The sequence below is a fragment of the Dactylosporangium sucinum genome, assembly GCF_014647515.1.
Taxonomy (GTDB): Bacteria; Actinomycetota; Actinomycetes; order Mycobacteriales; family Micromonosporaceae; genus Dactylosporangium; species Dactylosporangium sucinum.
On the sequence record NZ_BMPI01000048.1, the window covers coordinates 1 to 94,943 of the forward strand.

General features: G+C 72.3%; 56 protein-coding genes. 45 read left to right on the forward strand and 11 right to left on the reverse strand.

The features are described from left to right. The 9 genes from IEZ31_RS58340 (at position 1) to IEZ31_RS37675 (ending at position 8,065) form a co-directional block, all read left to right on the forward strand. Positions 1-99: an RICIN domain-containing protein gene (locus IEZ31_RS58340; protein ID WP_268241725.1), complete on the forward strand. Its 99-nt coding sequence runs from the start codon at positions 1-3 to the stop codon at positions 97-99. 488 nt (positions 100-587) lie between these two features. Continuing rightward, a complete protein-coding gene (locus tag IEZ31_RS37640; protein ID WP_190254871.1) occupies positions 588-1,406 on the forward strand; it encodes a rod shape-determining protein in 819 nt (272 codons plus the stop codon). 50 nt (positions 1,407-1,456) lie between these two features. After that, positions 1,457-1,906 carry a TraR/DksA family transcriptional regulator gene (locus tag IEZ31_RS37645; protein ID WP_190254872.1) on the forward strand — a complete coding sequence of 150 codons (450 nt, stop codon included), beginning with the start codon at positions 1,457-1,459 and terminating at the stop codon, positions 1,904-1,906. A 37-nt stretch (positions 1,907-1,943) separates the two neighbouring features. Continuing rightward, entirely contained in the window at positions 1,944-3,230 is a 1,287-nt protein-coding gene (locus tag IEZ31_RS37650; protein ID WP_190254873.1) for an NAD(P)/FAD-dependent oxidoreductase, read from the forward strand. A gap of 300 nt (positions 3,231-3,530) precedes the next feature. Beyond that, complete coding sequence (locus tag IEZ31_RS37655; RefSeq protein ID WP_190254874.1) at positions 3,531-4,709, forward strand: cupin domain-containing protein; 1,179 nt, start codon at positions 3,531-3,533, stop codon at positions 4,707-4,709. 4 nt (positions 4,710-4,713) lie between these two features. Beyond that, positions 4,714-5,349 (forward strand): NAD(P)H-dependent oxidoreductase, encoded by a 636-nt coding sequence (locus tag IEZ31_RS37660; protein WP_190254875.1) that lies wholly within the window; start codon positions 4,714-4,716, stop codon positions 5,347-5,349. 79 nt (positions 5,350-5,428) lie between these two features. Then, positions 5,429-5,875 carry a hypothetical protein gene (locus tag IEZ31_RS37665; protein WP_190254876.1) on the forward strand — a complete coding sequence of 149 codons (447 nt, stop codon included), beginning with the start codon at positions 5,429-5,431 and terminating at the stop codon, positions 5,873-5,875. Between the two features lie 50 nt (positions 5,876-5,925). Further along, positions 5,926-6,723 (forward strand): helix-turn-helix domain-containing protein, encoded by a 798-nt coding sequence (locus IEZ31_RS37670; protein WP_190254877.1) that lies wholly within the window; start codon positions 5,926-5,928, stop codon positions 6,721-6,723. Positions 6,724-6,727: 4 nt separating this feature from the next. Continuing rightward, a complete protein-coding gene (locus tag IEZ31_RS37675; RefSeq protein ID WP_190254878.1) occupies positions 6,728-8,065 on the forward strand; it encodes a hypothetical protein in 1,338 nt (445 codons plus the stop codon). A gap of 49 nt (positions 8,066-8,114) precedes the next feature. On the opposite strand, the gene IEZ31_RS37680 is transcribed toward IEZ31_RS37675, so the two are convergent. Further along, positions 8,115-8,318: a hypothetical protein gene (locus IEZ31_RS37680; RefSeq protein ID WP_190254879.1), complete on the reverse strand. Its 204-nt coding sequence runs from the start codon at positions 8,316-8,318 to the stop codon at positions 8,115-8,117. 601 nt (positions 8,319-8,919) lie between these two features. On the opposite strand from IEZ31_RS37680, the gene IEZ31_RS37685 reads away from it, so the two are divergent. The 14 genes from IEZ31_RS37685 to IEZ31_RS37750 all read left to right on the forward strand — a co-directional run bounded on the left by IEZ31_RS37685 (position 8,920) and on the right by IEZ31_RS37750 (position 23,524). Continuing rightward, the gene (locus IEZ31_RS37685) at positions 8,920-9,771 is read left to right on the forward strand and encodes an ABC transporter permease (protein WP_190254880.1); all 852 of its coding nucleotides are present in this window, start codon (positions 8,920-8,922) and stop codon (positions 9,769-9,771) included. 49 nt (positions 9,772-9,820) lie between these two features. Next, entirely contained in the window at positions 9,821-10,609 is a 789-nt protein-coding gene (locus IEZ31_RS37690) for an ABC transporter ATP-binding protein (RefSeq protein ID WP_190254881.1), read from the forward strand. After that, a complete protein-coding gene (locus IEZ31_RS37695) occupies positions 10,609-11,436 on the forward strand; it encodes an ABC transporter permease (protein WP_190254882.1) in 828 nt (275 codons plus the stop codon). The genes IEZ31_RS37690 and IEZ31_RS37695 overlap by 1 nt, the downstream gene beginning before the upstream one ends. Before the next feature lie 42 nt (positions 11,437-11,478). Next, the gene (locus tag IEZ31_RS37700; RefSeq protein WP_190254883.1) at positions 11,479-12,642 is read left to right on the forward strand and encodes an ABC transporter substrate-binding protein; all 1,164 of its coding nucleotides are present in this window, start codon (positions 11,479-11,481) and stop codon (positions 12,640-12,642) included. A gap of 119 nt (positions 12,643-12,761) precedes the next feature. Beyond that, positions 12,762-13,553, forward strand: a complete 792-nt coding sequence (locus tag IEZ31_RS37705) for an IclR family transcriptional regulator (RefSeq protein WP_190254884.1) — start codon at positions 12,762-12,764, stop codon at positions 13,551-13,553. Between the two features lie 50 nt (positions 13,554-13,603). Next, positions 13,604-15,088, forward strand: a complete 1,485-nt coding sequence (locus tag IEZ31_RS37710; RefSeq protein ID WP_190254885.1) for an NAD-dependent succinate-semialdehyde dehydrogenase — start codon at positions 13,604-13,606, stop codon at positions 15,086-15,088. Further along, a complete protein-coding gene (locus IEZ31_RS37715; RefSeq protein ID WP_229836239.1) occupies positions 15,085-15,912 on the forward strand; it encodes a nitrilase family protein in 828 nt (275 codons plus the stop codon). The genes IEZ31_RS37710 and IEZ31_RS37715 overlap by 4 nt, the downstream gene beginning before the upstream one ends. A gap of 205 nt (positions 15,913-16,117) precedes the next feature. Then, the gene (locus IEZ31_RS37720; RefSeq protein WP_229836241.1) at positions 16,118-16,681 is read left to right on the forward strand and encodes an amino acid synthesis family protein; all 564 of its coding nucleotides are present in this window, start codon (positions 16,118-16,120) and stop codon (positions 16,679-16,681) included. Further along, on the forward strand, positions 16,678-18,033 hold the full coding sequence (locus IEZ31_RS37725; protein WP_190254886.1) for an aminotransferase class III-fold pyridoxal phosphate-dependent enzyme: 1,356 nt from the start codon (positions 16,678-16,680) through the stop codon (positions 18,031-18,033). The genes IEZ31_RS37720 and IEZ31_RS37725 overlap by 4 nt, the downstream gene beginning before the upstream one ends. Before the next feature lie 34 nt (positions 18,034-18,067). After that, positions 18,068-19,486, forward strand: a complete 1,419-nt coding sequence (gene hydA, locus IEZ31_RS37730) for a dihydropyrimidinase (RefSeq protein WP_190254887.1) — start codon at positions 18,068-18,070, stop codon at positions 19,484-19,486. 24 nt (positions 19,487-19,510) lie between these two features. Then, the gene (locus tag IEZ31_RS37735) at positions 19,511-20,518 is read left to right on the forward strand and encodes an LLM class flavin-dependent oxidoreductase (RefSeq protein ID WP_190254888.1); all 1,008 of its coding nucleotides are present in this window, start codon (positions 19,511-19,513) and stop codon (positions 20,516-20,518) included. A 4-nt stretch (positions 20,519-20,522) separates the two neighbouring features. Beyond that, positions 20,523-21,008 (forward strand): NAD(P)-binding domain-containing protein, encoded by a 486-nt coding sequence (locus IEZ31_RS37740; RefSeq protein ID WP_190254889.1) that lies wholly within the window; start codon positions 20,523-20,525, stop codon positions 21,006-21,008. Beyond that, positions 21,005-21,832 (forward strand): carbon-nitrogen hydrolase family protein, encoded by an 828-nt coding sequence (locus IEZ31_RS37745; RefSeq protein ID WP_190254890.1) that lies wholly within the window; start codon positions 21,005-21,007, stop codon positions 21,830-21,832. Before IEZ31_RS37740 ends, IEZ31_RS37745 begins: the two co-directional genes overlap by 4 nt. A 180-nt stretch (positions 21,833-22,012) precedes the next feature. Beyond that, entirely contained in the window at positions 22,013-23,524 is a 1,512-nt protein-coding gene (locus tag IEZ31_RS37750) for a DUF1996 domain-containing protein (protein ID WP_229836243.1), read from the forward strand. Between the two features lie 25 nt (positions 23,525-23,549). Here the strand turns inward: IEZ31_RS37750 and IEZ31_RS37755 are convergent, their stop codons facing one another. Beyond that, positions 23,550-24,095, reverse strand: a complete 546-nt coding sequence (locus tag IEZ31_RS37755) for a hypothetical protein (RefSeq protein WP_190254891.1) — start codon at positions 24,093-24,095, stop codon at positions 23,550-23,552. Here IEZ31_RS37755 and IEZ31_RS37760 point away from each other — a divergent pair. Both IEZ31_RS37760 and IEZ31_RS37765 read left to right on the forward strand, forming a co-directional pair. Then, positions 24,073-24,486 (forward strand): RICIN domain-containing protein, encoded by a 414-nt coding sequence (locus tag IEZ31_RS37760; RefSeq protein WP_190254892.1) that lies wholly within the window; start codon positions 24,073-24,075, stop codon positions 24,484-24,486. The genes IEZ31_RS37755 and IEZ31_RS37760 overlap by 23 nt on opposite strands. A gap of 146 nt (positions 24,487-24,632) precedes the next feature. Continuing rightward, entirely contained in the window at positions 24,633-25,613 is a 981-nt protein-coding gene (locus IEZ31_RS37765) for an RICIN domain-containing protein (protein WP_190254893.1), read from the forward strand. Between the two features lie 31 nt (positions 25,614-25,644). Here the strand turns inward: IEZ31_RS37765 and IEZ31_RS37770 are convergent, their stop codons facing one another. Then, complete coding sequence (locus IEZ31_RS37770) at positions 25,645-27,852, reverse strand: hypothetical protein (RefSeq protein ID WP_190254894.1); 2,208 nt, start codon at positions 27,850-27,852, stop codon at positions 25,645-25,647. 63 nt (positions 27,853-27,915) lie between these two features. Next, entirely contained in the window at positions 27,916-28,899 is a 984-nt protein-coding gene (locus tag IEZ31_RS37775; RefSeq protein WP_190254895.1) for a hypothetical protein, read from the reverse strand. A 166-nt stretch (positions 28,900-29,065) separates the two neighbouring features. Here IEZ31_RS37775 and IEZ31_RS37780 point away from each other — a divergent pair, with 166 nt between their 5' ends. Then, positions 29,066-29,638 (forward strand): sigma-70 family RNA polymerase sigma factor, encoded by a 573-nt coding sequence (locus IEZ31_RS37780; protein ID WP_190254896.1) that lies wholly within the window; start codon positions 29,066-29,068, stop codon positions 29,636-29,638. Between the two features lie 10 nt (positions 29,639-29,648). Continuing rightward, the gene (locus IEZ31_RS37785) at positions 29,649-30,824 is read left to right on the forward strand and encodes a S8 family serine peptidase (protein ID WP_190254897.1); all 1,176 of its coding nucleotides are present in this window, start codon (positions 29,649-29,651) and stop codon (positions 30,822-30,824) included. Positions 30,825-30,833: 9 nt separating this feature from the next. Here IEZ31_RS37785 and eccCa read toward each other — a convergent pair whose 3' ends face one another. After that, positions 30,834-34,811: a type VII secretion protein EccCa gene (gene eccCa, locus IEZ31_RS37790; protein ID WP_190254898.1), complete on the reverse strand. Its 3,978-nt coding sequence runs from the start codon at positions 34,809-34,811 to the stop codon at positions 30,834-30,836. A 128-nt stretch (positions 34,812-34,939) separates the two neighbouring features. On the opposite strand from eccCa, the gene eccD reads away from it, so the two are divergent. The 14 genes from eccD to IEZ31_RS37860 all read left to right on the forward strand — a co-directional run bounded on the left by eccD (position 34,940) and on the right by IEZ31_RS37860 (position 81,346). Continuing rightward, entirely contained in the window at positions 34,940-36,337 is a 1,398-nt protein-coding gene (gene eccD / locus IEZ31_RS37795) for a type VII secretion integral membrane protein EccD (RefSeq protein ID WP_190254899.1), read from the forward strand. Between the two features lie 5 nt (positions 36,338-36,342). After that, positions 36,343-37,731 (forward strand): type VII secretion protein EccB, encoded by a 1,389-nt coding sequence (eccB, locus tag IEZ31_RS37800; RefSeq protein WP_190254900.1) that lies wholly within the window; start codon positions 36,343-36,345, stop codon positions 37,729-37,731. Between the two features lie 67 nt (positions 37,732-37,798). After that, positions 37,799-38,098, forward strand: coding sequence for a hypothetical protein (locus tag IEZ31_RS37805; RefSeq protein WP_190254901.1), 300 nt, complete (start codon positions 37,799-37,801; stop codon positions 38,096-38,098). 31 nt (positions 38,099-38,129) lie between these two features. Beyond that, on the forward strand, positions 38,130-38,426 hold the full coding sequence (locus IEZ31_RS37810; RefSeq protein WP_190254902.1) for a WXG100 family type VII secretion target: 297 nt from the start codon (positions 38,130-38,132) through the stop codon (positions 38,424-38,426). A gap of 15 nt (positions 38,427-38,441) precedes the next feature. Next, complete coding sequence (locus IEZ31_RS37815) at positions 38,442-38,801, forward strand: hypothetical protein (RefSeq protein ID WP_190254903.1); 360 nt, start codon at positions 38,442-38,444, stop codon at positions 38,799-38,801. A 93-nt stretch (positions 38,802-38,894) separates the two neighbouring features. After that, positions 38,895-41,066 (forward strand): WXG100 family type VII secretion target, encoded by a 2,172-nt coding sequence (locus IEZ31_RS37820; RefSeq protein WP_190254904.1) that lies wholly within the window; start codon positions 38,895-38,897, stop codon positions 41,064-41,066. Positions 41,067-41,087: 21 nt separating this feature from the next. Continuing rightward, positions 41,088-41,504 carry a YbaB/EbfC family nucleoid-associated protein gene (locus tag IEZ31_RS37825; RefSeq protein ID WP_190254905.1) on the forward strand — a complete coding sequence of 139 codons (417 nt, stop codon included), beginning with the start codon at positions 41,088-41,090 and terminating at the stop codon, positions 41,502-41,504. 5 nt (positions 41,505-41,509) lie between these two features. Further along, positions 41,510-41,833: a hypothetical protein gene (locus IEZ31_RS37830; RefSeq protein ID WP_190254906.1), complete on the forward strand. Its 324-nt coding sequence runs from the start codon at positions 41,510-41,512 to the stop codon at positions 41,831-41,833. 47 nt (positions 41,834-41,880) lie between these two features. Beyond that, the gene (locus tag IEZ31_RS37835; protein ID WP_190254907.1) at positions 41,881-73,293 is read left to right on the forward strand and encodes a WXG100-like domain-containing protein; all 31,413 of its coding nucleotides are present in this window, start codon (positions 41,881-41,883) and stop codon (positions 73,291-73,293) included. 158 nt (positions 73,294-73,451) lie between these two features. Next, positions 73,452-74,480 (forward strand): hypothetical protein, encoded by a 1,029-nt coding sequence (locus IEZ31_RS37840; RefSeq protein WP_190254908.1) that lies wholly within the window; start codon positions 73,452-73,454, stop codon positions 74,478-74,480. 2 nt (positions 74,481-74,482) lie between these two features. Continuing rightward, the gene (locus IEZ31_RS37845) at positions 74,483-77,821 is read left to right on the forward strand and encodes a right-handed parallel beta-helix repeat-containing protein (protein ID WP_190254909.1); all 3,339 of its coding nucleotides are present in this window, start codon (positions 74,483-74,485) and stop codon (positions 77,819-77,821) included. A gap of 148 nt (positions 77,822-77,969) precedes the next feature. Next, complete coding sequence (locus IEZ31_RS37850; RefSeq protein WP_190254910.1) at positions 77,970-78,707, forward strand: zf-HC2 domain-containing protein; 738 nt, start codon at positions 77,970-77,972, stop codon at positions 78,705-78,707. A gap of 110 nt (positions 78,708-78,817) precedes the next feature. Further along, entirely contained in the window at positions 78,818-79,720 is a 903-nt protein-coding gene (locus IEZ31_RS37855) for an RICIN domain-containing protein (RefSeq protein WP_190254911.1), read from the forward strand. A gap of 231 nt (positions 79,721-79,951) precedes the next feature. Continuing rightward, positions 79,952-81,346: a chitosanase gene (locus IEZ31_RS37860; RefSeq protein ID WP_190254912.1), complete on the forward strand. Its 1,395-nt coding sequence runs from the start codon at positions 79,952-79,954 to the stop codon at positions 81,344-81,346. A 94-nt stretch (positions 81,347-81,440) separates the two neighbouring features. Here IEZ31_RS37860 and IEZ31_RS37865 read toward each other — a convergent pair whose 3' ends face one another. The 3 genes from IEZ31_RS37865 to IEZ31_RS37875 all read right to left on the reverse strand — a co-directional run bounded on the left by IEZ31_RS37865 (position 81,441) and on the right by IEZ31_RS37875 (position 86,215). After that, the gene (locus tag IEZ31_RS37865; protein WP_190254913.1) at positions 81,441-82,094 is read right to left on the reverse strand and encodes a hypothetical protein; all 654 of its coding nucleotides are present in this window, start codon (positions 82,092-82,094) and stop codon (positions 81,441-81,443) included. An 82-nt stretch (positions 82,095-82,176) separates the two neighbouring features. Continuing rightward, on the reverse strand, positions 82,177-85,134 hold the full coding sequence (locus IEZ31_RS37870; RefSeq protein ID WP_190254914.1) for a hypothetical protein: 2,958 nt from the start codon (positions 85,132-85,134) through the stop codon (positions 82,177-82,179). 1 nt (position 85,135) lies between these two features. Continuing rightward, positions 85,136-86,215, reverse strand: a complete 1,080-nt coding sequence (locus IEZ31_RS37875; RefSeq protein ID WP_190254915.1) for a hypothetical protein — start codon at positions 86,213-86,215, stop codon at positions 85,136-85,138. Positions 86,216-86,409: 194 nt separating this feature from the next. Between IEZ31_RS37875 and IEZ31_RS37880 the strand changes: the two genes are divergently transcribed. The 4 genes from IEZ31_RS37880 (at position 86,410) to IEZ31_RS37895 (ending at position 90,858) form a co-directional block, all read left to right on the forward strand. Then, on the forward strand, positions 86,410-87,792 hold the full coding sequence (locus IEZ31_RS37880; protein ID WP_229836245.1) for an FNR domain-containing protein: 1,383 nt from the start codon (positions 86,410-86,412) through the stop codon (positions 87,790-87,792). A 139-nt stretch (positions 87,793-87,931) separates the two neighbouring features. Continuing rightward, positions 87,932-88,348 carry a Rieske (2Fe-2S) protein gene (locus IEZ31_RS37885; RefSeq protein WP_229836247.1) on the forward strand — a complete coding sequence of 139 codons (417 nt, stop codon included), beginning with the start codon at positions 87,932-87,934 and terminating at the stop codon, positions 88,346-88,348. A gap of 133 nt (positions 88,349-88,481) precedes the next feature. Next, positions 88,482-89,819 carry a DUF4142 domain-containing protein gene (locus IEZ31_RS37890; protein ID WP_190254917.1) on the forward strand — a complete coding sequence of 446 codons (1,338 nt, stop codon included), beginning with the start codon at positions 88,482-88,484 and terminating at the stop codon, positions 89,817-89,819. Positions 89,820-89,853: 34 nt separating this feature from the next. Next, entirely contained in the window at positions 89,854-90,858 is a 1,005-nt protein-coding gene (locus IEZ31_RS37895; RefSeq protein WP_190254918.1) for a DUF1996 domain-containing protein, read from the forward strand. Between the two features lie 347 nt (positions 90,859-91,205). On the opposite strand, the gene IEZ31_RS37900 is transcribed toward IEZ31_RS37895, so the two are convergent. The 3 genes from IEZ31_RS37900 to IEZ31_RS37910 all read right to left on the reverse strand — a co-directional run bounded on the left by IEZ31_RS37900 (position 91,206) and on the right by IEZ31_RS37910 (position 94,857). Continuing rightward, positions 91,206-92,126 (reverse strand): carbohydrate ABC transporter permease, encoded by a 921-nt coding sequence (locus tag IEZ31_RS37900; protein WP_190254919.1) that lies wholly within the window; start codon positions 92,124-92,126, stop codon positions 91,206-91,208. Next, positions 92,123-93,376 carry an ABC transporter permease subunit gene (locus IEZ31_RS37905; protein ID WP_229836248.1) on the reverse strand — a complete coding sequence of 418 codons (1,254 nt, stop codon included), beginning with the start codon at positions 93,374-93,376 and terminating at the stop codon, positions 92,123-92,125. Before IEZ31_RS37905 ends, IEZ31_RS37900 begins: the two co-directional genes overlap by 4 nt. A gap of 179 nt (positions 93,377-93,555) precedes the next feature. Continuing rightward, positions 93,556-94,857 carry an ABC transporter substrate-binding protein gene (locus IEZ31_RS37910; protein WP_229836250.1) on the reverse strand — a complete coding sequence of 434 codons (1,302 nt, stop codon included), beginning with the start codon at positions 94,855-94,857 and terminating at the stop codon, positions 93,556-93,558. Positions 94,858-94,943 lie beyond the last annotated feature (86 nt).

Here is a 94,943-nt window from a genome sequence, read left to right on the forward strand (position 1 = left end):
ATCGACGTCAACGGCAACTCCACCGCCGACGGCGCCCGCCTGCTGCAGTGGACCTGCCACGGCGGCACCAACCAGCAGTGGCGGTTCACCCAGGTGTAGCACCTCCCTGACGGCCGGTCCCGCGTCCGGGACCGGCCGTCCGGCTGTCCGCCGGGCGATCAGGACCGTCGCCGAAGGACATGCGGTGCGCGACTCGACGACAGCGACCTTGCCGTTGATCGGCAATCGGGCCGGTGGGAGGTTGCCGACCGGCGCTGGTGCGCCTCGGTGGGCGGTGGCCGATGCTGGAAGTGCCTCCGGCACGGCTGGCAAGGGTGGTGGCGATGACGACCGGCGCGCTGTACGACAGGCGACCTGCCGTCCCGGTCGCAGCCCGCCCCGTGCCGAGCGGTCCGCCCGGCCGGATCGGCGTGTCGACTCCCGTCCGCCCAGCGTCGCGCCGATAGCGCACGCGGCGACCGGGGCCGGGTCGGTCCGGCGCGTCGACCGCTCAGCTGTCCGCGGCTCGCCCTTGCCGTGCCCGGACCGGCAGCCAGCTTCCCCACCACCGTCATGGGACCGCGTCCGGGTACCCGAGAGGAGCACCAGTGCGCACCACAACGACCGACAACGCCGCCCTCGAACGCCCGGACGCCACTCGACGCCCCGGCGAGACCACGCCACGCGAGCCCGCGGCCGTGGGGGTCGACCTCGGCAGCGCCAACATCCGGATCTGGGCGTCCGGCCGCGGTGCCGTGCAGGCCGCCAATCCGGCGCCGGCCGCCGCGCCATGGTCCGGTCCGGTCGCCCGGGGCCGGATCATCGACCCCGAGCCGGTGCAGCGGGTGCTGTCCGGTCTCCTGTCCGGCCAGCGACGGCCGCTGCCCGCCGGTGCCGTGGTCGTGGCATGTCGCCCCGTGGGCAGCGACGCACGGGCGGAACTGGCCCTGCGCGAGGTGCTGACGACCGTGTTCGAGCCGGCCCGGCTGCTCTTCGTCGACACGCTGCGCGCCGCGGCGATCGGTGCCGGCGCGGCACCCGGCCCGGTGCTGATCGCCGATGTGGGCGCCCACCTGACCGAGGTCGCCGTGCTCGCGGGCGGAGTGATCGTCGCGGCCCAGCGGCGCAACGTCGGACTCCACGACCACGACGGTGGACCGGACCCCGATGCAGCGGTCGTCGCCGCCGTCGCCGATCTCATCGGCCTGGTCCGGCTCCAGTCCAGCCACCGCCAGGCCATCGCCACGGCGGTGCGCGGTGGCGTGCTCCTCGTCGGCGGCGGCGCGATCCGCCCGCGGCTGGCTGCTCGCGTCGCCGGCGCCGCCGGCACCCCGGTGCGCCGTCCCGTCGCGCCGCATCTGGCCGCGGTGCGCGGCGCGGGCCTGGCCGCCCTCGCCGCGCTGCGTCGCAGCGCCATGCGGCCCTGACCGGCGCGCGCGTCCCCACCCGCTTTCCGACGGCCTGACGGGAGACCCGAATGGACATCGACACCAGCCCGGGCATCGCCCGCGGCGGCAGACCCTGCGCGGCGAGGGACGCCGGCCGGCTGCGAGAGCTCGCGTTCCTGCGGGTACTGCTGGAAGAGCATCGCGGCCGGTACCGCACCCAGCTTCGCCTGCTCGACCAACCGCGGCCGCAGCAACACGACGCCGGCACCGTCGACCAGTCGACGTTGGCCGCGGTCACGTGGCGTCGGCTCGACGACGTCGACCGCGCACTGCGCGCGCTTGAACTGGGTGGTTATGGCGTCTGTACCGGCTGCGGGAACGACATTCCCATCGACCACCTGATGCGGCACCCGGCAGCAGACCGCTGCCCCGCATGCATCGGCGACGCCCGGCCGCCGGCACCGTCCGACCACCGGCATCGCGCAATCCGCCACGAGCGGTACCCGGCAATTCGTCCAGATACGCCCACGCAGCGCTGACCCGCTGCGTCGGGACGTATCGCAACAGAGGAGCGGCATGTCTTCGCAACCCGACCGGCACAACGGTCCCGCGTTCCTGGAGAAGGCACCGAACACCGTGGCGGTGATCGGCGCCGGGATGGTCGGACTGTCCACCGCATGGTTCCTGCAGGAGGCCGGCGTGCACGTCACCGTGTACGAGCGCAGCCGCGTGGGCGCCGGCGCGTCCTGGGGCAACGCGGGCTGGCTGACGCCGGGACTGGCCGCGCCGCTGCCCGAGCCGGCGGTGCTGCGCTACGGGCTGCGGGCCGTGCTCAGCGCCCGGTCACCGGTGTACCTGCCGCTGCGCGCCGACCGCAGCCTGCTGCGGTTCCTGGTGTCGTTCGTGGCGCACAGCACCGCGCGGCAATGGCGCCGGGCCATGGCCGCCTACGTGCCGCTCAACGAACGGTCGCTGGAGGCGTTCGACGTGCTGGCCGCCGGCGGTGTCTCCGCGACCACGACCGAGGCGGGCACCTTCCTGGCCTGCTACGCCCGGGAGCGGGACCGGCGGGGGCTGCTGGCCGAGCTGGCGCAGATCCGCGCCACCGGTCAGGACGTGCGCTTCCACCCGGTGCCCGGGCTGCGGGCCCGGGTCCTGGAGCCGGTGTTGACCGAGCGGGTGGGTGCCGCCATCCAGATCTACGGGCAGCGCTACCTGAACCCGCCGCGGTTCGTCCGTTCCCTGGCCGAAGCGGTACGTGCCCGCGGCGGGCGGATCGTCGAGGGCGGCGACGTGACCGGGCTGCGACCGGGGCCCGGTGGTGTCGGCGTGGTGTGCCGGTCCGGGCAGGAAGAGCGGCACGACGCGGTCGTGGTCGCCACCGGAGCGTTGTTCGGTGAACTGGCCACCCGGCTCGGGGTGCGGCAGCCGGTGCAGGCCGGCCGTGGCTACAGCTTCAGCGTCCCGGCCGAACGGATGCCGGGCGGACCGTTGTACTTCCCGACGCAGCGGGTCGCGTGCACGCCCTTGGACGACCGGCTCCGCGTGGCCGGGATGATGGAGTTCCGCCGCCCCGCCGACCCGCTGGACCCGCGGCGGATCAGCGCCATCGTCGATGCCGTGCGGCCGTTTCTGCGCGGGGTGGATCTCGACGACCGGCGCGACGAATGGGTCGGTTCCCGCCCGTGCACTCCGGACGGCCTGCCGCTGGCCGGGGTGACCGCCGCCCCACGGGTCTTCGCCGCGGGCGGCCACGGCATGTGGGGCGTCGCGCTGGGACCGGTCACCGGGCAGTTGATGGCCCAGACGGTCCTCAAGGGCGAGGCCCCACCGGAGCTGGCCCCGTTCGACCCACTGCGTTAGCCCGCGTCACCTCGGCGGCGTTGCGCCGCGATGTCGCGGCGCAACAGCACCCCGCAGGCCACGATGCCCGATGCCGTCAGGCACAGCGCCCACACGTCCGGGGCCGAGTACGGCGCCGGCGTTGCCGGTACAGGGTGGGTCCTATGGGCGTGCCGACCCTGGCCCGGCGGTCCGGACCGGCTGCGAACCTCGGTTCCGGGCCATCGCGGCATCGGACTTGGGTCATGCCGGCCGGGCGCCGCCGTCGCGTGCCTACCGTGGAGCCTCAGGCAACCGCGGAACGCTCAGGAGGCACCCGTCATGACGCAGGTCAAGAGCCCGCCTCACCCGATCCGGGAGTCCGACGGCAAGGGATGGCTGGACCTCGGCCCCCGGGACATCCGCCGCGACCAGGAGAACCCGGACGTCTTCATCCCGCCGGCCACCGACAGCGGCACGTTCCCCAACTTGCGGTACTCCTTCTCCGACGCGCACCAGCGCCTGGAGAGCGGAGGGTGGGCCCGCGAGGTGACCAACCGCGAGATCCCGGCGTCGCTCGACCTGGCCGGGGTGAACATGGCACTGGAGCCTGGGGCCTACCGCGAGCTGCACTGGCACAAGGAGGCCGAGTGGGGGCTGGTGCTCGTCGGCAGCTGCCGCCTGACGGCGATCGACGAGCACGGCCGCTCGTTCATCGACGAGGTCAAGGCCGGCGACATCTGGAACTTCGAGGCGGGGCTGCCGCACTCCATCCAGGGCCTGGCGGACGGCGTCGAGTTCCTGCTGGTGTTCAGCGACCCCGACTTCTCCGAGAACTTCACGTTCCTGCTGTCGGACTGGTTCGCGCACACGCCCCAGGACGTCGTGGCGGCCAACCTGAAGAAGTCGGTGGCCGAGATCGGCACCTTCCCGAAGCACGAGAAGTACATCTTCCAGGCCGACCTGCCGGGCCCCATCGCCGAGGTCGACCGGCCGGTGCCGGACGGCCGGGTCCCCTCGCCGTTCACCCTCCACATGGATGACGTCGAGCCGATCGAGTCCGAGGCCGGGCGGGTGCGGATCGTCGACGTCAACCGGTTCCCGGCGGCGAAGACCATCTCGGCGGCCATCGTCGAGGTCGAGCCGGGCGGCATGCGCGAGCTGCACTGGCACCCGAAGGCCGCGGAGTGGCAGTACTACATCCAGGGCAAGGCCCGGATGACCGTCTTCAACTCCAACGGCCTGTCGCGGACCTTCGACTTCACCGCCGGCGACGTGGGCATCGTCCCGCTGGTCGCCGGGCACTACGTGCAGAACACCGGCGACGAGAAGCTGATCTTCATCGAGGTGTTCAAGCACCCGGAGTACTCCGACATCTCCGCCAACAAGTGGCTGGCGTCGAACCCGGCCAAGGTCGTCGCCGATCACCTCAACGTGACCACCCAGTTCGTCGAGTCGCTGCCGCTGGACGACACGCCGGCGCCGGTCGTCTGGTACGACCGGTCCAAGGCGCGGCGGTGAGGCCATGGCGCGCATCCTGCTCGTCTACTCCAGCCTCTTCGGGGCCAACGCACAGCTCGCCGCCCTGGCCGAGGCCGCCCTCGGCGCCGCCGGCGCGGATGTCCGGGTCCGGCGCGTCCGGGAGGTCGCGCTGACCGGCGAGGAGCAGGCCGCGGCCGAGGGCGCGCAGATCGCCACCGGCGCCGATCTGACCTGGGCCGAGGGGTTCGTGTTCTGCTCGCCCTCGCACACCGGCCTGCTGTCCGCCTCGATGAAGGCCTTCATCGACCAGCACCACGACAGCGCCGCCGCCGGCGCCCACCTGAACAAGACGTTCACGGCGATGGCGACGTCCGGCTACGCGCACGCCGGCCAGGAGCGCGTCGTCGATGAGCTCAACGCCGTCGGCGCGGCCTGGGGCTGCGTGATCGTCGCCCCCGGCACCGCCGACGAGGGACTCAACGTCCACAACGGCAACCCGTACGGCCTGAGCTTCGTCCTGGAGCACGGCCGGCTGCCGGGCTCCGCGGAGACCACCGGCGTGCTGCGCAGGCACCTGCACCGCCTGGTCGCGGTCACCGACGCGCTGGCCCCGTTGCGGGCCGCGGACGCCAGGACCGGGACCCGCACGGTGCCGACCATCGCCGGAGCCCTCACCTGAGCGCGGCTGCGGGGCGAGATCCGGGGGCAGGCCCCGCCGCCCCGGGCGGACGGGCGGCGGGGATCGGTAGGTTCCAAGCGTGACCGAGCCGAGTTCCGGGACGACGCTCGACGTCGGGGTGACGGCGTGGTCGGCGCCGAACCCCTTCGGCGAGCCCACGGCCTTCGTCATGGTCCACCCGAGCGCCGCCCCGGACGACGGGACGTTCGCGGACACGATCGAGCACCTCGGGTTGCGGCGGCTGGACGCCGGCGGGGACATCCTGCCGATCGGCACCGACACCCTCTACGCGTCGCTGAAGGCGATGCGGGTCGAGCTCTGCACGCCCGACCGGGTGTGGCTCAGCCATCAGGTCACCGACGACTGGACCACCAACGCGATCGGCCGGCGTTACATCGTGCTGGTGATCGGCACCGCACCCCTGCCGGGTGGCGCCGACGCCGACGCCATCTCGGCCTACCTGGCCGACCGCACGAGCGTGCACGCCGCCCTGGTCAAGATCCGGGTGCGCTTCGACCAGGGGTGACCCTCAGGGCCGCGCGACATGCACCCGTCCGAGGCGGGTACTGCGGGCTGGTGTGTGCTTCCGATCGCCTCGGCGCGGGCCTCCACGCCGAATGCTCCATCGTGGCCGGCGGGTTCGGCGCGATCGCCGGGCTGCTGGGCAGGCCCTCGCGCGAACCGCGGCTGCTGCTCGTCCATCGCCTCGACGAGCGCGACCCCGGCGACCCCGGCGACCCCGAGGACCCCGGCGCCGGGCCGCCGCGCTCCCTGCTGGTGACGCATCCGCGGGCGGTCCCATCGGAGTCCCGGGGCGGTCACACGCTGGCCCTCGCCGCGCCGCTGACGCGGGTGACGAACGCGGCGCTGGCGCCGGCGACGAACCTGGACCAGACCCCCCTCGTGCGCGCGTCGCGCTCGATGATGGCCGGCCTGCTGAGCGACCTGGACCACGACGGCCGCCGGTTCGGGCTCGGCATCGACGACGTGCTCCTGAGCCTGCTGCGCGGCATCGTGCTCGAACACCCGGACGCGAGCCGCACGGCGCCACCGGAGGCGACGACAGCGACGCGGCTGCGGGCGTTCATCGAGGCCCGCCACACGGACTCCCGGCTGGACGTGGCGCAGGTCGCCCGCGAGCTGGGGATCTCCCGGCGGCAGCTGCACCGGCACGCCCCCGACGGCGGCGTCGCGGCGATGCTGGCCGAGCGCAGGCTGGCCACGGCCCGCGACCTCCTGGCCGCGCATCGTGCGCTGACGGTGGCCGAGGTCGCCGAGCGGTCGGGGTTCGGCACCGCCTCCCGCCTGCGGGCGCAGCTCGCGCGGCGGGCCGGCGGTACCCCGAAGGCCATCCGCCAAGCGGCATCGGCCTGACGGGATGGGGACGACCGCGGTCCTCGCCCCGCCGTTCCGGCTCGACGACGCGGCCCGGGATCGGCTGTACGGCCTGGGTATCTCGGTCCCCGGCGACGGTGCTCCCGCGGAGGGCGAGCCGGGCGCGGGCGCGCTGCCCGACCTGGCCGGCGCCATCCGGTTCGGCGCCGCGCACGACGCGCTGGCCGTCGTCGTCGGCGGCGGACGGGAGGCGCGCGCCTGGCCGGCCGGCGGTGCCACCCGCCTGGCGGCGGCGACGGAGGCATCCGCGGAGTCGGCGGACGCGCGGCCGCTCACGGTCGTGGTCCTCCCGGCCACCGCGGCACCCCGGCACGGACCGGTGGCCGTGCTCTCCCCCGGCGGGGCGGTCTCGGCACACGAGCTGTACGTCGGCGCGGCGCTGGCCGCGGCGAGCGGGCGCCGGGTCGAGCACGTCAACGGACGCGGCGCTGCGGCCTCGGCCGCGCAGCCCGGCATCCCGGCCCGCGCGGGCCTGCGCGCCGCCGTGGTGCAGTGGCGGGAGCGCGCCGAGCCCCGCCCGGAGCGGTCCCTGCACACGCTCTCCGCCCGGCCCGCGGTCATCGTCATGGCGGTCCCGCCCGGATCGGCCGAGGCGCCCGCGGTCGTCGCCGCCCACCCCGACGCCGACGTCGTGCTCGTGTTCGACGCCGTGCACGCCCGCCACGGCGCCGAGGTGGCGCGACAGGTCGCCGCGCTCATCGAGCTCGCGGCCGGGGTCGGGCAGAGCGCCCCGGCCGCCCGGCCCGCCCCGCCGGCGCCATCCGTCGCTCCGCCGGCCGTGCGGGCCTCGGACGTCATCCACCTCCGGCTCACCGACACGGCGCTGGAGCTCACCAACCGCACGCGCGAACGGGTGCGGTTGCGGGTCACGCTGGGGTCCACGGCCGCGCCCGGGGAGCCGCGCGCCGCATTCGAGACGCAGCTGCGGCCGCAGGAGTGCCACGCCGAGCCGATGAGCGCCGCACCCGGCATGGCCGAGCTGACGCCCCCGACCGCGGTGCTGCGGCACTGGAGCCACGGATCGGCCGAGGTCTACGAGGGCGGCGAGCGGAGGATCCTGCGGGTCGAGGCCTCCGTGCTCGACCCGGACGACCGCGTGCGCGCCACCCGCACCTACGACGCGACCAACGGGCTCGACTTCTCGGTGACGGCGCGCGATCTCGAAGCCCTGCTGGGCGGCAGGGCCGAGCTGTTCGCGGAGGTCCGCCCGCGGGCCGTGCCCGACCCGCCCCGGGACGTGCTGGCCGCGCTCGAGTCCGCGTTGCGGGTCGGCGCGACCGCGCTGGCCGTCCTGGACCGGCCGCCGAAGGGCCGCGGCTAGCGCACGACCGGGACACCTCTCCCTCCGACCAACGTCGGTGGACGCCGCCTTAGCCGACGGGGTCGCCGCCACCGCCGCTTCCGCCGTGCGGGTCACCGTTGGTGAGGGCTCGCACCTTGGGATTCGGATCGCCGCTGGTTTCGTGTTTCGGATCGCTGGCATACACGGAACCGCCGGCCGCCGCCGACAACGACAGCGCGACCAGCGCCGCGACGGCGAGCCGTCTCGCATGCACCATGTTGGTCTCCTCCATGAGTTCGCGTACCGGCAGCGTCGGAGGCCTCGCTCAACGGCGGCGTGCAGTTCGGTTGCACGAGTCGCGCGCTACGAAGAACCGCCAACGGCACGCAGCGCCGAGACACTCTCGACCCGGCGGGCCGGGAAAAGGCGCATATGGAACATCACGAGCTACCAGGACATAACGGATCTCACCGCTCTTGTTGATGCGGTCCGCGCGGCGCTGCCCCCGGTCGCCGGATGAACGGCCGTTCGGCCGGGCACCATCGGCCGAGGCCCGGTTGGCCGGACGGCTGACCCGAAACACGCCGGCAACAGCCGGAAATCCCCAGGTCATCCGCGTTTTGGTGGGGTGCCGGAGCCCCCGACATCCGGCTTCGCAGATCCATTGACGTGGCCTGAGTCACCGCTCTATCGTGAACCACCAGTTCACTGAGTGATCCGATCCAACGGTTCACTCAGTGAATCCCACCGCCGGACGACGGCTCCCGAGAGGCTTCGGAGAGTGCCTGCACATGACCGCGACAAAGATCGTTCCGCCGCCGACACCGGCCGAGACGGGTCGCGCCAAGCGCACGGAACGGGTGACGCAGGGCCGGTCCCTCCGCGGACCTGACGTGAAGAAACATGCCATCAACACCGTCGGCGCGATCGGTGTCGTCGCGGTGCTGGCCGGCCTCTGGGAGGGGTACAAGGCGCTGGGCCAGAGCGTCGGCGACGTCGTGCCCGGAACCACGATCGGCTTTCCGGTGGCCACCGACGATCTGTCGATGCCCCACCTCTCGACGATCCTGCGCTCGCTGGTCGAACCCGCCCGGCGGGGCGACCCGATGTCGCTGGGCGCATACCTGATCGGCGAGACCACCGTGACGCTGCGTGAGGCCCTCTACGGGCTCGTCGCCGGATCCGTGCTCGGCCTGCTGCTGGCGGTCGTGTTCCTGAACGTGGTCCCGGTCAGCAAGGGCCTGATGCCCTGGCTGGTGGCGTCGCAGACGGTGCCGCTGGTGGCGATCGCGCCGATGATCGTGATCTGGGGCGGCAAGGCCGGTGCCCCGCCCTGGATCGCCGTGACCGGCATCGCCGCCTACCTCGCGTTCTTCCCGGTCACGATCAACACGCTGCGCGGGTTGAAGTCACCGCAGAAGGTGCACCTGGAGCTCATGCACAGCGTCGGCGCCAAGCGCCGGCAGGTGCTGTGGTGGCTGCGCATCCCGGCGGCCCTGCCGTTCGTGTTCGCCGGCCTCCGGCTGGCCGCCACGGCGAGCGTCGTGGGCGCCATCGTCGGTGAGCTGTCCGCCGGAACCGGTCGTGGCATCGGGCGGTCGATCCTCACCTTCGCCTACTACTACTCGAACGGGCCGGAGAAGTTGTACGCGGCCGTCCTGGTCTCCGCGGTCGCCGGCATCGTGTTCGTGCAGCTGCTGGGGCTGATCGAGCGATTCGCGCTCCGGCATCGCCACGCGCGGTGAGCCCGTCCCCGTCAACACATGCCTGTTCACCACCTGCCGGGAGGCGCTGATGTCTGAGCCCGCCATCATCTCAGTGCGCGGAGTCAACAAGGAGTTCAACAGCGGCAAGCGCTCGGTGACCGCGCTGCAGGACATCGACCTGTCGATCGCCCGCGGCGAGTTCGTGTCGCTGCTGGGCCCGAGCGGTTGCGGCAAGAGCACGCTGCTGCGCGTGCTGGCCGACCTGACCGAGCCGTCCAGCGGCACGGTCACGCTCAACGGCAAGTCGCCCCGGGCGGCCCGGACCGACCGCGACTACGGGATGGTCTTCCAGCAGGCCGGCCTGTTCGACTGGCGAAGCGTGCAGCGCAACGTGGAGCTGCCGCTGCAGGTCGCCGGCGCCGACAAGCAGACGCGGCGGGCCAAGGCCCACGAGATGCTGGAGCTCGTCCGGCTGGCCGAGTTCGCCAAGCACTTCCCGTGGCAGCTGTCCGGCGGCATGCAGCAGCGGGTGGCGATCGCCCGCGCGCTGTCCGCCGATCCCGAGATCCTGTTCATGGACGAGCCGCTGGGCGCGCTGGACGAGATGAACCGGGAGCGGCTGCAGGGCGAGCTGCTGCGGATCTGGGCGGACACCCGGACCACGGTCGTGTTCGTCACGCACAGCATCTCCGAGGCCGTCTTCCTGTCCTCGCGGATCGTCGTGATGACGGCCCGCCCGGGCCGGATCGCCGCCAGCATCGACGTGGACCTGCCGTACCCGCGGACCGCGGCGACCCGCACCACCGAGGAGTTCTTCGCCAAGGTGACCGAGGTCCGCGCGGCGCTGCACGGCGCACCCGCCGAGCAGGCCGCCTGATGAGCGTGACCCAGGCCGCGCAGCTGCGGTCGCCCGGGGCCGGGACCAGGCTGCGGACCCACCTCGGCCGGTACCTCCCGGTCGCCGTCACCGCCGTGGTGATCCTCGGCGTGTGGCAGCTCGCCGTGGTCGTGTTCGACGTGCCGTCGTTCATCGTCCCGGCGCCGAGCGAGGTCCTGTCCGCGTTCGTCAGCCAGTTCACCACGATCATGTCGGCCTCGCGGATCACCGTTCAGGCGGTGCTGCTCGGCCTGCTCATGGGCGTGCTGTGGGGCGTCGTCGTGGCCCTGGTGCTGAGCCGCTTCCCGAGCGTGTCCAGTCCCGTGCTCACGGTCGCCGTCATCGTCAACTGCGCCCCGATCGTGGCCCTGGCGCCGATCTTCAACAACTGGTTCGGTGTCACCAGCCTGGTCTCCAAGGCCGGCGTCGCCGCCGTGATGGTGTTCTTCCCCGTCCTGGTCAACACGACCCGGGGATTGCTCCAGGTCTCACCCCTGCACCTGGAGCTCATGCAGTCGCTGGCGGCCAAGCCACGACACGTGGCGTTGATGCTGCGGCTGCCCAACGCGCTGCCCTTCCTGTTCAACGCGCTGAAGCTCGGCTCCACACTCGCCGTGATCGGCGTGATCGTGACCGAGTACTTCGGCGGGCCGAGCAACGCGCTCGGCGTCTACATCGCCTATCAGGCCGCACTGCCCCGGTTCGAGTACGCCTGGGCCGGGATCCTCGTGGCGAGCGCCCTCGGCCTGGCCATGTTCGGTGTCGTGTCCCTTCTGGAACGGCTCCTCATGCCCTGGCATGCCTCGTTGCACGACGAGAACCCGTAGGCCATGGCCCGTCGTCGTGCCCTCAACACTCATGGAGTCAGCATGTTCCTTCGTAGACGGTTATCCACGCGGCCGGGCCGCGTCGGGTCCGCGCTGAGCGTCCTCACGGCCACCGCGCTGCTCGCGTCCGGCTGTGGCGGCATGTCCGACACGGGGACGCAGGCCGCGTCCGACGCCGGCAAGGACTGCAAGTCGAAGACCAAGGTCCGGGTCGTGCTCCAGTGGGTCGCCCAGGCCCAGTTCGCCGGCTACTACGCGGCGAAGGACAAGGGGTTCTACGACGCGGAGTGCCTGGACGTCACCATCCAGGAAGGGGGCGTGAACATCGTCCCCCAGCAGGTCCTGTCGTCCGGCAACGCCGAGTTCGCCGTCAGCCACGTCACCAAGACGATGGTCACCAGGGAGCAGGGCGCCGACCTGGTCAACATCGGCCAGGTCTTCCAGCGCGGCGCGTACCTGCAGGTCGCCTGGGCCGACTCCGGCATCAAGACGCTCGCCGATCTCAAGGGTAAGAAGGTCGGCAGCTGGGGCTATGGCAACGAGCTCGTGCTGTACGCGGCGATGCGCGGTGCCGGCGTCGACCCGACCAAGGACACGCAGATCATCCAGCAGCCGTTCGACATGTCCCTGCTGCTCAAGCGCGAGGTCGACGCCGCGCAGGCGAAGACCTACAACGAGTACGCCCAGCTGCTGGAGACCAAGAACCCGAAGACCGGACAGCTGTACCAGCCGTCCGACTTCACCGCGATCAGCCTGCAGGACGCCGGGTACACCAGCCTCGAGGACGGCATCTACAGCCGTGGCGACTGGCTGAAGGACCAGGCCAACCAGGAGACCGCCGTGAAGTTCCTCAAGGCGACGTACCGTGGCTGGGGCTACTGCCGCGACGACCTCAAGGGCTGCGTCGACACGGTGCTGGCGCACGGCAGCGCGCTGGGCACGGGGCACCAGACCTGGATGCTCAGCGAGGTCAACAAGCTGGTCTGGCCCTCGCCGAAGGGCGTCGGGGCGATGGACCAGGCCGCCTGGGACCAGACGATCGACATCGCCGTCAAGGCCGGTGTGCTCAAGCAGAAGCCGGACAGCGACGCGTACCGCACCGACCTGTCCGACCGCGCGCGAGAAGAGCTCAAGTCCTCGGGCGTGGACGTCATCGGCAGCTCCTACAAGCCGGAATCGGTGACCATCACCGAAGGCGGGAAGTAGGCGATCGGGGTGCCGGGCGGCCCGCGGGCTCGTCCGGCATCCCGGTGAAGGCAGAGCCTGCCAGGATGGCGGCAGAATAGTTGCCGCCGACGATGGCACGCGGAATACGGAGGAACTCGATGGCGTCTGGTGAGGCAGGGCTGGTCCGGCGCACCATCTGGCTGCTGCGAGCGGTGGCGGCCCATCCCGAAGGCGTCGGCCTGAGCGAGGTCGCCCGCGAGGCGGGCATCCCGAAGGCGACCTGCTACCGGGTGCTGACGGTGCTCGAGCGCGAGAGCTGGTTGACGCTCGATCCGGTGACGCGGCGGTACCGGGTGTCGCTCGGGCTGCTGTCCATCGTGGGCGGCCTGCTCGACGGGGGCGGTGCGTACGGGCACATGCGGGAGGTCCTGCGGGGCCTGGCCGGGGAGACGCGGGAGACGGCGGGCTTCGACGTCCTGCTGGCGCCGAAGGTGATGGTCGTGGCGCAGGTGCCGGGACCGTCGCTCATCGGCCAGACGCTCAAGCCGGTGCCCCGGACCCAGCCGGTGTGGGCGACGTCCACCGGCAAGGTGCTGCTGGCGGCGCTCGACCCGAAGCAGGTCCGCGACGACTTCGCCGAGGAGTTCGCCGCCCACGCCCCGCAGGAGGTGGGCGACCTGGACTCGTTCATGGGCTCGCTGGCCGCGGTCCGGGCCCGGGGGTTCGCCTTCGCCTACGACGAGCTCGAGGTCGGCGCGGCCTCCGTGGCTGCACCCGTGCAGATCCGCGGCACGACGCCGTATGCCGTCTGGATCGGCGGCCCCACCTACCGGCTCACCCGCGGTCGCATCGACGAGGTGGCGGAGTCGGTCATGAAGGCCGCGCGGCAACTCAGCGAGCTGCTCAGCAACACCGATATCGACCTGCCCAGTGGGCTCGGCCGGCGCTGAGCGCCGGCGTTTTGACCGGACCGGACGACCGGCCGGTGGAGGAGGATGCAATGGCCGCATTTGAGGAGGCGCTGGCCGCGGCGACGGCGGTGGCCGGCCGGGTGCCGAAGGGCCTGTACATCGACGGAGCGTGGCGGCCGGCCCAGGGCGGCAAGGCGCTGGCGGTGGAGGACCCGGCGACCGGCTCGGTGATCGCGGAGGTCGCCGACGCCTCCGTCGCCGACGCCCTCGACGCCCTGGCCGCCGCCGACCGGGCTCAGCAGGCCTGGGCCGCCACGCCACCGCGCGAACGCGGCGAGGTGCTGCGCCGGGCGTTCGAGCTGATGCTCGCGCGGCGCGACGACCTGGCCGGGCTGATGACCCTGGAGATGGGCAAGGCCTTCGCGGAGTCGCAGGCGGAGGTCAGCTACGCGGCGGAGTTCTTCCGCTGGTTCGCCGAGGAGGCCGTCCGCATCGACGGCGGCTACCTCACCGCCCCGGGCGGCGGCTCCCGGGTCGTCGTCATGCGGCAGCCGGTCGGCCCGTGCCTGCTCATCACGCCGTGGAACTTCCCGATGGCGATGGGAACCCGCAAGATCGGGCCCGCGCTGGCGGCCGGCTGCACGGTCGTGGTCAAGCCGGCCAAGCAGACCCCGCTGTCGATGCTGGCGCTGGTCGGGATCCTCGAGGAGGCCGGCGTCCCGCGCGGCGTGGTCAACCTGTTCACCACGTCGCGGTCGGGCGCGGCCAGCTCGGCGCTGCTCGACGACGGGCGGCTGCGGAAGGTGTCGTTCACCGGTTCGACCGAGGTGGGCCGGACGCTGCTGGGCCAGGCCGCGCACCGGGTGCTGCGCACCTCCATGGAGCTGGGCGGCAACGCGCCGTTCCTGGTCTTCGACGACGCCGACCTCGACCTGGCGATCGAGGGTGCGGTCCAGGCGAAGATGCGCAACGTCGGCGAGGCCTGCACCGCCGCCAACCGGTTCTACGTCCAGCGCTCCGTGCTGGACCGCTTCGTCAGCGGCCTGGCCGAGCGGCTGGGCGGCCTCCGGGTCGGCCACGGGCTCGACCCCGAGACCGAGGTGGGCCCGCTCATCGACGGCAATGCGGTGCAGTCGGTCGGTGAGCTGGTCGCCGACGCGACGGCGGCCGGCGCCAAGGTGGTGACCGGCGGAGCGGCGATCGCCGGCGACGGCTACTTCTTCGCGCCGACGGTCCTGTCCGGGGTGCCCGGCGACGTCCGGACGGTCCGGGAGGAGATCTTCGGCCCGGTGGCCCCAGTCGTCGCGTTCGACGCGGAGGACGAGGCGCTCCGCATGGCCAATGCCTCGGAGTACGGCCTCGCGTCCTACGTCTTCACCGAGAACCTGGCCCGCGGCCTGCGGGTCAGCGAGCGCCTCGAGAGCGGCATGGTCGGGCTCAACCAGGGCATCATCTCCAACCCGGCCGCGCCGTTCGGCGGGGTGAAGCAGTCGGGTCTCGGCCGTGAGGGCGGGCGGGTCGGCATCGACGAGTACCTGAACATCAAGTACACCGCCGTCCGGGCGGCCTGGTGACCGCCTTCCTGCTGGCCGGCGTCCAGCTGCGGCCGGTCTTCGGTGACGTGCGGGCGAACCTCGCGGCCTCGTCGTTCTGGATCCGCGAGGCGGCCGCCCGCGGGGCCAGGCTGGTGGTGCTGCCCGAGGCGGCGTCGGCGGGCTACGTCTTCACGGACCGGTCGGAGGCGGCGCGGTATGCGGAGCCCGTGCCGGACGGCCCCACGACCGCCGGCTGGGCGGCGCTCGCGGCGGAGCTGGGGGTCTGGATCGTCGGCGGCGTGACCGAGCGCGACGGCGACCGGATCTACAACTCCGCGGTGGTGCTCGGGCCGGGCGGCCACCTGGGCACCTACCGCAAGGCGCACCTGTGGAACGACGAGAAACGCATCTACGACCGCAACACGGACGGCTTCCCGGTCTTCGACACGCCGCTGGGGCGCATCGGGGTGGGCATCTGCTACGACGCCTGGTTCCCCGAGACGTTCCGCAGCGCGGCCGTGCAGGGCGCCGATCTCGTCGTCCTGCCGTCGAACTGGGTGCCGGTGCCGGGGCAGCCCGACGACGGACCGGCGATGGCGCACCTGATGTGCATGACCGGCGCGCACAGCAACCAGTGCTACGTCGCCGGGATCAGCCGGATCGGCGTCGAGCGCGGGCAGGAGTTCGTCGGCCGGTCCGTGCTCGTGGGCCCCGACGGCTGGCCGCTGGCCGATCCCGCGAGCCGCGACCGCGAAGAGCTGGTGACGGCCGAGGTCGACCTCATCGGCACCCGCCGGGAGCGCCGGGACAACCCGTTCAACCAGCCCCTCGCCGACCGGCGGACCGACCTGTATTCGAGCTGATCCTCGGGCTGGTCCCCGGGCTGGTCCCGGGGATCCTCGAGCTGGCGTGAGCCCGGCACGGTAGCGGCCGGCCGATGCCGCATGCCCTGTTCCGGGCCGGATCACCTCGGCGTTGTCCGAGCCTCAGGACTCTTGACAGTCCATCGCAATATCGACAGTATTTGAACCGACGGTTCGATGAGTGAACCACACAGGAGGAATGATCGTGATCAGGGTCCGGAAGATCGTTCGCCACCTCGAGGAGACCTGGCTGGAGAACGGTCAGGACGTGCAGCCCCGCCACCGCGTCGCGTTCGTCGGGGTCGTCATCGAGAACCCCTACCCCAGCGCGTACGTGCAGGATCTGGTGACCCTGGCCGACGAGCTGGGCGAGGAGATCGGCAGCCTCATCGGGCCCGCCTGCGTCGAGCTGCTGGGCGACGAGGTCGAGGCGTTCGGCAAGGCGGCCCTCGTCGGCATCGACGGGGAGGTCGAGCACGGATCGGCACTCATTCACAACCTGCGGTTCGGCAACGTCTTCCGCAAGGCGGCCGGCGGCACGGAACTGCTGCCGGCGGCCGAGAAGGTCGGGCTCCCCGGCAGCCCGATCGACATCCCGCTCAAGCACAAGCTGGACGCCAAGACGCGCTCCCACCACCAGACGGTGACGCTGCAGGTCGCCGACGTGCCGCGGCCTCGCGAGATCTTCGTGATCTGCGCGGCGGCCAACGCCGGACGCCCGCTTGCCCGGCTCGCCACCTTCGGCGCAGAGGTCAAGGCCGGCTCATGACGATCACCGAGACCGAGGCCTGGACCGCGCAGCGCGTCAAGGCCGTCGACAAGGAGTACGTGATCCACTCCTGGTCGGTGCAGGGCGCGCTGGACCCCATCCCCGTGGCCGGCGGGTCGGGCTCGTGGTTCTGGGACTACGACGGGCGCAAGTACCTCGACTTCCAGTCCCAGCTCGTCAACCTGAACCTGGGCCACCAGCACCCCCGCCTCGTCGAGGCGATCCGCGCCCAGGCCGCGGACCTGTGCTACATCGGGCCGGGGTTCGCGGAGCGCTCGCGCGCCGAGCTGGCCGAGATGATCGCGGGGCTGACCCCCGGCGACCTGAAGATGAGCTTCTTCACCACCGGCGGCGCGGCGGCCAACGAGAACGCCGTCCGGCTTGCCCGCCACGTGACCGGCCGGCACAAGATCGTCGCCCGCTACCGCTCGTACCACGGCGCCACCGCGGGCGCGATGTCGCTCACCGGCGACCCGCGCCGGTGGGCCGCGGAACCGGGCATCAGCGGCGTGGTGCGCATGCTCGACCCGTACACCTACCGCTGCCCGGCCGGGCACCCCGACCCCTGCCCCGTCTGCTCGGGCGGCCCGCACCTCGAGGAGATCCTGCAGTACGAGAACCCCGAGACCGTCGCCGCCGTGATCGTCGAACCGGTCACCGGCACCAACGGCCTGCTCTATCCGCCGGACGGATACCTGCAGTCCCTGCGCGAGGTCTGCGACCGCCACGGCATCCTGCTGATCTTCGACGAGGTGATGGCCGGCTTCGGCCGCACCGGTGAGTGGTTCGCCTGCAACCACTGGAACGTCGTGCCCGACATCCTCATCACCGCCAAGGGCCTGAACTCCGGCTACGTCCCGCTCGGCGCCATGACGGTCTCCGCGCGGATCTCCGAGTGGCTCAAGGACAACATGTTCTGGGGCGGCATGACCTACGCCGGTCATCCCCTCGCGTGCGCGTCCGGCGTGGCCTCGCTGCGGATCATGGAGGACGAGGGCGTCGTCGAGAACTCGCGGGCGATGGGCGAACGGCTCGGCGCCGGCCTGGCCGCGCTGGCCGAGCGGCACCCGAGCATCGGCGACATCCGCGGCCGCGGACTCTTCTACGGCGTCGAGCTGGTGAAGCACCGCGGCACCCGGGAGCCGCTCGTGCCGTTCAACGCCAAGGGGGCCGCGGCGGCGCCGGTGAGCCGCCTGCTCAAGGCGGCGATGGAGCGGGGCGTGTACCTGACCGCCAACTTCAACGTTCTGCGCCTCACGCCGCCGCTGGTCATCAACTCCGGCGAGATCGACCTGGCGCTCGGCGTGCTCGACGAGGTGCTCTCGCTCGCCGACGACCACTACCAGGGCTGAGCCCACCACCGAACCCGCCCACGAGGGGAACGACATGGGATCGACACTGATCAGCAACGGCACGGTCGTCAACGCGGACTCGGCGATCCGCGCCGACGTCCTGGTGCGTGACGGGCGGATCGTCGCGCTCGGTATCGGTTCGGACTGGACCGCCGACCACGTCATCGACGCGACCGGGAAGCTCGTCATCCCGGGCGGGATCGACGCGCACACCCACCTGGAGTACCCGATCGACGGGTTCACCACCAGGACGGCCGACGACTTCCACACCGGGACCGTCGCCGCTGCCCACGGCGGCACGACGACGATCCTCGACTTCGTGAAGAAGGAGCCCGGCCGGTCGCTGTACGACACGTACCTGCGCCGGCGGGACGCGGCGGCGCGGCGCTCCGTCGTCGACTTCGGTCTGCACGCCATCGTCCCGCCCCGCGACCAGCAGCCCGACGTGCTCGACGACCTCCGCCGGCTGGCCGACGAGGGGGCGGCCAGCTGGAAGTTCTTCATGGCGTACCCGGGCACCCAGATGGTCGACGACGGTGAGCTCCTGGCGGGGTTCGAGCTCGCTCGCGAGCTCGGCGTGCTGCCGATGGTGCACGCCGAGAACGGGCACATGGTGGCCCGTGAGACGCAACGGCTGATCGACAGCGGCCGGACGGCCGAGCACTTCCACGCCACGGCACACGGCCACGACGCCGAGGCCGAGGCCGTGCACCGGGCGATCGTCCTCGCCGAATCCGTCGGCGCGCCGCTGTACGTCGTGCACGTCTCCAGCGCCGCCGCGGCCGAGGAGATCAGCCGGGCGCGTGCCGACGGCCGCCGGGTCTGGGCGGAGACCTGCCCGCAGTACCTGCAGGTCGCCTACGAGGACTACGCCGGCCTCGGCGAGCGGGCCGCCGCGTACCTGTGCTCGCCGCCGATCCGCGAGCGCAGCAACCAGGAAGGCCTGTGGAAGGCGCTCGTCACCGGCGCGCTGGCGACGGTGGCGACCGACCACGCGGGCTTCTGCATGCACCAGCCCGACGACCTCCCGCCGCAGAAGCTGCGCAGCCCCGGCTACTTCCCCAAGGTGCCCAACGGCGTGCCCGGCATCGAGGACCGGCTCATGGTGCTGTGGGAGGGCGGTGTGGCGAGCGGGCGGATCGACCCGTGCCGGTTCGTCGACCTGGTGTCCACCCGGCCGGCCAAGCTCTTCGGCCTCTTCCCCCGCAAGGGGATCGTCGCGGTCGGGGCCGACGCCGACCTGGTGGTGTGGGACCCGCGGGCCGATCACGTCATCACCACCGCGGGCACGCACATGCGGACCGACTACAACCTGTACGACGGGATGCGGGTGACCGGCAAGCCGGTCCACGTCCTCTCGCGCGGCGACCACCTGGTCGACGCATCGGGTTCCTTCGACGGCGCGGCGGGCCGGGGAGCCTTCGCCGAGCGCGGCACGCCGCACCTCTTCTGAATCGAGAACGGAGCTGTCAATACGATGAACCTTCCTCTTGGCATCCATGTCGGCGAGCGGCTCAGCCTCGAGCAGACCTACTGGCAGGCCGAGTTCGCCGACCAGAACGGGTTCGAGTCCGTCTGGGTCGCCGAGGGGCGGCTCGCCCGCGACGGCATCGTGCCGGCGGCGATCATCGCGAGCAGGACCCGCAACGTGAAGATCGGCACCGGCGTCGTCAACAACAAGAGCCGCAACGCCGCGCTGATGGCGGTCACGTTCAAGACGCTCGACGAGGTGGCGCCCGGCCGGGCGATCCTGGGCATCGGTGCCTGGTGGGAGCCGCTGGCGACCAAGGTCGGCCAGCCCCTGACCAAGCCGATCGCGTCGATGCGCGAGTACATCACCGTGCTGCAGTCGTTCTTCCGCAACGAGCTGGTCGACTTCGAGGGCGAGTTCGTGCAGATGCGCGGCGTGCGGTTCGACAGCATGTACCGCGAGAACAAGCCCGTCCACGTGCCGATCTACATCGGCGCGGTCGGCCCCAAGATGCTGGAGCTGGCCGGTGAGATCAGCGACGGCGTGCACATGGACTTCCTCCTGCCGCCGTCGTACCTCGCCGGCGCTCGTGCGGCCATCGACCGCGGCATCGCCAAGCGGACCGACGGCAAGCAGGAGATCGACCTCACCCAGATCGTCTCATGCAGCGTCAACGACAAGGACCCGCAGGAGGCCATCGACGCCTGCAAGGCGTTCCTCACGCTGTACCTGTGCCAGCAGCCGCACATCGCCGAGCACTGCGGCGTCGAGCGCGAGCTGGTCGACCGGCTCCAGGAGATCGCCGGCTGGCCGGCCACCCCGGAGGACATCAAGCGGGCGATGCAGCTCGTCCCCAACAGCCTGGTCCAGAACGTGACCGCCTGCGGCTCCACGGACGACGCGTACCAGAAGCTGATGTCGTACCACGAGGCCGGCGTCCGCAGCCCGATCATCTCGACCCTGGGCGACAAGGAGCAGACCCTCACCCGGCTCGCCCAGGCCGCGAAGGCCTGAGCCGATGACCCACACGACGCCCACGCGGATCGCGGTCATCGGCGGGACCGGCCCGCAGGGCCGCGGGCTCGCCTACCGCCTGGCCCGCGCCGGACACTCCATCGTGCTCGGATCCCGCGACGCCGCCCGAGCCGACGACGCCGCCGCCCAGTTGCGGCAGCAGCTCGCCGCCGCCGAGATCACCGGTGCCGCCACGGTGGTGGGTGCGTTCCACCACCTCTCCGCCCCGCTCCTGCTCGACCCGGAGGCGGACCTGAGCCACGAGGACGTCCTGGTGTGCGGCGACGACCACGCGGCCAAGGAGCTCGTCATGGGGCTGGCCGTCGACGTGACCGGCGGCCGGGCGGTCGACGCCGGCCGGCTCCGGCTGGCCCGCCAGCTGGAGCCGCTCACCGCCGTGCTCATCTCGGTGAACAAGCGGTACAAGACCCGGTCAGGGGTGGCCATCACCGGACTGACCCAGGCCCCCCAGGAGAGGGTCCACGCGTGAAGCTCGCAGCGCTGCAACTCCAGGCCTCCGCCGACCGCACCGAGACGATCGGGCGCGCCGCGGACCTCATCGACGACGCCGCCGGCCAGGGCGCCCGGATCCTCCTGCTGCCGGAGCTCTTCGCCGTGCCGTTCGTCCAGCCGGAGCCCGACCTCGAGTACTTCGAGCTGGCCGAACGCCTCGACGGCCCCTCGAACCGGATGGCCGCCGAACGGTCGCGGCAGCACGGCATGACGATCGTCTCGTCGATCTTCGAGGCGGCCGACGTGCCGGGCGTGTACTACAACACCGCCTGCACGTACGTCGCGGGCGAGCTCAGGTCGGTGTACCGCAAGTCGCACCTGCCGTTCTCGAACGGCTTCCCGGAGAAGTTCTACTTCCAGCCGGGCGGCTCGGAACCCGAGGTCGTCGACACCGGAGAGACCCGCGTCGGCACCATCATCTGCTACGAGCGGCACTTCCCCGAGCTCAGCCGGATCGTCGCCCTGCGCGGCGGGTCGGTGCTCTGCGTGCCGGTGGCCTCGGCCAGCGCACCCATGCGCGAGGTCTTCCAGCTCGAGCTGCGCGCGCACGCGGTGTTCAACGGCATGTTCGTGATCTGCTCGAACCGGGTCGGCAAGGAGGGCGTCAAGGACTACTTCGGCCTCAGCGCCGTCTACGGCCCGGACGGCGACGTGCTCGCCGAGGCCGGCGGCGCCGACGGCGTGGCCGTGGCGGAGGTGGACCTGAGCCTGGTCGAACTGTCCCGGCGCAAGCGCCCGTTCCTGCGCGACCGGCGCCCCGAGCTCTACGCCCGGCTGACGACGATGGGCCCGACCGCGTAACCCCGGGCCGGCGTGGCGCATGCGGTGCCGTCCCGCACCGCATGCGTCGCCGCCCGGCCGCCCGCCGACGGCGTGCGGGACCGAAATCTCCGTGCGCCATGAACTCAGCCTCGCCACTGCCCGTTGTTGCTGGCACCAACGAAGCCAGCAGCCTCCCGAGGGCGGCAAGGAAGAGTCAGCATGCGTACCGATTCGCAGCGCCACGCCAGGCCGGCCTGGCACCTCAGTCGCCGAGCGCAGACCATGCTCGGCGCCGCCGTTGCCCTGGCGCTGGGCGCCACCGGCTTCTACCTCGCGGGCGCCAGCGCCGGTGAGGTCGCCGGGCCGGGTGCCCGGCTCGAAGCGGAGGCGTTCGCAGCGCAGTCCGGCGCCAGAACGGAGCACACCACCGACACCGGCGGCGGCGAGAACGTCGGCTGGCTGGCCGACGGTGACTGGATGCGGTACGACGGCGTGACCCTCGGCGGGGCCGACCTCACCGCCCGCGTCGCGGCGCACAACCCGGCCGGCGGCTCGATCGAGCTGCACCTGGACTCGCCGGCCGGCACGCTGCTGGCCACGTTCCCGGTCACCGGCACCGGTGGCTGGCAACATTGGACAACCGTCACCGCCCGGGCCGCGAGCGTGCCCGCCGGCAAGCAGACCCTTGTCGCGGTGATGCGGAGCCAGCAGCACGCGGACTTCGTCAACATCAACTACTTCACGCTCGGCACCGGCGGCGCGACACACGCACCAGCCACCGCGACCGTCGGGGCCCCGGGCGGTGGTAGCTCCTCGCCCGCCGCGCCGTCCACCGCCGCGCCGCCTGCGCCGTCCGGCTCCGCACCGACCGGCAACTCCGGGGGCGGCTGGGTGCCGGTCGACGAGGCGGCCTGGCAGCGGGAGCTGGCCGCCTTCAACGCGATCAAGCAGCTGCCGGTCCCGCCCGGCACGACGCGGGTCGCCGAGTTCCACACCGACTGCACCGTGTCCAACGAGGCGAAGGACGACCCGATCGTGCTGCCGGGGCTGCCGGGCGCCTCGCACATGCACACGTTCTTCGGCCCGACCGTGGACGCGGCAACCACGCCGGACGATCTGCTCAAGCGCCCGACGACCTGCAACGCGCCGGGCGACAACAGCGCCTACTGGGTGCCGCAGCTGCTCCGGAACGGGCAGCCGGTGAAGATCAAAAGCTTCCGGGTGTACTACGGGTCACGGCTGGCGGACCCGTCGGTGACGGTACCCTTCCCGCCCGGCCTCCTCGTCGTGCACGGTGACGCGAAGCGGCAGGTAGCCACGCCGAAGGGCGCCAGCGGCCAGTTCTGGTGCGCCGGCAGCGCCGAGACCGGCCGCAGCGCCGACGGCAACTGGCCGGTCTGCGCCCCCGGCGGCAACCTCATCTTCCAGCTCGTCTTCCAGGACTGCTGGGACGGCAGGCACATCGACTCGCCCGACCACAGGTCCCACATGGGCCCGATGCAGGGCGGCAAGTGCACCGGCCAGTACCCGGTCGCCGTCCCGAACCTCTCGTTCATGGTCAACTACGAGTCGCTCGGCGGGGACGGACTGCAGCTCTCGTCGGGCATGGCCTCCTCGATGCACGGCGACTTCATGAACGCGTGGAAGCCCGAGAACCTCGGCCCGCTGGTGAAGATCTGCCTCACCGCGAAGGCCAAGTGCGGCACCGAGCCGACCTTCGCCGGGGGCTGAGCGTGGCAGAACCCACCCCGACCGGTCACGGCGCTGTGCGGCGGTTCCCCGAGTCGTCCAGCGCCTCCGGCCGGACCAGTGCGGCCGCCGACACCGACTGGTCCACCGACGACGCGCTGTTCCCCGAACGGCCACCGATCATCTCGCACCGCGCGCCCCGCCGCGCGTCCCGCCGGCGGTTGCCGCGCATCGCCGTACTCACGTTGGCGCTGACGACGGCTGCGTGGGCCGCGCCGGTCGACTGGCCGGCGCCAGGGTCCGCCAGGACGGCGAGCCAGAGCCCGGACGACGCACCGCCGCCCGGGCAGTACGGACCCGTGCCGGACCGTCCGGCGCCCGACCACTCCACCACCTCCTCCGCACCGGCCGTCATGCCCAGTCCCGCGCCGGGCCGGAGCGGCACGCCGGTCACACCGCCGTCGACACCGGGCGCACCGGCCCGTACGACCGCGCCGGCCAGCCGGCCGGGAACACCCGCACCCGCCACGCCGGGCGCCTCGGCACCACCCGGCTCGGTCGCACCGGCCGCCGGCCTGACGGTCCGGGTGGTGAACGCGCAGAGCGGTCTCACGATCGCGGTGGCGGGCGGCGCCACCGGCAACGGCGGCCTGATCGTGCAGACCGGCGGCAGCGGCCGTGCCCAGCAGTGGCGCGTCGAAGATGTCGGTGCCGGCTGCTACCAGCTGGCCAACGCACACTCCGGGATGGCGATGGACAATCCGGGCGGCAGCACCGGCAACGGCACCCAGATGCAGCAGTGGAGCTTCGCGCCCGGCAACATCAACCAGACCTGGTGCTTCTACGAGGCCGGCGGCGGGCTGTACTCGATCCGGAACCGGGCGAGTGGACTCCTGCTGGCGGTCCGCGCCGGCAGCTCCGGTGAGGGCGACGCCGTGCAGCAGTGGGCCGGCGATCCGGCCGCACCACAACCCAGCCAGTCCTGGAGGCTCGTCCCGGCCTGATCATCGACCGGCCGCCGGTACCGGCGCCGGCGATCCCTTCGTGAACCGCGCCCGCGCCCGGTACGTAGTGCCCGTGCCCGGACCGGCCCCGAGCGCCCGCCGAGGCCGCCCCGGCACCTGCAGACACAACGGAGGAAGGGCACACCGTGAACCGAGGATCCAGCGAGGACGAGTGGGATCAGGCACAGGACTGGGAACTCGTCGCCGACGGGTCGGGCCGGGACGAACCGCGCGAGGTGTGGAGCGTCGACGACGCCGCCGACGACGATCCCACGCCCGCAGCGGACCCCACGGTCCACCAGCGCCGCCCGCAGCCCCGCCGGCTGTTCACGATGGCGTTCGTCGTGGTCGGGGCACTGACCGTCGTGGCGGCGATCGGCCTGACCGCCGGCTGGGGCAGGTCCGGGCCACCGGCCGCACCGGCGAACTCCGGGCCGCCCGCCCAGGGCGGCGCCGCCATGGGTACCTACCCGCCGATCGAGCCGGTACCCGAGCCCAGTGGCACACCCGCCGCCTCGGCGGCCGCATCGGCACCGACCCAGGCCACGACGCCGCCACCCGCCCGGAACTCGACGCCGCCCGGCCGCAACACCGAGACGCCGCGCACCACCGTCACGGCGTCCGCCGCCAAACCCTCGGGCAAGGCCACCACCACCGTGGCCGCGCCCACGTACACCGCGCCACGGGCCGGCATCACCGTCCGCCTGGTCAGTCTCGCCAGCGGGAAGTCCGCCGGGGTGAGCCAGGGCTCAGCTGCCGATGGTGCCCGGGTGGCCCAGAGCGCCGACGTCGCCGGCACCGCGCAGCACTGGCGGATCGTGGCGGCCCAGTCCGGCTGCTTCCATCTGGTCAACGTCCGCTCCGGCAAGGCGCTCGACAACACCGACGGCACGTCCGTCAACGGCCGGCAGATGCAGCAGTGGACCAACTTCGACGAGAACACCAACCAGACCTGGTGCTTCCAGGGTGTCGGCTCGGACCGCTACTCGATCCGCAACATGACCAGCGGATTCCTGCTCGACGTCCGGGACGGCGGGACCGCCGACGGCGTCGCGGTCCAGCAGTGGAACGCCGATCCCGCGGCGCCCAACGCCAACCAGACCTGGCGGATCGTCCTGGTCTCCTGACGGCCGCCCAGAGAGGGGGCACCGGTCAGGATCACGGATCGTACGCGAAGGGCCGGCCGGAGTCCGTCAACCCGATCGGCGCGATCATCGGCCGGTCCGTGCTCGGTGCGGCGGCGCCGGCGCGCAGCCTGGCGAGCAGCGTGCCGGCGTCGGCGGTGGGGCCGGCGTTGCGGTCCGCGAGGTACACACGGATCCGCCCGTCGAACCGCTCGACCGCGAGGACCGCGAACCGGCTGCCCGGAGCGAAGCACGCGACCGGCGCTCCGGCACGAACGGCGGCGTCCACGCGGCGCGCCGTCATCGACCAGATGGCGTACTCGGTCCTGGCGTCCGGGTGCGCCCCGGGGCCGAGGTGGGCCTCGACGAATCCCGGCTCGGTGAGGTCCACGCCCGCGGCGTAGGACCCCGCCGGCGCGGCGCTCGACGCGAAGACCGGACCGAACACCACGGGCAGCTGCCGGAACGCCAGCAAGGCGCCGGCGGCGACCACCGCCGGCGGACCCCACGGCCCGGTCGCGGCGCCCGGTTCGGGTATCGGCGCTCCGCGCAGGTAGGCGTTGACACCGGGTCCGGCGCCGTTGGCGTAGGCCCGCAGCGCGACCAGTTCCGGAGTTGGTTCGTCGAGTTCGGCGGCGTGCCGGTCGTACTCCGGGCCGAGCGCGGCGACCAGCGCGTCCTGCAGCTCCGTCGCCTCGGGTCGGGGCTCGGGTCGGGGCTCGGCCGCCCTGGCCGCCGTCCGGACCGCCGAGGCCGGCGCATCGCCCGGTCGCCGGGTGACGCCGGCGATGCCGGCCCGGGCCGGCACGGACCTGGACCGCCCCGGCCCGGCCGGTGCGATCGGCGCGAACCGCGTCGCCAGGCCCGCCATGCGGGCGTCGGCGCACCCGGCCGGCAGGACCGGTCCGGCCGGTTCGGGGGGCGCACCCGGAACGTAGGCGTGGAAGCCGGAAGCGGCGAGCAGCACCCCGGTCGCGGTGAGCGCCAGCGGGCCGGCCGGCGCGTACACCGGTGCGCCGAGCACTTCGGCCAGCTCCGCGAGAAGCGTCACGGGCCGGTCGTGGTCCGGCCCGGCCAGGACCAGGGATGCCGGGCCGGGCCCGAGCGCCGCGGCGAGCAGGTCTGCGAAGTCCGCCACGCTGATGGGCGCGCCCCCGACGAGAAACCCCTGAGGGCCGGTGGCGACCTCGACGAGCACGCCCGCCGCCGCGGGCGCGATGCCCAGCGCGTCGGTGTCGTCCAGCAACGACCACCCGGCGGCGGTGGCGCGGCCCGGGACGGGGCGGCGCCCTTCCGTGTACGGACCCGAGCGCGCCGGCGCGACGGCCGGGCTCGCCGGCCGGTCGTCGCCGGCGGGAGCCTCGGCCGCGGCCGGCGGGACGACGGTGCCGGCGGTGGTGACCGGCGCCAGCCGCCAGCCCGTCTCGCCGAGCACGGGCACGGCGGAGCGCACCCGAACCGGCAGGCCGTCGAACCGGTCCGCCGGGGCCCCGTCCGGCACGGCCCGGGGCAGCAACACCAGCCGCGACGCCGGATCGGGTCGCATGGCCGCCACCGCTCGCGCCACCTCGTCGGCCGCCACCGGCCGGCCGCACCCACCGACGAAGATCGTCGGCGCGTCCGGCTCGCGCGGCAGGCTGCCCACCACCCCGGCCTGACCCGGGCGGACGCCGGCGGGCAGCAGCCACAGGCCGGCGGGTACGGGGTGGGCGACGAGGCCCGGGCCGGCCTGGTCGCGGGTCCGGCTCTCCGGAGCGGGCAGGACCGGCCATCGCGGCTCGGGCGACCAGGGTGGTTCCCAGCTGTCGCCGTCGGGGCCGGTGCCGTCGGACCCGTACCAGCCGTACCGCCACCCGTCGCCGTCCGGAGCGTCGCCGTGCGCACCGTGCGGTACGGAGACGCAGGTGCCGTCCGAGGCGACCACGACCGGACCCAGCGAGCCGGTGACCCGCCGGCCGAGCCGCCATGCCACCCGCCGGATGCCGTCCTCGCGCGTGTCCCGGTCCGGACCTGCGCCGAGCAGCACGAGCCGGATCTCGGTCCGGATGCCGGCCCGGATCGGGGCGGCCTCGGCCACGGCGTCGATGACGAGATCGAACAGCCCGTCCTGGCCGGTGACCGCCGGAGCGGTCACGACCACCGTCTCCCGGTGTCCACGGCCGAGCGCCGAGGTGACCGCCCGCAGCGCGCCGGCCGGTCCGGTGCCCGCGCGCAACAGCAGCGCATCACCGAGTGCTTCCACGCGGACCGCCGGCGGGCCGGGCCGCACCGGCCTCCCCCACCCGCCGTCAGCCACGGCTCCCCGTCACCACGGCTCTCCCGTCCCGGTGGCGGTCACGGCCTCCAGCGCCTGGTGGACCGCGACGCTGTCGATCGGGTCCGCCCGATATTCGGCTGCCCGGATGTGCCGCAGGAAGTCGTCCTCCGGCGCCACGGCGTGAACGCGGAGATAGTAGGAGACGCCGTCCGGCCACACCCATGCGCCGTCGGACCGGCACGTCATCGGGACGACGGCGGGCGTGTTGTCGAGGACGTCGGTCATGCGGGCCGACGCGGCGAGGACCGGGCTGCCGCCGGCCAGGAACGCCAGCACCAGGTCGCGCTCCGGCCCGGCGAGGCTCTCCCTCCTCCCGGTGAACCCCGGCTGCACGCCCGCGTCGAACAGGCTCGCCACCCGGGGCCGGGCCGGACCGGGCCGGTGCCCGGCATCGCCCCAGATCAGCGCGGCGCTTGCCAGCGCCGCCCGCTGGTAGGGCGGCAGCCCGTCCGCGTCGGCGAAGACCTCCACCTGCGGGGCCGTTTCGCCCGAGTGCTCGAGCACCTCCTGCAACCGGGCCGCGACGAGCGCGAGCAGCTCCCCGTCCGCCGCGGCCTCGACGAGCAGGATCCGCTTCGGCGGCGGCCACACCGTCGGCCGGTCCGGTGACCGCCAGGCCCGCCACACCGCGCGCGCCGTGCCTTCGGACTCCAGTTCGACCGCATCCACGCAGGCCGCCTCCGCCTGGTCGAGACTGTCGCTCCGGTCGGATCCGGGGGCGAACGCGACCGGCGGAAGGGCCGATCGCGCACCGGCCCGGGCCACCGGCGGCACCGGGTCGAGCGTGGCCCGAAGCAGCTCGACGTCCCGCTCGGCCAACGGAATCCGGCCGGCCGCCGCCGCGTACCCGATCATCGCCGCGACGTCGTCGATCCCGCCCCGGGCAAGGCGATCCCGCGCGACGCCGATGAACTCGTCGGGTGCCCACCCGGCGAGGCGAAGCAACAGGTGGTGAAACGCGACGACGGTCACCTGTGCCCTCCCTGGGGCCCAATGATGCTGCTACATTTACATGCCTGCGACCGCTACTTCGTCAGCCGGAGACGAAAAGTTCACACCCCGGCAAAGATTTCCTGGCTAGCCGAATGTCGTCCGTCACGCGGGAGCGTCGGGCAGGTGAAGGGAACGGAGGACCGCGATGGCCGGCCACGTCGCCTCGAACCCGTCGTCGCAGCCTTCCCCCGCGCAGCCCGGCTCCCCGACCGGTCCGGCGGCCATGGCCGACACCCAGCTCGCGAAGCTGCATGAGCTGCACAGCAACGCACTCCTCAAGTATCTGGTGAAGCTCACCCTCGGCGACTCGCGGCTTGCCGAGGACATCCTGCAGGAGACCTTCGTCCGCGCCTGGCGTCATCTGTCCCGATATGACGACACCGATCTCGACGCCTTCCGGCCCTGGCTGTACACGGTGGCCCGGCGGCTGGTCGTGGACATGCTGCGGTCCCGCAAGTCGCGACCGGCCGAGGTGATGGTGGACGACCTCGCCCGCCTGTCGGTCGCCGACGACACGATCGGCAACCTGGTGTCCGCCCACGCGGTCCGCGACGCCCTGATGCGGCTGCGCCCCGAGCACCGCATCGTGCTGATCCAGCTCTACTACTACGGCCGCTCCCCCAGCGAGGTTGCGGAGATGCTGGACATCCCGCTCGGAACCGTGAAGTCCCGGGCCTACTACGCCAAGCAGGCGCTGCGCTCCCATCTCGACCAGTAGGGACGTATCCATGCCGACGACCCACGGACGTCGCGCCCGCGCCTGCGCGGCCCTGTTGCTCGCGGCCGGGCTGAGCATGGCCACGGCCGCCCCGGCCGTGGCCGACGCCGCCCCGCCCGCACTTCCCGTCGCCGCCAGCGGCTGTGTCGGCCCGTCCCCCGTGGTGTACGGCGACCGGGTGCCGTGGCCGACCGCACGCATGGTGCCGTATCAGGCGTGGCCCCTCAGCCGGGGCAAGGGCGTGCTCGTCGCGGTCCTCGACTCGGGTGTCAGCGGCGACGCGACCGGCCTCGCCGGAGCGGTCACCGCCGGCCAGGACGTCGTCGCCGGCGGCCCCGCCCGATCGGACTGTCTGGGCCGCGGCACCGCCCTGGCCTCGATCGTGGCCGGCCGGCCCACTGCCGGCTCCGGCATCGTCGGGATGGCCCCCGAGGCCACCGTGCTGCCGATCCGCGTCATCGGCTCGCGGCGCGACGTCACACCGGAGGCCATCGCCGCCGGCATCGACGCCGCCGTGGACGCCGGCGCCGGCGTCATCCTGCTCGGCACCGGCCACGTCACCGGCACCGCGCAGCTGCAAGCGGCGGTCGCCCGGGCGGCCGGGCAGAACGTCCTCGTCGTCGCGCCGGTCAACGACCAGGCGGCCGGGGTCGCGGGCCAGGCGCCGCCGGCCTGGTATCCCGCCGCCTATCCGCAGGTCCTCGCCGTCGGCGGGGTCGATGCGGACGGCCGGGCCACCGAAGTGACCGGCGCCGCGAGCGGACTCGACGTGCTGGCCGCCGCGGTCGACGCGGTCGTGCCCGGCCCCTCGGGGCCCGGACACTACTCGGTCGGTGGCTCCGCGATCGCTGCCGCGTACGTCGCCGGCGCCGCCGCGCTGGTCCGTGGGTACCGTCCGGATCTCACGGCCGACCAGGTACGCGAGCGTCTGGTCGTGACGGCGGAACGCCCACCGCACGCGGTGGCCGGCACCGTCGACCCCTATGCCGCCGTCACCACCGTCGAGCCCGGCGAGGCACTGCGGAAGGTCCGGGCCGCGGCCGTCCCCGTCGTCGTCGAGGCCGCACCGGCCGCCGACCAGGCCGTCGCACGAGCTCGACTGGTCTGCGTCACGATCGCGGTCGTGACCTTCCTCGTCGCCGCCACGCTGTGGATCCGCAGGAGCCTGCGGCGCCGCACGACGTAGATCCGCTCGCTACGGGGCCGCCTCGGTGGCCGGCGCACCGGCCTCCACGTACGGCGTCTGGATCACCCTGCTGCCGCGGCGGGTGCACAGCAGCGCGCGTCCCGGGGGCAGGATCTTGGGCTTGGTGTTACCCAGCAGCGGCCCCTCGCCGGGCGGGCAGGACAGCACCACGTCCGGGCTGTTCGTCTCCTGGAGCCGCCGGATGAACGGATCCATGGACATGCGCATCGCGCCGGCAGCCGCCCGGGTCAGGACGACGTGGAAGCCGATGTCGGTGCCCTGCGCCAGGTACGGGATCAGCGGCAGCAGCGGGCTCTCGTGCCCGCCGAGCATGTCGTAGTCGTCGACGAGCAGGTACAGCCGCGGACCGGACCACCAGTCCCGGGCCCGCAACTGCTCCGGCGTGACGTCGGTGCCCGGCATCCGGCGCTTCAGTCCCTCGATGGCCTGCCCGACCGTGGCCCGCGTCGAGTCGACGGAGACCGAGTACCCGACACGGTACCGCTCGGGTACCCGGTCGAACAGGACCCGCCGGAAGTCGACGATCATGATGCGCACCTCCTCCGGGGTGAAGCGCCGCATCAGCGAGTCGGCCACGTACCGCAGCACACTCGTCTTGCCGCTCTGGGCGTCGCCGAGCACCGTGAAGTGCGGCAGCTCGTCGAAGTCGTGCCATACCGGCTGCAGCCGCTCCTCGTCGACGCCGATCGGCAGGCGCAGGTCCCCGTCGGGTGGCGGCAGGTCGCGGGCCGGGAGCACCGCCGGCAGGGTGCGCACCCGCGGCGCCGGGGCACCGTCCCAGAAGTCCCGCACCGCGGCGGCGAGCGCCCGGGAGCCGTCGGCCACGCTCGCCGCGTCGGCGATGCCGTCGATGCGCGGCAGCCCGCCCAGGAAGTGCGCCTTCTGCGCGGTGAGCCCCCGGCCCGGAACGTGCGGGACGGTCGCGGCCGCGCGCAGGTCGATCGCCGAGTCGACCGGGTCGCCGAGCCGCAACTCCAGCCGGGTGCCGATCTGGTCCCGCATGCCGTGGTGGACCTCCGACCAGCGGGCCGCGGTGAGCAGCAGGTGCACGCCGAAGTTGAGGCCGCGCGCGACGATCTGGCGGATGGCCGGGTCCGCCGCCTCGAACTCCTGTCGCAGGGTGAACCAGCCGTCCACGACGAGGAAGACGTCGCCGTGCGGGTCGTCGACGAGGCCGGCGGCCCGCTGGCGGCGGTACGCCGCCATGCTGTCGATGCCCTGGGCCGCGAACCGCCGCTCCCGGTCGGCGATCAGCGCGGTCACCTCGGCCACGGTCCGGGTGACCCGGTCGGCGTCGAGCCGGCTGGCGACGCCGCCGACGTGCGGCAGTTCGCTGATCGTCGACAGCATCCCGCCGCCGAAGTCGAGACAGTAGAACTGCACCTCGCGCGGGCTGTGGGTCAGCGCCAGCGCGCAGATCAGCGTGCGCAACAGGGTGGACTTGCCGCTCTGCGGGCCGCCCGCGACGCCCAGGTGGCCGCCGATGCCGGACAGGTCCAGGGCGAGCAGTTCCCGGGCCTGCTCGAACGGTTTGTCCACGAACCCGACCGGTACCGCCAGCGCGCTGTTGCCCGGCCAGCCCACCGCCCGCAGCCCGGCCTCGGGATCCGGGGCCAGCGCGGGCAGCATCTGGTCCAGCGTGGGTGGCCGCAGCAGGGGCGGCAGCCAGACCTGGTGCGCGGGTGAGCCCTTGCCGGTGAGCTGGGCGGCGACCACCTGGAGCACACTGGGCACGCGCTCGTCCGCCGGATCGGCCGGTTCGCGGGACTCCGGCTGCTCGGGTGCGTCCACCGCCGGGTAGGGCGTGTGCCGCAGCCCGTACGAGACGACCTGGCTCTGGACCACCGCCGGGTCGAGCCGCTGGTGCTTGGGCCGGTGCGGGCCGGAGACGTAGGCCGCCTTGAACCGGATCAACGACGACACGTCGACCCGCAGGAAGCCGTGTCCGGGCTGGGGCGGAAGCTCGTGGGCGTCGGGCACGCCGATGGCGGTGCGGGACTCGATGGCGGAGAAGGTACGCAGGCCGATCCGGTAGGACAGGTGCGTCTCCAGCGCGGCGATCCGGCCGTCGTCCAGCCGCTGGCTCGCCAGCAGGAGATGCACCGCGAGCGACCGGCCGAGCCGCCCGATCATGACGAACAGGTCCATGAAGTCGCGGTGCGTGGCGAGCAGTTCGCTGAACTCGTCGACGACCACGAACAACGTCGGCAGCGCGTCCAGCGGCTGGCCCTGCGCGCGGGCCCGCTCGTACTCCAGGACCGAGGCGAAGCCGCCGGCCTGGCGCAGCAGTTCCTGGCGGCGGACCAGCTCGCCGTGCAGCGCTTCGCGCATCCGGCCGACCAGCGCCGCCTCGTCGGCGAGGTTGGTGATCACGGCCGAGGTGTGCGGCAGATCGTCCAGCCCGAGGAACGTGGCGCCGCCCTTGAAGTCCACCAGGACGAAGTTCAGGATCTCCGGCGAGTGGGTCATCGCCAGGCCCAGCACGATGGTCCGCAGCAGTTCACTCTTGCCGGATCCCGTGGCGCCGATGAGCATGCCGTGCGGTCCCATGCCGCCGAGCGCCGACTCCTTGATGTCGAGCTCGACCGGCTCGCCCTCCGCATCCACCCCGATCGGGATGCGCAGCCGGCGCGCGTCCGGCCGGGCCGCCCACGCCTCCGTCAGGTCGAGGTTGCTCAGGTCGGCGACGCCGAGCAGCGTACCGAGGTCGAAGTCGGTGGCCAGCGCCTCCGCGGCCGGCTCGGTGGTGATGCTCAGCCGGTACGGCGACAAGATCCGCGCCACGGTGCGGGCCTCCGTCACGGCCAGCCCGTCCGGCCGCGCCAGGTTCGACCGGACCTCCCGCCCGACCTGGTCGTGCTTGACCTGTTCCAGCCCGGACTCGGTCAGGTCGGCCCAGAGCAGGCCGCGGGGAACCGTCGAGGGAGGCGTGCCCAGGTCGACCAGGACGGCGTTGCGGTAGCCGCCGGACAGCATCCGGGACCCCGCCGGAATCCGCCCGTCGTCACAGATCACCACCACGAAGGGCTCGTCGCGGCTCGGCGTCGCACCCTGTTCCCATCGGCTTCTGGCCAGGAACTCCTTGCCGAGCAGGCGCTCCACCGCGTCCATGCTCTCCGCCGCGAGCCGGGCGGGTCCGGCCGCGTCGTGTTCGGTCGGGTGTTGCACGTGCGGCAGCCACTTGACCCACTCCCAGGCCGCCACCGCCTCGTCGGACAGGCACAGGGCGACCATGACCTCCTCGGGTGCGTGGAACGTCGCGACCTGCGCGACCAGTGCCCGCGCGAACGCACGCCGCCGCTCGGCGTCGCCCGTGATCCGGATCTGGTGGAAGCCGGGCAGGTACAGCGCCACCGGCAGGTCGGCGACCGTCGTGTAGGCGTTGATGAACCGCCGCAGGGACTTCGCCGACAGCGGCTCCAGGTCCTCGATCGGCTTCGTCTGCAACGGCGCCATCCGGGTGGCCAGCCGCTGCCGGCCGGTGCCCACCCGGATCTCCAGGAAGTCCGGATGGCTGGGGCGCCGCTCCCACCGGCGGGTGGTCAGCACCACCGACCACAGCGCGGACGGATCGGGGTGCCGCCAGGCGGTCGCCTCGCGTTGCTGGTCGATCGACTTGCGGACACGTTTGCGCTGCTGAGAGAGGTAACGCAGGTAGTCACGGCGGTCGCCGCCCATGCGATGCTTGCGTTCCCCGGCGCTCATCGCCAGCTGGCCGGCGATCATGCCGACCATGGCGGCGCCCATCATCCCGGCCATGACCCAGGTGAGCATGCCGCGGCTGCCGCCCAGGAACATCATCGCCATGACGCTGGACATCAGCATCATCGGCAGGATGGTCATGACGCTGCGCAGCCCCTGCGGCGTGACCTCGGGCAGCACCGGTGGCTCCTGCAGGCTGATCTCGCCCGTGGGCAGCTCCGGACCGGTCCGCCGCGCCGGGCGACGGAACACGACGGTGCTCACCGCTCACCTCCCGCGCCGGCGGGCGCCGGCGCGCACTACAACGCTCGGCACGACGCGCGGGGATCACCGGACGCGGAGAATTTTCGCCATCCGGTGAACTCCGCGGGCGCTCATGCGTTGTCATCGCCATGACTGTCGCGGCCGCCGGCGAGATGTGCCGCCTCACCATCTGCGGGCCGTCCCGCCAGGTCGAGGTGGCGGTACCGGCGCATGTCGTCGTGTCCGACCTCCTGCCGGTGCTGGTCGAGCAGCTGGGCGAGAACCTCGTCGAGTCCGGCCTGCTGCACGGCGGCTGGGTCCTGCAGCGCCTCGGCGCCGCCCCGCTCGACCAGGGGTCGACCGTCGCCGCACTGGGGCTGCACGACGGCGACATGGTCCACCTCCGGCCCCGGGCCGAGCAGATCCCGCCGGTCGACTTCGACGACCTGATCGACGGCATCGCCACCGGGGTGCAGGAGCGACCCGGCCGCTGGCAGCCGGCGCTGACCCGGTGGGCCGCCCTGGCGGCGGCCGCGCTGCTGCTCGCCACCGGCGTCGCCGCGCTCGGGCTCCCCGGCCACGCCGGTCACCGCGCCCTCGCCGCCGGCGGGCTCGCGCTCGCCTGCCTCGTCGGCTCCGTCGTCGCCACGTTCGCCGTCGGCGAGCGGCCGTTCGGCGTCGCCTTCGCCGTCGCCGCCGTCGGGTACGCCGGGCTCGCCGGCCTGCTCGCGGCAGACCCGCGCGTCGGTGTGGTAGGCCTCCGGTCGGACGCTCCGGCGCTGTTCACCGGGGCGGTCGCCGTCGTGGCCATGGCCGGCATCGCCGCGCTCACGATCGCCCATGCCCGCCCGCTCCTGCTCGGCGTCGTCGTGGCCGGCCTGCTGACCGCGGGGGCGACGGCGCTGGGCGCCTTCGCCGGCCTGGGCATGGTGGAGTCGGCCGCCGCGCTGCTGGTGGCGTCCACGCTCGCCGCGATGATGGTCCCGCTGCTGGCCTTCCGGCTCGCCGGGCTCCGGCTGGCGCCGCTGCCGACGAAGCCCGAGCACCTCCAGGAGGAGCTCGACCCCATTCCGAGCACCACGCTGCTGCCCCGGGCCGCGACCGCCGACCGGCTGATGAGCGCGCTGTACGGCGGGCTCGCCGCCCCGACGGCAGCGGGCGTCGTCATCGTCGGCGCGGCCCCCGGATGGGCACCGGCGACCCTGGCCGGGCTGGTCGTGCTGGTCCGCTGCCTGGCCGCCCGCCCGATGACGAGCGGCTGGCACCGGCTGGCCCAACTGCTGCCCGCCGCGGCCGGCGGGGTCACCCTTGCCCTCGCGTGGGCGGCATCCGGCAGCCCGCTGACCCGCGTCGCCGGGGCGGCGCTCGCCGTGCCGCTGGGCGTCGCGCTGCTCCTCCTGATCGCCCGGATCCTGCCCGGCCGCCGCCCCACCCCGTACTGGGGGCGCGCCGGCGACCTGCTCCAGACGCTCGCCGCGACCGCGATCCTGCCGGTGTTCCTCGCCGTCCTGAACGTGTACGGTCTCGTCCGCGGAATCGGCGGCTGAGCGCGGTGCAGTCGAGACGAGACCAGGTCCAGGCCCAGTCCTACACGCTCGGCCGGCTGACGGCCGCCCTGGTCATGGCCGAGCCGGAGGCGCTGGAGAACCCCCATCGGCGGGTCCTCACCGGCATGCTCGCCGGGCTGCTGATCGGCGGTCTCCTGGTGGGCGGGTTCACCGTCTTCGGCTTCCTCAAGCCGGGCGGTGCCAAGCGATGGCAGGAGCCGGAGACGCTCATCGTCGAGAAGGAGTCGGGCGGCCGGTTCGTGCTGGTCGACGGCCGGCTTCGACCGGTGTACAACTACGCGTCCGCGGCCCTGATCTTCGGCAAGCGGCCCGCGCTGGTGACCGTGTCGGCGGCGTCGCTGCGGTCCGTCCCGCGGGGTATGCCGATCGGCATCGTCGGCGCGCCCGAGTCGACCCCGGACGCCGCCGGGCTCGCGGGCGTCGGGTGGGAGGTCTGTGCGCTCAGTGGGACGGACCCGACCGGGGCGGCGCGGACCGGCACGCTCCTCGTCCTCGCCCGGGGCGGCGGCACCACGGTCGGCGACGACAGCGGCTTCACCGTGACCGCGCCGGGTGGCCAGGTCTTCCTGATCTGGAACGGCCAGCGGTTCGCGCTGACCCGGTCGTGGATCCCGCGGGTGCTCGGCTACTCCGCGGCCCCCGCGGTCGCGGCGAACTGGCTCAACCAGGTGCCGCCCGGACCGGACATCGCACCGGTCGACGTCGCGGGCCGGGGTGACGCGGGCCCGGTCGTCGACGGGCGGCAGACCCGGGTCGGGCAGGTCTTCGTCGCCCGCGTCGTCGGTACCCCCGACCGCTACTTCCTGCTGCTGCGCGACGGACTGAGCCCGATCGGCGCGACGGCGGTCGCACTGGTGCTCGGGAACCCGGACACCGGCGCGGCGTATCCGGGTTCACCGGTGCGCCCGCTGGAACTCACCGCGGGCGCGCTCGCCCAGCTGCCGATGTCGACCCAGCCGGCGCTCCCGGCCGGACTCCCCCAACGGCCGCCGGCCCAGGCGGGCCTGCCGGCCGGCCAGACGTGGTGCGTGCAACGCGCCACGCCGGAGGGACCGGCCCGGGCGACCATGCGCGCCGCCCCGGCCGTGACGGTCGCCGGGGACGCGCCGGTCGTCGACCGGACCGAGCAGACCGCGACCGCCGTGCTGGCCGCGCCCGGCGTCGGCGGACTGGTCCGCCAGGGCCGCGCCGGGCAGGCGAACGGCACCAGCTACTTCCTCGTCACCGACGCCGGGGTGAAGTTCCCGATCGCCAGCGCCGACGCGGCGAAAGCGCTCGGCTACGCCCTCGAGGGAGCCCGGACAGTGCCCGCCGCGCTGCTGTCCCTGCTGCCCACCGGGCCGGTGCTGGACGTGGCGGCGGCGAGGAGGTGAGGCCACAGACGATCCGGCCGGACCGAACCGGCACCACCTGCAACGAAGATACGAAAGGTGAGCACCAATGACCACGCCGCTGGGCAACTCCGTAGACGAATACACCATCACCCAAACGCTGAACGCCTTCGAAACCACCATGGCCAATGTCAATGCCGCGATCCAGGCGGTCGAAGCCGTCGGCTCGTCCGTGCCGTGGACCGGGGTCGCCGCGAACAAGTACCGCACCTCCCTCTCCGACTGGATCAACGGTGTGCAGACCGTGAAGAACGGTCTGGAGCAGCTCCGCTCGTCGATGACCCAGCACCTGAGCATCTCGAGCAATGCCGAAGACGAGTCGGCCCAGCACGCCCAGTGGTACGCCTGACCGGCCGGAGAGGACCCGAGAGGAATCGCACATGGCAACCTATTCGCTGAACCCGAACGGCCTGCTCGACTCGAGCGAGGAGCTGCGCGGCGTCACCAGGTCGATCGAGAACGCGCTGGCCGACCTCAACGGGTACGTCAACCAGTTCATCACCGCCAACGCCGGTGGCGCGGCCTCGTCGTACCAGGTCGCGCAGACCACCTGGAACAGCGGCCTCGACCAGATGAACGCCGCGTTGGACCGCGGCGCCACCGCGATCGACGAGATCCGCAGCAACTACCAGATCGCCGACACCCAGGGCGCGTCGCTGTTCGAAGGCAACGTCTAGGCCGAAGGAGACGGCATGCCACTCACCAGCGACGACGCCTATTTCGGGCGTGCGGTCAACATCAACCTGACGGTCGCGGAGGAGGTCACGGTCTCGCCGCAGGGCGACATCCAGACCATCACCCTCAAGCCGGGTCACACCAGGTTCTCGCTCGGCACCCAGGTGCAGACGGCGGTCGCCACCGTCGGCGTGAACCTGCACGCCAAGCTGACGGACATCGGCAGCACCGCCAACAACCGCGCCGCCCAGGCGAACCTGTTCGCCACCGTCACGGACGACGCCGAGAACATGAACGACATCCGCGCGCAGGAGTTCCTCGGCGATGCGCCGGCGTGGAACACGTCGTCATCCACCACCGGCAACACCGGCGGCTAGCCGGACCCACCCCGGGCGGCCGGCACCGCGGTGCCGGCCGCCCGGCCACGACTGACGCAGCTCGCTGGCGTGATGAGTTGAGGAGCCCCCACGATGACACAGCCGATGGACTGGACCCCCACGGTCCGCGACATCCTCGGCGCGGAGGAGGACATCGACTCGACGCGCGTCAGCAACCCGGCCTGGATCGGTCTCGACATGTCGTTCTGGGAGTCCCGGTGGTCCACCGAAGAGGACTACCAGCGCCCGTGGGAGCACTGGATGCCCAACGGCTCGGACTGGAACAAGATCACCCTGTACCGGGTGCGCAAGGACGGCGACAGCACGAACTTCCAGCTCATCCGAGCCACGGTCTACTTCTACGAAGGTGGCGACAACTCGCCGTCGAAACAGGCCAAGCTGCTGGTCGACACCAGCCGGTCGATCATCGACGGCATCGACACAAACCAGTATCTCGACCCGGCGATGTTCCGTGACGTAGCCACCCGCTTCCGCAACGTCCACGACTACCTCACCGGCGACGGCCAGACGCAGCTCCGCTCGATCTATGACGAGATCGAGAACGGCGGCGTGATCGAGGGCTCGGCGGCGGACGCCTTCGCCTGGGCCATCCGCGACATGTTCCTCGGGATGCAGCAACTCGGCGCGAACATCAGCGGCCGGTTCCTGGTCGACCACAACATCTACGTGAACACCGGCTGGCCGTACGTGCTGGACGAGGCGGCCACGGAGATCGACCGGTTCCGCGACAGCCTGTGGAACGCGTGGCAGGCGTACACGGCATGGGAGCACTACGACCCGAACACTCTCGTCGATGCCCTGCTCAAGTCGATGGAGCACCAGGTCGACATCGCCGACAGACTCAACTACACGGGGGACGGCGACCGGCAGGAGGCGTGGACCTTCGACTTCAGCTGGCTCTTCAGCAGCGCCGGCAACGCCACCTACGACCTGATCCAGCAGTCCGAGTGGGTCCGGCTGAACGACGACCTGAAGCAGGAGTGGATCAGCCACTACGACGACCTCGACCAGGCGGCGCAGGTGGCCACGCGCAACCTCATCAGCAGCTACAACGACCTGCTGGCGGCGTTCGGGCGCGGTGTCATCAACCTTCCGCACCTGCCGTACCCGGGGACGAACCCCTTCGGCGAGGGGCCGGGCAACGAGAACGAGTTCAACGGCCCGGGGACCGGCGACATTCCGCCCGAGACCGGTGGTTCGGACGGCTCGGTGCCACCGCCGTCGGAGAGCGGAGGCTTCGACGGCGCGGGCGACGGCTTCGGCGGCGGCTCCGGCGGCGGCTCCGGCGGCATCGGCGGGACGGAGTTCGGCGCCGGCACAGGCGGCCTCGACGGCGCGGGCGGCGGCTCGGGCGGCGGCTCGGGCGGCATCGGCGGGACGGAGCTCGGCGCGGGCCTCGACGGCCCGGGAGGCGGCTCGGGCAGCATCGGCGGAACCGAGTTCGGCGGCGGCTCAGGCGGCCTCGGCGGGACCGGCCTCGACGGCTCGGGGGTCGGCTCGGGCGGCGGCACGGGCGGCCTCGGCGGCGTGATCGGAGCCGGCATGAACACCGGAGCGGGCCTCGGCACCGGTGGGCTCGGCAGCAGCGGCCGGTCCGGCGCGGTCGTGGGCAGCGGCGGTTCCGATGACGACACCGGGGCCGGCCTGGGTACCGGTGGCCTCGCCGGCGGTACGCCGTCCCCACTCGACCCCGACGACCTCGGCTTCGGCGGGTCCGGCGGCTTCGGCTCCGGCGGCACCACCGGCGGCGATCTCGGCGGCTTCGGCTCGGGCAGCGGCCTGACACCGGACAGGTCCGGCGGCTTCGTCCTCGGGCCGCTGGGAACTCCCCCAGCGGGCTACACGCCATCGGGAATCACCAACTTCCCGGCCGCGGCCGTGGCCGGTGGAGCGCTCGCGTCGGGCGGCCAGAACATCGGCGGACTGCCCGGCGCCATGGCCTACCCGACGCCGGCGTCGGACGGCGGCTCCACCGGCGCCGCGAGCTCCATGGGCGGCATGCCGTTCATGCCGCCCATGGGCGGGATGGGCAACTCCGGCAACCAGAACGAGAAGGAGCGGGAACGCACCACCTGGCTGGCCGAGGAGGAGGACGTCTGGGGTACCGACCCGGACGTCACGGCCGCCGTCATCGGCAGGGAGGACGTCGAGCCCGAGCCGGCGACCCGGCCGTCCCGCCGCCCCACCCAGCCCCGCACGACGCCGCCCACGTACGAGCCCTCGCGCGGGCGCGGTACCCGGTAATCGAAAACGGAAGGCAAGAGCATGTCCACGTCATGGCACGAAGAAATCGAGCGGGCGTACGCCGAGCTCGAACAGAGCCAGCAGGCCATCGCCCAGGTGCAGCACGACATGGCCGGCCGGACGATCACGGCCACGTCCAAGAACCGGACAGTCTCCGTCGTCGTCGACGCGCAGGGGGAGGTGCTCGACGTCAAGTTCCCCACGCGCGCCTACCGCTCGATGCCCACACCCGAGCTGAGCGCGCTGCTGGTCGAAACCATCGGACAGGCCCGCCGGCAGGCTACGGCCGAGCTCGCGTCCATGTTCTCGGCCGTCCTTCCCCAGGCGACGCCGATCGCCGACATGCTGAACGGCACCGCCGACATCGACGAGATGATGCGCGAGGTGATGCGCCAGATGCCCGACATGCCCGGCGCGCCGAGCCCGGATCGGAGCTGACGGCCGTGACCGCACCACTGCACGGCGACACCGACCTGCTGCGCAGCGAGGCGTTCGAGCCGTTCGTCGGGCACATGGACGGCGTCCACGACGACTTCGAGACCGCGATCGGCGACTGCCTGCCGATCGCGGACACGATCCGCGACTCGTCCGACCAGATCCTGAACGACGGCATGGCCGAGCAGGTGGAGTACGCCCGCCTCATCATGCTCGGCATTCGCGACCTCTCCGCCGGCGACGCCGGCCAGGTGGAGTACCTCCGTCAGCAGATCGGCGGCGTCGAGGACCTCAACACCGACGTCGCCAACTTCGGCCGTACCACCACCTGACGGCCGGCGTCGCCATGACGCCGGCCCCGATCAACGAAGGCGCAGCCGTGGAAATTGAGATCTCGGAACGGCTCGCCGCCTTCCTGTACTGGATCACCGGGGAGAAGTTCCCCGGCGCCAAGGCGATGCGGCTGTTCAAGCTGGCTACCGGGTTCTTCGCGGCGGCGGACGGCACCGAGGCCGCCCGCCCGAAGCTCGCCGTCGCGGTCCGTCGCGTCCGCGACGGCGTGGGAGGCAGGTCGCAGGAGGCCTTCCTCAACAGCATGAACGACTACGTCAGCTCGCCCGGCTACGTCACCACCGCCGCGGACCACCTGCGAAGCGTCGCCAAGACCACGCAGGACGCGGGCACCCAGGTCCAGTACCAGAAGATGATGATCCTCGCGTCGACCGTCGAGATGTTCGCCGCGTTCGTGATCGCTTTCGCCTTCGCGCTGGCGAACCCGGGACCCGCGCTGGCCTGGCTCGCCGCCCGCATCGCGATCTTCCGCTTCATCATCCGGATCCTGTTCGCCCGCCTGGTCCTGGCGGCGCTGCTCGTCGTCGGCAGCGAGTCGGCGACCGAGGGCCTGATGGACGCCATCATCCAGCGGATCCAGATGCTGCTCGGCACGCGGCGAAACTTCGACGAGTCGCAGTTCTGGCAGTCCGTGCGCGACGGCACGATCGCCGGCGTCATCGGGTCCCTCCTCGGCCCCGCGTTCGCCAACGTCGGCAGGCTCATGACCAGGGCCCACGTGCCGACCAACATGATCCCCGACGGCCCGAAACCGAGGCCGATCCCCACCCCGGACCCGACGCCACCGCCGCGGACCCTGACCCCCACCCCGGACCCGACGCCACCGCCGCGGACCCTGACCCCCACGCCGGCGCCGACCCCCACGCCGCGGCCGGTCCCGACCCCGCCGGCGCGGACCCCGGACCCGGTGCCCTCGCCGACGCCGCCACGCGCGCCGCAGCCGGCGCCGACGGTCGCCGAGCGGGTGCGCGAACACTCGGCCGAGTACAGCACGGCGGTCAGCGCCGACATCTCCATCGAGGTGGTCGCCGAGGGCACCGTCATGGCCGTCAACGGCCAGGGCTTCACCGTCACGGGCGGGACGGCCACCTCGGGGGCCTTCAGCGGCACCCTCGACTTCGGCGGGGAGTCCGCCGGCACCGCGCTCAACGAGAAGTTCCACGGCACGTCCGACCCGAACACCACGAGAACGGCAATCAACCCGACCATCACGACCCCGACGACGACGACCACCCCAACCACGACGACCACCACGGATCCGGCCACCGCGACCACCACAACCGGACCGAGCAGCACGACCGGTCCTGCCGCCGGGAGCGGAACCGGCTCGTCGGACCCGGCCAGGACCCCCGAGACCGCCACCAGCGGCGCCGCAGCGCCGGAAGCCTCCACGAACGGCACCCAAACGGCCCGACCGGTCAACACGACCACGGAACCAACCGCCCAGCCCGCCTGGTCCGCGACCAAGGACTGGGACGGCGCGGCCTACGGGGATTCGCCCTTCGACGACATGGGGTCCCGCCCTTCGTCGTTCGACGACACCGACTTCTCCGACACCTCCTCGGTGACCAGCTTCTCCGACCGCTCGATGTCCAGCGCGGACTCGTTCGACGGCACCGAGCCGTGGTCCGGCAGGGACCCGTTCACCACCGACGAATCCTCGTTCGGACTGAACGCATCCGACACGGTCGGCGTGTCCACCGGGCAGCCGGGCCCGGGGCCGGTCGGCGGCGACGGGCCGACGCAGGCGGTGACGGTCACCCCGGCTGTCGCTGCCGCCCCGATCGGTCAGGCCGGCCCGGCAGGCACGGCAGGCCCGGCAGCTACGTCTGCCGCACCCGGCGGAACCACACCCGGCAACCAGACCTCCAACTCTGCGTCCGGCACGAACACGTCGGACGTCAAGACCGGACCCGACGCGACCCCGCCGGCCGGGACGCCGCTTCCCGGCACGGCATCGAACCCGCCGGCCCCGGCCAGCGTCGACGCGTCCCTGGCCGCCGGCGAGGCGACCGCAGATCTGCACGCCGACACCGACCGCGTACGCCCATGGGACCGCACCCTGCCGACCGACCCGGCATCCCGGATCTCCGCGCTCGACGACTGGATCCGCCAGGCCGAACACCGGCCGGGCCGGACCGGCGAGCCCGCGGTGGACTGTGTGCCGCTGGCCTGGGACGTGTTCGCGGAGGTGCACGGTCGCCGGGCCAACCCCGCCCGCGGCGACGGCCTGGCCGGATCCGGCCTCGCCGAGGCGGTCCGGCACGGACCGTCGGCCGTCGACGCGTCCGAGCTCGTCCGCGCGCTCGGCGGTGACACGCCCACCACCAACGACGGCGACAGCGTGCTGGCGTACCTGTCGGACAACGCGGGCGCCATGGCGCTCGTCGTCTCCCGGCCGCAGAAGTTTCGTTCGCACGTCTACTGGGTCGTCTCGGCCGGTAGCGGGACGCAGGTCGTGCCCCGCTTCGTGGACCCGCAGCAGCCGGGTTCGTTCACCCACGACGCCCGGGTGACCACGCCGGAAACCGAGTTCTGGTCGAGCCAGCTCCGCTCGCCCGACTCCGAGATCCTGGTGCTCGGACCGGACGGCCGGGCGGTCGACCTCGGCGCCGAGCGACGTGACGCCCGGACCCGGGGCTTGTCCGACGCGCCGACCGGCGCACGGGCCGCGGGCAGCAATCCCCGCCGGGGCAGAAGCCGGTCGTGGACCATGCCGTCGATGGGATCAGAGCCGCCCGAGCAACAGTCCGAGCAACCCTCACAGCCGGCGACGCCACAGCCGACGCCTACCGGGCCGTTGTCGATGTCGCCCGCGCAGTCGTCGCGCCCGCTGGCGGCCGAGCCGGACCATGGCGAACGTTCGGAGGCCACGGGTTCCGTCCGTCGCCGCTTCCTCCAGCGGCTGCAACAGCTCTCCGCCGCGACCGGCCAACCGTCGACCACCCCAACCACCCCGCTGCCGTCGACCACCCCGCTGCCCTCGATCAGCCCGTACCTCTCCACCAGTCCGCTGCCCCCAGGCAGCCCGCACCCCTCCACCAGCCCGCTGCCCCCAGGCAGCCCGCACCCCTCCACCAGCCCACTGCCCTCAATCACCCCACTCGGTTCGACCACCCCGGTCAGCGCGCATGCCTCGCTACCCCCGTTCACCCGCCTGAACGCGGCCAGGGAACAGCCGCCGATACCGGAGGTGGTCGAGGAGTTCGTGGACGAGGACGATCCCTACGCACCCTGGTCACCCAACATGCTCGACGACGAACGAGGGCGGCCAACGACTGCGCGTACTTCCCGGCAGGACCATGCCGAGCAAGGCGGAAGTTCCAGGCCGACCGGCGCCATGGGGTCGCCCCGCACGATCGTGCCCCTGCCGACGGACACCGCCGGCGTCGACCTACCGACCGCGACCGCCAGAAAGACATCGCCGGCCCGGCCGCCATCGCGCGTGCTGGCGCGCCAGAGGCCACGGCTCGACGTCCAACGGTTCGAGCAGGAGCTGCTCAGAGGCCTGCAGCCGGCCGACTACGACGCTCTCTTCGATGCGTCCAAGGCGGCGGACCAGCGCGCTCTCGAGGCGCACGCGGTCATGCTGCGGGTGACCGGGGAACTCGATCCGACCGGCAGGCGGCTCAAGCTGGTCGGCACACGTCACCGAGCGAAGAAGCTGGTCGACCTGGCTCGGAAGTTCCGCGACCTGAATCTGTGGGAAGGCATCGACGTCCGGTCGTTCCTTGCCGAGAACAAAGACACCGTCCGGTTCTCGGTACAGGTGTCCCGAACCAACTACGGCTCGACCGTCCGCCAGGTGCTGGACCGCTTGAGGCAGCAAGGCTACGAACTACGCAGCGACGATGACATCGTGAACTTCTGGCGCCCCGGCAACCGATGGTTCGGCTTGACCATGAAATTGCGGGACCCCGACGACCGGTTGATAGAGCTGGAGTTCCCGACCGCGACATCGTGGCAGGCGGCCAAGCAGGCGCGCAAGCACCACGAGGTGGTGCGCCTGAAGACAGCACCGATGGCGGATCGGATCAGCGCCTACTTGAACCTGCTTCGGATCAACCGGGACAATGGGCTGAACGCAACCCTGCCCGATGAGCTCGGCCTACTCCCCCCGGCTCAGGAGAAGGGCCTCGCGGAAATCACCAGGGCGCGACCCGAACAATGGCAGGGCTATCTTGACGGCCTGCAACGGGCAGGTCGGACCTTCGCGGACGTCGTCGCCGACCATGGTCTCACCATGGCGGAACTCCCCGGTCCGGAACACCTCGGGCTCCACGACCGGCCCTACCACCAGTTCCCCGGCCGCCGTCCCCCCCGCCGGCAAGAATTCGCCGAGCCTGCGGGAAGCCTGCCGCTGCTCGTCAGCCTCCTTCGCAAGCAGCGCGACCCGGAAGGAGCGACTCCCGAGGCACACGGGACGAGCCTGCCGCCAACCCCGCGCCGGGGATCCGTCGCCATCGAACCGCGCTCGTCCAGCGAGGCGTCGCCGCGCGAGCAGTCGGACGCGCAGACAACGACCCTGCCGGGCGGAACGGTATCCAAGCGACGGGCAACCATTTCCGCCGCGCCGTCGGCATTTACCGGCAGTCAGCAGCCGCAAACGCCGGAACCGAGCCTGCCGGTCAGGAAGGCACCTCGACGGGCAACGATTTCCGAACCGCCGGCGGCACCCACGGACGCGGCGCCACCCCGACGGGAGTTCGGGGACACGTCACCGGGCCAGCATTCGACCGATACACAGGATGTCGAGCAGGAACTGCTCAGAGTGCTCGAGCCCGGCCAGCGGGCAATCCTTGAGCACGCGGCTGACACGGCGCGGCAGCGAGCGGATCAGGCGCTGTCGGTGATGCAGGAGGCGATCAACGAGATCGATCCGAACGGCGAGCGGGCCCGGTTGGTCGGCACCGAGCATCGGGCCAAGACGCTGGCCTCCCTGGCGCGGAAGTTCCGCATCCGGAACCTCGCGACAAGAGTCACACTGGATTCGTTCCTCGCCGACATCAAAGACACCGTCCGATTTTCGGTGCAGGTCTCCAAAGCGGGATACGGTCGCACGGTTCGCGAACTGCTTGCCGGGCTGGCGCAGCGTGGATACGAGGTGCCCGGCGACAACGAGATCAAGAACTTCTGGCGCCCCGGCAACGGGTGGTACGGGCTGAACGTGCCCTTGCGAGACCCCGGTGGCAACTTGCTGGAGCTGCAGTTCCCGACCGAGACGTCATGGCGGACAACCAGGCAGATACACCCGCTCTACGAGATCGCGCGACTGCGGACGGCAACCGTGTCGGATCGCGTGGATGCCTACCTGGACATGCTGCGCATCAACCGCGACAACCTGCTGCACGAGGATCTTCCCGACGGACTCGACCAGCTTCCCCCAGCCAGGGACAACAGCTTCGAGGCGTTCACGAAGAACAATCCTCAGCTGTGGCAGGCGTACCTGCACGACCTGGAACAGGAGGGTCGGACCTTTCCGGACGTCGTGGCCGAGCATGGCCTCACGATGGCGGACGTCTTCAGCGTGGAACGACCGGCGTCCCACAAGGGCAGCGAAGGCTCGCAGACGCCCGCCGAGCCTGCGATCCAACCGGAAGACCCGCCGGGGCGCAGCGCGACGCCGTTGGCCGAACCGTCTCGGCTGCGATCCGAGGACCGGGCCTTCCTCCTGGGTGACGGGAACCATCTCCTCGCCGCGCTGGTCTACTCCGACCTCGATGCCATCGAGCGGTTGGTGGCTTGGGGGGACGACGCCAGGGCCGAGCTGGCTCGCTTGCGCGCTGATCGGGACGAGACCCGGCGCGCGGTCAGCACGGCCGCGCTCGCCAACGTCGTGACGGAGCTGCGCGAGCACCTCCTGACCCGCCTCGACCGGCTCACGCCGGCTCAGCTCGCCTCGTTCCGGGAGCTCGGGAGCCCGCTCCTGGACACCGTGCCCCACGGGGACGACGACGCGCTGCGTGCCGCGCTGGGGGACCTGCTGCGACCAGACGCCCAGCTTGATCGCACGAGTACCGCGCCGGTGCTCCTCGCCGTCCTGCTGGCTCGCTCGGTCGTCGTCGACGACGGTGTGGGGTCCGTCCTTTTCCACGTCACCGGGACGACCGATGAACCGGTCCGGCTCTACCGCCGTGTCCAGAGCGGCACCGGCCAGGCGGAGTTCCACGCTTTCCTCCCCCAGCCACCGCCGCAGCCGCAGCCTTCCCCCGCCGTTGTCCCGGCCGTGCCCCCGCCGGCGCTCGAGAAAGCGTCCGTCGTCAACACCCCGCCCATTGCGCTGCGGTTCCTCCCTCGCAGCGCGCAGACCCTCCGCGCGTCCAGTCCGGCGTGGAATGGGGTCGCCCGCGAGGTGGCGCGGCGGGTCGCCCGCATGGCAGCCAACCGACCGCCCGAGGGTGCGCCCGTCATCGTCACCCTCGAAGGCGACGGCGACGGTCACCGCTTCGGCATCACGACCGGCAATCGGAGCCTGCCCCGCATCCTGTCGGCAACCGAGTTGGGCCGGCGCCGGGCCGAGTCGGCAGCCACTCGTCTGGAGGAGCTGGTCCAGGGGGAACTCAGGGAACTCGCCAGAACCAAGGGAGAGAACGCGCCCATGGTCATCTTCCGGCACCGGGCCAGGACCCGGACGCCGGACGGTACCGGGGACGGCGGGGGCCGCGGCACGGTGACGGTACACGTCGACATCGCCGACTCGTGGTACACGAGTCGCGCGCCGCTCAACGACTTCCGGCCGGTAGCCCCCGCCGCGCGGGTGGGCGAACGGGGCCAACTCGACGAGGTCGCATTCGCCGCGGGGATTCCGGTCAACACGCTGCCCGGTCTCGCCGGTCTCGTCACCACGCTGCGGCGGTACGCCGACCAGCACGGCGCTGACGAGAAGACCTACGCCGGGGACCAACTCCCGGAGACCCTCTTCAAAAACTACCGGCATCTGGTCGGCGACGGGATGGTCGTCGTCCTCGGCAACATCGAGGTGCTCGTCCGGCTCGATCTGACGAACCCCCGCCGGGAGAACGCGTGGCCCGAGTCAGCGGACACACCGAACGAGAAGGAGAACGAGAAGGAGAAGAAGGACAAAGAAGAAACCGAAGACAACGAGGACGAGAAAGAGAAGGAAGGCAAGAAGGGCCGGGGCGCGAAGGCCGGGAAGACCCGGGGTGCCCGGGAGAGTCCCGCCGGCCGAGCCGGTCAGGTCCGGGCCAACGAGACGATCCACGGCAACTTCCAGGTTGGCGCGCAAAGCGAAAGCCATTCGGGCCCGACCGGCTGGTTCCGCTTCGGCGGCTCGATCGGGTTCTCCTTCGGCATCGCTGACAGGCTCATGTCGGTGCGGCTCGGCGTCGCCCTGCGGCACGTCCGGAACCTCATCAACCGCTCGACCGGCACGGTCCGGGACGCCGAGGTCGGCCGGGTGGAGGACACCCGCGAGGACGGCGCTCTGCTGTCGGCCGACGCGACGTACCACCTGCGCGTCCGGACGCGTGCCGCGCAGACCTGGGACAAGATCACCCCGACGCAGATCCGCCCCACGGAACGGCTGACCCTCGCGCTGCCGGAGAAGTACCTGACCCGCGGCAAGCCCGGCGAGGCCGCCGCACTGGCCGCCGCGATCCGGCCCAAGCAGTCGATCCCCGTCAACGCCGATCAGCGCCTGCCGAAGGCCTTCTACGCCTCGAACCTGACGAGCCTGCACCTGCTCGCCGACGACATCATCAAACAACTGGAGAAGGAGCGCGGACCGATACCGCTGGGCCACCCGCTGCGGGACTCCGTGTGGCATCGGGTGTCCAATCTCGACACCCATCTGGACAAGGCGGTCAACCGGCATCGCGGCTACGAGTTCACGCTCGTCGAGGACGGACGGATCACCGCCAACGTCCGGATCCGGACCCGTCGCGCCCCCGGCAGACCACCGCGTCCGATCAGTGGCCCGAGCAACAAGGCGCACGTCGAGGAGGTGCAGACCGCCATCGCCGGCACGACGGCCGGGACGTCGATCACCAACGAGGACGTCGTCGAGCCGAGCCTCGAGTTCCTGTTCGTCAAGGTCCCCAAGCTGAAGTTCGGGTTGAAGCTGCCCTACGCACGCTGGTCGTGGAACGATCGGGACGGCACCTCCTCCGGCCGGATCGGTCTCTGGGTCCACGTGTCGAGGTATGCCAGCTACACCTCCGCGTACGACATGGCGCTCGAGCACCAGGCGACCGTGCAGGTCCGCCGGCGCCGCAACGTCCTGGTCAGGGCCCGGGACGCCGCACGCAGAGCGCGGCCGACGACCCGGCTCAGGCATGCTGGTTCCAACTACGAGCCGAGAACCATTCGAGGCCGGGCGATGGTCCGGGTTCCCACCGCCGACGCGGTCGCGTACTCGATCGAACCGCCGACCCCGCCGGGTGTGGTACCGCCGGAGGTACCACCGACGACGTTCACCACCACCACACCGCCGACCGTCCCGCATCACGTCCGCAAGGGCCGAGGCGTCGGCATGGGGCTCGTCGAGATCGATCCGGAACTCGTCGACAGATTGGTCCACCGGATCGAACAGGAACTGGACAAGTACGGCTATCTGGTCCGCGACCCGGACGACACGTTCAAGCGCAACAACTGGTTCAGCCGCAAGCGCGACAGCCAGGTCAACAACGGCGTGCGGCTGCGCAAGCTCCTCTCCGAGGCGGCGCTGCGGGCGAACTTCGACGGCATCCATCAGAACGGGTTCGAGTTCAGCCTCGTCAAGCGCCACACCGGCTGGTTCACCAACTTCCGCGTGCGCTCGGCACGGGTGACGATTGTTGCGCGCCCTGCAACGAACGAGGACAGAACGGGCAGGACCGTCATCAAGGATCCGACCGCCAATCCGCGGCTCACCAACGAGCGGCAGATCGTGAACCTCGAGATGGGGCTCGACTTCGCCGGCGCGTCCGCTGGCGGAGGTCAGGGATTCGCGACCGGGGCAAAGTTGCGTTTCATGCCGTCCAAGGCCGGCAAGCAGCTGCAAGGGGCCGGCATCGGGGTGGAGTTCGACCTGGGCGTCAGCGGCGACGAATCGGTCAACCACGTCAGCAACATGCCCCGGCTGATGGAGTACCAGAAGGACCTCACCGAGTTCGACCACACGACCAACATCCGGGTCGTGATCCAGCACGACGAGCGGCAGTCGTGGTGGCGCCGAGGTCAGCGGCTCCTCAACCACGTGTTGGGCTGGCTGCGCCTGCCGCGGATCGGGTCGGTGACCGACCACCGCCTTCCGCACCCGCTTCCCCCTATCTCCACCACCGCGACGGTGCGGGTGGTGCCGGCCTTCAACACAAAGCCGTCCCACCGCGTCTCGAAGGCGGAGACAGTGCCCGGGCGGAAGAACACACCGAAGTCGATCTTCAAGAAGGCCGCTGTCGCCTATCTGGATGTCACCGGGCTGCTGCCGACGGCCCGTGCCCACATGGGCGGGATGGCCAAGCCCGGCGGCACGGCCGACGAGGAGCTCTCCACCTTCCTCAGCCACAGTCAGGTCCTGTCCCAGTGGGCCGAGGTGACCGAGGGCGTCACCACCGACGGGCCCTTCAAGACGAGGTTCTTCCGGGACAAGCACCGCATCGTGTCGTTGAAGGCCGACGTCGGCCCGTCGCAGTTCGTCGGCGCGACGAACGACCCCTACGTCCTCGGCCTGATCAAGCTCTCCCTGACCCAGGCCGGCCAGTCCACGAGCCGGCGAAAGGGCCTCGGGGTCGCCCCGCTCGACGTCGCCGCCGGCGGAGATCCTGGGCATACCGACGTGACCGGGCTGAGCGGATCGGTCAGCCACGCGATGCGGTGGGGTGCGGGTCATGAGCGGGCGACCCGGCAGACCGGTGGTCGCGAGGAACTGGGACTCGGCTTCCAGAAAGGGTACGCGTTCCGGGCGCCCGTCTCGTACAACCTCCGCATCGGCAAGACGAAGCGGGCGAAGCTGCTGCCGAACAGCAACCACGTCCCGGCCGACCGCACCATCGACGACGTCGAGCCGATGATCTACGTCTTGTCGGAGCCGGACGCGCTGGAGGCCTACGCGAACGGCGAGGTGCCGCTCGACGCGGATCAACTCCTGGAAATTCTCGCCGCGTGGAGCAGCGGCGAACTGGAGAGCTCTCCCCAGTTGAGGGCCCGCGTCCTCACCCGGTGGGCGAAGACCGCCGCCGCCACCGGGTCGGATCCGCATCGGGAACTGCGCCAGGACGCCGCCCGCGAGTTGGCCCGTGGCCACGCCTGGGCGGACCTCGAGATGCCGGACGAGGTAGCCCGGGACTTCCGAGCCGAGTTCGGGGTCGACCTCGCCGAGCCGATGCAGACCCGCCGGCTCAGCGTGCCGCCGTACCTGAAACCGGGGCACGCCTCGCTGGGCCACAACGGCGTCCACTCGCTGAACCTGGCCGAGAACCGGCGCTTGTCCGACCTGGTGATGCAGGCCGTGGACAGCCTCGCGCCCGGCCTGTTCGGCAAGACCCACGCCAACATCCCGACGGCGCCCGACCCGGCCCGCCGGAAGTGGTGGCACCGCAGCCCGCAGTCTGCCCCGTACGTGGGGAGGCTGCAGGCCGGGGTCGACGCCATCCAGGCCCTCTTCGACGGGGGGCGGGAACAGGCGCTGCTCGAACAGACGCTGAGCCCGGACGGGTTCACCATCCCCTTCCCCAACCCACACGCCTGGCTGGGCGAGAACGTCATCGAGGTGAACGTCAAGGCTCGGCTGGTCAGCGAGCCACGGTTCGGCGACTACATCAAGGGCAGTGGGCTGGAGATGTACCGGCACCGGTACGTCGAACGCCGGACGGCGACGCGGCGGCAGTTCACCCGCGGTACCTCCGTCGGCTTCAAGGGCACACTCGACAACCGGCCCGAGACGACGCCGACACCCGAGGAGCAGCGTCGCGACACGCAGCAGAAGGTCACCGGCGGCCCCGGCATCCGGTGGGCCGACGGGTACTCCTTCGCATCGGCGGAGAACCAGCAGTGGACCGAGGAAAGCACGGTCTATGACTGGGGCAATCAGTACCACGCCGACGCGGACGTCGAGTACATCGTCACGGCCCGGCGCAAGAAGCTCGGCGGACGCCGCGTCACCAACTGGCTGACCAACCGGGTCATCGCCCGCTTCCGGTACTTCATGTCGGGACCGCGCAACCGTTCGACCGTGCTCCGGGCGCCCCTGGCTGCCGTCCGCGTGACGGCCGCCGTCGTCGGCGACCTCGCCAGGTGGCTGGCCAGTCCGATCTCCCGCCGGCGAGAACGCCGCCGGGACCGGGGACCGGAGTTCAGTCGAACGGTCACCGGCCGGGTGCAGCTCAAGATCCCCCGGAGCGTCGCCGAGGCGACGAAGCTCTCGCAGCCCACCGGCCTCCGCGCGAGCCTCAACCCGGCCTGGCTGCCCGAGGATGCCTTCGTCGACGCGGTACAGTTCCACGGCGCGGAGGCCGCCAGCCGCCGGCTGCTCGGTGCGCTCTTCGAACGCCCGGTCAAGTGGAACCGCTGGTGGCCGTCGCGCTGGGTGACCCGCCCCGGGTACCACACGAGCGTGTCCGTGCGGGCGCTCACCACCCGCGACCTGCTCGCGGCCAACCTCATCGATGCCGCCTTCGCCCCGGGTGGCGTGCCGATCGCCACCGGCGCGTTCGTGCCGGGACACTCGAGCCGCCGGGCGGACCTCACGCTGCGTGGCCGGCTCGAGGAGATGGAGGTCGTCAGCGCGCTCGACGGCACCGGCACGGGCCGGTACGTGAAGTACCAGCAGGGCGTGAGCGCTTCGACGACCCACGACACGCCCTATGTCGCGCTCAGCATGGACGCGGGCGGCCCGGCCAGGCTGACGGTCACCGACGACGCCAACCCCGGCGAGTCGTACGGCGCGCACCGCACCGAGGGCGACACCGGCCTGAGCCGGGACGCGCCCAAGTCGCACACCAGCACGTACGCCGACGCGCACCGGCGCGAGGAGCACGTCAAACAGCAGGGGCCCGCCGTGCTCGTGCGGCTGCGCGGCAGGTACCGGCTCGACGGCCAGAAGCGGGTCGTGCACTGGTGGCGCCCGACCTCCACGGGCCGGCGCCGCACCAGCGACGAGTTCGGCGGGGACGTGTACGTCGTCATGTTCAAGGCCGAGTACGACGCATTGGTACAGCGGCAGCGCCGCGCCGAGTTCGGCAGGACGACGGACCGGAAAGGGCGCGGCAGGGCACCGGTCGGTGGACCCGGCTCACCGACCCTGGATCTGGCCGACGCCGTCGGGAGGTTCAATCCGGAGGCCGTCGCGGGAGTGCCCGCGGATCGACCCGACCTCGCCCTCCGGGCCCATGCGCGCGAGCTCGGCCGGCGGCTCCGGCCGCGACGGGGCGATGTGGTCGTCGTCGAGGCCCGCACCCCCGACCAGCACCGGCAGCTCAACGCCTGGGCCGCGGAACACCTGACGCGGCGCGAGATCGCCGCCGTGCACGCGGAGTACGCGGAGAACCGCGCCGGCCGGGACCTCGTGACCCTGATGACCGCCGCGGTGAACAACGCCCAGCCGGCCGGTCCCAGGCGCGAGCCGCCCCTGCTGGCACACCTGCAGAACGACCCGCTGCGGACCGCCCGCGCACTGGCCCGCGAACTGCACACCCCGGTCGAGCTGCGGGTACGCGACGAGGACGGCGACGTGACCGCCCGGTTCAGCGTGGCGCCGGACGGGTGGTACACCGAGCTCGAGACCAACACCCGCAGCGCGCGCCCGGCCGAGGCGGAACTCGCGGTCGACGCTCTGCCTGCCGGACTGCTCGACGAGTGCGTGCGCCTCGGCATCAGCCGGGACGAATTGGTCGAGCTGGCCCGCGGCCGCCGGCGGGACATCTCGGCCGACGTGGAGGAGCTCATCCGCGGCCGGCAACCGGCGTCGGAACTGGCGACCCTGCCGTTGACGCCCGAGCAGGAGACGGCGCTGGCCGACCGCCGGCTCACGGCGGAAGATCAGGAGCCCGGGCCGGATTCGTGGCTCGAGTCGCTCATCGCGACCGCGCGGCAGCACCCCTGGCCCTCGGCCGCGATCGAGCAGATCGCGGAAACGACCGCCGACGAGCTTCGCACGCTGATCGCGCAGCTGCGCGGGCTGCCGGACGACGCGCCGCTGCCGCCACGGTCGGCCATCGCGACCATGCTCGGGATCCGGATCGAGACGATGACCGGCAGCGGGGTCTCGACCATCAGCGGGCCGGAGACCGGCCAGCCGCTCGTGCTGGTCGAGGTGGGCGAGAACGAGTACCGCCCGACCGAACCGGTCGAGAGGCCGGCAAGCATGACCCAACCGCCCGGATGGCCGGGGCCGACCGGGTCGACCGCCGACGAGAACCTGCCCAAGAGCATCCTCAGGGGCGGACCCGGCGAGACGTTCGAGATTCTTGCGCCGTTCCCGCCGCCCTCGCCCCGCCGGATCAGCCTGACGCTGGCGCACAAGGACCTCGACGACCCGGCCCGGCCGGCCGATCGCCCGGATGAGTCCATCGGCGTCCCCGCTCTCCCCGTGGACCTCGAAACGGGGGGCACGTCGCTCGATGCTCACCTGAGCCCGAGCCGCGCCGAGCGGCGCGAGCTGGACTACCAGTACGACACGGTGTTGGCCCAGCTCGAGGTGTACATCGAGGGTCATCCCGAGGAAGCCGCGAGACGGGCGCTGGTGCACAGCCACATCAGCACCGACACCGTCATGAACGTCACCAGGACCTGGGCGCTCGTCAATGAGCTCCGCGGCCTGCTGCAGCAGTACCGGCAGGAGGATCACCTCCACCCGTCGGTGCTGCGCCCGCGCGAGCGGCCCACCGCTCCCGCAACGGATCCCGACCTGGAGATCGGCCTGGGCGACGACGACCACAGCGAAATGGCGATAGCGTTCGAGGACGACGAAACAGCCGTACCCCTCCAGAGCATCGCCGTGCGCTCCGCCGCCGGCCCGTCCGCCCAGCCCGGTAGCCCGGTCGCGCGGCCGCATCGGCCCCGAGACGCGGAACCGTCCCGGGACAAGCCGGCCGAACGCGACGAGACCGCCGGCAGTGACCGGACCAGACGGGAACAGGCCGAAACGAGGCTGCGGAGCTACATCGCGAGCCGTCCCGACCCGGATGGCGACCGGCTGCGGAACCTGGAGAGTCTGCTCACGTCGGGGATCGGCGACCAGTTCATCGCGAACATTCTCGACAGCCAGCGGGAACGGTACGAAGGCCAGGACACCGGCCAGCAGCAGCAGGGACCGATCTGGTGGTACGAGGGCAACGACACCTTGCCCGGACGGACGTACGCACCGAGGCCGCTCCAGCAGGAGTGGCTCGCGGACAACGGCCTTCAGGTGGGTTGGGTGCCGTCCGACGGGAACTGCGTCTTCGCGTCGGCGCTCAGGACGGTCACGCCGGAACTCCTCACCCAGGCCGCCCGGCTGGTCGCCGGCGCCGCCGGGCTCCCGGTCCCCGGCGACATCAACAGCGCGGAAGGGTTCCGGCAGTTCCTCGCCAGTCTGTTGCGGCGATCGCTGGTGAACGAAACCATTCAGCGGGAACTCCACCTCGACTTTGCCGCGATCTACCCGGCGAACCACCCCATCGTCCGCGAAGGATCGGCGGCGCTGACCATCGAGGAGCTCGCCAGCTCGGTGGCAGAGTTGGGCGAGTTCGACAACGCGCGGGGTGACTACTACTGGATGGTCGTGACCCAGTTCTTCCGGTGGGCGAGCAGCATCTCGAACGCGAACGGCGGCAGTTTCCGGGTGAACCTGCAGGGACTCTCGGAAGGTAAGGGCCAGGCGGTGCTGGCCGGGGCCACCGACGACGCACCGACCCACGTCATCGTGCTGGTCGACCAGCACTACCTGCCCACCCGGATCCGGTCGGGCGCATCCCGCCAGGGCGGCTCCGGCCAGAGCGGTGGCGGCGCGACGGTGCTGACGGCCAAGGTGGAGTTCGACCTGCCCCGGTCACCGCTCACTCCGCCTCCGCACCGGAACGCAGCGCGGCTGCGGGCCGAGGTCGACGCGGCGGCCCGGCGCGCCGACGAACTGGACCCGCGGGTACTGGCGGCCGTCGCCGACCAGGGCGAGGCCGGGGAGGACGCCCGGGCCGCGTGGCGGGCCTTCGCCGACGGGCTGGCGTCGCTGCGTGCCCGGATCGACGGCGTGACCGAGGAGACGCTGGCCACCACCCGCACCGAGTTCGGCAGTCTGCTCCTCGGCTACGGCCTCGCCGCCCAACGACTCGCCGACCTGGGCACGGTCCTGCCACGCAGCCGCGAACTGGTGGAGCCGGACCCGCCGGCAGCGGCGCGGGACGGGGTGCCGGTCGCTCCCGGCGTACGGCGGGCACGCCGTCCCGGCGAGCCCGCGGGGCTGCTCGGCGGCGCCGTCGCGTTCGAGGTCGAGTTCGGCGGGTTCGAGCTCGAACATCCCGGCGGTGTCGAGCGGCTGATCGACCGGGAGCTGTTCCGCAGGCCCAACCTGCTGTCGGCCACCGCCGACGTCGGCAACGTCCTGGAGGTCCGCACGCTGCCGATGGCCAGCGTCCTCGGCGAGGAGAACCGGGCGGACCCCGACCTGGTGCTCGACGCGTTCGCCGATCTGCGCGCCCGGCTGGCCGCGGTGACCGGGCCCACGCCGCTGACCGCGGTGTTCCCGGAAGCGGACGGCCCGGAGGCGGACGGCTTCGCGCACGAGGTGCCGGACGTGGTGATCCGGCCCCGGTCCAACCCGCCCGGCGAACTGTACGTGCAGCTCACGGTCGGCGCGGCGCCGCACGCCCTGGTCGCACCGCTGGAGGTCGTGGCGGAGGGCACGACGTACAACCCCAGGTCGCGCATGCACCTGTTCAACGGACTCGACTTCGGCACCCTGGTGACCCGGGAGTACCTGACCGAGCATCTCGGGCAACGGGTGCCGACGTTCGCGCTGCCCTTCCTCACCGACGTGCCGGGTGCCGACGAGCTGCGCGGCTACCTCGCGCTCGTGTACGCGCAGGTCGCCGCGGTGCTGGACCACGGGACCAGGCCGCCCGCGAACCGGGTGTTCAGCAAGAACTACGTCGCCGCCGCCGCCCGTACGGCGTTGGCGGGCCTCCGTGCGGGACTGCCGTCCACCGGGCAGGACTTCCTGGACCAGCACCACGACGAGATCACCGCGCTGCTGCTCGACACCTTCATCACGAGCGTCAAGTCGCCGGTGCCCCCGGACCAGTTGCTCGACCTGCCGCTGTGGAACCCCGGCGCCGGCACGGTGCGGACCTACCTCGCGAACGCGCTGCGGCCGCTCGGACCGGGAGACCCGCCGGTGAGCCAACACGATGCGCTGGAGATCGGCGCCAACATGCCGACGATGGACGACAACGGAGGAAGGCTCGGCAAGCCGCTGGCCGTCGTGGAGGTCCGCCACTTCGGCGAGCAGTGGGTCGACGAGCCCCAGCTACACCGGCACCTCGCCACCTTCGACTACATCGTCAACGCCGGATACGACCGGCCGGCGGCCGACGGGTCCCGGCCGAGCCCGCTGCGCGGGCGGGTGCTGTCGGCCATCGCCCGCAGCCGGGCGGACCTCCCGGTCGCTGCGGCGATCGCCGAGCTCCGCACGGCGCTGGTCGAGACACGTGAACTGGCGGCGGACTGGCTGGCCGCCGACGTCGACGAACACCCGCACACCAGGCTGAACGACACCGACGGGCTGCACCTGCTGGAACTGGTGGCCGCCGCGATGGCCGGCGACGACGTGCGGCCGCTGCTCGACCCCGCGTTGGCCGTGGCCACCCGGTACGCGCGGAGGCTGAATGGGGGACGCCAGCTCGTGCGCGACACACATCGCGACGTCCTGCTGGAATCCCGCGACCGGTGGATCGGCGTCGTCCGGGCACTGGACGAGTACCGGTTCCAGCTGACCGGACAGCGCCTCGACCCGGATCTGCTGGCGTCACTGGAGGCCGACGACGACACCGGCGCGATGTCGGACGACGACTCCGAGCTGACCTCCGGCGACGAGGCGATGACGGACGACAACCTCGCCGCGGAAGCCGGCGACGGCACTTCCGGCAACGACGCCGAGCCGCCGGCCGGCGCAGTGCTGCGGCTGCGCGGCGGTTTCAGCGCTCGGCGCGACCACCCGTCCGACGACGAGTCCGAGCCCGACTCGGACGGGGACGGGTCCGAGCCGGACAGGGACGCGTCCGGCACGACGCCGGCCGAGGGGTCCGGCGCCGCCCGCGGATCGTCGTCGAGCGGCCGGAACCTGCTGATCCACCACGTGCCGCTGGTGCGGGACCCGGAGCAGCCAGATTCGCGCCTGACCGCGACGGAGTACCTCGGCCGGCACTGGAGGGGAACGACGCCTCCGTCGTCGAACCCCACCCCGGAGGACATCCCGGTCGTGGTGCTCATCGGAACGGCCACCGACGTCGGTCCGCAGTTCGTTGAGGACCTCGCCGAGCGTGGCGTCCTCGCGATCATCGAGGCGACCGATGCCGATCAGCGGGACCAATACTGGGGATATGCGCCCAACTGGGACGACGGGTCGCTGTTGAACCCCTCCTCCGATCGTCTGGTGGGCCTGGTCCAGGAACTTCGCGCGGGGTACGTCCAGCGGTTGGCCGCCCTCGCCCTGAAGGTGAGCCGTCGGCGTTTCGAGGCCGGTCAGGACTTCGTGACGGCCGCGGACCTGTGGCAGGTTGTGCACGCCGCCATCGGCCGGCACGGCGGTTTCCAGCTCGGACCGGTTCGGGCCGCCGCGCGGCTGCTGGATCCGTCGCTCGACCTGCGGGTCCTCGCCGACGGTCGGGTCGGCATCGATCCGGGCCTGATCCACCGGGGCGTCGAACTGCCGGCACGGCTCGCCGGGATGGTCGATCAGCAGTACCGGGGACAGATCGACGGGCCTCAGGTTCTGATCTTTACGGCCGCGACCGCTGCCGACGTCGAGTTCCTGGCTCGACCGGGCGTCATCCTGATTGCCCGGGCGTCCGAGGAGGACACCGAGGTCGTCGAGTGGCGTGCGGTGTACGTGGAGATCCGCACCGGTAGGTTGGTCGCCGAACTGGAAAACGAGGATCTGGCGGCGCTGATCGACGAAGCGCGGGCCGAGGAGCGGCGGGACGTCGAGTCATCGGTCGCCCCGATCCAGCGGCGCGTGTGGGCACTGGACGGCATGGTGCGGATAGCCAGGGAAACCGTCGACCAGGCGCTCTGGCTTGCCGTGCGCGATGAACATCACGGCCTTCCCGCGGGTGCCTCGGACTACACGTTCCTGCTCGGCGCGCACCTCCTCCACATGCTGCACCGTTCCGGAGTACGAGCGACCCGGAACGGCCCTCGGCCGCCGGTGGACGCACGGGTCGCGTACGGCGTGGGCGAGCACGCGGCGTTCGCCGCCGCGATCGTTGCCGCGCAGGACGATCTGCAGGCGATCGAGGGCTGGACGGAGGCCGAGGAGGACATCTTCGAGCGGCTGGCGAACCCTGCGACGGACGGGCACCTGCCCGAGTACGACACGGAGTTCCTGGGCGCGGTGGAGACCGCTGTCCGCGGTCGGCTCGCGGAGCTCGTGACGGATCTCCCCGACAACACGATCGAGCGGCTCCGGCCGCGGCTGCTGGCGCACCAGGTACCCGGAATCCACGACGCCGACATGGAGCGGTTGCGGGCCTGGGTGACCGAGCAGGTCCGGGCCGCCGAGCCGCACCCCGAGGTGCAACCCATCCTGCTGGACCTCCTCGGACGCCTCGTCGACCGCCCGGTGCTGGTCTGGCATCGGGACCAGCCGCCGGCCATGTTCTGGCCGGGAGGCGAGGAACCGCCGATCCATCTCGTTCAGGCCTCCCCCACCGGGCAGGGTCGATGGGGCCAGTTGGTGCGCTATGCCGTGGCCGCCTGGGTCACCGCCAACTGGGACGGGCCCGCGCGCACCGCGGATCACCTGATCGAGCATGCGGCACGGATGTGGGCGAGTCGGCTGATCGTGCCGGCGGATCGGTTGATCGATGCCGCGACCCGGCCCGAGTTCGTCATCCCGACCGATGTCACCGGGGGGCAGACGGCCCGCGTCCTCGCCCGCAGCTACGACGTCCTGCCGAACCCGACCGATGGTGCGGTCGGGGGCTTCCTGCCCTTGGCCGACGGGTGGGCCATCCAGGATGTCGGTGCGGGTGCGTGGGTCCGCCCCGGGCAGCTACCGGGCGATGTCGCGCCGCCTGAGGTGCGAAGGAACACCATTGTCCTGGGCGGTGCCGGACAGCCCGCGGCCGCGGTTCCCGATTCGGTCCGGCGGTGGGTGCTCAGTCAGATCGACCTCCAGGGGCTCGCGCCAACCATCGAGCTCGTCGACCCGGGGCGGCCTCGTTGGTGGCCCTACGTCGGTCCTGCCCTCCGGAGGAGCGATCACCCGTTGGTACAGGTACCGGCGGGGTTCGTGATGGGGGCGACGGACGGTCCCCGGCTGGACCCGGTCCGGGAACTGCCGGCGACCAGCCGTGCCAGCCTTGTCGTGCTGGGTCCGGTTCGGGCACGGGACGTCGTCGCCGTCGTCTCCGCGCTGCACCAACCGGAACGCCTGGGGCTGGTGGTCGACCTGCGGTTCGCCGACCGCCCGACGACCGGATCGGGCCTGCGTTGGTCGGCGACCGACCTCGCGCATCACCTGAACGTAGCGGTCGTGCTGCCGCCCGGCGAACTCGCGGTCGGCGATGCCCTGCCCGCTCACCTGACCCTGGTACCGACGGACCGGCTCGGCCGGCGGACGTTCGTGTCGCTGGCCGAGGCCGCCGAGGTCCGGCCCGTACGGTATGCCGGTTCGTCGGTCGACGTGCACGGCGTCCTCAACAACCGCCTGGCCGCACCGGACACCTACCTGCTGCCGGACGGCTGGGAACTGCAGGTCCTGCCGCGCGGGATCTGGCTGCGTCCGGCCAGCACCCCCGACGCCGTCCGCACCGCGGTCGGCGATGCTGCGGGTACGCCGAGATTCGCGGTCGGCTTCGGCGATGAGCTGGTTCCGGCCGGGATCATGGCGACGATCACGGAACTCGAGGCCGCGATCCCAGGGGCCACGTTCCAGCGCGTCGACGTGCGGACCGACTGGGTCGAGATCGCCCGCGACGGGGCGGAGCGGCCAGGTGCAGACCATGGCGGAGTCGCCGGCGGCGACGGCCAGCCACGGTTCGCCGTCGTTCGCGGACCCGACGGTTCGTGGTCGCTGCGCCTGCGGCCGGACGGTCTGACGGTCGAGCCGAACTCGATCGAAACGTTGGCGGACGTCGTTCAGGCGGTCACGGAGCTGGCGCAGTCGCCCGAGACGGAGATGATCAGGGTCTCGATCGAGGCCGACGGTCACGCCGGCTCGGAGCCGGAGGCCGTGAACGCCGGGCAGCGGCGCGCGGACGCGGTGCAGCGAATCCTGCGGGAAGAGATCGACCAGACCCATCACCCCCGGATCCGCTTCGAGATCCACCAGCACGCGCGGACGGAGGGTCCCGCCTCCGCGGATGTGGCGGTGCGTGTCCGGGCCGTGCGGCTGCAGGCCGAGGTGCGGGGCGCGCGCGCCCTTGTCGCGGAACAGCCCCGGCCGGTCGAACCCAAGGGCATGCTGCGGGCTTGGCGGCTGGCGGCTCCAGCCGCGGTCGCGCCCGGTCAGGCCGACGACCCCACCCACGGACCCCGGGCGTACGGCGCCGTGGTCCTCGAACCGGCGTACCTGAACGAGGACGACGTGGGGCGCGCCGCCGTCGAGCGGCTGCGGTGGCTGGCCGAAAGCGTCGCGACGGAGTATGCCCAGCCGGAGTCCGGTCTGACGGTGGTGGCCAGGCTCTGGCACGGGGAGTCGGCGCTGCCCGCCGTCGTCGCCGGTGGATTCCTCCTCCAGCAGCCGCCGGGCCGGCCCGGGCCGGCGATGGTGGAGATGGTGCGGCTGCTGAACGCCGGCGAGTTGCTCAGGGACATCAACACGGTTGGGCAAGTGCGGGGCACCGGCCTCCCTTCGGCCGAGGATCGGGTGACCGTGGTCCTCACCGAGGCGGCTCCGGGCACGGCACGCCAGTTCCACCACCTGCTGGTGCAGGCCAACCGTGAGCGACGGACCACCGGCGAGTTCTTCGTGCGGACGCTGACCGTCGTCGACCACACCACGAGGGACACGTACCGCGTCACGTTCGGCCCACTGGACCCCGAGAGCAGGGCCAGGAGGCTGTTCCACCGGGTCCGCGGCATGGTCGGTGGGCATGTGGTCGGTGCAGAGCCACCCTACGACGTCATCGGCCCGCCGCCACCCGAGTTGCCCGTGCCCCTGGATGGTCCTTTCCAGGGTGCGGAGTCCTGGCGCCAGTGGGCCCTGCAGGGTGTGTGGCCGGTGCCCGCCGAGACCGGGCAGCCCGGCGCGGCGGGCGAATACCCGTGGGTGCTTCCGGCCCAGGCGCACGGGCGCCGAATGACGCTGCCGCAGGAGGGCAACCAACCACCCGCCGATGTCGTCGTGATCCTCAACGGAGGCTATCCGACGGGGATGTGGATCAATGGAGTCCGGCCGGCGCTGTATCCACGGGTTGACGGACGCCGGCCTGATGACGCCGAGGCCGACGCCGCCTACCTTGTCGACGACCCGCGCATCGCGGCGCGTGAATTGCAGCAGTATCTGGCCACCACTATCGGCGCATGGGACGGCCTGGCGGTCGGGCCTTGGGCTCAACACCTGGAAGTGACCGGGCAGAGATACTACCTTGATCTGCTCACCAACCTGTCGGCAGTGCCGGCAGGACATCGCAATGTGCACCACCTCCTCATGGACCGCGAGTTCCCCGATCGACCGGAAGCCGTGGCGCTTGCCGTGCAGAACGGCCTACCCGGGCGGTACCCGTCGACCTTCCTCCACGACCAGCTCATGGCGTTCGTCGACCAGCTCGGCTGGCCCACGGCCCGCCATGTCGTGGTCGAGCGCGGAAGGCTCACCGAGGACGACCGCTCGCTGCGGCTCAGCCGGGGGCCCGTGGAGGCCGCCGAGTACCTCCGCGACTGGCTGCCCGAACCCGCGGACCGGCGACCGCTGCTCGTCGTGCTCGCCGACGCCGAACCGCGGGCGGACGACGGCGGCCCGTTCATCCGGGCCCTGGCGCAGCAGGTCGCCGTCGTGGCTCCGGAGGCCGTGACGCTCGTGAACGGCGTCGTCGTGACCAGGTGGCGTGTCTGGGAGCCGGACGGCTCGACGCGGTCCCGGATTCCCACCCTCGCCGAGGTGGCCCACACCACCGTGCTGCGCGAGCTGGTTCGACGGGTCGAGGCCGGCACCGCGACCGACGACGATGCCGCCGGGCTGCGCCGCCTCTTCGACCACACGTCGCCGCCGAGCGACCGGGCCGAGGAGGGGACCGACGAGACGGGGATCGTGATACGGCGCGAGCTCGTCGGCGGACCCACCGCGCAATGGTTCGACTGGGTCCGCAACCTGGTCGAGCTGGCCCGGACCAGGCCGTTCCTCGTCGTGGACTCCCGCCGCGCGGAGCGGGACGACATCCACCTCCGGGTGCCCGTCGCGGCCGTGCGGACCGTCCCCGGCCTGGACCATCGCTCCGTGGTCCACCTCGAGGAAGCGCTTCGTAACCCGGTCTCAGCCGACGCCCTGACCGCGCGGCTCGAGGACGGGCTGCTCCGACGGGAAGCCCAGTCATGGACCTGGGCACGGGAATTCGGGCTGGTTGTCCAGTCGCCGCCGCAAGACTCCCTCATGCTCCAACTCGACGATCCGTCGCCGGAGGCGATCCGGTCCGCGGTACGCGACGGTGCCCTCACCGCCCGGGTCGGTCCCGGGGATTCGCCAGTTGTGCTCGTCCGGGCGTACGGCCGGATCGACGTCGACGTCGCCGAACTGCCCGCCGTCGACGGCAACGAGGCATCCTCGATCGCGCTCGTCGGGCGACCGTCCGACCCCGTGGCGGTGACCCGCTACCACGAGTCGGGGACCGTCGTCGCGCCGCTGACGGCACTGCTGCCCTCGGCGCCGCCACCGTCGGTGACGCAGGGGCTCCTCGACAGCGGACACCTCGTGTTCGAGGCCGGCCGGATCGACGGCGCCACCATCCGCGTCCCGTCCGGGCGAACGCTCACCGCGCAGGAGTACGTCACCGAGGTGGTGTGGCCCGATGCACCGCGCATCCTGATCCTCGCCGAGCCGGTCAGCTCCGACGTCCAGTTCCTGGCCGACCTGCGCGGCCTCGGCGTCGTGCCGATCCACCGGCCCGTGGACCGGGTCGGCCGGTGGCGGACCACGATCACGAGACCGGACGGTCGCCCCATCGACGTCACCCTGGCCGGCCTGGCCGATGTCGTGGGCACGCTCCTCGTCCTGGGATGGCAGCCGCCGTACGCGCTGCTGCGCAGCATCGTGGCCAACCATCTGCCCGCACCCGCGTCGTGGGTCAATCTCCCACTGGCCGAAGGCGAGGTCGCCGCGATCCAGCGCGGCGAGGCCGTCTTCCGATCGGCGTACTCGCACCCGCCGCAGCGTACGGTGGCGGTTTCGCCGGCGGTGTACCGCCAGATGTACGTCACCGTCCGCGGGCAGGCGAGCCAGGTCGTGCTGACGCTTCCGCAGACGCCGGAGTCGGCCGGCATGCACGTGCTGCCGGCGCCGCTGGACCAACGCGTTCTGGTCGTGGACGACGGCGCCCTTCATCAACCGGGTCAGGTCGCCGCGCAGGTGCTGGCAGATCCACGGCCCGCGGTACCGGATGCGGGGGATCCGACAGCCCCCTGGGTTGTCATCGTGCCCGCCGGCGCTCACCGCCGCCCGATTCGGGTGGCAATCGAGTTCGCCACCCGCGGCATTCCGGCGATCGTCGGATCGCAGACCTGGTCTGTGTACCTTCCTCGCTACATGGCGCCTGGCCTCCTCCCCGACACGACCGGAAGGGTCGCGTTCCGGATGGGGCTTTCGCTCGACGCGGCCATCGAGGTCGCCCGGTCGGCCGCCGCCGAGGGACCGGCCGCGTACCGGTCGTTGGTCGACGAGTGGTTGCGGCTGTTCGGCGTGCCCGGGCAGACACGTCCGGAGGATCTCCCGCGCTTTCCCCACGACGACGTGACGGCCAGTCCCTCGGGTCCTCCTTCGCCGTTCGACCTGGCGCAACACATCTATCTGACCGGAGCACCCGAAGGTCTGCGAACTGTGTCGGCCGCCATCTACAACAGCCTGAGAACGGTCACCAACCGGCGCGGCGACGCGATCCTTCATGCCGTCGTCGTCGACTCGGGTCAGTTGACCGACGATGGACAACGGATCGAGCACCGCGCCAGACCCGGCACGACGGGCATATCGGAGTATCTGGCGGCGGACGACACCGACGGCCGGGGCCGGGTCCTGATCATGCCGGCTCTCCATTCCCGGACCGATTGGGCGCAGCTTTCCGCGGCGCTCGCCGCCGGCCTGAGCGACGGCTCGGTCGCGATCGTCTGGGACACCGATCGCCAGAACTGGGCGGCCGTGACCAGTCGACTCGGGACCGGCGCGCCGTTCCAGTACCTGGAGGACGCTGCCGACCAGGCCCTGCTGCTGCTCATGGCGATACGGGCGGAGCGTGGGATCGTGCATACGGAGGTCGAACAGGCGTTTCTCTATTCACGATTCGTCGGTTCTCCCGACGACGATGGCGCCCTCGACACCGTTGCCATGGCGGTGCCGGCCGCGGTCAACGGCTGGTACCAGGCCGCCCGCGCGCGGCAAGCCGACTCCGCCAACCAGTACTACGCCTTCCTCGAAGGCGACGAGGGGCCCGGGCGCACCCTGCTGGAGGTGCCCCGCAACTCGGTGCGCCGCGTCCAGGTCGGCGACCGGGTCGTCGTGATCGTCGAGGCGCCGCTCACCGGCCCGCAAGAGGGCAGTTCGATCCCGCCGCTCGACCTCGACGAAACGCCGCTCCTTCCGGAGGCCGCCGACTCGGCAACGGAACCGTCGACCGACCGGAACGTCACGCCCCCGACGCCGAACACCAACCCACCGTCGCCGCCGGCCGCACCCACAACCAGCGTCGCCAGCCCGCTGCCCACGAGCCCGGCGGCGCAACAGCACAGCACGTCCCCGACCCCGAGCCCGAACCCACCGTCCCCACCGGCCGCACCCACAACCAGCGCCGGTCACCGACCGTTCGCGGGACCGACCCCGACCGGGATGGACGGTTTCCTCGAGGTCGCCGTGGGAGCGGACGGGTGGTGCGCCTACTACGCAGTGATCGTCGCGGATCCGGAAGCCGTCCTTGCGCTGGGAGGCTGGACGCCACAGCAACGCGAGTTCCTGCTACGGCTCGCCGTCCTCCGCCGCTACCCGGCCGCTTTCCCCCGTGGTCTCGGCTGGGCGGAGCTCGGCGACATCGCGCAGGGCGTCCGGCGGCGGGTGGTCCGGCACGTGCAAGACATGGACGACGCCACGCTCGTTGCCTTCTTCCAGGCGCATCCAACCGTGCAGCGTCCGGACGTGGAGCACGACCTGCGGCGGTCCCTGGCGGCCGCGGTCTACGCGGACTGGAACGAGGACGCGGGCGATCTCACCATGCCGCTGCTCATGCGCCTCCTGCGCCGCACGATCAACGTCCACCGGCACTACGGGGTGGAGGCGGTGACGGCGCCGAACCCGACCGGAAGTCCGATCCACGTCCGGCTCGGCGGGGGCCACTACGCCGCCCTCGTACCCCGGGAGCGGCCCGCGCCGGCCGAGCACGGCAGGGTGGCCGAGCCACCCGGCACCCCGCCGACCGGCGACGCGGAGTCGATCAGCGACGTCTCGACCGTACCGGCGGAGCGGGAACGACCGGCGCCGCCGGCCACACGGCACCGATCGGGGTCGATCCCGAACCCGGCGGCTCCGCACGCGTGGCAGCTGACCGACCCGCGGCAGCTGCTGGCGAGGATGATGCCGGGCCCGGCGCCGGCACAGCCGCAGTACGCCACCATGGGTGAGTTCCTCAACGACAACTTCTCGTTCGTCGCCGTGATCCGGGAGCCCGGCTGGGTGGACGCCGACGGGCTGATCCGCACCGCGCACTCCACCGATCCGATCGACGCCGAGACGTACCTCGAATGGCTCGGCCCCCTCACCGGCCAGGCGGTCGTGCGGTTCGACCATGCCGGATCCCACGTGGCCGGCTTCGCGGCGGAGGTGGCCCGAAGGGGACCCATCACCCTGTCCCGGGCCGGTGACGACGGGGCCGACCGGTGGCTCGCCCAGGTCCTGCAGTTCGCGTCGAACCGGCTCCGTTCCTTCGACGGTGACCGGTCAGAGCCGCTGCTGGCCGCCAGACGCGTCCGCAGGGACGACCTGACGGCCCTGCGCGACGTGGTACGGCAGGCACGGCGCGACCGTGCTGCCACCGCAGCGGACGTGGACGGCGACCGGGTGTTCCAGGCCGCGCGGCTGATGCTCGGCGGCGGGCAGCTCCTCAACACGAGCGATGGCCTGACCGGCGGCCGACCCGACGCACGGGTACGTCCGGCGAGCGTCCTCGTCGAGCTGTACGACCTGCTCGAGCGGCACGGCTGGGAGCTGCGCCGGCAACTCGTCGTCCATCGGGGCCGGCTCGCGGCCACGGGCGACGTGATGGACACCGCCGACGACGCCGCCATCGCGGAGCGGCTGCTGCGCCCCGGCTCGCTCGGCGACGGCCGGGTCATCGTGCTGCCGCACCTGGGCGACGCGGTCGCCGACCGGGAGTCGCTGTACCGCAGCCGCCAGGTCAGCCGCCTGAGCCGGGACCGGGTTGTGGTGTTGCGGGATCGGTTCCTCGGGCAGTGGGCGGTCGTCCACCGCCAATCCAACGCGCTGCGGCTGACCGACAGCCTGAACGAGGCCGTGGATCACGCGCTCCCCCTGCTGAACGCGGCCCACCAGTCCCCGGCCGGCCCAGCCGACACGCGCTCGGCCGATGCCGTGCCGCCCCTCCCCTCGCGTCCGGGTGGCACGGCCACCGGGCCGTTGGGCACGGTGCAGGCGGCGACGCGGCGCGCGGACCGCCTGGTGCAGCGGCCGTCCCGGCCCAGCCTGAGCCGCTACCTGGCGCAGCGGCGCGCGACCCGCGACGAGTACGCCGAGGTGGAGCGGCAACTCCGCTTCTACGTCGCCACCCACCCGGGTTCGGGGGCCCGGCTGCCCGTGGTGGAGATGCTCGCCTCGGCGTCCGTCGGCGAGAACACCGGTGCCGGCGAGCGCATCGACGCCCTCCGCCGCCTCCTCGACCAGTACCGACGGGAGGACCTCGACACCACCGAAACCCACGGCTCCGACACCGATCACCGCAACCTGATCGCCGACAGCGTGCCGATCAGCGACACCCCGGAGCACAGCGACAGCGAACCCGATCGCGAGCAGCGTAACGACGACGACAGCGAGGAACGCAACGACAGCGAGCAGCACGCGGAACCGTTGGTGCGGCCGGCCGAGCCCACGTTGAGCCGTTTCCTGGCCCGGCAGCGCGCGGCCCGCGACGAGTTTGCGGCAACGGAACAGCAGCTCCGCGACTACGTCGCCGGCCACCCGAGGGCGGCGGCCAGAATCCAGCTCGTGGAGACGCACGCCGGGACCCACACGGGCGAGAGCGTCAGCGAAACCCTCGCCCTCACCGATACCCTCCGCCGTCTCCTCAACCGGTTCCACCGGGAAGACCTTGCCCCCGCCGACCGCACCGACGACGGCGACGAGGTCAACCGGAGCGACGAGGACGAGGTGTCCACCAGCGACGACGACGCCGAGGCGACGGTGCCGGCGTCGACGCCGGCGGACGATCGGGACCTCTGGTGGTACGCGGGCACCCGCAATGTTCCCGGTGGCTTCCACGCCCCGACGCTCGCTCAGCGGCAATGGCTCGTGACCAACCGGCGGCAGGTGGGTTGGGTGCGAGACAACGGCGACTGCGCCTTCGCCGCGGCTCTGGAGACCATCACGCCGGACGTCGTCACCGATGCCGCCAGGCTGGTCGCCGACGCGGCCGGAATACCGGCCCCCGGCCGCATCGACGACGCGACGGCCCTGCGAGGCTTCCTCGCCGACCTCGTGGAACTGACGCCGCGCAACGCCACCGTACGGCGGGAGCTGGCGCTCGGGGGCGTCTCCATCCTGCCGGCGGACAGTCCCGATTTCCCCACCCTGAGGCCCGAGACGGCGATCACCATCGAAAGCTTCGCCGCCGCGCTGCGGAACTACGGCAACTACGACCACCCGGCGGGAAACCACTTCCTCTACGTCATGCACCGGCTCTTCGGCTGGGCGAGCCGGATCTCGGCGGACGCCGGCGGCGACCTCCGGGTGGACCTCCACGGCCTCGGGGGGACCGACGAGATCACGTACCTGGAGCCCGGCGGCCCCGACGTCGACCCGACCCACGTCATCGTGCTGGTCCTCGAGCACTTCATGCCCACCCGGGTACGGCCGCCCGACAGTACCGAAAACGCCGGCGGCGGTCACGACGCCACGGTCCTGCCGGCCGAGGTGCACTGGGACACGCCGCCGCCGCGGGCCACCACCGGTCCCGTGGCCGGGGTCGCGCGGCTGCGGGCCGAGGTCGACGCCGCGGCACGGCGCGTCGACGGGCTCGACGCCCGGGTGCTGGCGTCGGTCGCCGGCAGGGGCGTGGCCGGTGACGACGCCCGAGCCGCCTGGCAGAGCTTCGTCGACGGGCTCGCGTCGCTGCGCGGGCGGATCGACGCCGTGACCGAGGACACCCTGGCCACGACCCGCGCCGAGTTCGGCAACCTCCTGCTCGCCTACAACCTCGCCTTCGAGCGGCTGGCCGCCCTGGGTACCGGCCTGCCGAGCAGCCGGCAACTGGTGCAGCCGGAACCGCTCGACCGGCCAGACGGCAACGACTGGGAGCAGGTGGTCGTCGTCGACCGGACCGGCAAGAGGACCGACGACAGTTCCGACGACGGGGCCGACCACGAGAACCCGCGCGTCCCCACGGCGGACCTGATCGCGCAGGGGACCATCGTCGCCACCCCCGAAAACGGCGGATGGCTGGTCCGGCACCGTGACCTGACCACGGCGGACCACGTCCAGGAGCACCGGGCCACCGACCGCGGGACCGCGATCGCCGCCGCCCGGACCGCTCGCAACGCGTCGCTCGACAAACTGACCCGGGAGGTCAACGACCACGCCGACGTTCGCGCCTGGCGCGCGGCCCATGGGTTGGCGCACCTCGACCGGGACGACGTGTACGCCGAATGGCGGGAACTGGTCACCGACGGGTCGCACCGGCGGCACAACATCCGGGACTACACCAACGCTGTCGCCGGCCGCGTGGTCGAGTTCGGCTGGCCGGCGGGGCTGCCCGGCGGCATGATGGGGGTCGAGGCCGAACTGAACGACCTCATCCTCGTGTACCCCAGGGACGATCGGCCGATGCAGGGACGCACCCTCGTGGGGAACGGCCTGCTCTCGCTCGTCGTGGAGGCGATCGGGCACTTTCGCGATGGCAAGTACTGGAGCGACATCGACCTCGCCCATGTCATGGATCAGTCTCGCACCAAGGAACGGACCTTCGGGTTGGAGGTCGTCACGGAGCCGGTCTCGGTCCTGCCAGGCGAAACGGCTCCGCGATGGCCGGAGATGACCGAGGCGATCGACGATGTCCTGCGCCGCCTCTCCCGGGTGTCCGCCGCCCGGAACGGAACGCCGCTCACCGACATCTTCCGCAAGCGGGACGGCTACGAGGTCGCCGAGAGCGCGACCGCGATTCGGGTCGCCAATCCCGATCCCGGTCGAGAACCCACCATCCGCCTTCAGGTCACGGTCGGGGCCAGCATGGTACGCGGGCTCTATGCGATCTTGAGCTGGCTCGACACGCCTGAGCGCCTTCAACCGCATCGCAGGCACAGTGTATGGGCCGCGGAGGCGACCGCCTTCGCCAACGACCTCGCCGCGACATACCTGGCGGCGAACGGCCGACCGCTGCGGGCCGACCTGGTGGACCTCGCCCGGGACGAGCCCGTTGTCGAGGCGCTACGGGCGTACGGCGCGCTGGTCTACGCCGTCGTCGCGGCCAGGCTGCTGTCGCACGACAGCGACGGCATCGTGAAGTCGATGGTCGCGGTGGCGCCCCGCACCTCGTTCGGCAACTTGCGATCGGCACTGCCGCAGCCGGTGCGGGACTTCCTGCAGTCGCACGCCGACCAGATCCGCGACCTGTTCAAGCAGCACTACCGCGCCAGCCGGCCCAACCTGACCGACGGCCAGCGCAGCGCGACCAGGCGGCCCTCGATCGGCCGCGGCGACCACCCCGACGACCTGCTCGACCTTGTCATCCCGTGGGACGGCAATGTGGCGTCGCCGACACACTCGGAGGTTCTCGACGCCGCCCTGTACGAGCATCCACCGCGCCCGGTCGGCCCGGACGGCGCCCTCGGGATGGAGAACACCTACGCCGAACTCGACCTCACCCACGGGGACGAACGCCCGCTCGGGCTGTTCGAGCTGCGCCTGATCGAGCCCTCGGACACCATGCCCAGGACGGCCATCGACGCCAAGTTCGCCGAGATCGCCGCGGTCGCCCGGTTCGCTTACCAGCACGAGCATGAACCGGCGAGCTTCGCGGGGTCCAACGTCTCGACGCGATCATGGACCACTGTCGCCTACCGGATCATCGGCGCGCTGCGGACCCTCTACTGGCGCACCGATCACGGGCTGGCCCCGCTCCGCACGGACGACGATTTCGCCACCGTCCTGCGCCAGATCCGCGCCGTCGCCCCGATCACGGATCCGGCCCCGGTCGCCGCGAACCCGAACGTCCAGGGCTTGATCACCTCGCTGGAACGACTTCGCGACACGGCACGCGGAGCCGACGTCGTTCGAACCGACGAGCGACGCGCGATCGCGGACCTCAGCCGGATCATCGAAGCGCTCGGGCGCACCGGACCCGGCAACCCGACCGAGATCGGCCAGCTGGTTCCGGTCCCGGAGGGGAGCACGCGGGTCAGCTACGAATGGCGCGGATGGACCGTGCTGGCGGAGCGGATCTACGCGCGTGCGATCCAGGAGTACCAGCGGGGCGGCACCGGCATCCGGGTGACGGTCGAGGGCGGCGGAAACGGAGGACGGCGAAGCGACGGGGCGGACCTCGTCGGCCGCCGGCGGGCCGAGGCGCTGGTCGTGGCCCTCCGATCCCTGATCAGCAAGTACAACCCGCCCGGACCGGCGCGCCGATGGCCGCCGGGGTTCATCACCTTCGCTTCGACGACACGAGGAGACGCCCTCCCCGGAATCCGCCGGGACGGTCTGAGCAACAACGAGCTCCGGCGTTCCATCGTGGTCACGACCGCGCCCCGGAATCCGATCTCCGCCGGGCAACCACTGGTGCCACCGATCAGCGACGAGCCGGACACCGACAGCCAGGCGGACGACGAGATCGAGCTGGACGACGAGATCGAGCTCGACGGCGGCTTCGAGCAGGCCGACGGCTCCGAGTAGGCGGCGGCAAGGTGGTCGGGTCAGCTCCGGGTCGCGTGGCGTTCCGAGCGGGCTCCAGGAACAAGGGCCGGCGGGCCGTCGAACCCGCCGGCCGCGGGATCCGTTGTCTCGGGGACACGTGCACGTCCATCGCCGACCGGCCGAACAGGGAGGAACGGTTGACCAGACCGAGGCCACTCCCGGCCCTGCGAACCGCGGCGGTGCCGGCGCCGACGCCCCGGCCGTCCCGGGTCAACGACACGCCCGAGGCGCTGGGCTCGCGGGCGAACGTCCTCGATCCGGGCCGCTGGTCGAGCCGGTGGGGCGGGCTGCCCGCGCTGCCGGTCGCCCGACCACCGGAGCCGTCCCCGCCCGTCGACGCCCCGGTGGCGGCGGCCCCGGCTCGGCCCGCGCCCGCGCCACCGCCTCCCGCGGCCCCGCCGGAGGGCGCGCCCCGCTGGCTGGATGCGGCCGGCTGGGGCGCCGAGGACCGGGCCCGGCTGCGGCGCACGTTGCAGCACCGGTACGACGCGTACGCTCGCGTCGTCACCCGTACCCTCGCCGAGGAGCCCGGGCTGCGGGCCGCCGGTGGCGGTGCCGACCTGATCACCGACCTGGTGGCGCTCTGCGCGTACATGCACGAGCGGGACGCGGTCAACGACGCGCTGCGGGGCGCGGCCGGGCGCCCGGACGGCGCGGAGAGCCTGATCGCCCGCGGTGCCACCAGCGGGCTGCGCCGGTTGCCCGCCGTCATCGGCCCGGTCTTCGCCGCCGGTCAGGCCGCGGTGGGAGCCGGTTACCGGGCCGGCGACGAGCTCGTCGAACCCGCCTTCGTCGACGTCTGGCTGACCGGCGCGACCGGCACCGGCGCCGCGGTCGAGTACGTCATCTGGTCGGTCAGCGCGCGGCGGGTCGACCGGTTCCTGCCGCAGGAGCAGCCCGGCGCGGCCTTTCCACCGGGCAGCCGGTTCGCCGTCCTCGCCGTCGACGAGCCGGCCGCCGACGGGCCGCTGCGGGTCCTGCTGCGGGACCGCACCGGCGAGCGACCCGACGCCGCCGGACGGTGGGACGAGACGCTGCGGCGGCTGCGCCACAGCACGACCGTCGCCGCCGAGCACCCGGGCACCCTGGGCTTTCCCATCGGCCTCGACCAGTGGGGTCGCCCCTTCATACCGGACCCGTTCCGCCCCACCACCGGAGGTTGGTGACCATGAGTTCCAGTGTGGTGTCGGTGTCGCACACCGAGCCGGGCGGGATGCCCCGCATCGCCGACGCGCTGGCCGTCGCCGGGCCGGGCACGACCGTCATGCTCCAGCCGGGCACGTACCACGAAGAGCTCCGGCTCATCGGCGACGTCACGCTCGCCGCCGAGGACGGGCTGGGCAGCGTCGTGCTCCGCGCGCCGGACGGGGTCGCCGTGTTCGTCGGCGCCGGCACCGTGACCCTGCGCGGGATCATCGTCGTCGGCGGCAGCGAGTCCTTCCCCGCGATCCAGGTCAACGGCGGCGCGCTGCGGATGTCGGACTGCGAACTGCGCGCCGACGGCGTGGTCGGGCTGCACGCCAGGGACGGTCGCCTCGACCTGCACGACTGCGTGGTGGAGAACGCGTCCGGTGCCGGTCTGCTGCTGGAGCAGGGGACGACGGGAACGGTCAGGGCGACGACGGTGCGCGAGGTCGGCGGTGCGGGGATCGTCGTCGCCAGCGGCGCCGACCCGGAGTTCGCCGACTGCACGATCACCGGGGTCCGGGGGCCCGGCGTCCTGTCCACCCGCGACGGCCGGGGCAGCCTGGTCGGCTGCGCCCTCACGGCGATCGCCGGGCCGGCGGTGGCCGTCGAGGACCGGGGAGCGATCAAGCTGCGGTACAGCATCGTCCACGACACGTCGGGCCCGGGTGTGGTCGCCACGGGCGGCGAACCGGTGCTTGAGGACTGCCTCATCCAGGCCGTCGACGGGCACGGCGTCGTGATCGCCGGCGACGCCGATCCCACGCTCGTGCGATGCCGCATCGAGGGCAGCGGCGGCCACGCCGTCTTCGCGCTCGACACCGGCGCCGGCCGGCTCGTCGACTGCCAGCTCGGCGATACCCCGGTCGCGGTGCTCGCGGTCACCGGTACCGCGTCGCCCACCCTGGAACAGTGCCACCTGAGCGGCTCCGGCGAGGTGACCGCGCTCTTCGACGGCAGCGGCCGAGGCGTCCTCGTCGGCTGCGAGGTGACCGGCGGCCGGACCGGCGTGCTGGTGCGGGGAGGCGCCGACCCGGTCATCGACGAGACCGCCGTCACCGGCTGCACGGAGTACGGCGTGCACAGCATCGACGGCGGCCGCGGCACGGTACGCAACTGCACCGTCGAGCACTGCGGCGTGGCCGGTGTCCGGCTCGCCGACGCGTCGACGGCACTCACCGACTCCCGGCTGCGCGGCGGCCGGCACGGCCTGATCGTCGCGCCGGGCGGGCAGGCAAGCGTCGACGCCTGCGAGATCGACACCGCGAGCGTGGCCGGGATCCTGGTCGAGTCGACCGGAGAGCTCCGGCTGCGGCGCAGCCGGGTGCGCGACGGCGACGCGGTAGGCGTGCGCTTCGCGCCCGGCTCGCGGGGCGCGGTGATCCAGTCCGAGATCTTCGACAACGGCACCGACGGAGTGCTGCTGGAAACCGCCGAACCGGTCGACCTCACCGGCTCGTCGGTCAGTGGAAACCATCGGGATCAGGTCCGACGGGCGGGCGCGGCACCCGGCCCGGCCGGCCAGTCCGGGCCGAACCCCCCGGAACTCGACGCCGCCCCCGGCTCCGCACCGGTCTGGCAACCGCCGGAGCCGGGCCCACCGCGCCACCAGGACGGGCCGCCACCGGCGACGGGCGCCGCGCCGGGCGACAGCGACGCCGCCGCCCCGCTCCTGGCGCAGCTGCGCGACCTGGTCGGCCTCGCCGCCGTCAAGGAGGAGGTCGCCACCCTGGTCGGGCTGCACCGGATCGCGCAACGGCGGGCCGAGGCCGGGCTGCCCCGGCCGCCGATGTCCCGCCACCTGGTCTTCGCCGGGGCACCGGGCACCGGCAAGACCACGGTGGCCCGCCTCTACGGCCAGATCCTCGCGGCCCTCGGCGTCATCACCTCGGGCCAGCTCGTCGAGGCGTCCCGGGCCGACCTGGTCGCCGAGCACATCGGCGGCACCGCGATGAAGACCACGCAGAAGTTCACCGAGGCGCTCGGTGGCGTGCTGTTCGTCGACGAGGCGTACACGCTCAACCCGGTCGACGGGGGCAGCGGGCACGACTTCGGCCGGGAGGCCGTCGACACCCTGGTCAAGCTCATGGAGGACCACCGCGACGAGGTCGTCGTCATCGTCGCCGGCTACTCGCCGCAGATGCGGCAGTTCATGGCCGGCAACCCGGGGCTGGCCTCGCGGTTCTCGCGCACCATCGAGTTCGACAGCTACACCACCGACGAGCTGGTCACCATCGTGGAGCACTGCTGCCGCACCCACCACTACTCGCTGGAGTACGACACCCGCACCGCGCTGGCGCGGCTGTTCGACGGGATGCCCCGGACGGAGTCGTTCGGCAACGCGCGGGTCGCCCGGAAGATCTTCGAGGAGATGGTCGGCCGCCAGGCGTACCGGCTCTCCGGCGACGCGACGCCCAGCGGGGTGGCGCTGGCCCAACTCCTGCCGCAGGACCTCGGCCACGCCCCGACCTCACCCGCCGGTGCGGACGGGGCGCGCAGCGCCGAAGTGGACGCCCTGCTCGACTCGCTGAACGCCATGATCGGTCTCGGTGCCGTCAAACGGGAGGTCGCCGAGCTCATCGACCTGCTCGCCAACGCACGCGCCCGGGCCCGCGCCGGCCTGCCCACCCCCGGGGTCTCCCGCCACCTGGTCTTCTCCGGCCCACCCGGAACGGGAAAGACCACCGTGGCCCGGCTGTACGGGCGCCTGCTGGCCGCCCTCGGCGCGCTCAGCAGCGGGCAGGTCGTCGAGGTCGCCCGCGCCGACCTGGTCGGCGAGTACATCGGGCACACGGCGCACCGGACCCGGGAGGCCTTCGACCGGGCCCGCGGCGGCGTCCTGTTCATCGACGAGGCGTACACCCTCAGCCCACCCGACGCCCGCAACGACTTCGGACGCGAGGCGATCGACACGCTGGTGAAGCTGATGGAGGACCACCGCGACGAGGTCGTCGTGATCGTCGCCGGCTACGACGAGGAGATGGCCTCGTTCCTCGCCGCCAATGCCGGTCTGGAGTCCCGGTTCACCCGGCACATCCACTTCACCCACTACACCCCCGACGAACTGGTCGCCATCTTCGAGAACCTGGCCGGCGCCAGCGGGTACGAATGCCCGTGGGAGACCCTCGACGCGCTGCGGGCCCAGTTCACGTCGGTGCCGACGGGACGATCGTTCGGCAACGGCCGGTACGCTCGCCAACTGCTCGGCGAGGCGATGACGCGACAGGCGGGCCGGCTGCGCGGGCGGGCCGACCCGTCCGTGGACGAACTGAAGACCCTGCTGGCCGTCGACGTCCGGCCCGCACCGGCCATGTCGAAGTAGCGCAGCAGGCGGTCGGGGCCGGGGTACGTGGCAACTGCCACTCCATTCCGGGATGTGCGATCCTCTCATAGGTCGGACCAACCGTGCCCGCGGCGACGATGAACAACCCGACTGCCCCAACCGCGGGTACAGAGGAGCTGAGCGTGAGATGGGATCAAACAACCGATCTGGCAACGCGGCGACGCATGTCCATGACCAGATCGACCTGTACCTGACCAACGCGCTCACCCCCGAGCAGGAGGAGCAGTTCGAGGAGCATCTGCTGTTCTGCGAGGCTTGTCGGGAACAAGCGGACCGGGAGAGCGAGCTCGCCGTCGCGGTGGCCGCGCTGCCCGCCGAGCTGGCAGCCGAGCTCGAGGCGACGGATACCGCCGCACCGGCCGGAGCCGCCGGCCGGAGCACCAGCGATCGCGCTGCCGCATCGAACACGACCCGGCGGGCGGTCCCGGCCACCGCGACCGGGCCGGCGGCCGGTCGGCCGCCCGGCCGCCCCGGGTCGCGCGCGCGTCGGCTGCTCAGCTACGCGGCGGCACTGGTGGTCGGCGCCGTCCTGGGCGTCGGCGGCGCGTGGCTGTACCCGAGCTCCGACCCCGACCCGGTGACGGTGGGCGACCAGAGCGAGACGGGTAGTCGCGGCCAACTGTCCGTGACCGCGACCGAACGCGCGGGCGGCACCGACGTGCGGGCGGTCGCGGTGGGTCTGCGTCCCGGCGAGCAGTACGACCTGATCGCGGTCGGCACGGATGGTCGCAACCATGTCGCGGCGCACGGCGTGGCCGCGGGCGGCCCGCAGACCATTGTCGGCTCCGTGCCGGTGGCGCGGGACAAGGTCCGATTCTTCGCGCTGACCCAGGGCAGCCTGCTGCTGGTCACGACCGTCTTCTGAGGCCCGTCCGGCAGTTCGCCCCGCACCGGCGGCCGGCCGATCGAACCGCCCACGGACGTCGACCGTTGTGGCGCCATGGCAGAACGCACACCAGGATGGGGAGACGCCCCGTGAGTGACAACGCGGACCCGCCCGCGACCGATCCGCACGGGACCGGCGCGGCCGGTGACGGTGACCCGTCGGGCGACGCCCTCGAGTTCGGCAACCGGCCGCCGGTGCTGTCACACCGGGCCCCGCGGCTTCCGTTCGCCTGGCGCGTGCTGAGCGTCGTTTCCGTGGCGCTGGCCTTGAGCTCGATCGCGTGGGCGGCCACGGTGGCATGGCCGGCGACGGACCCCTCGGGGACGGCTGAGCCCGGCGCCGGCGCCCCGCCGGCGGTGGGGCCCGAGCCCGGCGCCGGCGCCCCGCTCACCAGCGGGTCGGCCGCGGCGTCCCCGCAACCGGGACAGACCTCGACATCCCGCAGTCCCGCCACGACGCCCGCGAACCCGGCGGCCAGCACCCCGGCGCAGTCGCCCGGCGCACCGGTCACGAGCCAACCGACCGCCGGCGCGACGCCCACCGGGCCGGTCGTGCCCGCGCCGGGGGTGACGGTCCGGCTGGTCAGCGGCCACAGTGACCTGTCCGCGGGCGTGGCGGCCGGCGCGGTCGGCAACGGCGCCCGGATCGTGCAGTCAGGCGGCACCGGCGAGGCCCAGCAGTGGCGCGTCCAGGGCGCCGGGGCCGGCTGCTTCCAGCTGCTCAACGTGCACTCCGGGTTGGCGCTCGACAATCCGAACACCGGCGAGGGCGCCACGATGCAGCAGTGGGCCTTCGCCCCGGGCAACGTCAACCAGAGCTGGTGCTTTCGCTCCGTGGGTGGCGAACGGTACTCCATCCAGAACCGGGCCAGCCTCATGCTCCTGGCGGTTCCCGCCAGCGGCGGCGCGGACGGAGCGCCCGTGCAGCAGTTGAGCGGGGACCCGGCGGCGCCGCGGCCCAACCAGACCTGGCGCCTGGTGCGGGCCGGCTGACCATAGCGGTGACCTGGCCGGCCTCGGCGGCCGTCGGGGCGGGCCGGCGACGGTGCCCGAGGTCGCCGGGTGCCGGCCCGTCACCGTCGAAGTGCATCCCGCCGTCCCATCTTCTGGACGTGACGAGGAGTTCATCTGTACGCAACAATCACTCGACCCCGGTCGCGGGCCGAGGTGTGCGTTCGGCCGACCCTGCGGCGCGACGGGACAGACACGGAGGAGGACGTACCGGTGACGAACGCCCGTGGCGTGAGCACGCGCCGTCCGAAGCTGCTCGTCACCTCCTGCATCGCGGTGGCCGCCACCGCCACGTTGACGGTGCTGCTGCTGCGGCACGACGGTCCCGGCCTGCAGCTCAGCGCCGACCAGCGGACCGTGGTCGACCGGCTGGAAAGCGTGCTGCTGCACGACTCCGTGGTGCCGCAGTACGGGCGGGTGGTCAACGAGTTCGACCAGCGCGGCTACGCCGCCGGCATCGGTGACTTCTCCACCGCCGGCGGCGAGGCGCTGGAAGTGATCCACGTGTACACCGCCCGCAACGGCGCGAACGAACTGAGCCGCAAGTACAGCACCCCGCTGTCCACGCTGGCCGAGGCGCACAGCGACGACGTGACCGGCCTCGACGGGTTCACCGAGGCATGGCAGTTGGCCAGCGTCGACCCGTCGTTCCGTCAGGCGCAGAGCGACGTCCTCCATGAGCGCTACTTCACCCCGGCCCTGCTGCAGGCTCGCGAGCTCGGCATCGGTACGCCGCTGGGGCTGGCGGTCATCTACGACTCGCTGATACAGCATGGCAGCGGCGGCCCCGACGGGCTGCTCGCACTGCTGCGGCAGGCCGAGACCAAAGCGGGCGGCACCCCCAAGAAGATCGACGAGCGCCGCTGGCTTGAGGCGTTCCTGGAGGTTCGCCGATCGACCTTGGCCGATCCAGCCGAGCCGGCGCACCAGCAGGTATGGCCCTACGAGACGGGCCGGGTCGATGCCCTGATCTCGCTGCTGAAAGACGGCCACGACCAGCTGGTCCCACCGCTGGTGGTGGCACCGTACGGGACGCCGAGGGTGATCGACCTGAACCCGTTCGACCTGGTCCCGTCGCTGGCGATGCCGAGCATGCCCGGGGGCGGCCCCACCTCCGGCCGTCCCGGCGGGCCGGGCCGCTCCGCCGGCCCGACGTCCTCCGGCCAGCCCCGCCCGTCGACATCCGCCGGCGCTCCGACGACCACCAACCCGTCGGCGCGCCGACAGGGTCCGGTCGTCGGCCTGGCCGGGTTGTGCCTGGACCTCGACGGCGGGGTCGGTGCGGCCGGCAACCACGTGAAGACCTGGACCTGCAACGGCACCGACGCCCAACTGTGGACCGCCGAGACGGACGGGACGCTGCGCGTGGTGGCCATGTGTGCCCAGCCGCGGGACGACTCGCCGAGTCCGGGCGCCCCGGTGGAGATCGACCCGTGCGACGGGCGCGGCTCCCAGCAGTGGCGCTTCACCGGCGGACGCCTGGTCAACTCCGCCTCCGGGCTGTGCCTGAGCATTACCGGTGACAGCAGCAAGCCCGGCGCCTTCGTGCAGCTCATGACCTGCAACGGGGCCGCCGGCCAGCGCTGGGCCGCGCCCGGCGCCGCCTGACATCACGCCTCCTGCGTCACAAAGTGTCGATGTACCGGGTACAACGTCGGCACTGACGTCGGGGTTCAATGGCGATTGTCGATAGGGTTGCCCCTCAGCGGTCACCGCGCGAGGTGGGTGGCCGGCGCCGCACCCCCGGCACGGCGCTGATGTCTCCGTACCGGGGCGCATCGATCGGCAGTGGCGCGGGACGCCGCGGGGGCGACGGGTCCGGCGGCGGCGTTCGCCGCGACGCCGTCGCCAGCCACATGGCGACGGTCATGAGCCAGCCGCAGAAGATCGGCAGCCATACCTGGACGGGCGTGACGTCCGTGCCCGAGATCAGCACGTGCGCCACGACGAGCATGAACGCGACGTACGAGAACCGGTGCAGCGCACGCCGGCGCGCGGGTCCCGACCAGCGCTGGACGATCATGGACAGGGCGACGGCGGCGAGCAGTTCCGACCCGATGACGGCAACCCCGGTGCCGATGCGGTTGTCCGGGTCGGCGAACGGCACGACGAGCTCGAGCACCGTGATCGAACCGCCGGGCAGCGCCAACTGCCCGACGCCGTGCACGGCCCCGAGACTCAGCCCCAGGCCCGCGGTCGCCCGGTGGATCGGGTGGAGCGCCGCCTGGCCGAGCAACGGCGGCCGCCACGAGCCATGCAGCAGGAACCCCGTCACGACGCCCAGCCAGAGCAGCCCCAGGGACACGAACCCGAGCGTCGACAGCACCGGATGCAGTTCCGGGAACCGGCTCTCCACAGGACCCTCCTCGCTCTGCGCCGCCCCGAGGCGCGCGCCGCTCCCGCCACACCCACTGCTGCACGAGCCTCGTCCAGTGCGATCACGAGGCAGTCCCGGTGATGTTCACCGACCATGGCGAGCGCAGGACGTCGCCGATCACCACGGCGACGAATCGGCCCCCGGTACGCCGGGCCAGGCTGCGCGCACGATGAAAACCGCCCTCGCGGAGCCCTTCCGCGATGACGATGCCGGAGCCCGCGTCCGCGGCGTCGATCTCCGGGAAGTCCGGCCGCCGATGCCAGTGCGACGGCACCGCGGTGTCGAGGGCATCGCCGACCACGGTCACCCGGCAGCCACGGCCGGACATCGTCCTGGCGATGCCCAAGGCGTACCGTCGGCACAGCGGAAGCGCTCCGGTCACGGTCAGCACGCCGGGCACGGTCGCCAGGTCGAGGAAGAGCCGTCGCTGCCCGTCCTCACCGAGCACCGCCGGCAGCACCGCGCCCGGCTCCGGGGTTCCCGGGTCGAGCCACCGCGTCCGGGCGGGCGCGGCGACCCGGACCTCGGCCCGCACGCCGGCCGCCGACACCACCCCGACCCCGCCGAACTCCGTCTGCTCGGTCCACACCGGCCCGGCCGGCCCGCGACCCACCCGGCGACTCGACGGCGGCTCGCCTGTGACCTGCGTCGGCGCCGCAGCGCTCACCGGTCCCCGCAGGGCGCGCCGGCGCAGCTTGACCGCCGGTGCCTCCGCCGCGTGGCGCCGGTGGTCGCGGCGTCGGTACGGCTGCCCCGAGCCGTCCAGTCCGATCGGGAAGGCCAGCGGTCCCGGTCCCGGTCCGGGTTCTCGGCGGGCCGGGAGCCGGCCGTGGAGCAGCATCTCGACGATCTCCTCGGTCCGGGGTCCGGTATCGGACGGTTCGTCGTGCGGGCCGGCCGGCACGGCAAGATCGAGCAGCATGACCCGCGGACGTTCCGGGCCGGCGTCGACGCCGAGGATCAGGAATCGGCTTCCGGCGGTGAATATCGCGGTGGTGCGTCCGTCCGGGGCGATCGAGCCGAGCCTGCGGGCGCTGCGGGACCAGATGTGGTAGTCGACACCGTCGCCCGGTTCCCGGTCGGGTAATGGACCGACGTCGACGAAGGCGGGTTCGACGAGCTCGGTGCCGGTCTCGTACGCCGTCATCGGAAGCGGGATCGGGCAGGTCGCGAAGACCGGGCCGGTCACGACGGGCAGTTGCCGAAGGCCGTACATGGCGCACTCGGCGATCAGCGTCGCCGCCGTGCCGTCCCCTGCCGGGCCGGTTCCCCGGAGTTCGTTGTTGAGGGCGTCGCGCTCGGTGGCGCAGTACGCGCGCGCTGCGACCAGTCCGCTCACCGTGGCGGCGGTGGGCCGCGCATCGGGTGACTCCTCGCCCCTGAACAGCTGGCGCACGACGATCCGGGCGTGCGTCTCGTACCTGGTGTCGAGCAGTTGCCGGAGCCGGTGCCGGTCCGGTGTGTCGCAGGTCCCCTCGGTGATCCACCGCGGTCCGGCCGGTGCTGTCACCGCCGGCTTCGCCGCGGGTGGAGCGCCGACCTGCCGTGCAGGGGCGGGCCGCGGTGTGAGCACGGGCCGGCCCGGCACCGGGAGCACCGGGGCAGGTAGCGGTGGGAGGGTGTCGCCGAGCGGTGCCGGTCCCCGGCGGTGCGGTCCGGTCCCCGGCGGTTCGGGCAGCCCGCGCCAGGAGTGGAACAGTCCGGAGGTGTGCAGCAGCCCGGTCCGGGAGATCGAGACCTCGGCGTCGGCGGCGACGACGGTTCGGCCGAGTCCGCTCGCCAGGGCGCCGAACAGCGCGTCGGCGGTGTGGCCCGTGGGTGGTGTGCCGTGCGCGACGACGACCACGGTCCGGCAGCGTGGTGGGCACACCGCGGTGATCAGGCCGGCCAGCTGGTCCGGGGTGACCGGCCGGCCGTGGACCCGGAATCCGGCCGGGTCGAGGCGCGCCTCGACGGTCACCTCGACGACGAAGCCGGCCGGCGTCGCCACCACGCCCACCGGCTCCGATTCGGCGACGAACGACCAGCCGGCCGCCGTCTGCGACCCGCCGGGGTCCCGGTGCCCGAGCCCGGCCGGCGATGCGTTGCCGGCACCGCCCCGGCCGGGCCGGGGACCGGCGCGGCCGGCGTCGTGGGGTGGCAGGCCGGTCAGGTCCCCGGTGGGCCCGATGAAGGCCAGCCCCCAGGTGTTCCCGCCGGACCGCACGGGGACCGCGGCGGCGATCCGGGCCGGCGGATCGCAGTAGGCACGCAGGTAGGCGGTGTCCCCCCTGGTTCGCAGCGCGCCCGGTAGCAGCGCCAGCCGGTATGTGTCCGGCAGCGGCAGCGCGGCCAGGGACAGGATCACGTCGTCGAGGGCGAGGGGCAGTTCGCCGAAGCCGCCGAGGAACACCGTTGCGGTGGTGGGATCGGGTGGGATGCTGGCGGCCGTGCCCGCCCGTCCGGGTGTGACACCGCGGGGCAGGATCCAGTATCCGGCCGGCACCGCGTAGGTGGCTGCCGCGCCGTATGCGGTGACGCCGGCGGTTTCCGGCGGGAGGTCCTTGGCCCAGGCGGGTGCCGGGAACCACGCCGGCTCGTAGTGCGGCGGTCGACCGGGCGGGTAGGTTGCCCAGCCGCCGCCCGCGTAGCTGGGTGCCGCCACGGCGATCGTGCCGTCCGTGGCGACGGTCAGCGATCCGAGCGGGGCGACGATGTCCCGGTCGAGGTCGTGGGACAGGGCGCGCAGCTGCGGCTCCACGGCGGACAGTGCCGCGGCGTGCCCCAGGGGGACCAGCCGCACGCCGGCGTCGTCGCCCCGCAGTACCCGGTGGGCGATCTGTCCGACGAGGTGCAGGTAGTCCGACCGCGCCGTGATCGACGGCGTGGTGACGACCGCGACGCGGCCGGGCTCGGGCTGCAGCGCCAGGGTCAGGGCGGTCAGCGCGGTGGCCGGGTCGCCGGCGGTGTGCACCAGCAGCGCGTGGCCGATCTCGTCGACGATCAGTTCGCTACCCGGGCGGGGTCGCCAGGGACTCATCTCAGTGATCCTCGCCGGGCGTGTGTGCATGCAGCGCCGCCAGGGCACGGTGGATCGCCACGGCGTCGACCCGCGGCGGGTCGTACCGGCGGGTGCGGATGTGCTGGAGCAGGTCGGGGTCGGGGGCCAGTCCGTAGTTGCGGAGGTAGTAGGTGACCGCATCGGTCCAGACCCACGCACCGTCGGTGCGGATGTTCATCGGTACCGCGCCGCGGCGCCGCCCGTTGACGACGTCGTCCATCAGCGTCGTGGTGGTCAGGACCGCGCTCGCCGCCTCCAGGTACTCCAGCACCTCACGGCGCTCCCGGCTGTCGAGGGTGGGCCGGTCGGCGGCGAAGCCGGGGCCGCCGACCTCGTCCACGGGGTCGAACAGCTCGGCGAAGCGGACGGAGGTGGTCGGCCGGGTCGTCCACAGCAGCGCGGAGTGGGCCAGCGCCGTCCGCTGGTACGGGGGCAGGTCGTCGGCGTCGGTGAACGCCTCGACCTGCGGCGCGGTCTCGCCGGCCAGGGTCAGCGCGCGCTGCATCGTGGCGGTGAGTGCCGGTAGCGATCCGGGGTCGGTGGCCTGGACCAGGTAGAGCCTCCGCGGTGGTGGCCACGGGGTCGGTGCGGCCGGGAATCGCCAGGCCCGCCACAGCCCGTCGACCAGATCGTCCATCTCGATGCCGGTCACCGTCGTGACGGCGGCCGCGTCGATCGCGCCCAGGTGGTCGATGTCGGTCGGGTCCGTGGTCAGGTCAAGGCTGTGCGGGATGTCCTCCGGGGTTTCGGCGTGGCGCTTCGGGTATGCGGGGGACATCGTGTACCACCACGGCGCCGCCGCCGAGGCGGCAACGTCGAGATCGGCCAGCAGGTCGTGGTTGGCGGCGTCGTCCTGCAGGACCGCCTGGAGCACGTCGAGGTCGGCCGGTGTGATCGGTATGCGCCCGGCCAGGGCCACGAACACCACCGCTTGAGCGACCTCGGTCGCCCGCCCCTGCGCGAGCCAGTCCCGGGCCGAGCAGACGACCTCGTCCGGTGCCCATCCGGCGGCACGAAGCAGCACCTGGTGCAGCGAGATGCCCACCTGCCCGAATCGCATGTCGCTACAACGGAAGCTCCCGCGCCGTGGTTCAACCGGCAGCGCCCCGATGGCATCGGTGCTCCCCGCCGGCCGGCTCGTCGCCAGAATCTCGACGGTTTCGTTTGAACCGCCCTCCGACGGCATCCGTTGTGTGGTCCACCTACTCCGCCTGGGGACGCGCGGCGGTGTCTTGACTGACGGGAGCCTTGGCAGTGTCCGTCTCAATAGATGAGCCGATCCGTCCGATCCGGTACACCACGGCCGCGCACCGGCCGAACGAACTTGCCTACCAGGCGCCCGACAGCGTCACCGCCGCCGTCCGCAGAACGCTGCGGCAACGGCGCTTCATGCAGTACAACCGGTTGGCCGTCGGCGTGGTGCTGCTCAACGCGGGAGCGTTGTGGCTCGGCACGCGGCACGCGGCATGGGCGGACCCGACGACGCTGCTGACCCTGGCGCAGGCCAACCTGGCCTGCGCGGTCATCGCACGGCAGCAGCACGTCGTCAACTTCGTGTGCCGGCTCGCCACCCGGGCACCGACGACCTGGCCGCTGCGACTGCGGTGGGCGCTGGCCAAGGTGTACCACTTCGGCGGGCTGCACGTCGGCATGGCCGTCTCGGGCACGGCGTGGTACGTCCTCTTTGTCGCGTCGCACACCAGGCAGGCGCTGCGCGGTCCCGGGTTCCCCGCGAGCCTGGTGACGTCGTACGCCCTGGTGCTGCTGCTGGTCCTCATCGTCGTGTGCGCCCGCCCCTCGGCGCGGACGCGCTCGCACGACAGGTTCGAGGTGACCCACCGGCTCGGCGGCTGGACGGTCCTCGTCCTCGCCTGGATCAACACGATCCTGGTGGTGACCACCCAGCCGGCAGCGGGCCCGGTGCTCGACGCGGTGGTGACCGCACCCTCGATCTGGCTGATGCTGGCCAGCACGGCCTCGACCGCACTGCCGTGGCTGCGGCTGCGCCGGGTGCCCATCACGGTCCAGCGACCGTCATCGCACGTCGCCGTCGTCCGGTTCGACGACCACGGGGTGAAACCGTTCGTGGGTTCGGTCCGGCCGATCAGCCTGCATCCGCTGTGGGGCTGGCACACGTTCGCCAACATCCCGGCACCGCGCAGCAGCCCGCTGGGCTACCGGATGGCCGTGTCCCGCGCCGGCGACTGGACGTCGGCGTTCATCGCCGACCCGCCGTCCCACGTCTGGGTGCGAGGTGTCCCGACCGCCGGCATGGCCAACGTCCGGCACCTGTTCAAACGGGTCGTCTTCGTCGCCACCGGCAGCGGCATCGGCCCCATGCTGGCGCACCTCATGGCCAACAACGTGCCGGGCCACCTGGTGTGGGTGACGAGAAGCCCGAGGGAGACGTACGGCGACGAGCTCGTCAACGAGATCCTCGCCGTCCAGCCGGACGCCACGATCTGGAACACCGACGACCAGGGACGACCCGACGTGTTCGCCCTCGCCTACGAGGCCCTGCAACGCACCGGCGCGGAGGCGGTCATCTGCATCGCGAGCACCAAGGTCACCTGGCAGGTCGTGTCCGGCATCGAACGGCTCGGCATCCCCGCGTTCGGCCCGATCTGGGACTCCTGACCCGCGGTTCCCGCGAAAACCTGACCCAACCCTGACCCCGACACATCGCACACAACGACAACGAGGAGGTCGCCCGATGGGCGGTGCCAACCGGCGGACAATGCTCATGGGCGCTGGCGCGGTCGGTATCTCAGCCGCCGTGACCGCGTGCGGCGGCGCGGCAGAGCCGGCGAACCCGCTGACCCAACCGGCACAACCGGCACAACCGGCCACGAACCCTGAACCGGCCGGCGCGGCCGCGCCGGCCCAGGGAGGCGCCGCGCTCGCCAAGGTGGCCGACGTGCCGGTCGGCGGTGGCCTGGTGCTTCCGGACCAGGAGATCGTGCTGACCCAGCCCGTCAAGGGCGAGATCAAAGGCTTCACCTCGAGCTGCACCCACTACGGCTGCACGGTGTCCGGCGTCAAGGGCGGCACGATCAACTGTGCCTGCCACGGCAGCAAGTTCGCCGTGGCCGACGGCGCGGTCGTCAACGGCCCGGCGACCGGCGCACTGCCCGAGGTCGCGATCCGCGTCGAGGGCAGCGACATCTTCCGGGCCACGCCGTCCGGCATGTGATCGCGGCCGCCGCTCCCCGGTTCCGTGCGTCGTCCGATCACGGAACCGGGGAGCCGACCCGTCCCGATCATCGAATCCGGTTGCCCACGTCGTCCCGGCGCCGGCGACGGCATCTCTCAGCGGGAGGCACGGCGTGAAGCACCTGCACCTCGCCACGGCGGTGGCCAGTCTCGTCGCCGCCGCGGCCTGGGCCATTCCACTCGCCAGACCGGCCCTGACCGCGGCCGACGACCTCAGCACAGCCGACCGGGACCTCCTGGTCCAGGTTCGCCTGCTGGGCCTGCTGACCCATCCGGCCGGCCTCACCGCCCGCGACAGGGCCGCCGGCGAACAGATCCGGAGGACCGGCGAGACACTCGCCATCGAACACGCCAACCTCGACAGCCTCACCCGCGCCACCGCCGTCCAGGTCGGCGTGCCGTTACCCGCCACGGCGACCGCCGAGGACCGGGACTTCCTCCGCGAACTGGCGGCCACGCCGGCCGACCGGTTCGACGAGATGCTCGTCGGGCGGCTCCGTGCCGCGTACGAGCGGGCGTTCCCGATGATCGCCGCGGCGCGGGCCAGCACCCGCAACACCGCCGTCCGCGCCTTCGCGACCACCGCCGACGCCTACGTGGCACGCCACCTCGACTACCTGGACAGCACCGGACTCGCCAGCCGCCCGGCAGCGGCCACGGCCGACGCGGCCGACCAGGCGTTCCTCGCCCGCCTCAGCCAGGCCGTCCTCTGGCAGCAGCTCGCGGGCATCCTGGCCCAGCAACGCGCGACCCGCGCGGACATCAGGCAGGCCGGCGATTTGATCACCGACGAGGCGCGGGAGCTCAACCGGACCGTCCGGTCGGCCGTCGAACGGCTGCACCTGCCGCCACCCGACCGGCCGAGCGCCGAACAGCAGCAGGCGCTGACCGATCTCGAGGCCGCCCGAGGCGCGGACTTCGACCGGGCCTTCGTCAACCAGCTCCGTGCGGCGGACGGGGCACTGCTGTTCGCCGGCGCGCAAACCCGCACCGGCACCCGCAACACCGTGATCCGCGAGCTCGCCGCGGCCGCCAGCAGCACGGTCCTGCGGCACATGGCATACCTGGAAGCCAGCGGCCTGGTCCGGTACGACGAACTCCCCGCGCCGCCACACGCGGCCGGACTGACCACGACAGGGCTGCACCGCGACGACGGCATCCACCCGGCCGTCATCTGGCTGATGCTCGCCGTCACCGTCGTCGTCGCCGCCCTGACCGGAACCGGGCTGACCGGGGACGGCTCGGCCGGGCGCCGGCCGGTGCGGGGCCGGCCTGTCGACACGACCCACCGGGCGAGCACCCGTAGCCCGTCGAGAGAGGTGATCCGACATGAGTTACCAAACACCCACCAGACACCGATGGTCCTTGAGCGGACAAGCACCAGCGGCGAACGACAGCCTGGTCGAATACGACCGTCCGCGCAGCTACCGGGCAACCCTGGAACATGGTGAGCCACGACGCGAACGCCTGCTGTCCGCTCGCGCCATGGTGTGGGTGGCCGTCTTCACGCTGGTGACGACAACCGGCCTGTGGTGGGTCTTGCGGGGCAACACCGCCGCGACGTCCAGCCCTCCGGACGCCGCGGCGGCCGCACCCGCGGCGCACCAGCACGAAGGCCAACCGGCGGCGAGCGACTACGTCGACATCCTCAGCGTGCCGGCGGGCAGGCAGGCTCCGCAGGCCGGCCCGAACGCGTCGACCGGCAGCTACCGCCACGACTGCGGCCGCAACGAGAACGGGTTCTACAACCCGGACAACTTCATCGTCGTGCCGGGCAAACAGAGCGGCGCCCACCACATGCACGACTACCTCGGCAACCAGTCGGTGGACTGGCGCACCACCGACGAAAGCCTCGCGGCAGCAACGGAAACCTCGTGCCGGCTCGGCGACCTGTCGTCCTATTTCTGGCCGGTGCTGCGGGACATCACCCAGACCGGCACCGACGCGGCACAGGTCGGTGGCGGCAAGGACGGCAACCACGGCCGGATCCTTCCCCTCGCGGAGGCCCGGATGGAGTTCCTCGGCAACGCCCAGGCGAAGGTCGTGCCGATGCCGCTGTTCCTGCGCCTGTTCACGGGGAACGCGAAAGCCATCACGAGCAAACTCAAGGACGCCCGTTCCCAGTGGGGATGCGCCGGGTTCAAGGACCGGTACACCGAGAAGTACCCACTGTGTCCGGACGGCGCCGTGCAGCGCGTCATCGAGTACCCGAGCTGCTGGAACGGCAAGGACACCCGCAGCAACGACGTGCGCAGCCACACCGCCTTCCCCGACAAGGACGGCAGGTGCCCCGACGGCACGCGCGCCGTCCCGAAACTCGTCATCACCCTCACCTACGCCGCCATCCCGCCGGGCCGCAGCTTCGCCCTCGACGCGTTCCCCGGCGAGGGCCGCAGCCCGCACACCGACCACGCCGGCTTCGCCAACGTGATGCCCGAGGACCTGATGGCCCTGATCGTCGACTGCATCAACGACGGCCGCGCATGCTGAGCGCCGAAGGTCCGGATGCCCTGACCCTGGCGGCGGCAACGAGCGGTTGACCGGCCCCGGGCACGGGGTTCCCCGGGGCGAGGGGTGCGGCTGCGACGCGAGACCGTCGCGGCCGCACCCCCGCGTGCTGTCGGGCCGGCTCGTCGGCATCGGGTGGCCACTCGCGGACAGGATCGACCTCGACCGCATCGCGCAGACCACGCTCGGCCAGGCCGAGCCCGAACAGCGTACGGCAATGGCGGCCGGCGCATCGGCCGGCCGCCATGGCGTCCCGTGACCCCTCGACAGGGGTGGAGCCCGCCGAGCCGACCGCCTCGGTTGGGTTGGCCGGCCCGGCGGATGACTGGCTACTTCACCGAACCTGCCAGCACGCCCTGCACGAAGTACCGCTGGAAGGCGAAGAACACGATCAACGGCAGCAGCATGGACAGGAACGCGCCCGGCGCGATCACGTCGACGTTGGAGGAGAATGTGCCCATCTGCTCCTGCAGGACGTACGTGATGGGCTTGCTGGACGCCCCGGCGAAGACCTTCGCGACCAGCAGGTCGTTCCAGACGAACAGGAACTGGAAGATGGTCAGCGACGCGATCGCCGGCCAGCCGATCGGCAGCACCACCCGGGTGAAGATCATGAACTCGGTGCCGCTGTCCATCCGGGCCGCGTCGAGCAGGTCGCGCGGGATGCCGATGAAGAAGTTGCGCAGCAGGAAGATGGCGAACGGGAGCCCGAACGCGACGTGGAACACGATCACGCCGGCGAGGGTGCCGAAGATGCCGAGCGCGCCGAACAGCTTCGCGTCCGGGATGATGGCCATCTGGATCGGCACCACGATGAGCGCGACCACCAGGGCAAAGAGCGCGTCGCGGCCGCGGAAGTCCTGCCAGGCCAGGGCGTAGGCGGCCAGCGCCCCGATCGTCACCACCAGGATGGTGGACGGCACGGCGATGAGCACGCTGTTCCACAGGCCGCCGACCATGTCGCGGTTGTCGAGGAGGTTGGCGTAGTTGGCCAGGGTCAGCTCGCTGGGCTCGGTGAAGACGTGCCACCAGCCGGTGGCGGCGCTGGCCGACGCCGGACGCAGGCTGGCCACCAGCAGGCCGGTCGTCGGCAGCAGCCAGATCAGCGCGACGAGGACGACGATCGTGTACATCAGCCCGCTGCCGAGCCGCGTGACGATCCGGGACACCAGGCCGCGCCTCGGCGGGCCGGTCACCGCGGTGCCGGCCGGCTCGATCGTCGGCACCCTGGCGGTGGATACGAAGCTCATCGGTCCCTGTCCCCTCGCAGCCTGCGGACGTTGTACAGCATGGCGGGCAGCACGAGCGCGAAGAGCAGCACGGCCAGCGCGCTGCCCAGGCCGGTGTTCTGGCGCGCGAAGGCGGTCTGGTACATCTGCAGCGCCACCACGTTCGCGCGGTCCTGGGTCACCGGGTCGGGCGCCAGGATGTACACCAGGTCGAAGATCTTCAGCACGTTGATGACCAGCGTGACGAGCACGACCACCAGCACCGGGCGGACCAGCGGGATCGTCACCCGCCGGAACACCTGCCACTCCGTGGCGCCGTCGACCCGGGCGGCCTCCAGCGCGTCCCGCGGGATGGCCGACAGGCCCGCCGAGATCAGCACCATCGCGAAGCCGGCCCAGATCCAGATGTACGCGGCGATGATCGCGGGCGTCACGACGCCGCCGGCGAGCCAGGTGACCCCGTTGAACGGGGGCGCGAAGTTCGACGCGGCCAGCCGGATCGTGTACCCGTCGCCGGTGAGCTGGGCGAAGGCGAAGCTCCCCGCAGGATCGGTCCGGGTCGTGGCGACCACCGTGCCGTCCCGCACCGCCTCGACGACCACGCCGGGCAGGCCCTTCTCGTTCGCGTCGACGGTGCCGGGCCGGCCACCGCCGCCGGGGCTGAAGTCGAGCCAGACCACGCCCCGCAGGCCGGTCCCGGGAACGCCGGGCGCCGCGGCGACCGCCTCGGGCGGCACCCGGTCGGGCGGGAGGCCGACCATCGGCAGCATGACCGGCGCGGTCGCGGCGGCCGGCTGCGCGGTCTGCACGGCGCCGTCCACGGTCACGAGGCCGGCCTCCTCGCGTGGGCTCGTCCCGTAGTACTTCGACGGCGGCTTGAACACGTCGTGCACCGACACGATCGCGGCGTTGAGCGCGCCGCGGTCCTTGTCCGCCTCGTAGACCATGGTGAACGTGACGCCGGCCGCGAGGAACGAGATGGCCATCGGCATGAACAGGACGGTCTTGAAGGCGGTGGCCAGCCGGATCCGCTCGCTCAGCACGGCGAACAGCAGCCCGAGCGCGGTGACCGTCGTCGGGGCCGCGACGACCCAGACGACGTTGTTGATGATGGCCCGGCGGGTCGCCGGGCCGGTGAACATCTCGACGTAGTTGCTCAGGCCGACGAAGCGGGTGCCGTCGGCGTTGAAGAAGCTGTACCAGACCGTGGCGACGATCGGGTACGCCACGACGGTGGCCAGGACGACCAGCGCCGGGCCGAGGAAGAGCACCGGGCTGATGGGTGGGACATCCCCCCGGCGCCCTCGCCGCCCTCGGCGCCTCGGCTTGCCGTCCGGCGCGTCCGGCCGGCGGGCGAGGCCGCCCCCGACCGGTCGGGCGGTTCGCCGGCCCGTGTTCCTCGCTGCCGGTGCGGCGTCGAATGCGCCTGCCGGCTCGGACGCGCGCACCATCAGTTGCTCCCGAAGTCCTTCTTGGCTGCGTCTTCGAGCCGGCCCGCCAGGGCGTTCACATCCATCCCCGGGTTGCCCAGGAACTCCTGGAGCAGCTTCCACTCGTCGGCGTTCGTGCCGCCGCCGAAGGACGCCGGCGCCAGGTCGGACATGTCGAACTTGATCACGTCGGCGCTGACCACCAGGTTGGCCAGTCCGCGCACCGTGTCGTCCGGGTACGCCGACGGGTCGACGGTCTTGTTCGGCGTGATGAACCCGCCGCCCTTGGCGAAGATCTCGGCCGACTCCTTCGAGGCGAGGTACGCCATGAGCGCCATCGTCGCCTTGTCGTCCTTGAGCGCCACCGCCTGGTCGCCGCCGACCACCACGGACGACTTGGCACCCTTGATCGACGGGAACGGCAGGTATCTGGCCGTGTCGCCGACCTTGTACTTGCCCGCCTTGGTGATCTCCGAGCCGACGAAGTCACCCTCGCACAGGATCGCCGCCTTCGGCTTCTCGCCGAACACCTCCGCGACGGACTGCGAGAAGTCGATCTTCAGCGCACCGGCGTTGCCGCCGTCGATCATCCGCGGCGTCGACCACAGCTGGCCGATCGTTCGCAGGGTTTCGACCACGGTCGGGTCGGTCCACGGGATCTCGTGCCTGGACAGCTTGTCGTAGTTCTGCGGGCCGCCGACCTGGATGTACACGTTCTCGAAGAAGTCGGTCAGCGTCCAGGCCGACCCGCCGGGCACCGCGAACGGCGTGATGCCGGCATCGGCGAGCGTCTTGGCCGCGGCGATGAACTCCTCCCAGGTCTTCGGCTCCTTCACGCCCGCCGTGGCGAACGCGTCGGTGCGGTACCAGCAGATCGACTTGTGGGCGGCCTTGAGGTAGAAGCCGTACGCCTTCCCGTCGATCGTGCCGAGGTCCTTCCAGGCGGCGCTGTAGTTCGTCGTGACGGCCTCGAGCGCGTCGCCGCTCAGCGGCTTGAGGTTGCCCTTCTTCGCCAGTTCGGCGACGGTGCCGGGCTGCGGGATCAGCGCGATCGACGGCGGCGTGCCGCCGGAGATCTTCTGGTTGAGGAACGAGGCGACGTCGTCGCCGGCGGAGGTGTAGACGGTCTTGACGCCGGTCTTCTTCTCGAAGTTCTCGAGCACCTTCTTGAAGTTGGACTGCTCGACGCCCGACCACTTCGCCACGACCTCGACGGTGCCGCTCAGGCCCGGCGTGCCGGGTGGCTCCGACGCGGTACCCCCGCAGGCGGCAACCGTCGCCACCGCGGCCAGCGCCGCGGTGAGCCGTGCCATACGTGCCATGAAAGGTCTCCTTCTTGCCAGCTGTGCCATGAGAGACGAAACCCGCGCCGGGCCCCAGCGAGGGCGTTGGCGGACGATCGCGCCGC

Bases quoted from the DNA above. Each gene is read 5' to 3' on its own strand.
- IEZ31_RS37655 (WP_190254874.1), top strand. From the start codon at position 3,531: ATGACGCAGGTCAAGAGCCCGCCTCACCCGATCCGGGAGTCCGACGGC.
- IEZ31_RS37910 (WP_229836250.1), bottom strand. From the start codon at position 94,857: ATGGCACGTATGGCACGGCTCACCGCGGCGCTGGCCGCGGTGGCGACG.
- IEZ31_RS37825 (WP_190254905.1), top strand. From the start codon at position 41,088: ATGTCCACGTCATGGCACGAAGAAATCGAGCGGGCGTACGCCGAGCTC.
- IEZ31_RS37735 (WP_190254888.1), top strand. From the start codon at position 19,511: ATGAACCTTCCTCTTGGCATCCATGTCGGCGAGCGGCTCAGCCTCGAG.
- IEZ31_RS37710 (WP_190254885.1), top strand. From the start codon at position 13,604: ATGGCCGCATTTGAGGAGGCGCTGGCCGCGGCGACGGCGGTGGCCGGC.
- IEZ31_RS37820 (WP_190254904.1), top strand. From the start codon at position 38,895: ATGACACAGCCGATGGACTGGACCCCCACGGTCCGCGACATCCTCGGC.
- IEZ31_RS37785 (WP_190254897.1), top strand. From the start codon at position 29,649: ATGCCGACGACCCACGGACGTCGCGCCCGCGCCTGCGCGGCCCTGTTG.
- IEZ31_RS37895 (WP_190254918.1), top strand. From the start codon at position 89,854: ATGGTGTGGGTGGCCGTCTTCACGCTGGTGACGACAACCGGCCTGTGG.
- IEZ31_RS37900 (WP_190254919.1), bottom strand. From the start codon at position 92,126: ATGAGCTTCGTATCCACCGCCAGGGTGCCGACGATCGAGCCGGCCGGC.
- IEZ31_RS37660 (WP_190254875.1), top strand. From the start codon at position 4,714: ATGGCGCGCATCCTGCTCGTCTACTCCAGCCTCTTCGGGGCCAACGCA.
- IEZ31_RS37700 (WP_190254883.1), top strand. From the start codon at position 11,479: ATGTTCCTTCGTAGACGGTTATCCACGCGGCCGGGCCGCGTCGGGTCC.
- IEZ31_RS37650 (WP_190254873.1), top strand. From the start codon at position 1,944: ATGTCTTCGCAACCCGACCGGCACAACGGTCCCGCGTTCCTGGAGAAG.
- IEZ31_RS37705 (WP_190254884.1), top strand. From the start codon at position 12,762: ATGGCGTCTGGTGAGGCAGGGCTGGTCCGGCGCACCATCTGGCTGCTG.
- eccD (WP_190254899.1), top strand. From the start codon at position 34,940: ATGACTGTCGCGGCCGCCGGCGAGATGTGCCGCCTCACCATCTGCGGG.
- IEZ31_RS37750 (WP_229836243.1), top strand. From the start codon at position 22,013: ATGCGTACCGATTCGCAGCGCCACGCCAGGCCGGCCTGGCACCTCAGT.
- IEZ31_RS37725 (WP_190254886.1), top strand. From the start codon at position 16,678: ATGACGATCACCGAGACCGAGGCCTGGACCGCGCAGCGCGTCAAGGCC.
- IEZ31_RS37645 (WP_190254872.1), top strand. From the start codon at position 1,457: ATGGACATCGACACCAGCCCGGGCATCGCCCGCGGCGGCAGACCCTGC.
- hydA (WP_190254887.1), top strand. From the start codon at position 18,068: ATGGGATCGACACTGATCAGCAACGGCACGGTCGTCAACGCGGACTCG.
- IEZ31_RS37805 (WP_190254901.1), top strand. From the start codon at position 37,799: ATGACCACGCCGCTGGGCAACTCCGTAGACGAATACACCATCACCCAA.
- IEZ31_RS37875 (WP_190254915.1), bottom strand. From the start codon at position 86,215: ATGCGATTCGGGCAGGTGGGCATCTCGCTGCACCAGGTGCTGCTTCGT.
- IEZ31_RS37680 (WP_190254879.1), bottom strand. From the start codon at position 8,318: ATGGAGGAGACCAACATGGTGCATGCGAGACGGCTCGCCGTCGCGGCG.
- IEZ31_RS37675 (WP_190254878.1), top strand. From the start codon at position 6,728: ATGGGGACGACCGCGGTCCTCGCCCCGCCGTTCCGGCTCGACGACGCG.
- IEZ31_RS37810 (WP_190254902.1), top strand. From the start codon at position 38,130: ATGGCAACCTATTCGCTGAACCCGAACGGCCTGCTCGACTCGAGCGAG.
- IEZ31_RS37780 (WP_190254896.1), top strand. From the start codon at position 29,066: ATGGCCGGCCACGTCGCCTCGAACCCGTCGTCGCAGCCTTCCCCCGCG.
- IEZ31_RS37845 (WP_190254909.1), top strand. From the start codon at position 74,483: ATGAGTTCCAGTGTGGTGTCGGTGTCGCACACCGAGCCGGGCGGGATG.
- IEZ31_RS37695 (WP_190254882.1), top strand. From the start codon at position 10,609: ATGAGCGTGACCCAGGCCGCGCAGCTGCGGTCGCCCGGGGCCGGGACC.
- IEZ31_RS37870 (WP_190254914.1), bottom strand. From the start codon at position 85,134: ATGAGTCCCTGGCGACCCCGCCCGGGTAGCGAACTGATCGTCGACGAG.
- IEZ31_RS37740 (WP_190254889.1), top strand. From the start codon at position 20,523: ATGACCCACACGACGCCCACGCGGATCGCGGTCATCGGCGGGACCGGC.
- IEZ31_RS37815 (WP_190254903.1), top strand. From the start codon at position 38,442: ATGCCACTCACCAGCGACGACGCCTATTTCGGGCGTGCGGTCAACATC.
- IEZ31_RS37690 (WP_190254881.1), top strand. From the start codon at position 9,821: ATGTCTGAGCCCGCCATCATCTCAGTGCGCGGAGTCAACAAGGAGTTC.
- IEZ31_RS37850 (WP_190254910.1), top strand. From the start codon at position 77,970: ATGGGATCAAACAACCGATCTGGCAACGCGGCGACGCATGTCCATGAC.